Raw genomic sequence first — 115,343 nt, forward strand, 5'->3', positions numbered from 1 at the left:
CTCGGCGGGGCTCACGTGGCCACCGGCCTTCTTCAGGAAGCGGCACTGCACGATGGCGGTGGCGGCGACCTCGCCCGCCACGGTGAAGACCTGCTCGACATACATCGCGCGCTCGTCGAAACCGATCATCCGGCTGCGCAACTCGAAGCGCTCCCACGGCTTGAGGGAGCGGCGGTACCGGATCGTCTGGGCCGCGACGACCGCGTACCACCCGTGCCCGGAGACGCGCGACCAGAAGCCCGAACGCACCATCATGTCGACGCGACCCAGGTCGGTGAGCGCGAGGTACTTGGCGTTGTTCATGTGCCCGAGCGCGTCCAGGTCACTGGGCCAAACCCGGAAGGGGGTGACCGTCTCCTCCCAGAGCTGGGTACGTCGACGGCTGCGGAGCCCGACGAGCAGGCGGATCAGGCGCAGGTAGAGGTTCACCGGCGAAGTCTCCCCCAGCTTCGGTCCGCGACGAGCGCGAGGGGCCAGCCTGTGGCGCATGTGACGCCAGTGGAGAACTCATACGGGTGTGAAAAGGGGGAGGTAGCGCTTACGATCGACGTTCGCCATCACCATTTCTCGGGAGCGCCGATGCGTCCACGCTTGACTCGATCGGCCACTGCAGCGGGGCTGGTCCTCGCGCTGGCGGCCTCGACCGCGTCGGCTGTGACCGGACCAGCGACCGCGAGCCCGCCCGGCGACGGCTTCGGCGCTGCCGAGGTGCAGGAGAGCGTCGAGACGGGTGCCGTCAGCTTCGTCGGCACGAAGCCCGGCCGACCGCTGGCCCCGGCCCGCGGCATCTCTGCCCGGTCGACGCCCCGCGCCGCAGCGACTGCCTTCCTGGGTGAGCACGCCGAGGAGTTCGGGCTCGGGGACGGCTCGACGCTGGCCGAGGCGCGCAGCCACCGTCAGGAGACCGGCAACACCACCGTGCGCGTGGCCCAGGAGATCGACGGGATCGAGGTGCTCGGGGGTGAGCTCGCGGTCCAGCTCGACGATCGCAACCGGATCGTCTCCGCGGCCGGCGAGGTGCTTCCGGAGGGGACGGCGCAGGCCGCACGCCCCCGGATCACCGGAGAGCGCGCCGCCCGCAACGCCCGCGCCAGCGTGGCTCGCAGCCTCGAGGTCAAGCCGGCGCAGGTCACGGTCAAGGACGAGGGACTGCGCATCTTCGACTCCCGCATCCTCGGTGGCGACGTGATCCCGGGGGCCCACACCGTCTACGCGATCCAGGCCTCCTTCGGTGAGGAGGTGCGTCGCCAGGTCTTCGTCGAGGCGACCACCGGCGCGATCCTCACGTCGATCGACGAGATCCACAGCGCCCGGGTGCGTCGCGTCTGCGACGGCGCCAACACCGCTGACCGCCACACCGAGTGCACAGCCCCCAACGCGGTGCTGAGCGAAGGCGGCAACGTGGCCGCTCAGAACGCCGAGGTCCGTCAGGCCTACCGGTACTCCGGGGCCACGTACGACTGGTACAAGGCCAACTTCAACCGCGACAGCATCGACGGCAGGGGCATGCCCCTGGTCTCGACCGTGCGGTACTGCAGGTCCGGTGAGCGCTGCCCCTTCCGGAACGCGTTCTGGGACGGCAGGCAGATGACGTACGGCCAGGGGTTTGCCGTGGCCGACGACGTGGTGGCCCACGAGCTCACCCACGGCATCATCGAACGCACCGCCAAGCTCTTCTACCACTACCAGTCCGGCGCCATCAACGAGTCGATCGCTGACGTCTTCGGTGAGCTGATCGACCAGGCCACGACCGAGAGCCACGAGAGCCCGGCCGATCGCTGGCGGATCGGTGAGGACCTGCCGACGAAGCTCTTCCCCCGCGGTGGGCTGCGCGACATGCGCACCCCGAGCATCTTCGGCGACCCCGCCCGGATGAAGGACGGTCGCTACTACAAGGGCGCCTCCGACAACGGCGGCGTGCACTACAACTCGGGCGTCAACAACAAGGCCGCCTTCCTGATGACCGACGGCGGTTCCTTCAACGGCCAGACGGTGACCGGACTCGGCGCCACCAAGGTCGCGGCGATCTACTACGAGACCCTCACAGGTCTGCTGACCTCGGCCAGCGACTACCAGGACCTGGCCCGGGCGCTGCGCCAGGCGTGCAAGAACGTGACCGGCACCAAGGGCATCACCACGACCGACTGCGTCTCCGTGGATCGTGCTGTCCGGGCCACCGAGATGGGACAGGCCCGCAAGAACGCCGTCGACAAGAAGTCGTGTGTCAGCGGCAAGAAGGCCCGATGGGCCTTCCACGACAACGTCGAGGGCAAGAAGAAGTGGCGTGCCCAGCGTCCCTGGTACGTCCCCGGCAACCCGAACCGCCTGAAGTTCGACGCCACCTACGCCACCAGCGGCACGAAGAACCTGTGGGGCTTCAACCGCCCCGGCAACCTCTTCCCCGACCGCGCCTACGGTGGCCGGGCGAAGAGCTACTCGATCACCACGAAGAAGCCGATTACGGTCCCCCGGTCGAAGACAGCCTTCCTGCGTTTCCGCCACGCCTACATGTTCGACACCCACGGCAGCGCCAAGTACGACGGCGGTCGGGTGGAGTACAAGGTCAAGCCCAAGGGCAAGAAGGGCACGTGGAAGGACCTGATGGCGGGCAAGTACCCCACCAAGGTCAACCGCAAGGGCTCGGCCTTCGCCGGCAAGAAGGCCTTCGCCGGCAACAGCGGTGGCTACGGCACGACCGTGAAGAAGTTCCCGAAGAAGCTGCGCGGCAAGAAGGTCTTCATCCGCTTCCGGATCGCCACCGACGCCAGGCCCGACGTCTACAGCCTCGGCTGGTTCATCGACGACATCGGTGTCGGTCGCTGCAAGTGAGGCCCGGTCCTCAGTCGCTGAGTCGCTCGGTGGCTGAGTCGCTCAGCCCCGTGGCCGCTCAGTCCCGCAGGCGCTCCGGCGCTGCCGGGTAGACGCCCAGCACCTTGACCTCGGTGGTGAAGAAGGTGAGCTCCTCCAGCGCCCGGGAGAGCGCCGGGTCGTCGGGGTGGCCGTCCACCTCTGCCAGGAACTGGGTCGCGGCGAACTCCCCGCCGACCATGTAGCTCTCCAGCTTGGTCATGTTGACGCCGTTGGTCGCGAAGCCGCCGAGCGCCTTGTAGAGCGCGGCCGGCAGGTTGCGTACGTTGAAGATGAAACTCGTGACGACCGGACCCTTGCCCTGCGGGGCCTTCACGTAGTCGCGCGAGAGCACCACGAAACGGGTGGTGTTGTGGTCCTCGTCCTCGACCTCCGTACGCAGCACCTCGAGGCCGTAGATCTCCGCCGCCATCGGCGGGGCCAGGGCGGCCTGGGTGATGTCACCGGACTCGGAGACCTCGCGGGCGGCACCGGCGGTGTCCCCGGAGATCACCGCGGTGGCGCCGAGCTCACGGATCACATTGCGGCACTGGCCCAGCGCATGCACGTGGCTGTGCACCGTGCGCACCGTCGACTCGTCGGCGCCGGGCAGCGCCATCAGGTTGAAGGTGATGCGCAGGAAGTGCTCGCCCACGATGTGCAGGCTGGAGGCCGGCAGGAAGTGGTGGATGTCGGCGACCCGGCCGGCGAGCGAGTTGTCGATCGGGATCATCGCCAGGTCGGCGTCCCCGCCCTCGACCATGGCGAAGACGTCCTCGAAGGAGGCGCAGGGAACCGCCTCGTACTCCGGGTGGTGCTGGGCACAGACGATGTGGGAGTTGGCGCCGGGCTCGCCCTGGTAGGCGATGCGGCGGTTCTTCACGGTTTCACTCACGCGCCCACTGTCCCACGAGAGGGTGGACGGACGTGCGCGAGGCCGCGCGAAGCCACGCCAAGTGCTTGTGCGGTGTCCAGGTGTCACCAGGTGACACCCAGACACCGCACAAGGGGTGCGAGAGACGGCGCCGCGGCTAGGCTGCGGCCGTGTCGTATCTCGCGGTCCCCGCCCTGCTCCTGTCCGTCGTCGCCGTGGTGTTCTCGGTCCTCGCGATGCGGCGTACCGCCGCTACCCGCCCGGGCGCCAGCAGAGTGTCGCTGCCTGAGGACGTGGTCGGACTGCGCCGCGAGGTCGCGGCGCTGAAGGCGGCAGCCGACGGCGCGCTGCGCCACCTCTCCGTGGTGCGCTACGACGCCTTCGGTGACGTGGGTGGCCACCTGTCGTGGTCGGTCGCCGTGCTCGATGACGCCGGCGACGGGGTCGTGCTCAGCTCGATCCACGGACGCAGCGAGGCGCGGACCTACGCGAAGACGATCGCCGGTTGGTCCAGCGACCAGCAGCTCTCGCCGGAGGAACTCGAGGCGGTCGCGCACGCCAAGGGCTGAGCCACCGCGTCGGCGTCCCGGGGCGTGCCCGCCGGACGTCATCATCTGCGTGCGTCGGGACGACCCCTCGGGATGACGTCCCGGGGCGTGCCCGCCGGACGTCATCATCAGCGTGCGTCGGGGCGACCTCTCGGTATGACGTCCGGGGAGGACGGGTCAGCGCGGGACGCGTACGAGCAGTCGCCCGGGCACGCACTCCATCGTCAGCTCGCGACCCTCGCCGACCGAGTCGCCGTCGAGTTGGCGAGGGGTGGCGGTGGCGGCCCGGATGTGGACCTTCGTCCCGGTCAGTCGGTCGATCGTGGAGTCGGTGCGCTGACTCTTCGCCAGCACCCGCATGGCCAATGGCACCCAGGAGAGGAACTGCTTTGGGTGCAGGATCACCACGTCGAGCAGTCCGTCGTCGATCACGGCGTCGGGGAGCAGCGGCATGCCGGCCTGGAGAAAACCGACGTTGCCGACCACGACCGTACGGGCCCGGTGGGTCGCGAATGGTCCGTCGTCGACCGAGATCTCGATCTTGACGGCTGGGAACATCAGTGACTTGAGGCCGGCGAGGATGTAGGCGATCCAACCGATCCGCTTCTTCATCTCGTCGTTGACGCCCTCCATGATGGCGGCGTCGAAGCCCATGCCCGCCATCACCATGAAGTGGGTCGGCTCGATGCCGTCGCCGGTCACGTCGACCATGTCGATGGCACGGTCCTGACCGTTGAGCCCGACGTCGATCGCGGAGCGGATGTAGAGCGGGACGTCGAGGTTGCGGGCCAACAGGTTGCCGGTGCCGGCAGGGATGATGCCGACCGGGATCCCGGTGCCGGCCAGCTCGGCGCACACCTCCCGTACGGTGCCGTCGCCGCCGCAGACCAGCACCAGGTCGACACCGTCGGCGGCCGCAGCGGCCGCCATCCCGGTGCCGGGGTCCTCGATGGTGGTGTAGCGGAAGGTCGGCTCCTGCCAGCCGTTGTCGCGGGCCAGGTTGGTGACCAGGGCACGGAAGGCGCCGACGTCCTCGACCTTGATCGGGTTGAGCACGACCGCGAGCCGCTTCTCGGAGACGAACACCTCCTGCAGCGGATCGCTGCGCTGGGCGATGCTGCTCGGCCGTGGGTCGAACCAGACCAGCGCGACCAGCAGGATGACGAGCCCGAGCAGGATGCCTGCGAGGACGTCGGTCGGGTAGTGGCGTCCGAGGAGGATCCGGTCGAGGCAGACCAGGATCCACACCAGCACCAGCCCGGTCCAGGCTGCACGACGCATCGTCTGCTTGCGGACGAAGATCACCACCAGCACCGCCAACAGGCCGGTGTAGGCGGTGATCGAGGAGGCGTGGCCTGAGGGAAAACTCATCGAGTCGTGGATCCCGACGACCTCCTGCCAGTCGGGGCGACCTCGGCTCAACCACACCTTGAGCCCGCTGGTCAGCAGTGCGGTCACGGTCATCACGACGGCGGCGATGATCGCGGCGCGCGGGTGCTTCTTCCAGAGCAGGGTGGCGGCCAGGATGATCGTCAGCACCGTCATCCCGACGGTGTTGAACGCCGCTTCCACCACCAGCAACGTCTGGCGCAACCAGCCGATGTCGGAGACCCACCCGGCGGCGTCCATGCCGAGGTTGTCGAGCGCGGACAACGCCGTACGTTCCCCGGTCACCGCGAAGGCCAGCACGGCGAATAGCAACGCGCACAGCGCGGCGGCGGTCAGGAGCTTTGGTCGGGTTCGGTCCAGCACACGGATGAGTATGCCCAAAGGCTAGCCTTGCAGCATGATCGATCCCCGTCTGCTGCGAGAGACCCCTGACCGTGTGCGCGCCTCCCTGGCCAAGCGTGGGCTCTCCGACGAGGTGGTCGACCGGGCGCTGGCCGCCGACACCGAGCGACGCGACGCGATCGCCACCTTCGAGGCGAAGCGCGGGGAGCAGAAGCAGCTCGGCAAGCTCATCCCGAAGGCCACGGGTGAGGAGAAGGCCGAGCTCCTGGCCCGTACGAAGACGCTCGCCGCCGACGTGAAGGCAGCAGAAGCCGCCCAGAACGCGGCCGAGGAGACTTGGCAGAGCGCGATCCGCGAGCTCCCCAACATGACTCACCCCGACGTCCCCGACGGCGGCGAGGACGACTCGGTGGTCATCGAGACCGTCGGCACCCCCCGCGACTTCGCGGCGGAGGGCTTCGAGCCCCGCGACCACATCGAGCTCGGCAGGATCCTGGGAGCGATCGACCTGGAGCGCGGCGCCAAGGTGTCGGGGTCGCGCTTCTACTTCCTCACCGGTGTCGGGGCCGAGCTCGAGTTCGCGCTGATCAACCTCGCGATGGAGCAGGCCCGCGAGGCCGGCTTCACCCAGGTGATCGCCCCCGCGCTGGTCAAGCCCCGGGCGATGGAGGGCACCGGCTTCCTGGGCCAGGCCGCTGACGACGTCTACCGGATCGAGGGCGAGGACCTCTACCTGGTCGGCACCTCGGAGGTCGCGATGGCTGCCTACCACTCCGACGAGATCCTGGACGCGGCGTCGTTGCCGCGCCGCTACGCCGCCTTCAGCCCCTGCTTCCGCAAGGAGGCCGGCTCGCACGGCAAGGACACCAAGGGCATCATCCGGGTGCACTGGTTCGACAAGGTCGAGATGTTCGTCTACACCACGCTCGACCAGGCGGAGGCCGAGCACGCCCGCCTGCTGGCCTGGGAGCGGGAGTTCATGGACAAGCTCGAGCTGGCCTACCAGGTCGTCGACATCGCGGCCGGTGACCTGGGTCTGAGCGCGTCGCGCAAGTTCGACCTCGAGGCGTGGATCCCCACCCAGGGCAAGTACCGCGAGCTCACCTCGACCTCCAACTGCACCGACTTCCAGTCGCGCCGCCTCGACATCCGTACGCGTGACGACGAGGGGGCGACCACCCCGGTCGCAACCCTGAACGGCACGCTCACCGCGGTCACCCGGGCGATCGTGGCGATCCTCGAGACGCACCAGCTCCCCGACGGCTCGGTGCGCGTGCCCCGGGCCCTGCAGAAGTGGATGGGCGGGCGTGAGGTGCTCGAGCCGGTGATCCCCGTTGCCTGACCCGATGGGCGCCGGTCCCGCCAGCACGGCGGAGCTGCACGAGGGGCGCCTCCCGCCTCCCGGCTGGCAGCCCGCCATGGTCGCCCTCGACATCGACGGCACCCTGCTGGCCTGGGTGGACGGTCAGGACGAGGAGTACGAGACGGTCACCCGACCCGTGTACGACGCGATCCACCGGGCCCGGGACGCCGGGGCCCACATCGTGCTGGCCAGCGGCCGTTCGCCGCACGGCATGACGACCATCGCGGACCTGCTCGACCTTCCCCTGGAGGGTTCGGCCGAGGACCCCACCCCCGACGTCGACGACCGGCTCTGGGTCGTCTCGGCCAACGGCTCGGTGATCTTCCGCTATCCGCCGATGGAGGTCACCCACGAGGAGACCTTCGACGCCGCCCCCGCCGTACGTGCCGTCCTGCAGGTCCACCCCGACGCCCTGGTCGCGGCCGAGGAGCGGGCCATCGGCGGTTACCTGGTCAACCGGCCGTTCCCCGAGGGTGAGCTCTCCGGGCCCCAGCATGTGACGCCCGTCGAGGAGATCGTCGGCAAGCCCGTCAACCGGGTCGTGGTCCGAGATCCGGGCGCGACCGCCGAGGACTTCGTCAAGATGGCCTCCGAGCTCGGCCTGCACGGCACGGACTACGTGGTCGGGTGGACCGCCTGGATGGACTTCGCCCCCACCGGCATCTCCAAGGCCTCCGGTCTGCAGCACGTCTGCGACGCCCTGGGGGTCGACCGCGCCGACGTGCTCGCAATCGGCGACGGCCGCAACGACATCGAGATGTTGGAGTGGGCTGGCCGTGGGGTCGCGATGGGCCAGGCCATCGACGTGGTCCGCCAGGCCGCAGACGCGGTCACCGCCTCGGTGCACGAGGACGGCGCCGCGGTCGAGATCAATCGCTGGTTCCCGGAAGCCTGACGCCGTGACCGGGCCCGACAACCGCGCCGAACCTCCCGCGACGGTGTCGCGGCCGCGGCTGGTCGCGACCGACCTCGACGGCACGCTGTTGGGTTCGGACGGTCGGGTGAGCGACTACACCCGCGACGTGCTCCTCGCGATCGACGAGCTCGACGTGCCGGTGGTCTTCGTGACGGGTCGCCCGATCCGGTGGATGGAGACGCTGTGGAGCTCGGTCGGCGGTCACGGGCTGGCGATCCTGAGCAACGGCGGGATCGTCTACGACGTGGAGACCCACTCCGTACGTCGTGCTCGCACGATCGACCCCGACGTGCTCGTCGACGTGGGGCGCATGCTGCGAGAGGCCGTACCGGGCACGAAGTTCGCCCTGGAGAAGACCACCGGATTCGCCCGCGAGCCTGAATTCATGCCTCGGCTCAAGGCCAACACCGACCCGGGGGCGCAGCTGGCCCGGCTCGAGGACCTGGTCGACGACGACGTGGTCAAGCTGCTCGCACGCCACGAGGAGATCGGGGCCGAGGAGTTCTGGACGATGGTCGAGAAGGTGGTGGGCGACCGGATCACGACGACCTGGTCCTCGATCGGCACCCTGGTGGAGATGAGCGGCCAGGGGGTCACGAAGGCCTCCACGCTCGCCGACCTGTGCGTCGACCTGGGCGTGGCCCGCAGTGAGGTCGTGGCCTTCGGCGACATGCCCAACGACCTGCCGCTCCTGGAGTGGGCCGGGACGTCGTACGCGATGGCGAACGCCCACCCGACGGTGATCGACCAGGCCCAGCAGACCGCCCCGCCCCACGACGAGGACGGTGTCGCCCGGACGCTGGTCCGGCTCTTCGACCTGTGACCCACCGCGGCGGTAGGCTCCACGCCATGCCTGCCGCGAGCCACGTCCCGAGCCGCATCGGTCGACTGCACGCCCGGCTGCGCGGACAGCTGGCCGGCGTACGCGTGTGGCGTCCGGTGGCGACACTGCTCGCGCTGGCCGTGGCCACGTTGAGCAGCCTCGTCCTGATGGCGGCTCCGGCCCAGGCCTGTTCGTGCGCCGACTCCGGCCTGCGCGCGCTCACCTCCGACGCCGACCTCGTCTTCACGGGTGTCCTCGAACGGGCCACCACGGGTGAGGGTGACGAGGGCCGCGACCAGTTCCTCGTACGCGCCCAGCGGGTCTTCAAGGGCACCATCACCAATGCCCGCTTCGTCGTCACCAACGCGTTGGGCGGCAGCTGTGGGTTCGGTCCGGTCGAGGAGGGCAGCCGTTGGCTCTTCCTCACCGACTCCGAGAACCGCACCACCATCTGCTCCGGCACGCGCCCGGTGGCCCAGCGGGACCTGGCGGTGGTCCAGCGCCAGCTCGGTGTCGGTGTGCGGGTCAAGGCTCCCGACCCGCAGGCCGCCGTACGCACGAAGGTCGAGGAGAGCGAGCCGGAGACCTTCGCGCGACTCGCGGCCCCCGGGGCGGCCGCCGTACTGCTGGGACTGCTCGGGCTGGCCGTCGTGGGGCGGCTCAACCGCCGCTGAGGCGCGCGCCGGGTGGGGTTGGGGACGGCCCGAGGGTGCCAGTCTCCCCTCGCGCTCGGCCTCCCACGTGTAACGCTGCGCCCATGTCCGGGAGCAAGGGGTCATGAACCGACAAGAAGGTGACACCCCTCGCGACGAGGCGTGGCTGGAAGATCTCTTCCGTCGCCACCACGCGGCGGTGCGGACGTACTGCGCGCGTCGCCTCGGTGCATCCGGTGATGACGTGGTCTCCGAGGTCTTCGCCGTGGCGTGGCGCAAGCGTGAGGTGGTGCCGGACCGTCCACTTCCGTGGTTGTACGCCGTCGCAGCACGCGAGCTGCTCCACCTCCAGCGCAGCGAGGGACGTCGCGCGGGCCACGAAGGGCGGGCGGCTGCCCGCAGGGACGAGCGGGCGGATCCGTTCACCGCGGTCGATGACCGCCTCAGTGCGCAGGCTCCGATCAGCGCTGCGATGGGTCGGCTCCGTCCGACCGACGCCGAGATCCTGCGACTGTGGGCCTGGGAGGAGCTGTCCGCGACGGAGATCGCTGTGGTCCTCGACATCTCGGCCACCACTGCTCGCGTACGTCTGCATCGTGCGCGGCTGCGTCTGAAGGTCCAGCTCCATGCGATGGACCTTCACCTGTCGCAGGAGCCGCGCCAGCCCTTCGCCCATTCCACTTCCTCCTCACTTGCCCCTTTCGAGCCGCCGGAGCCCTGCCATGACTGATCTGCGTACCCGCATCAAGGACATCGACCCTGCCCCGCACATGTCCGCATTCCCGGACGAACGGATCAGCAGCATGACGCGCCAGATCCTCGAGGCCGAGAAGTCTCCCGTTGCAGCGCACGAGGGCAGGCGCCGGCGGGGCTCCCGCGCGGCACTCGCTGGCGCCTTCGGGCTCGCGCTCGTCGGGGGCGGTGTCGCTGTTGCCACGCTCGGTCCGGCTGAGGAGGTCGCCACCCGGCACCTGCTGGCTCCGCCCACGATCATCAGCGGCGTCGGTCCTCAGGAGGTGTCCCTTCCGGGAGCACCCGCTGGGACTCGCTACCTGAGCTACGAACTGGCCTGCTTCGACGGGTCGGTGTGTGGGACACAGGCAGGTTCGGTCGAGGGCCCGGAGGACGGGCGAGTCCGGGTTGATCGCGGCTCCCTGCCGACGACCGGGATCGTGGACGCCACCAACCCCCAGGAACTGCCAGCGCTCGACGAGCCGACGATCCAGGTCCAGGTGGACGAGGGGACGCACTGGCGGCTGTACACGGTCTTCACCGACAGGTACGACTTCGCGAACGGCGTCCTCGAGAACGGCAAGACGCTCGGTGTCCCGGGCATCGAGCCGGCGGACTACCTTCCCGCTGTCACGAACGATGGAAAATCGGGCTGGGTCAGTTACGACGACCTGACCGAGGACGCCGAGGTCGAGCTCACGCCGCGCGGTGTCCGCCAGGACCCGCTCACCGTCTTCGGCGCTGACGGCACGACCGAGATTGGCGTCACGGACGTCAACGCGACCGTGCGCCAACTCCCCTGAGTCCAGTTCGCGGCGGCGGTCGCCGGCACCGAACGCGCCCCGTCAGAGGTACATGCCTCCGGCGGGGTGCGTGCCGTCGGGCATGCCTGCCTCGCCGTTGGCTCCGGGCTGACCCTCCTGCGGGTGCTGACCGCTGCTCATGCCGGGCAGGGCCCGTCGCATCTGCTCCAGCTGCGCACGACTGGCGACCTGCTGGGCATAGATGGCGGTCTGGATGCCGTGGAAGAGTCCTTCCAGCCACCCGACCAGCTGGGCCTGCGCAATACGCAGCTCACCCTCTGACGGGGTGACGTCGTCGGTGAACGGCAGCGCGATGCGCTCCAGCTCCTCGATCAGCTCCGGCGCCAGGCCGGTCTCGAGCTCCTTGATGGAGGCCTGGTGGATGTCGCGCAGACGGGCACGGCTGGCCTCGTCCAGCGGCGCAGCCTTCACCTCGTCGAGCAGTTGGCGGATCATGGAGCCGATCCGCATCACCTTGGCGGGCTGCTCGACCAGGTCGCTGACGCTCTGCCCCTGCTCGGCCTGCTCCTGGTGCTGCTCGACCACCGCGGCAGGGACCGTGCCCACCGGCTCACCGTCGGGGCCGATCACGAGCACGTGACCCTCGGGCACCTCGACCTCGATGGTGTCGTCGGCCGCGGCTTCGTCCTGACCCGCCGCCGGGGCGGGCGCGGTGCCTTCCGCGTCGGAGTCGGGGACGGTCGAATCGGGGGTGTCGCTGTGCTTCTGCGTCATGGTGAAACCCTAACCGGCGGGCGGAGGCGTTCATTCCGGACGTTTGCAGTCACCGGATGACTGCAGAGGTCCGCGCTCGTGTCGGGTTGATGGCGACCGCCCCGCGCCTCAGGCGACGGTGAGGACGACCTTGCCGATGTGGGCGCTGGAGTCGACGAGCTCGTGGGCGCGGGCGACCTCCTCGAGGGACATCACCTCGTGGATGACCGGCTGGACCTGCCCGTCGGCCACCAAGGGCCACACGTGCTCGACGAGCTCGGCGCAGATCTCGGCCTTCTGCTCGAGCGGTCGAGCTCGCAGGGAGGTCGCGATCACCGAGCCACGATTGGCGAGCAGTTTGGAGATGTTGAGCTCAGCCTTGACCCCGCCCTGCATCCCGATGATCACCAGACGGCCGTCGTTCGCGAGGGCGGAGACGTTGGTGTCGAGGTATTTGGCGCCCATGTTGTCGAGGATGACGTCGACGCCGCGGCCGTCGGTGGCAGCACGGACCACCTCGAGGTAGTCCTCCTCGCGGTAGTTGATCGTCACGTCGGCGCCCAGGTCGGCGCAGGCCGCCAGCTTGGCCTCGGTGCCGGCGGTGGTGAAGACCTTGGCGCCCCACGCGGTCGCCAGCTGGATGGCGAAGGTGCCGATGCCGCCGGAGCCGCCGTGCACGAGGAAAGACTCGCCGGCCTCCAGGCCGGCGGTCATGAAGACGTTGGACCAGACCGTCGCGGCCACCTCGGGCAGCGCCGCGGCGTGGACGAGGTCCAGCCCTTCGGGCACCGGCATCAACTGCCCGGCGGGCACCACGACCTGCGAGGCGTAGCCACCCCCGGCGAGCAGGGCACAGACCTCGTCGCCGACGGCCCAGCCGGTGACGCCCTCGCCGAGCTCGGCGATGCGACCGCTGCACTCGAGCCCGATGACGTCGCTGGCGCCCGGCGGCGGCGGGTAGAAGCCCTTGCGCTGCAGGGTGTCGGCCTTGTTGACCGCGGTCGCGGCCACCTCGACCAGCACCTCGCCCGCTCCCGGGATCAGGTCAGGCAGCTCGACGACGGTGAGGACCTCAGGGCCTCCGGGCTCAGTGACGTGGACGGCGCGCATGCCTTCGAGGCTAGTGGGAAGGCGGTCGGTCCAGTCGGGTGAGGTCGTCCCAGGTGTCGATGTCGGATGCCTCGTCCGCCATCGGCGCCACGTCGACCAGGTCGAGCTCTGCGACGAGACGGAAGAGACTGAGGCCGGCGGCGTCACCCTCGGGGCGTACGCGGTCCAGCGCCGCGGTCTCCACCGTCAGGCACAACTGACGACGGCCGTCGGCGTCGGTGAGCACGGCGCCATCGTGCCCGGCTGCGGCCTCGAGGAGCCGGGTCACGGTTGCGGCGCTGAGCCGTGGCATGTCGACGGCCAGGACGAGGAGGTACGGCGCTCGGGCGGTGAGGGCGTCGCGCGCGGCCAGCAGCCCGGCTGCAGGCCCACCGCCCGCCGGATGTTCGCGTACGAAGCGGATCGATGCCGCGACGTCGCTCTCGGTGACCGCTGGCAGACCGGCGAGCAGCTCGGTGACCTCGGGGCCCGCGACCACGGTCTCCAGGGCACCCTCGACCGCGGTGAGCGCCCACACCAGCATCGGGCGACCGGCGACCTCGAGGCCGGCCTTGTCGACGCCGCCCATGCGTCGGCCCGTGCCGCCGGTCAGGATGACCGCCGAGAACCCGCTGCGCTGTGACATGCAGGTCAGTCTGGCAGGCTGGACGTCATGGCCACCACGACCAGCACAGCTGCCGGCCCCGGCCAGCCGGGGGAGCCGGGCGAGGGGAAGCAGACCTTGCGCGTACGTCTCGTGCAGGTCGCCGCCTCGCTCGACCCGTCCGCGAACCGCGCCCGCCTCGCCGACGTGCTCGGGGAGAGCGAGCGCGGGGAGCTGGTGGTCTTCCCCGAGGTCTTCGCCCGAGACTTCGGCAAGCCGGGCAGCGACGTGTCGCCCTTCGCCGAGCCACTGGACGGCCCTTTCGTCACCGCGGTGGAGGAGGGGGCCCGAGCCGCCGGGGTCAGTGTGGTCGCTGGCATGTTCCGTGTCGGCGAGGACCCCCAGCGGCCCTACAACACCTTGGTCGTGCGCGGCGAGAGCTCTGCGTCGTACGACAAGATCCACCTCTACGACTCGTTCGGCCACAAGGAGTCCGACCGGCTGCTCGCTGGTGGCTGGGAGCCGGTGGTGGTCGAGATCGGGGGCTTCCGGGTGGGGCTGATGACCTGTTACGACCTCCGCTTCCCCGAGCTGGGCCGCGCCCTGGTGGACGCCGGCGCCGAGGTGATCGTGCTCCCCGCGGCCTGGGTTGCCGGCGAGCGCAAGGTCGACCACTGGCTCACCCTGGCGCGCGCCCGGGCCATCGAGAACACGGTCTACGTGGTCGCCGTCGGCCAGCCCGCTCCCCGCTACACCGGCCACTCGACGGTGATCTCGCCCTGGGGGGACGTCGTCGCGCAGGCCGGGCCCGACGAGGAGGTCCTGACAGCAGTCCTCGAGCGGGAGACCATCGGGGCGGCGCGCCGCGCCAACCCCTCGCTGGACAACCGGCGAAGGTAACCTCGCCTCGTGTCTGCACCACGCCCCGGTCGTCGCGCCGCCCCCAAACAGTCGCGGTTCACCCGCAAGGCGACCCGTGGCACCCGTTCGGGCGGTGGCCGCCGGATCGCGGGCAAGGGAGAGCCGACCGAGGGTTCCCAGGCCCCACCCGCCCTGTCGGCCGAGCTCTCCGGGACCCCGCCGGAGCTGACGCCCGAGTCGGACCCGTTGTCGCGCCCGCTGCTGGACGATGACCCGTTCGGCATCCGGCTCGCCCTGTCCCGCGGGGCAGCCACCCCGTCCGGGGCGCCGGAGCCCGAGGACATCGCGGTGGTGTTCCACCCGGCCGAAACAGGCGAGTCGACAGTCGACCAGACGGTTGAGCCCAGACCCGAGCCGCCTCGGGGGACCGAGCCGGTCGGCGAGCCCATCGACGAGCCCATCGACGAGCCCATCGACGAGGCACCCATCTCCGACGAGGACTTCGTCGCTCCGGAGGGCTGGGTCGCCGCCCAGCTTCCCCAGGACCCGCCCGTCGACGAGGTCGTCTCGCGCGGTCAGACGCCGCGCGACCGGGGGATCCTCACGGCGTGGGGCCTCGTCCTGCTCGCCGGCATGGTCCTGCTCGGCGCCGCGGCCCTGCATGTCGGCCCGAACTGGCTGGACGGTGCCGGAGCGGTGGCGGTGCTCACGACGTACGCGTGGGCGGTGACGGCACGCACGGGCGGACGGCAGGTCCTGTTCTCGATCCTGGCGCTGGTCATCGGAGTCGTGGCCGTCCTGGTCGACGGAGCGGTGCTGCGCAGCGGGGCCGCGGTCCTGACCTGCGTGGTCAGCGGTGTGCTGGCCGTGGTGATCACCGTCCCGGCACGCAACTTCCTCAACGCCGTGAGAGAAGTGGTGATCGCCACGGCGGTCTCCTCCGTCGGCGCCTTCGCCACCGTCGGCTTCGCGCCGTCCGCGAGCACCACCCGCTTCGAGTACGTCACCCTCGCCGTCGGCTTCGCCGTGGTCTTCGCCCTGGTCTGGCGCTTCGCCGCCGGCCTGCACGGCCTCGGCACCCGTGGTCTGGCGATCGTCGTCGTCGGCACCGTGGTGCTGGTGGGCAGCCTCGTCTACACCGAGTTGCTGCGGAACTTCGGGGTCAGCACGATGGTGTCGTCGGGGTCGGACTTCTCCGAGTGGCTGCGCAGCACGATCGGTGCGGTGCCGCGACCGATCACCGTCCTGCTGGGCGTGCCGGCCCTGGTCTGGGGCGTGCACATGCGGGCCCGTCGGCGCCAGGGATGGTGGGTCTGCACCTTCGGGGCGGCCGCGACCCTGCCGGTGGCCCAACGCCTCGTCAACCTCGACACCTCCTACGTGGAGGCGGGGTTGCAGACCACGTACAGCGTCATCCTCGGCCTGCTCGTCGGCTACGTCGTGATCCGCCTCGACCTGCGCCTCACCGGCCAGCGAGGAGCACGGGCCCGCGCTGCCGAGGAGGCCCACGCCGTACGGCCCGAGCCGCGTCGCTTCGCACCTCTCTGAGCGCTCGGTCGCGCTCGTTTCGGGTACGTGTCGGTAACCCTTAACGTCGCCCGCATGGCACGAGTCAAGACGTACGAGATCACCGCAGAGATGGTCGCCAACGTGATCGAGATCCCGGTCGCGGTCGGTGACGAGGTCGCGGTCGGCGACACGGTGGTGCTGCTGGAGTCGATGAAGATGGAGATCCCGGTCCTGGCCGAGCTGCCCGGCGTGGTCGGCGAGGTCCGCGCCGAGGCCGGTGACGTCGTCCAGGAGGGCGACGTGCTGCTCACCCTGACCCTGACCGTCTGAGCCGCGACCGCCCGCTCCTGCAGGGGCGGGTCGTCCCGGCCCCGTGCCCATTGAGTAGCGATGCGCATGCCCCGGGCCTGCGCGTGGAGCAGGATGGCCCCATGAGCACCACTGACACGTCTCCCGCCCTGCCTCCGCAGACGTTCCAATGCCCGCAGTGTCGCGCAGCGTTGCCGTTCGGCCTGGCGGCCTGCTCGACCTGCGGGATCCGGCTCACCGGTCCGTTGGCGGCCCGGCTGTGGCAGGTCGACCAGCAGGTGGCGCGACTCTCGGCCGAGGCGGTGGCGCTGCGACAGCGGCTGCTCCTGCCACCCGACGAGGCCGAGCTGGCCGAGGTCGCCCAGGTCCAACACACGCAACAGGCCCAGCAGGGGGCACAGACGGCTTGGTCTGCGCAGGTCCCGACGCCACAGCCCGCCCCGCGCCCCGCGCTCTCGGGCCAACAGATCCTGCTCGGCCTCGGTGCCCTGCTCCTGCTCTCGGGCCTCGCCTTCTTCGTGGCCGTGGTCTGGTTCCTCGTCGGGATCGTCGGCCAGGCCGCCATCATGGTGGCGCTCACCGGGGTCGCCGCCACTGCAGCGGTCTTCGCCACCCGCAAGCGACTCCCTGCGGCGGCCGAGACGGCGGCGGTGATCGCCAGCGGCCTCGTCGTCATCGACCTGTGGGCTGCCCACGGCCTGGGTCTCGCGGGCCTCGACTCGCTGCCCGGTGACCTCTACTGGACCGGCGCCGGACTGGTGGGTGGCGCCCTGCTCCTCGGCTTCGACAGTTTCGTGCCGCGTCGTGACGACGCCGGGCCCCTCCCCAAGGTCAGCGTCTACCGACCGGCCGCCCTGTTGCTGGCGCTGTGGTCGACCTGGTCCGGTTTCGTGGCCGCCGACCTGACGATGGTCGCCGGCTCGGCGGGCCTGTTGGTGGTCGCTGCCGTGAGCCTGGCGTTCGGCTGGTTCGCGGTGCGTCTCGACGGGGGCACCCCTCGCACCCTGCGGTGGTTGGTGTGGCCCGCGGCGGCTTCTGCCCTGGTGGCCCTCGCGGGGCACCTCGTGATCGCCGTCGGCGTCGGCTACGACGACAACTCCGCGGCCCAGCGCTACACCGCGATGGGGCTCCTCCTCGTCCTGCCGGCGCTTCTGCTGGCCGCCCGCCGTCACCCGTGGGTCGTCGCCCGGCCCGGTCTGATGACCCGGCTCGGCCTGCTGGTGCTCATCGGGGCTGCGGCTGCCCTCGGCATCGCGGTGATGGAGTTGCCGCGCACCGTCGTGGCTGTGGTCGCCGTCGTGCTCGGCGCGGTCCTGACGGTGCTCGCCGTGCGGGGCGAGGACGGAGAGGACGACCTCGCCGAGCCCGCCCGGACGATGGGTTGGGGTGGGCTCTTCACCTGGGTCGGCCGCCTGTCCCTCCTGGCGCTGTTCTTCTTCTGCTACCTGCTGGCTGAGGAGGGGGCCGAGTCAGGTCTCGACCTCGTCGCCTGGACGCACGAGGCCGGCCTCGCGCCATGGTGGCTGCCGGCGCTGCCGGCGTTCGCGCTCCTGGTGCCCACGGTGGTCTCCGCCGTACGCCGCGACTCGGTCCTGCTGACCCTTGCCGCGCACGTCGTCGGCCTCCTCGGGCTGCTCGTCGCCCTGCGTGACGCCGAGTCGATCGTGTGGGTCGTGGTTGGCCTGGTCGTCAGCGTGCTGCTGGTCGCCCTGGGCGCCCTCTCCCGGATGGCCGCCCTCGACGGTCGCAGCGAAGCGACCGAGGTGATCGCGCTGGTCTCCGCCGTGCTGGCCGCCACGGTGGCGTTCGCGGCCTCCCTCGATCACACCGCCCTGACCCAGGCCTGCGTCCTCGTCGGCGTCGGTGCGGCACTGCTGGCCTACGCCGCCCTGCCGGGCCGTCTCGTCGTCGCCTACCCGGGTGCGCTCGCCGTGACGGTCGGCATCGCTCTCGTGCTGGCCGAGCGGGGTGTCGGAGCGATCGAGGCCTACACGGGCCCGGCGGTGGTCCTGCTCGCCTGCATCGGTGCGGTCCAGTGGTGGCGCGACCACGCGGCGCCGACCCTCTTGACGATGGCCCCGGCCTTGGCGGTCGCGTTGCTCCCGAGCCTCGGGGTCGCTCTGGTGGACGGACCTCTGGTTCGGCTGGTCGCGGTGACGGTCCTGTCGCTGGTCGTGCTGCTGGTCGGCCTCAAGTGGCGCTGGCAGGGACCAGTGGTCGTGGGCGCGGTCGCCCTGATCTGGCTCGCCCTCGACCAGGGCGGTCCGATCGTGGAGTACGTCGACGGGTGGATCCTGCTGATCGGCTCCGGTGCTGCGCTGCTTGCCGCGGGCGTGCTGTGGGAGCGTTCGATCGCCGCGGGCCGGCGTACGGTCGCCTGGTTCTCCGCCCTGCAGTGAGTTGCGTTCCGGCCCTGGGGAACATGCCCTAAACCGGGGACGCGGTCTGCTCGGTGCGCGATTAGCGTGCAGAGCGATGCAGTGTTGGCAAGGACCGGGGGAGCAAGTGAAGTCACGCGCGGCTACAGCGATCAGGGCAGGAGTCGGCGCGGTCGCGCTGGCGCTCGCCGTGTCGACCGCGGCCCCCGCGTCGGCCCAGGCTCCGGCGGTCGTGGAGCAGAGCGTCGGCGCTCACACGAAGTCGGCACCGAAGGTCTTCCGCTCGGTCAAGGTCTCGCCCGCGCAGCCGGTCGTCGGCAGCAAGGTCAAGCTCACCGGGCGGGTGAAGGGCGCGAAGCGTCGTGTGGTGCTCCAGCTCCGATCCGACCGGGGCGTCTGGCGCAAGGTGGCGGTGACCCGCACCCGCAAAGGCAAGTTCTCCTTCACGTACGCCGTCGAGTCGACGACGCCGCGCTCCTTGCGGGTCGTCGCCCGCACGGCGCCGAAGGTGAAGAGCAACGCCCGGCACCTGGGTCGCGACAAGGGTTCCAAGCGCACCCACCGCAAGTTGAAGAGTCGCCGCGTGGTGAGCAGGGTCGTCGCGGTCCGTCCGCGGCCCGCTCCGGTGGTCCCCCCGAGGGTGGAGACGCCCGGCCCGGTGGTCCCGCCCGTGGAAGTGCCTGCTCCGGCCACCCCCGGGCCCGTCGAGACGCCCGCCCCTGACCCGGACGAGGTCTTCGCCGCTGAGGTGCGCGCTGCTGTCGACGCGGGTGTGCGCGCCTACCGCGACGCCAGCAACGCCACCGACCCCGTCGGCACCAACGAGTGCCTGTCGCAGTGGGCCGACGGTTTCGCCGCCGAGATGGCCGAGAGCAACATCTTTGCCCACTCCGTCTCGTCCGAGTGGAACGACTTCGGCGTTGTCTCCAGCTCCGAGGCCTGCCCCGGCCAGGCTCCGGCCCACACCCAGGAAGCCATCGACTGGGAAGAGGGTGCGACTCCTCAGGAGGTCGCCGACAAGGTCCTGCAGGCCTGGAAGGACGCCTGGATGCACGACGAGGTCCTGCTCGATGACTTCGGCAGCGACCGCGTCCTCTCCGTCGGAGTGGCCAAGGGCGACGCCACCCACGGCTGGTACGTCGTCGCCGTCTTCGGCTTCAACTCCTGAACGACTGCCTCAGTCGGGCTCGCGACTGACCGGCCTGGCAGGCGAGTTGCCATCTCGCCCCGCGATGACCCTCACGGTGGGAGAATGCCCCCAGTTGTCCGCCGAGGGCGACCGCGAGCCGCGCCCCAGCGGTGGACACAGTGAAGGTCGGTAGCCGTGGTGAAGTGGCGTGTGAGCGTGGCCGGTGTTCTGGCGGGCGTGGTGGGTCTGAGTGGCGTCGCGCTGGTGGCGGGCGTCCCGGTGGGAGCAGCTGCCTCCGACGCTCCCGTGGTCTCGTCTCCCCCGACGTACGGGGAGCGTACGTTCGTCGACGCCGCTTCCAAGGCCCTGCGCAGAAACGTGCAGACCAAGAAGAAGGGGAAGCAGACCTTCACCGGCCCCCGGAGCGTGCAGCAGGCGCAGAGGTTCACCGTGACCGGTTCGGTGCCGTGGGCCAGGAAGGTCGGGGGCAAGCGCAAGGTGGTCCTGCAGCTGAAGACGGGGCGCACGTGGAAGAGCGCCGCTGCGAGGAAGGTGGGCGCGAAGAAGCGCGTCACGTTCATCGCCAAGCGCACCCGGACCGGCACCGTGGCCTATCGCCTCGTGGCTCCGGCGGTGAAGAACAAGCGCAGGGTGGTCGCGAAGAGGTACACGTCCCCCGCGCTGCGGGTGAAGGTGGTCGCCAAGCCGAAGGCCGCGCCGACGCCCACCCCGACCCCCACCCGCGCGCCGACACCCTTCCCCGCGCCGGTGGCGCCCGGGCCCTACGACGAGCACGACCACGTCGCCGACCCGTGGAACCCCTTCAGCCCGACCCCGGCCGGAGCGGCGTGGGACTGGACCACGATCTCTGCGGTGGGTGATCCTCGCTGGAACCCTTGCGACGTGATCACGTGGGACTACAACCCCACCGGTTCCTACGCCGGTTCGCTGCGCGACATGAAGAAGTCGTTCGACCGGGTCTCGAAGGTGTCGGGTCTTCGGTTCCGCTACGTCGGGGTCAACCCGGATGACGCCGTGATGGAGCCGGCCGCCGAGATCAAGGTGCAGTGGAAGAGTCTGGGGGGAGGCACCCTCGGTGTGGCCAACACCCGGTTCTACGTGCGTCCCACGGGTTACGAGATCTTCGAGTCAAGCATCGACCTCACCCTGGACTACGCGTTCGCGCCCGGTCTGGACGCCACGCGCAACCTCTACCCCTACCCGGCAGGTGTGGTCATGCAGCACGAGTTGATGCACGCCGTGGGCCTGGGGCACGCAAGCCAGGACACCCAGCTCATGCACCCCTACGTCACGCCCAAGGGCTATCGGATGGGCGCGGGCGACCTGGCCGGGATGCGCGCCGTGGGCTCGGAGCAGGGGTGCCTGTGACGGTGCGGGCGATCCTGATCGGCCGAGAGGCCGCAGGCCGGGACCGGTGACAAATGCGTGAAGCCCCGTCCAGTGGACGGGGCTTCACGGCTGGCGGTGACGGAGGGATTTGAACCCTCGGTGGACTTGCACCCACAAACGCTTTCGAGGCGTTCTCCTTAGGCCGCTCGGACACGTCACCGCGACGAACGTTACCGGACCTGCTCCGCGGGCTCACAATCGGATCACCAGAGCGCTGGGTCGAGCGCGTGGGTCGTTCTCGTTAGGCTGGCAGACATGACGATCTTCCTGCTGGTGGTGGTGATCGCCTCGCTGGTGACGATGGTCTTCGTGCTCTCCCGGGGTCAGGCCACCTCCACGCGCCGGATCGAAGCCGCGCGCGAGCGGGTCAGGATCGCGACCGACCTGGCGTACTCCCATGACGAGATCTCCCCGGCGCTCGCGGGCGCGATCATCGCCCGCACCCGTGGCCTGCGCGAGGACTCGTCGGTGCACTCCTTGGAAGACGCGATCGACGACGTCCTCACCCTGGCGCGACAGCACCGGGAGACCGAGCCGGACCTGGCCGTCATCGTCATCGACTCCGTACGCCGCGAAGGGCCTCCCGAGCGTCTGGGCTGAGCAGCAGACTCGGCTGAGCTGCGCTGGGCTGAGCCGCAGACCCGGCCGTACGCCTCAGACGCGGTGCGTGCGGAAGAAGTCGTCGAGCCGCTGGGTCGACTCCGCGGCCAGCACCCCGGAGAGCACCTCGGGCCGGTGGTTGAGCCGCCGGTCCCGTACGACGTCCCACAAGGAGCCGACCGCGCCGGCCTTCTCGTCGTACGCCCCGAAGACCAACCGGTCGAGGCGCGACAGCACGATGGCGCCGGCGCACATGGTGCACGGCTCCAGGGTGACGACGAGCGTGCAGCCGCTGAGCCGCCACTCGCCCCGCGCGGCAGCCGCCCGGCGCAGGGCCACCACCTCGGCATGCCCGGTGGGATCGTGCTCGGCCTCACGCACGTTGCGCCCGGCACCGATGACCACGCCGGCCTCGTCCAGGACCACGGCACCGATCGGTACGTCGTCGGTCGCGCGGGCCAGATCGGCCTCCGCGAGGGCGAGTCGCATTGCTGCGACCCAGTCGTGCGCCCCCACGATCAGACGGTGTCGAGGCCGACGACGTCGTCGAACTCGGGGCCGAACCCCAACTGGGCAGCGATCTCGGCGAGCATCTCGTCGGGGTAGAGGTCGTCGTCGAGCAGGACGGCCATGTCGACGGCCGACATGCCGAGATCGGCCACCACACCCAGGTCGCCGGCCGGTCCGTCGTCGTCGTCCTCGGGGTCGGGGAGACCGAGGAACTCGATGACCGACTCGGCCAACTCCCACTCCTCGGCGGCGGTGACGTCGGAGAGCAGCACGCGGGTGGCGTGCCCCTCGACGCGTACGAGCACGAAGAAGTCGTCGTCGATCGCGACCATGGCCAGGGCACCGCCCTCACCGGGGAAGCGGCGCAACCCGTGCGCGAGGGTCTCGACCGAAGCCAGGGTGGTGTCGGTGATCTCGGCGAGCGACCAACCACCGTCGGAGCGGTGGGCAGCCACGGCGAAGTCGATGCCGCCCTCGTCCGAGTCGTCGTCCAGTCCGGACATCGCCACGCCCTTCCGGGGAATTGCCTCGCTGCATGACACCGCCCGGCTGCTCCTGGCGGTGACGCGGCCAGCGTGCCACGGAAGGGTCCGGTAAACCAAGCCCTCCCGTGCTTCTCGGGAGGGGAAACCGGTGGGATCTCGACTAAGGTCCTTCCATGCGCATCCAGGTCGTCGATCACCCGCTCGTTGCCCACAAACTCACCACGCTGCGCAACGTGCACACCGACTCCCCGACCTTCCGGCGTCTCGCCGACGAGCTCGTGACCCTGCTGGCCTACGAGGCCACCCGTGGGGTCCGGGTCAGTGAGGTCGAGATCGACACTCCGGTGGCCCCCACCACGGGCGTGAGGCTGAGCACCCCCACGCCGCTGGTGGTGCCGATCCTGAGGGCCGGCCTGGGCATGCTCGACGGCATGGTCCGTCTGTTGCCCACCGCGGAGGTCGGCTTCCTCGGGATGGTGCGCAACGAGGAGACCCTGGCGGTCACGACGTACGCCGAGCGCCTCCCCGAGGACCTCTCCGGACGTCAGGTCTACGTGCTCGACCCGATGCTGGCCACCGGCGCGACCCTCGCGGAGGCGATCCGTTTCCTCGTTGAGCGCGGCGCCGACGACATCATCGCCATCTGTCTGCTGGTTGCACCCGAGGGCTGCGAGCGGCTCGTCGAGGAGCTCGATGGCCTGTCCGTGCCGGTGACCGTGGTCACCGCTGCGATGGACTCCCACCTCAACGAGAAGGGCTACATCGTGCCCGGTCTCGGCGACGCCGGAGACCGCCTCTACGGCCTGGCCCACTGACCGCGTCCCCGCCGCGGGGAGCGCTGGATCACCGCCCCGGGAGTCAGGGCGTGAGACCCTGTCCGGCCCCCGCGCCGAGGCGGGTAACTTTGCGACACCCACACCCTCTTACGGGGGTGGGGCGAGCCCTAATCAGGAGGTAGTTGTGCGCATCGGGATCCCCCGGGAAGCGTGGCCCGGCGAATCACTCGTCGCGGCAACAGCCAAGACGGCTGACCAGTTGGTCAAGCTCGGTTACGAGGTCGTCGTCGAGAGCGACGCCGGACAGGCTGCCGACCAGCCCGACCACGTGTACGAAGAGGCTGGCATCACGGTCGTCGATCGTGCCACGGCCTGGTCCAGCGACGTCGTCGTCAAGGTCAACGCTCCCACCGACGAGGAGATCGGCCAGATGCGTCGGGGGGCCACGGTCATCTCGATCATGGCGCCTGCCCGCAACCCCGAGCTGATCGACAAGTTCACCGACGCCGGCCTCACCGCGCTGGCCATGGACGCCGTGCCGCGCATCTCGCGCGCGCAGTCCATGGACGTGCTGTCGTCGATGGCCAACGTCGCCGGCTACCGCGCGGTCATCGAGGCCGCCAACGAGTTCGGCCGGATGTTCACCGGACAGGTCACGGCGGCGGGCAAGACCGCTCCGGCCCGGGTCTTCGTGGTCGGTGCCGGCGTCGCCGGTCTCGCCGCGATCGGTGCGGCCTCCGCGATGGGTGCCGTGGTGCGTGCGTTCGACGTACGTCCCGAGGTGGCCGAGCAGGTCGAGTCGATGGGCGCCGAGTTCGTCAAGGTCGACATGAAGAGCGAGGTCTCCTCCGACGGCTATGCCCGTGAGATGACGGCCGAGCAGGAGGCCGCGACCGCCCTGATGTACGACGAGGAGGCGCGCAACGCCGACATCGTCATCACCACCGCGCTGATCCCGGGCCGCCCCGCGCCCAAGCTGATCACCGCCGAGACCATTGCCGCGATGCGTGGCGGAAGTGTCATCGTCGACATGGCCGCCGCCAACGGTGGCAACGCAGCCCTGACCGTGACCGGTGAGCGGACGGTGACCGACAACGGCGTCGTGATCCTCGGCTACACCGACCTCGCGGGCCGCCTGGCTGCCCAGACCAGCCAGCTCTACGGCACCAACATCGTCAACCTGCTCAAGCTGCTGACGCCCGGCAAGGACGGTCAGCTCACCCTGGACTTCGACGACGTCGTCCAGCGTGGCATCACGGTCACCCTCGACGGCGAGTCGATGTGGCCGCCGCCGCCCGTACAGGTCTCTGCGGCGCCCGCCGCAGCCGCGCCTGCCGCGGTCGCCCCGGCGGAGCCCAAGAAGCCGGCCAACCCGATGACCAAGGTGTACGCCGCAGCTGGCGGTGCCGTGCTCTTCGGTGTGCTGGCGATGTTCATGGGTGACCAGCTGCTCCAGCAGCTGACCGTGCTGATGTTGTCGGTCTTCGTGGGTTACTACGTGATCTCCAACGTCGCCCACGCTCTGCACACGCCGCTGATGGCTGAGACGAACGCCATCTCCGGGATCATCCTGGTGGGCGGGATCCTGCAGGTCGGGAGCCCGAACCTCCTGGTGACGCTCCTGTCGGTGGTCGCGATCCTGGTCGCCAGCATCAACATCTTCGGTGGCTTCCTGGTGACCGTGCGCATGCTCGAGATGTTCAGGAAGGACTGAACCATGGACTTCCTGACCTCTGACAAGCTCTACGGCCTGATCCAGGGCGCGTACGTCATTGCCGGTATCTGCTTCATCGCAGCGCTCGCCGGTCTCTCCAAGCACGAGACGGCCCGACGCGGCAACCAGGCCGGCATAGTCGGCATGGCGATCGCCCTGGTCGCCACGATCCTGCTCGCCCTGCGTGAGCAGCAGCTCATCGCCGAGATCGAGGAGCTCACTGCCCTCGTCGGTGACGACGAGAATCTGGGTCGTGGCGTCTGGATCACGCTCCTGCTGATCCTCGTGCCGATCGCCATCGGCGCCGTGATCGGTGCCCAGAAGGCCAAGACGGTCGAGATGACCGGTATGCCCGAGCTGATCGCGCTGCTGCACTCCTTCGTGGGTCTGGCCGCCGTGCTCGTCGGTTTCAACACCTACCTCGCGGCCCCGCAGGAGCTCGACGCGGCACACGGTGTCGAGATCTTCCTGGGCGTCTTCATCGGTGCGGTCACCTTCACCGGGTCGATCGTGGCCAATCTCAAGCTGAGCGCCAAGATGAAGTCGGCCCCGGTGGTCCTGCCGGCCCGTCACTGGCTCAACCTGGCCGTCATCGTGATCTCGCTGGTCCTGATGATCTGGTTCATGAACTCCGCGGGCGGGTCCGAGTTCATCGGCGCCGTCCCGTTGATCGTCATGACCGCGCTGGCGCTCTTCCTGGGCTTCCACCTGGTGGCGGCCATCGGCGGCGGCGACATGCCGGTCGTGGTCTCGATGCTCAACTCGTACTCGGGTTGGGCCGCGGCCGCAGCGGGCTTCATGCTCGGCAACAACCTGCTGATCATCGTGGGTGCGCTCGTCGGTTCCTCCGGTGCGATCCTCAGCTACATCATGTGCAAGGCGATGAACCGTTCGTTCGTCTCCGTGATCGCCGGTGGCTTCGGCTCCGACGGTGGCTCGACCGGCGAGGCCCGCGACTACGGCGAGCACCGCGAGGTGATGGCCGACGAGGCCGCAGACATCCTCGCGGGCGCGTCGACCGTGGTGATCACGCCCGGCTACGGCATGGCGGTGGCGCAGGCGCAGTACCCGGTCGCCGAGCTGACCCGCAAGCTGCAGGAGAAGGGCGTCGAGGTGCGCTTCGGCATCCACCCCGTCGCCGGTCGTCTGCCGGGTCACATGAACGTGCTGCTGGCCGAGGCCAAGGTGCCGTACGACATCGTGCTCGAGATGGACGAGATCAACGACGACCTCCCGAACACCGACGTCGTCCTGGTCATCGGGGCCAACGACACCGTCAACCCGGCAGCGATCGAGGAGCCCGACTCCCCGATCGCCGGCATGCCGGTGCTCGAGGTCTGGAACGCCAAGGAGGTCATCATCTTCAAGCGGTCGATGGCCACCGGTTACGCCGGCGTCCAGAACCCGCTCTTCTTCAAGGAGAACAGCCGGATGCTCTTCGGCGACGCGAAGGATCGTGTCGAGGCCATCCTGAAGGCTCTCGACTGACCTGAGTCAGGCGTACGCCCCCATCGGCGGACGTCATCACCCGAGGTTGCCCCGGCGACCAGTGGTGATGACGTCCGCCGTTGTCGTTGTGGTGGTTGACGTCGATTCAGCCGACCGGGAACTCCGCAACCACTTCGTACCGGGGGCGGCGCCGGGGCCCCTCGCCCAGGTGTGACTCGACGAGTGCGTACGAGTCGATCGTCCACTCCGGCCCGCGGTAGGCGTCCAGCAGTCGTACCCAGTCGGTGACCTCGGTCGGGCGCCCGCAGCGCGCCACGGTCAGATGGGGTCGGAAGCGCTGTCCGTCGACCTTGCCCCCGACGCGGTTCGCCGCCGCCCGCGCGCCGTCGGCCATCCGGCGTACCTCCAGCGCGTCGTCCTCGTCGAGGGCGAGACCCGCCCAGACGACTCTCGCGCCGACCACGTGGGGGAACGCACCGCCCCCGGTGATGGCGGTCGTCACCGGGCGCCGGCACGACGCCGCATGCTCCAGGCGTTCGACGAGGTCGTCGAGGTGCCGCTCGGCCAGGTCTGCGATGAACGCCAGCGTCAGGTGCACCTGCTCGGGCGCGGACCAGCGGAACGGGGCCACGGCGCGGCGCGGCTCCAGGAACTCGTCCAGGTGCTCGGTCACCTCGGCGGGCGGCTGGACTGCGACGAAACAGCGCATGGGGTCATTCTGGCGCGCCACCCGATGGGACGTCATCGTGAACGGTCGTCGGGGCGACCTCTGCTGATGACGTCCCGGCTGGCGGGCCGCCTCAGCCCAACTGCGTGCCGAACGCCATGCCGACCAGGTAGGTGATCCCCATCGCCAACAACCCTCCGACGACGTTGCGCAGCACGGCGGGGACCTTCGGACTGTAGCCGAGATGAGCGCTGGTCGCGCCGGTCAGCGCCAGGGCGACGGCGACCACGGCGACGGTGAGCGGGAGACGTACGACCGAGGGCAGGAAGGCCAGGACGATCAGCGGCACCAGCGCGCCCAGGGTGAAGGCGATCATCGAGGCCCAGGCCGCGTGCCACGGGTTGGTCAACTCGTCGGGGTCGATGCCGAACTCCACCTCTGCGTGCGCCCGCAACGCGTCGTGCGCGGTCAGTTCGTCGGCGACGACCTGGGCGGTGGGTGCACTCATCCCCTTCTCCTGAAGCATCTTCACCAGTTCAGCCAGCTCGGTCTCCGGCATCTGCTCCAGCTCGGTGGCCTCCATCGCCAGGATCGACTTCTCGGAGTCGCGCTGGGTGCTCACCGAGACGTACTCACCCGCAGCCATGCTGATCGCGCCGGCGGTCAGTGCCGCCACTCCCGCCAGGAGGATGGTCGGCTGGTCCGTGGTCGCACCCGCCACACCCACCACCACCCCGGCGGTTGAGATGATCCCGTCGTTCGCTCCCAGCACCGCTGCCCGCAGCCAGTTGAGGCGTCCGGCGACCTGACCGTTCATCTGGTCATGGAAGTGCTTGGGGTCTTCGTCGGTACCGATCTCGAAGCTCATGGCGTGATCCTGCTCCTGGCGTCGGGCCCTCGCAACGAAGGAGAGGCTGGGCTGGCTCGGGTCGCTCGCGGCGATGGTGGTCCTGATTGAAGTGGCGATCGACCGGGTAGACGACGCGGATGGATGACACCTTTCAGTTCGTGGGCCCCTGGGACGGCCCGGTCGTGGCCACCTCGGTACACGCCGGCCACGAGGTCCGCCCCGAGCTCCAGAACGAGATGATCCTCGACGAGGCCACCCGCCTGCGGGAGGAGGACCCGCACACCGACCGGATCGCGGCCGTGGTGGCAAGCAGGATGCTCACCTTCCGCTCCCGTTTCGAGGTGGACCTCAACCGACCCCGCGAGGAGGCCGTCTACCGCGAGCCCGATGACTGCTGGGGCCTTGACGTGTGGCGCGACCCGCCGCTGGCCGACGACCTCACCGAGGGGAGCCTCGCGGTCTACGACGAGGTGTACGCCGCCCTCGCTCGCCGCCTCGACCCCATCGCCGAACGCGGTCCCTTCGTCGTGCTCGACGTGCATTCCTACAACCACCGTCGCGACGGCGGAGACGCCGAGCCTGCCTCGGCCGAGGAGCACCCCGAGGTCAACATCGGCACCGGCAGCGTGGACCAGGACCGGTTCGGTCCTCTTGTCGACGCCTTCCGCGAAGAGCTCTCCTCCCAGGTCGTGCAGGGTCGTCCCCTCGACGCCCGCGAGAACGTCGCCTTCAAGGGACGCGCGCTGGCGTGGTTCGTCCACGAGCGCTACCCGAAGGTGGGCTGCGTACTGGCTCTGGAGTTCAAGAAGACCTGGATGGACGAGTGGACCGGTGATGTCGACGAGGTGCACCTCGACGAGTTGCGTACGGCCCTGGCCGCGACCCTGCCGGTGCTCGAGAAGTCCCTCGCTGAGCTGAGCTGACGTGGGCGACACCGGTTCGACCTCGCCCGCCCCTGCGTTCTCGCCCGCCGACCTCGCGGTCGACCGAGCCCTCGCGCAGATCTCGGAGAGCTTCAGCTTCCTGCTCCACATCACTCCCGTCGACGGCGAGGAGGTGAAGGAGGAATTCCTCGAGGAGCACGTGCTCAACCCCGTCTTCACCTATCGCGAGCTGTCGGACGAGCCCGACGTGCTGGCCGAGCAGCTCGCCGGCATCGACGTCTCCGCCGTCGAGGACCGCACGCTCGGCCACCTGCTGCGCGCCAAGCACCGCGAGCTGGGACTGCAGCTGGAGATGCTGCGGGCCCGCGACACCGACGACTTCCTCGCGCTGAGCATCGAGCTGTACGGCGGTGTCTCGCCGTCGCTGCGTGACCACGCCGAGCGGGTGCTCGCCGGGATCGGCTGGGTCGAGGGCACCTCTGACCCGTTGGACGCCGAGGAGTTCCTGGCGCTGGCCCTCGACGAGATCGCCCACTACCGGGAACAGGCGGCTGGGATCGAGATGCACGCCGAGATCCGCCCCGACGTCAACGGCGTCATGGTCTCGGGTGACACGCTCCTGATCGGCCCGGAGAGCGTCGTGCAGCGCCAGCGCGCCGCCGCACTGCTGCACCACGAGGTCGGTACGCACCTGGTCACCCACGTCAACGGCAGCGCCCAGCCGATCAAGGTGCTCGGCACCGGACTGGCCGGCTACGACGAGACCCAGGAAGGACTCGCGGTGCTCGGGGAGGTGGCGTGCGGCGGGCTCACACCCTTCCGGTTGCGTCAGCTCGCCGACCGTGTGCTCACCGTGCACCGGATGGTCGACGGCGCGTCGTTCTCCGACGCGTTCCAGGCACTCGTCGACAGCGGCGTGCCGCAGGGAAGTGCCTTCACCACGGTGATGCGGATCTATCGCTCCGGTGGGACGACGAAGGACGCCATCTACCTGCGCGGCGTGGTCGACCTGCTCGCCCACCTCGCCGACGACGGCGACCTCGACCTGTTGTGGCGAGGCAAGTTCTCGCTGCAGGACCTGCCCCTGATCGCCGAGCTCGCCGAACGCGACGCCCTGGCCCCACCGCGGCTGCTGCCGCGCTACCTCGACGACCCCCGCTCGATGGACCGCCTCGGGCGGGCCTGCGGGATCGAGGACCTCAGCCAACTAGTAGGAGGACAGTGATTTGAAGATCGGATTCGTGGTCAACGCAATCGAGACCGAGCAGGAGTACTACACCACCAACCGGCTCGCGATGACTGCCCGGCAGATGGGTCACGAAGCCTGGGTGATGGGCATCGGCGACTTCTCCTACCAACCGGACGGGTCACTCACGGTGAAGGCCACTACCGGAGAGGCCAAGACGTACCGGTCACTGAAGAAGCACCTGGCCGACCTGCAGCGACCTGACGTCGAGCAGTCGATCGGCCTGGAGGAGTTTGACGTCGTCATGCTCCGCTACGACCCGGCCGACGACGCCGACTCGGCGCCCTGGGCCAACAACGCGGGCGTCGCGTTCGGGCAGCTCATCGCCAGCACTGGCGTGCTCGTCGTCAACGACCCGACCACCCTGGCGAACGCCCTGTCGAAGGCCTACTTCCAGCACTTCCCCGAGGTCGTACGTCCGCGGACCCTGATCTCCCGCGACGAAGCGTTGATCTCCGACTTCATCGACGAGTTGGGCGGCAAGGCCGTCCTCAAGCCGCTGCAGGGCTCGGGCGGCGCCGGGGTCTTCCTGATCGACCGCAAGGAGTCGCCCAACCTCAACCAGATCATCGAGGCGATCGGGCGCGACGGCTACGTGGTGGCGCAGGAGTACCTGCCCGACGCGGTCAACGGCGACGTACGTCTCTTCGTGATGAACGGACGTCCGCTCGAAGTCGACGGCACGTACGCCGCCTTCCGCCGCACCAACAAGAGCAATGACATCCGCTCCAACATGTCGGCTGGCGGCAAGGCGGTCAAGGTCACCGTCACCGACGAGATGCGCGAGCTGGTCGAGGTGGTACGGCCGAAGTTGGTCACCGACGGCATGTTCCTGGTCGGGCTCGACATCGTCGGGGACAAGCTGATGGAGATCAACGTCTTCAGCCCCGGCGGGCTAGGGAGCGCCAGTGAGCTCAACGGCGTCGACTACGCACCGCGGATCATCGAGGAGCTCGAGCGCAAGGTCTGGATGCGTCGGCACTACCCGGAGATCGACAACCGGAGCCTGGCGACCGGCTGAGCCTGGTCGGAGACGACTGCGGGGAGACTTTCAGGCACCACGTGCCTGAAAGTCTCCCCACAAAGGGGGGATCGGGTCAGAGACCACCCTGATGGGGTCTCTGACGCCTTCGCTCGTCAGTCGCTCCGGGTCACAGACCCAGGTCACGACCGATGAGCATCTTCATGATGCGCGTCAGCGCGTCGAGTGCGTGTGGCGCGGGATCGCCTCCTCTTGGTGGACCGTTCCGGCAGCCCTGGTCCAAGATGCGGTCGCCTGTGGCGATCCAGCCCCGTTCTGCGACTCTTCTCATCGCCCGGCGGCGACGCGCAGGAATGCTCGGGGCCAAGGAAAGTTGCCCACCTGGTCGTCGGCGAAGCGGGGAGCCAATGCGCGCAGCAGCAGAGACAACTGCCGCTGAATCGACGCGTGCATCTCAGGGGGATGACCCGTCTCGACTCGTTCGACGCGCGGTGTTGTTGCTGGTTCTGCCGGCCGTAGCTCTCGCGCTGGGAGTCTTCGCGGACCAGGGGTCATCGCTCGACGGGGTCCTGGGTGCTCTGCCCGAACTCGGCCTTCCGTGGATGGCGCTCGCATGGACGGGAGGGCGATGCGTCGAGCGTGCCAGCCCGGGTGTCGTGGTGGGCGCAGCCCTCACCTGTCTAGGGCTGGTGGCGTACTTCGCCTTCGTCCACTTCGTTCACGGAGTCGGTTGGTACAACGTCCTGGGCAACGGCCGTGGATTCTTCTGGTTCGCCGCCGCGGGGCTCTTCGGAGGGGCCGCCGGGTGGGTGGGGACATGGTCCTCATCCCGGGGTCAGGCTCAGCGTGCACTCTCGCGGACCTTCTTGCCGGCGGTCTGCGCGATCGAGGCATGGCGCACGATGGTCTGGGGATTCGGCGTCGACACGGATGTCCTGACAGGGGTGCTGGCCGCCGGTGCGGTGGCCGGTTTCCTCAGCACCGTCGTAGCCCACCGGCGCCCTGCGCTGCACGGGGCTGCGCTGACCGCCTGGGTGGTCGTGGGTGGGTTCGCGCTCGCCGGGTTCCGGGCTCTGTAGAACGGCTGGGACGTGCTTTGCCGGAGGCGTCATCCGGGGGGTGCTGACACCACCACCCTCTGATGACGTCTCACGGCAACTCGGGCCTGGCGACCGGCTGAGCCGAGAGTAGTACGACAACGGGGAGACTTTCAGGCACCAGGTGCCGGAAAGTCTCCCCGTTGTGTTGAGCGGTGGTGTGGATCAGTTGCTAAGGGTCAGAGACTGCTCTGATGGGGTCTCTGACGCCTTCACTCGTCGGTCGCTCCCGCTCGTACCTCGCGGGGCTCCCTCCTCGCTCCGGGTCACAGACCCAGGTCGCGAGCGATGAGCATCTTCATGATCTCGTTCGAGCCGGCCCAGATCTTCGTCACGCGGGCGTCGCGCCAGGCACGGGCCACTCGGTACTCGTTCATGTAGCCGTAGCCGCCGTGGACCTGGACGCAGTGGTCGAGCACCTCGCTCTGGACCTGCGAGCTCCACCACTTCGCCTTCGCGGCGTCGACGGGGGTCAACTCCTTGCGGGTGTGCTTCATGACGCACTGGTCGACGTAGGCCTGGGTGACCTCGACGCGGGTGACCAGGTCGGCGAGCAGGAACTGGGTGTTCTGGAAGGAGCCGATCGGCACGCCGAAGGCCTTGCGGTCCTTGGCGTACTGGATGGTCTCCTCGAGGATCTGCGCCGCGTGGGCCAGGTTGGTCACGGCCGAGCCCAGGCGCTCCTGCGGCAGGAACTGCATCATCGAGATGAAGCCGGTGTCGAGCGGGCCGACGAGGTCATCGTTGGAGACGCGTACGTCCTCGAAGGCGAGCTCGGCGGTGTCGGAGTCGTCCTGGCCGACCTTGTCGAGCACCCGGCCGACCGAGAAGCCGGGCAGGGTGGTGTCGACGGCGAAGAGCGAGATGCCCTTGGCCTTCTTCTCCGGGGCGGTGCGAGCCGCGACGAGGACCAGGTCGGCCGAGCCGCCGTTGGTGATGAAGGTCTTGGAGCCGTTCAGGATCCAGTCGTCACCGTCACGTACGGCGGTGGTCTTGAGGTTGGCGAGGTCGGAGCCGCCGCCGGGCTCGGTCATGCCGATGGCGGTCAGCAACTCACCGGTGGCCGCCTTCGGCAACCAGCGGGCCTTCTGCTCGTCGTTGGTCAGGTGCACCAGGTAGGGCACGGTGATGTCGGCGTGGATGCCCACGCAGCTGGGCAGGGTCATGTTGACCTTGGAGAGCTCCTCGGTCAGCACGGCGTTGAAGCGGTAGTCGCCCGCCTCGGAGCCACCGAACTCCTCCGGGATCTCCAGCCCGAGGAAGCCCTGGGCGCCGGCGGCCAGCCAGAACTCGCGGGTCAGTCCGTGGTTCTCGTCGTACTTCTCCAGGTTGGGAACGACCTCGCGGTCAAGGAACCCCTTGACCGAGGCTCGGAATGCTTCGTGGTCCTCGTCATAGATCTCGCGCGTCATGTACCGAAGAGTAACCGCAATCTGGTGAGGTTCGAAGGGGTCCAGCACGTGATGCCGTTCCCAATTGTGGGCCGGGCATGCCACATTGGGTACGTACGAACTCGGGGGAGGCACCATGGACGGCGGACATCTCAGGGCAGCGGAGCGGGTCGATCTTGAGCCGGCCCGGGAAGCGACGTGGGGCGAGCCGGCTGACCGTGAGTTCGTGGACGCGCTGGCCACTGACATTGCAGCCCGCGCCAACTGCACGGTCTGCGTGATCGAGGTGGTGCGCGCTGATTCCATGGTCGAGTGCATCGCCGTGCACGGGAGCCCGGTCGGCGAGGTGCGCCAGGTTGGGCACGTACGTGAGCTTTCCACCATCGGGACGGGGTCGGCCGGGCTGGTCGCCCACGGCGCGTTGATCTTCTTCCCGGCTCGCCGACGCAGCATGGGGACGACCTCGCTGAACGCGCGCGACGGATCCCACGTGCCCGACCCCCGGGTGGCCGACGAGTCCGCGGACTGGGTCCCCGGCGACCGGGTGATGGTCAGGCTGCGGGACAGGCAGCGAGCGGTGCGCGCCCTGGTCCAGCTGGGCAGTCCGCTGCACGGCAAGCGGCCGAGGATCGAGGACCTGAAGACGCTCGAGGAGGAGCTGGACCTCTCCTTCCGCGCTCTTCTCGTGTCCATCGAGCACGAACGCGTGACCCAGCAGGTGCGGATGGAGCGCGCCGTACGCCGGGTGCTGCGCGCCACGGGTGACCACACCGCACCGGGCGGCGTGGTCCATCTGGTGCGTCAGCAGATGCGTGAGGGGTTCCGCGCGTTGGAGCTCTACATCCACCTCTACGACGATGACGATCTCCCCACGCCGGAGAACTCCCAGGTCTCCCGAGGGCTCTTCGACGGCCTTCTGGAAGCCGCGCACCGGGCCTGGACCCGTGACGACATCGTCATCCTCGAGGACGGTCTGGTCTGGGGGGACGAGGTCCTGCAACGCGACCACGGTGAGGAGATCGCCCAGAGGTTCTCGCGTGAGCAGGTCGGCTCAGTGGTGCTCGTGCCGATCGGGGACGGCTCCACCCTGCTGGGGACGATGACGATCGTGCGGGCGCCGGACGGGCCTCGGTGGACCGAGAGTGAGGGGGCAGCGGCCATCGACGCGGGACGCGACCTCGGGCACGCGATCTGCAACGCCCGCGCCTTCGAACGCGAACAGCAGCTCAACCACGAGCTGCGTCGACTCGACAACTACCGCACCCAGCTGATCGCCACCCTGTCCCACGAGCTGCGCAACCCGACCGGGGTCATCCTCGGCCACCTGGAGATGTTGAAGGAGTCCGACGGCCTCGACCGGGAGGTCCAGCACTCGCTGAACGCGGTCGAGCGTGCGGCCTTGCGAATCGACACGCTGAGCCAGGACCTGCTGGTGCTCAGGGCGCTGGAGGACCCGGACCATCCGCTGAAGCGGCAGGAGGTCGACTTGGTCGGCCTCGTCCGCGAGGTCGTGGAGCTGGCCCAGATGGATGCCGCGCGGGCCAAGGTCACCGTGGGGGTCGAGTGCACCGACGAGCCCGTGCTCGTCTGCGGTGACGGCGCGGAGCTGACCAAGGTGCTCACCAACCTGGTCAGCAATGCCGTCAAGTACTCCGACGCGGGAGGCGTCGTGCGTGTGGCCGTGGAGCGCGACGGTGACACGGCCGTCCTGACGTGCACCGACGACGGCATCGGGATCTCCGAGGTGGACCAGGAGAAGCTCTTCCGTGAGTTCTTCCGCTCCACCAACTTCGATGCCCTGCGCCGTCCGGGCAACGGTCTGGGTCTGTCGATCGTGCACCGGATCGTGACCAGGCACGGGGGGACGATCCAGATCGAGTCGACGCTGGGCGAGGGCACGACCTTCCGGCTCACCCTCCCGGCAGTCGAGGGTACGGCCCAGGGTACGGCCGACGGAACGGCCGATTGAGCAGGCGGATCAGAGCCCGTCGAGCAGCTCGTCGACCCACGCCGGCACGAGGGTGCCGGCAGGCCCGGTCCTGACCTCGTCGAAGTCCTCGCTGGCGATGGTTCCGTTCATGTTGAGCTCGAGCGTCCGGGCGCCCTGCTCGGCGGCCCAGTGCACGAAGGCAGCCGCCGGGTAGACCTGTGACGAAGTGCCGACCGAGACGAAGAGGTCGGCCTCCTGGAGTGCCTGCAGCGCCTCCTCCATCCGGTAGGGGATCTCCCCGAACCAGACGATGTCGGGGCGCAGCGTGGCCGCTCCGCATCCCGGGCAGGCCGGTGCGTGCGAGAGGTCGCCGTCCCACTCGAAGCGATCGGCGCAGGCCAGACAGAGCGCCGACCTCAACTCACCGTGCATGTGCAACACGTTGGTGGAGCCGCCGCGTTCGTGCAGGTCGTCGACGTTCTGGGTGATCACCAACAGGTCCGGACCCAGCGTCTTCTCCAGGCGCCCCAGGGCCAGATGGGCAGCGTTGGGCTCAACGTCGGTCAGGTGCGCGCGGCGCAGGTCGTAGAAGCGCTGGACCAGTTCAGGGTCCGCCTCGAAGCCCTCGGGAGAGGCGACCTGCATGACGTCGTGGCCCTCCCACAGCCCGTCCGCGTCACGGAAGGTCGGGACCCCGCTCTCGGCGGAGATGCCGGCCCCGGTCAGTACGACGATCTTCATGCGCAGCGCGTCCTCCCCGGCCCCGGCGGTCGGGGCATCCGACCATTCTGCCCTCAGGCGCGGCGGCGGAACCACTCCATCAGGCTGCCGGCGGGCTTCGCGTTCTCCTGGTCGCGCAGGCGGGCAGCTGCGAGTTCGGACTCGCTGTGCTTGCCGTTGCACCAGTTGTCCTTGGCGACCGAGGCCTTGACCTGGCTGACGTGTTGACCGCAGCCGGACCAGGTGGTCTTCGAGCAGGTCTTGCAGACGACGGGACGGCACATGGGTGTGCTCCTTCCAATATGGGGGTGAAGTGGGATTGATCAGAGGGCGGTGAGGGCCTGGGCGCCGGTGAAGGCGCCGACGACGAGCACGACACCGGTGAAGGCGCGGGTCAGGATCGCCTGGTCGAGGCGGCCCGCGATCCTGGTCCCGAGGATCGAGGCCAGCGCCGCGGCGACGGTGAGCACGGCCACGACGTCCCAGGCGGGCTGGGCCCCGACACCGGCGCGTACGGAGAGCGCGACCGCGCTGGTGAGCGCGATGACGACCAGCGACGTGCCGGCGGCGAACCGCATCGGCAGGCCCAGGGCCAGCACCAGGGCCGGGACGACCAGGAAGCCGCCGCCGACCCCCAGGAAGCCGGTGAGGAGTCCGGTCACGGTGGCGGCGAGCAGGACCTTGAGCGCCCTCGGCCAGTCCCAGGTGAAGGTGGGGGAGAAGGTGACCACCGGGTCGGCGAAGGAGTGCGCGTCGCGCTGTCGGGCCGGTCGTCGGAGCCGGAGCACCATCAGCACGCCGACCAGCAGCATCAGCGCAGCGAAGGCCAGCATGAGCACCTGCTCGGGGACCCGGGTGGAGGCGAAGGCCCCCGCCACCGAGCCGCCGGTGGCGACCAGGGCGAACGAGATGCCGCGCGCCACCAGGACCCGACCCCCGCGTGCGGCAGCGGCCGCGCCGAAGAGGGCGGACACCCCGACCACGACCAGCGACCCGGTGGTGGCGGCCGCCGGTGACTGACCCAGCAGGTGCACCAGGACCGGCACGGCCAGGATCGACCCTCCGGCGCCCAGGGTGCCCAGGCTGAGTCCGATCAACAGACCGGCCCCCAGGGCGAGGAGCAGCGTGATCACGAGGACGTACGTTCCACCGTCAGCCCACCGGACTCGGCCGCGTCGAACGAGTCGTCGACCGCGACGACCTGATGGCCCGCCCGGCTGAGGATCGAGGCGGCCAGCGACGCCCGGTACCCGCCCGCGCAGTGCACCCAGAGCTCTCCTGCCGGGACCTCGTCCAGGCGGGTGAGCACCTCGTGCAGCGGGAGGTTGACGGCGTCGCGCAGGTGACCCTCGGCGTACTCGTCGGCGCGGCGCACGTCGATCACCCGGACCGGTCGGTGGTGGATGACCTGGGCGAGGTCGGCGAAGGTCCCCGTGGGGAAGCTCTTCAGCTCCTGGTCGGTCCACTGCTCGGGGCCCCCGGTGGCATGGGCGGCGGGGCGGTCGATGCCGATCCTGGACAACTCCCGCACGGCCTCGCTGACGTCGTGGGCGCTCTCGCCCAGCAACGTCACGGGCGTGCCCCAGGGGATCAGCCAGCCGAGGTAGGTCGAGAAGGCCCCGTCGAGGCCGAAGTTGAGGGTGCCCGGCGCGTGCCCGGCGGAGTACGCCGTGCGGTTGCGCAGGTCGACGACCCACTCGCCCGCCTCGATGCGGCGGCGCAGCTCGTCGACGTCGGCCAGGCTCGGCAGGGAGAGGTCGGCGGCGTCCGGTCCGGCGCTGTTGGCCGGGCCCATGTGGGCGTAGTACGCGGGCCAGGCGCCGAGGCCGTCGAGCATCTCGGTGACCCAGCTGTCGACGTCCTGGGTGAGCGCGGGGTTCGTACGTCGCTCGTCGCCGATCGTGGAACTGCTCGCCTCGCTCTGGCTGGAGGAGCAGAAGGAACCGAATCCGTGGGTCGGGAAGACGTCGGCGTTGTCCGGCAGCAGTGCGGCGAGGCGGTGGACCGAAGCGTGCTGGTGGTGCGCCAACGCGTCGGTGTGGTCGGGTCCGAGCAGGTCCGGGCGACCGGTGGAGCCGTAGAGCAGCGAACCGCCGGAGAAGACCCCGACGGCGCCGCCCTCGACGGTGCTGAGGGCGTACGACAGGTGGGTGAAGGTGTGGCCGGGAGTGGCCAGGGCCTGGACCCGCATCGTGTCGCCCACCTCGACGACGTCGCCGTCGGCGACGGGGGTGCGGTCGAACGAGACCCGGTCGGCGCCGTTGACCAAGTACGCGGCGCCGGTGGCCTCGGCCAGCGCGAGTCCGCCGGTGACGTAGTCGTTGTGGATGTGGGTCTCGAAGACGTGCGTGAGGCGCACGCCCTCGCCGTCGAGGAGCGCGAGCACGCGGTCGATGTCGCGCTGGGGGTCGACGACGAAGGCCACCTCGCCGTCGTGGGCCAGGTAACTGCGGTCGCCGAGGCTCGGGGTCTCCACGGTCAGGATCTGTACGTCGGTCCGGGTGGACATCCACTCTCCTCCTTTATCCCCCTGGGGGGTTCGCCAATGACGCTAGCATAACCCCCTAGGGGGATGCGTCAAAGTGCGCGCAGCTCGGCGCGGAGGGCCGGCTCCAGGTGTTCGGTGGCGTACGAGAGCGCGGTGCGCCCCATGCTGGCGGCGTGGGTGTCGAGGAAGTCGACGAGCAGGTCGCGGTCGATCCGCTTGCCCACTTCGCGCAGCATCCACCCCGACGCCTTCTGGATGAGGTCGCGGCGGTCGTCCAGGACCGAGGCCACCGCGATCAGCGTGGGGGACGGATCGCCCGCCTTGATGAAGGCGAAGGTTGCCATGATGCCGACGCGGCGGCGCCACAGGTCCTGCTGCGCGGTCAGCGCATGGATCAGGGCGGTGGTGGAGGCGCTGGTGCGCAGGTGTTCCCCGACGAGCCACTCCGCCGAGACGTCGACCAGGTCCCAGTTGTTGACCCGGCCGGAGTGCACGGCGTCGCAGTAGAGGGCGTGGAGGTCCGCGCGCAGCGTGGGGTCCTGCGTACGCGCTCTGAGGGCGCGGCGGAAGGCGTTGACGGCGATGACCAGCGCCGTGAACCGGTGTTCGTGCTCGGCGTCGTCGAGCAGCGAGCGGATTTGGTCGAGCGGGAGGTCGGCGTACGTCGTCGCCACAGCGCGCGCTGCCGGGACGCGTACGCCGATGAAGACGTCCCCCTCGCCGTACCCGTCCGGCTGGGTCTGGAAGAAGCGCGCCAGGTTGGCGGCGTCGATCGGATCGGCGACAGCGGCCAGAGCCGTACGGACCTCGGCAGCCGTGGACGGGGACAAGGTCACCTCCGGGGTCAGGCGGCCCAGAGCAGGGGCACCAGGGCCACGGTCAGGATCAGCACGGTGAGCGTGAGCGCCCAGCCGAGTCGAGCGTAGTCGGTGAACCGGTAGCCGCCCGGGCCGTAGACCATCATGTTGGTCTGGTAGCCGACCGGCGACAGGAACGAGGCCGAGGCGGCGATCGCGACGGCGATCGCGGCGCCTCGGGGATCGAGCCCCGTGGACGCGGCCGCGGAGACGGCGATCGGCAGCATGAGCAGCGCCGCCGCGTTGTTGGTCACCAACTCGGTGAGGATGATCGTGGCGAGCACCAGCCCGAGCAGCACCCCGCGATCACCGAAGTCGCCGAAGACATCGACGAGGCCGGTGGCGACCGAGGCGGCCAGTCCGGAGGCCTGCATCGCGGCGGCCAGGCCGAACGCGGAGGCGATGACGACGATGACCTCGATGTCGATCGCTCGGCGGGCCTCCAAGGGAGACAGCACCCGGGAAGCCACCAGGAGGATGGCCGCCACGAGTGAGCCCTCGAGGATCGGGACGAGGCCGGTGGCGGCGAGCCCGACCACGGCCAGGAGCAGCGTGACCGGTATCCACGCGCGGGGGGTGGCCACCGGGGGCGTGCCGTCCAGTGGGGCGACCAACAGGAAGTCAGCGCGGTCGCGCCACCGCTCCCGGAATCCCAGGTCGGAGACCAGGATCAAGGTGTCGCCCACGTGGATGGTCTCGGTGCCGATCCGGCCTTCGAGCAGTTGGCCCGAGCGGTGGATGCCGAGGACGGCGGCCTGGTAGGTGGATCGGAACCCGACATCCTTGAGGTTCGTGCCCACCAGCGGGGAGCGGGAGCCGACGACAGCCTCGTAGTAGCTCACGGAAGGGTCTTCTAGGTCCAGGACGTGCTCGAGCTCGGCGGACTGCAGGCCGCGCATCTCCTGGAGCTCGACGACCTTGTCGATCGGGCCGACGAAGTGCAGCCGGTTGCCACCGCGCAGGACGGTCTCCGGGCGGACCGGCGCGATCGTGGTGTCGCCACGGTCGACGGAGGCGAGGAAGAGCCCGGAGAGGTTGCGCAGGCTGGCCTCCGCCACGGTCTGCCCGTCGATGGCACCGCCCGGCTCGACGATCATCTCGACGCTGAAACGTCGACCCGCCTCCTCCATCTCGGTGCGGGCCGAGCGGCGCTCCGGCAGCACCCGGGGGGCCAGGATGATGACGACGACGAGACCGACCACCGCGATCGGCAACCCCAGCTTGCCGATCTCGAAGAAGCCGATCTCGGCGAGGCCCAGCGTCTCCATCTGGCCGGAGACCACGAGGTTCGTCGACGTGCCGATCACCGTGACGAGTCCGCCCAGGACGGCTGCGAACGAGACCGGCATCAAGAACTTGGAGACCGACAGGCCGCGACGGTTGGCCCAGGTGGAGACCTGGGGAATGAGCATGGCCACGATCGGGGTGTTGTTGAGGAACGCCGAGGCGCCAGCCGTGGGCACCAGCGTACGGATCAGGGGTCGCCGGTAGCCGTCGCCGTCACCGAGGGTGCTCTGCATGATCGGGGTGAGCGCCCCGGTCTTCTCGATGCCGGCGGCCAACACGTAGAGCGCGGCGACCGTGATCGGCGCGGAGTTGGAGAACCCGGAGAAGGCCTCCTCCGCCTCGATCACGCCCAGGACCAAAACGGCGACGGCGCCACCGAAGACCGTGACGGCCGGCGAGATCCGACCCCGCACCAGCAGGGCCAGCACGACGAGGATCACTCCCGTGGTGATCCAGGCATCGCTCGTCACAGTCCACTCCAGGAGGCTCGTCGCTCGGTGGACGACCACCACCGGAATCTGACCGGGTCACGGTAGCGCGAGGGGCGCGGGTTGTTGGACGCGAGCAGTATTCCCTCCATCTATACACTGTGTGTATAGTCGCTGGGCATGAGCACCTCGGACACCCTGTTGGCCCTGCTGGAACCAGCCCCGGCCCACGGATACACGCTGAAGCAGGACTACGACCGGTGGTTCGCCCACAAGCGGCCGCTGGCCTTCGGTCAGGTCTACGCGACCCTGACCCGGCTGGAGAAGAAGGGGCTCGTCGCGCTCGCCGACGTGGAGTCGGGCCACGGCCCCGACCGCCGCCTCTACGAGATCACCGCTGACGGTGTCACGGCCGTCGACGACTGGGTCTCCACACCGCAGGCGCCGGACCTCTTCGCCACCTCGACCCTGTACGCCCGGCTCACCGTCGCTCTGCTCTCGGGCCGCGACGCCACCGAGGTGCTCGCCGGACAGCGTGCCACCCACCTGGCCCGGATGCGCGAGTTGCAGCAGGTGCGGCGCGAGGCCGAGGGGGCTGACCTGCTGGCGGTCACCTACGAACTGGCCCACCTGGACGCCGACCTGCGGTGGATCGAGGAGTCAGGCGCCCGCCTTGACCAGACCCGTCACGCCCTCAACGCCCGCACCGGGGACGGGGCACTCTGATGCTCACCGCCCGCCACCTGACCCTCTCGTACGGCCCCACTCCCGCGCTGCGAGGCGCCTCCCTGCACCTCGAAGCCGGTGAGAGCACGGCTCTGATGGGTGCCTCCGGGTCCGGGAAGTCGAGCCTGCTGCACTGCCTTGCCGGGGTGCTGGTCCCCGACACCGGTGACGTCCACCTCGACGGAGTGGCGCTCAGCGGACTCAAGGACCGCGATCGCAGTCGCCTGCGGCTGGAACGGATCGGCGTCGTCTTCCAGCACGGCGACCTCGTCCCGGAGCTGACCGTGATCGAGAACGTCGCACTCCCGCTCCAGCTGCTCGGGGTCAAGCGGGCCGAGGCCCGTCGTCGTGCCCAGGACCTGCTCGCCGAGCTCGGGGTCGCCGACGTCGCGGACCGACGTACGAGCACCGTCTCCGGCGGTCAGGCCCAACGGGCAGCGGTGGCCCGCGCCGTGGTCCACGAGCCGGCCGTCGTGCTCGCCGACGAACCGACCGGGGCCTTGGACAGCCTCAACGCGGAGGCCGTGATGGACGCCCTCACCACGCTCGTACGTCGCACGGGTGCCGCGCTGCTGGTGGTCACCCACGACAACCTCGTCGCCTCGCACCTCGACCGGCTCGTCACGCTCAGCGACGGCGCCGTGGTTCCGACCGGACAGGAGGCGGCGCGATGACCAGCGTCCTCACGCTCGGGCTCAGGCTCGCCTGGGGTACGCGCGAACAGCGCCTGCGCAGTGTCGCGGTGGCGGTGGCGAGCGCGCTGGGGAGCGGCTCCCTGCTGCTGGTCTGGGCCATCGCCCGGGACCGGCTGCTCGGTGCCGGAGCCTTCCACAGCGAGGCCGGCTTCGTCGTCGTCGGCGCGGTGCTCATGGTGGCATTGCCGGTGGTCGCGATGGTGGCCACTGTGGCACGCCTGCAGACCCGGGGGCGCGAGGAGCGCCTCGCCAACCTGCGCCGTCTGGGCCTCAGCGCCGCACGGACCCGGCTCGTCGCCGCGGTGGAGGTCGGAGTCGCCAGCGCCACGGGGGTGCTGCTGGGGATTCCGCTCTACCTGGGACTCGGGTGGTTGACGCAGCGGATTGACGTGACCGGGCAGCCGTGGAACCCGTACCTCTTCACGGTCCCGACCTATGGCTGGGTGGGGGTGCTCCTCGGCGTGCTGGTGGTGGCGGTCCTGGTGGCTGCCTGGCCTCCCACCGACCAGAACGACCGGAGCGTCGAGTCCGACCGCGGTCGCACCGACGACGTGCGGCGCCCCGGACTGTGGCGCCTCGGGCCGCTGCTGCTCGGCCTGGCCGTCTGTGGCTGGTCGGTGCTCCACACCTTCGGCGACTACGTCAGCGACGCTCAGGCGTACGTGATCCTCGTCGGTGTCGCGCTCGCCGGGTTCGGGCTGCTCCTGGCAGCGCCCGTCCTTGTACGCCTCGTCGCGGACGTGGGCGTGAAGGTGGCTCGCGGGCCGGTGACGACGATCGCGACCAGGCGGCTGCAAGCTCGGCCCGGGTCGGTGCTGCGCGTGGTCGCCACCCTGATGGCGGTGCTGGTGGTGCTCGCTGGGGCGCGGGGGGTGATCGCCGCATTCCAGGACCTTCCGCAGTACGAGGAGGCGGAGCGCAGTTTCAGTCAGGAACAGGTCGCTGAGGTCTCTGCCAGCGCCGCAGAGGCGGCCGGGATCGTCGCCACCCTCAACGAGACTCCAGGCGTGGAGCGAGTGATCGCCCTGCCGATGACCCTCGTGACGATTGAGGATCAGGACCGGGACGACGAGTCGATTCTGGCGGCCGTCGCCACCTGCGCGGAGCTGAAGGATGCGGGGGCGCGAGTGCCGGACTGCGTCGAGGGACGGCTGCTGGTGGGGGACTCGCGACCCGATCTCCTGACGGCGAAGAGCGGCACCGTCACAGCCCTGACCGAGCCGCAGGGGCCGTACCTGGAGCCGCCGGACGAACTGCCGAACCGTGAGGGCCCTTCAGCCGGCCTCGACCTCTCTGACGCGGTGACGGTCCCCGCCGATGATCTCTACGATTGGGGGGTGGAGGGGGGCGTGCACCTCGTCATCCCACCGGACGCGGCGGAGATCGGTGAGGTCGTCGCCGCCACTGATCGCCAGTTGGTCGTGCACGGGCCGCCGGGTCGGGGCCTGACGACGACGCTGGACCAGGCCGGGATCTGGAGCTACTCGGCGTACGACACTGCGGACTACGACTTCGGCCAAAGCATGTTGTTCCTGATGTGGGCCCTGGCCGCGGTGCTCTTTGTTCTGGGACTGTTCACCGTGACGGTGGCGTTGGTCGACCGCGCGGCGGCTCGACGCCAGGAGAACGCCTCTCTCCGGGCTCTCGGGACCTCGCCGGGCGTCCTGCGTCGCGCGCAGTTCCTTGAGGCAGTGGTGCCGGTGCTGCTCGGGACCGTGAGCGCGGTGCTGGTGGGATGGTTCGGGGGCAATGCATACCTCTCGTTCGGCTTGGTGGATCCGCTGCCCGTGCCTTGGCTGCTGCTGGCAGGCTCGGTCCTCGGCTCCTTCGTGGTGGCCGGGCTGACCGTGTTCGGGATCGGGTCGGACTCGGGGCCGGAGGACGTCAGGCGGGGGTGAGTGGGATCAGAGCAAGGCGTACGGCGGGGTCTCCGCGCGGCCCTGGAAGGCCAGGATCGCGGGGTTGACCACGCGCCCCTCACGGATCTCGATCGCTCGGCTGAGCGTCTCGTTGCTGTTCCAGCCGCTCGGGCCCTCGAGCACCGGACGGAGGAAGGGAATGAGGGCGTTGCTGTTCTCCCAGGTGGCGGAGTTCCACAGGTAGGAAGGGCTGTGGTCCACCGCGTAGTAGAGGACGTTGTCGCCGACGGTGAACGCCGGCTCGTCGAAGGTCGTGGGGCGTGCCCAGCTGAATCCCATGCCCCGGTCGCAGGAGACGTCGACGATGAGGCTGCCCGGTCTGAACGCGGCCAGGTCATCGTCCTCCAGGTACGTGAGCGGGTGCGCGGTGTCCTGCAGGGTGCAGTTGACGACGATGTCGTTCTCGGCGAGGTAGGCCGCCAGCGGCTCGCGTCCGCGGTCGGTGATCACGTGGCTCAGGTTCTCGTCGCCGGGGTCATGGTCGAACTGCCGGATCAGCGCTGAGTGGATCGGCGCACCCACGGCCGTCACGCCCCGGTGGGTGAGCACCGCGACGTCGTGCACGCCGTGTGCCTTGAGCGCCGTCACGGCTCCTCGCGCGGTGGCGCCGAAGCCGATCACCACGGCGCTGAGGCGGCGACCATAGTCCCCGGTCAGGCCCGCCAGCTCGAGAGCGTGCAGCACCGAGCTGTAGCCGGCGAGCTCGTTGTTCTTGTGGAACACGTGCAGGCCGAAGCCGCCGTCGCTGCGCCAGTGGTTCATCGCCTCGAAGGCGATCAGGGTCAGCTGGCGGTCGATCGCGAGCTGGGTGAGCTCGGGGTCCTGGACGCAGTGCGGCCAGCCCCACAACACGTTGCCGGTGCCCATCGCCGCGACGTCCGCGTGTTGTGGCTTGGGGAGAAGGACGACGTCGGAGTCGGCCAGCAGTTCCTCGCGGGAGCCGAACCCGGCCACGTGCTCGGCCAGCTCAGCGTCGGCGACGCCGAAGCGGGCGGCGTAACCGTGCTCCAGGGTGATCTTGGCGCGCAGGTCTGCGTCCAGGAGGGGGATGTGGTCCGGATGGAGCGGAAGTCGACGCTCGTTCTCCATCGAGGACGAACCGATCACGCCGAGGCTCAGGAGAGTCATTGCGTCCAGCCCCGGTGAGGTGCGTGGGACTTCCGGGTCGTGCCCTGCTGCGCTGACTGGCCACTCATGGCGGATCTCTCTGAGAGGAAACCTGGACGGCTCCGTCTCGCGAGGCTACGTCCTGGGTGCCCGGTCCGTCGAACGCCCTGATCTGCCGCGACGCACAGCTCAAGCGATCCCTTGAACGAGGTACAGCACGCCGATGCTGATCGCCATGCACCCCAGCAGAAGGCGCAGAGTCCGCTCCGGCAGGCGGGGCTGAAGGCGGGCGCCCAGGTAGCCGCCGACCAGACCTCCGAGTCCGCAGGCGACCCCGATCTCCCAGTAGGGCGCGATGGTGCCGTCGGTGAGGAGTGCCAGCACGGCGAAGGTGCACGCTCCGATGACGGAGGTGAGAAAGGTCGAGGCCAGGGCCGCTGGTGCCACCACCGCAACGGTCATCCCGGAACCGACCAGGAGAGGGCTCAGGATGGAACCGCCGCCGATCCCGTAGACCCCACCGACCACGCCCACCGCGAGGGACAGTGCGAACACGGCGCGCCTCGTCAGTGGGTGGCGCGGCCGGCGGCGCGACCTGGTCCGCCAGACCAACCACAGGCCGAGCGACAGCAGGATCAGCCCAGCAATGACCCGAAAGGCTCTGGGTCCGGGCAACAGGAACACTCGGACGACTGCCCCCGCCACGACACCGGGCACCGTCCCCGCGAGCAACAGCCGGGTCAGGGGCCCAGACACGCGTCCACTGCGCCGGTACCGGAACAGGGCTCCGGGGCTCGCGATCACGTTGTAGAGCAGGTTCGTCGCCGTCACGGCCGGGTTCGGTACGGAGAGGACGGTCAGTTGGATGGGCAACATGAAGACGGCCCCCGAGACACCCACCGGGGCAGTGAGCGTCGCGATCACGAGCCCGGCAGCAAATGCCAGGACGAGATCTGTCACCACGGGTGGAACCTACCGTGCCCGCCAGGTCACCCCGGCACGCTGACCGGCCGCCTCATGGACGGGTCGAGCCGACTGTTCGAGGACGATGCGCCGTCGCGCATCCAATGGCGAGGGTCGCCGGTCGAGGCGGGCCTCGAGGAGCGCTGACGCCTGGGTGTTGCGTCCGCTGCGGGTGAGCGCGAGAACCAGGGTCTCCTCGATGATCTCCCGTTGGGCGGCTGATCCGCCGACAGTGACGAGCCGGTGCGTCGCTGACTCCAGTCCGCCGACCGCGTCCGACCAACGCTCCTCACCGGCGGCGATGAGCGCATCGCACACCGGGGCGACGACCTCGCGGGTCGGCGCATCGTCGGTGGCCCGGCAGCGCGCTGCGAGCCGGCCGAGGCGACCGAGGTCGCCGGAGGCGGCGTGGGCGATGGCGGCGTGGAGGGCTACGAAGGGGGTGGCAGGGTCGTCCAGCAAAGCCTCATCGACGGCGTTCAGTACGGGTGCGACCGGCGGGGGTGCCGACTCGGCGTCGAACCAGTCCGTCGTGGTCACCCGCCAGCGCCACAACAGCGAGGCCGAGTCGACGAGCGCCCTCACCCCGCACACGGCTGGCGGGGCGAGTTGGGAGTAGTAGCGCCTGCGTACTGCCTCGGTGTTGCCCAGGGCGAGTTCGTGCAGGGCCGCGTGCCACGAGAAGTGCGCGCGGTGGCTGGCCGACCGGCCGCTCTCGGCAACCCAGTGGTCAAGCCATTCACGCCCGGTCTCGTGCCTCCCGGTCTCGTAGAGCACGTGGGTCAGCGCGTGCACCGCATGGCCCGACGCCGGCTCGCACGACAGCGCACTCTCGGCCAGCAGACCGGCCTCGTCGAACCGACCCTGATCCTGCCGGGTGAAGGCGAGCAGCGAGATGAACCACCAGTGGTCGCCGTAGGAGGGCGCGAGCCGCTCGACCAGACTCCACGCGTCCTGCTGCACGTCGATGATCCCCGAGAACGCGATGGTGGGGACGGCTGCCGAGACGGCGAGCACGTCGCGTGGGTGGTCCTCAATGTGGCGCAGGAGCGCCTGTGCGCCGGAGTTGCGCGCGTCTGCGACCCGACGAGCGACGACGTCGACGAGGCTCCGCTCACGCTCGTCCCCGCGCCGGGTGATGGCATCCCGGGCGGACGCCAGCGACGCGCGTACGTCGCCCGCGGCTCCTGCCTCATGGCCGAGCATCGCCAGCGCCGCGTGGGCGAGCGCAAAGTCCGGGTCCAACTCGGTCGCTCGCCGCATCAGCGCCTCGCCTCCGCCCTGCAGAAGCATCACTCGCTCCAGTCCCTGGTTGTAGAGCGCCGCAGCCTCGGAGGTGGTCGAGAGCGGCAGGCCGAGCGGGTCACGGGGCCGGGCCACCGGATGGGTGCCGGGGACCAGACGGCCGTCCTCCAGACGTCGTGGCAGAGGGGCGACGGCATCGAGCACGTCGGTGGCCAACGCGAGGGCCTGCGTACGGATCTCGGGCACGGCGGTCGACTCCCACAGCTCGCCCCGCCGGAGACCGCCCAGCGTCCACAGCGGCGCGGCCGTCGAGCCGTGCTCATCGACGAGCCGACCGTTCACTGTCTTCACGCCCATGCCGGCGGTCGCGACGGTCGCGAGCGCGCCGGACTCACGTGGCCGGAGCAGGTCGTCGAGCAGCGGGTTGCCGAGGGTGCGGACGTCGTGACGCGGACCGGTGCAGTTGACCACCCATCCGACGTCGTGGGTCGTGCCGTCCGTGAGGGTGACCCGCAGGCCGCCACGGGGGAGCGGCAGGGCCTCGCGCACCTGACCCACACCCATGGCGAGCCGTCCGGCGCTCTGGAGCTCTCGGAGCACGACGCGGCTGGAGGGGGGCATCCGGTGGCGGACGACGTTCCAGCGCCCGGCGTCCTCGGCGAGGAAACGCTCGCGATCGCTCTCACTCAGCCGTGCCCACAGGTGGGCGACCTGGATGCGCAGCCCGTCGAGGGCCGGACGCCAGTCGCCGGTGACGCGTTGGACCAACTCGATGTGCTCGGCGGTGCGCTCGCGAAACTCCTCCAGGGTGCGTCCCCAGTCACCGATCTCAGGGATCGCAGCCGGCTTGAGGGTCGGCGCGTGGGTGGCCGGAACGCGACCGTTGCGCGAGATGGCGCGCACCACGCGGTCCCCGCGGCCGGTGCCGTCGGTGTGGCCGGGGCCAGCGAGGTCAGGGCCGGCGAGGGTGAGGGCGACGTCGACCATGGTCAGACCGGTGCCCACGAGGAGGACGTCGCCGGGACCGACACGATCGCGCCGCACGACGTCGAGAGCCCCGGACGCCCACGGGTCGGGCACGAAGAACGCGGAGCGGCGGAGGGCCTCGGGTGCCCAGTCGTGGCCGGCCGCGGGCAGGCCGGCGGCGATGACCACGGCGTCGGCGGTGAGGTCATCGCCCTCGACCGTCGTGACCACTGCCGGGCCGGAACGCTGCGCCACGCGGTGACAGGAGACCACGCGCGTACGACGGTGCTCCACCGACAGGTCGCGGCCCGCCTGCACCACGGCCTCGGACAACGTCTCGTCGAGGTACCGCGCGAACTCGCGGCGGGGCGCGAAGCTGTAGGCATCGCCACTCTGTCCGCGCCTGCGACGCCACGAGACGAAGTGGCTGGGGTCCTGGGGCAGTGCACTCATGCCTGCGGCCGGGACGTTGAGCAGGTGTTGTTCGTCGGTGGTCCCGAACGCGGTGCCGCGCGCCCAGCGGTCGGACGGGTCCACCAGGACGATCTCCAACGGCGTCGCACGGCGACTCGCCTCGCGGGTGAGGTGCAGGGCAGTCAGAGCGCCTGCTGCTCCCGCGCCAACTATCACGACGCGTGGCCTGTGACGTGTCCCGTCCATGGAAGACCTGCTTTCTGTTGTATCTCTACTAGATTAGGAGACTATCAGTCCTGAAGGCCCCTTCCCCGGCGCAGCCCGGCGGCCGTCTCGACAGAAAGGCAGGTGTCCGTGCAGACGTCACCGACGATCACCGTTTCCCGTGGCCGGCTGGGCTCGGCGGCCGCCCAGGTGCTCGAACAGGTCCGTGCCGGGGGAGTCATGCATCGCGACGAGATCGCCTCGCGCACCTCACTGAGCGTCGCAACGGTCGGCCGCACGGTCGGCCAACTGATCGAGGTCGGGATCCTGCGCCAGCGGCCCGACCGGACGCGGCTGGGCGGCGTGGGGCGCCCGGGCATGCCCGTGGAGATCAATCCCGACCGATTCGTCACGATCGGCGTGCACGTCGGGAGGCGGATCGCGACGGTCGCCCTCGCAGACCTGACCGGCAAGGTGGTGGCACACCAGACGCTGGAGCGGCGCTCCGGCGAGAGGCCCGACGTCGCCGAGCTCAGCCGTACAGCGGCTGGCCTTCTCGGTCGCAGCCCTGGCCGTGTGCCGCTCTCGGTCGGACTGGTGGCGCCGTTCCGTGAGCTGCAGCTGGGCCGGGAGCAACTCGGTGCCGAGCTGCAGGAGCTCACCGGCCTGGTGGTCGCGACGGCCGACCACATCGCAGCGGTCGTGGCCAGCGAGTTCCTGCACCGTCGGACCGGGACGCCGGGCGTGACGCTCTATGTCTACGCCCGCGACACGGTCGGATTCGCGGTCGCGGTGGACAAGGGCGTGCAGACCGAGATCTCGCGGGTCGGCAGCCTCACGCATTTCCCGACCCGGTCGACGGTCGAGTGCTTCTGCGGTCGTACCGGCTGCCTGGAGGCCACGGCCGGTGATGCGGCGACTGTTGCGGCGGCCGTCGCAACGGGTCTGCTCGACGAGCAGTCCATCGAGGAGGTCTACGCCCGCGTGGGTCAACCCGCCATCGGCGCGCTGGTGCGCTCGCGGGCAAGGACCCTGGGGGAGGTGGCCGCCGTGGTCCGCGACATGGTCGCCCCTGACCGGGTGGTCCTGGTCGGCCAGGCGTTCACGGGGTGCGAAGCGGTCCTCGACGACATCCGCCAGGCGTTCCACGGCGCGACCGCACTGGGGGACGTGCCGCTGTCGTTCACCCGCTTCGGTGCGGGGATCCAGGCCATCGCGGCCTGCACCATCGCCCTCGGCCCGGTGTACGACGACCCGTTGGGGATTGGCACGGTGACGCCGGAGCCCCTCGCTGCCAGGCGTTGACAGGAGAGGCCCCGGGGAGACGCAGTCCCGGTCACAGCGCCGGCGCGAGGCTCCCGAACTGACTGCGATGGAACACCAGCGGCGACAACGCAAGGCTGCCGTGCTCGACTGCGTGCAGCTCCAGCAGCACGAGAACGTGGTCGCCGGCGTCGACCTCCCGGTGGACCGTCGTGTCGAATGCCGCGAGCCCGTCGTCGATGATCACAGCGCCCTCCGTCGTGACCGTGTGCGCGACCCCGGCGAACCGCTCGTCGACAGGTCCCGCGAGCTGGCGGCACAGCGGGCCGTGGGTGTCGGCCAGGACGGTCAGTCCGAGGTGCGTGGCTCGCCGTAGGTCCGGCCAGGTCTTGGAGGTGGCGGCGAGGCTGATGGACACCAACGGCGGGTCCAGGCTGACGCTGGTGAAACTGCTCGCCGCCAGGCCCAGCAGTTGGCCGTCGACCTCGGCGGCCACCGCGACGACCCCGGTCGGGAAGGATCCGAACGCTTCGCGCAGTCGCACCGGGTCGAGGTCCTGGTTGGTCCGGAACGTGCTGGTCATGAGCTCTCCTGGGTGAGTAGCGATGTCACGATCGGCCGCGTGACGCTGAGCCACTCGGCGTAGGCGGTTGGGTCGTCGTACTGCTTGTCGATCACGAAGAGACCCCGGCCGGGCACGGTCGCGCCGAGCTCGGTGAGCACCGGTCGCAACGTGTGCTCGGGGGCCATCGAGTGCGCCGGAGACCCCCCGAGCAGGAGAGGGACGGCGACACCTGTCAGCCCTGTGTCGCTGTCGAATCGGTCGAGGAAGAGCTTCAGCAGTCCGGTGTAGGCGCCCTTGTAGGTCGGCGAGGCGACCACGACGAGACCGGCCTTGCCCACCTGCCCGACGAGCCGGGCGACGTCGGGATCGGACCAGTCGAGCACGGCCGCGCCGAGCGTGGCGAGGTCGACGACGAGGTCCGGCTCGCGCCCGGCAAGCTCGCGTGCCACGTAGGTGGCGGCCTCCAGCGTGCGCGACGCGGCCTTCGGGTTGCCGACCACGACGGCGACGGTTGTAGGGACGGCAGGGAGATCAGACACCGGCCACCTCGACGTCGAACTGGTTGGCCGGCCGAGGGAGTCCGTAGTGCTCGCGCAGGGTGCTGCCGGTGTACTCGCTTCGGAAGAGCCCACGAGCGCGCAGGATGGGCACGACCGTCTCGACGAACGTCTCCAGCCCCGAGGGCAGCGAGGCACCCATGACGTTGAAGCCGTCGGCCGCGCCCTGGACGAACCAGGTCTCCATCTGGTCCGCGATCTGCTCGGGCGTCCCGATGGTGACGTTGTGGCCGCGCCCGCCTCCGAGGCGGCTGAGCAGCTGGCGAACCGTCAGGTTCTCCCGCTGAGCCAGGTCGATGACCAGGCGGGCGCGGGAGTCGAAGCCTTCACGGACCTCCTGCTCGACGACCTCACGCGGGAGAGGTGCGTCGAGATCGATGGTTGCCTCGTCGATCTCGAGGTACGTCGCCAGTTGCCGTAGGCCGTACGCCGGGATCCGCAGATCCTCCAGCTGCTGGGCCTTCGCGGTCGCTTCGGCCTCCGTGGCGCCGATGATCGGCACCAGGCCGGGGAGCACGAGCACGTGGTCGGGGTTGCGTCCCTCGGCCGCGACTCGCCGCTTGATGTCGGCGTAGAAGCCCTGCGCCTGCTCCAAGGTCTGGTGCGCAACGAAGATCGCCTCGGCATGCCTGGCGGCAAACGCCTTGCCCTGCTCGGACGCTCCTGCCTGCACCAGGAGAGGGTGACCCTGGACGGGCCGCGGGACGTTGAGGGGGCCGGCCACCCGGAAGTGCGTACCGACGTGGTCGATCGCCCGCAGCTGGGCGGGGTCACCCCAGCGGCCACCTTCTTGGTCGCCCAGGAAGTGCCCGTCCCCCCACGAGTCCCAGAGCTTCTTTGCCACGTCCAGGAACTCGTCGGCCCGCTGATAGCGGGTGGCCTGGAGCGGTCGCTCGGCGAGGGAGAAGTTGGCCGCCTCCTCCTGGGTGGCGGAGGTGACGATGTTCCATCCGGCGCGTCCTCGGGAGACGTGATCCACCGACGCGAACCGTCGCGCCAGCGCATAGGGCTCGTTGTAGGTCGTCGACGCGGTCGCGATCAGGCCGATTCGCTCGGTCGCCCCCGCCACGGCGGTCAGGATGGTCAACGGCTCGAACTGTCCCGAGGCCCGGAATTCACCGGTGCCCGTCGCGACCGATCCGTCGGCCAGGAAGATGGAGTCGAACTTGGCGGCCTCGGCGATCTGCGCGAGCCGGACGAAGTGCTGGACGTCCAGCGCCGCACCGGGGTCGATGTCGGGCAACCGCCAGGACGCCTCGTGGTGGCCCGCTTCCATGAGGAAGGCGTTGAGGTGGAGCTGCTTCTGTGTCATGACCCGGGGCTCCTCAGGCGCTGGCGACGGTGGCCGCCGGGCCGCCCGCGTCGCTGTAGATGGAATCGGGACGGGGCAGGCCGTAGTGCTCGCGCAGGGTGCTCCCGGCGTACTCGGTCCGGAAGATGCCGCGGTCCTGGAGGATCGGCACGACCTGCTCGGTGAACGCGTCCAGCAGCTGCGGGTAGAGCGGCGGCATGACGTTGAAGCCGTCTGCGGCGCCACCGTGGAACCAGTCGCTGATGATGTCGGCGACCTGCAGGGGTGTGCCGGCCACCACGTTGTGCCCACGAGCGCCGGCGAGCCGGTGCAGCAGTTGGCGCAGGGTGGGCCGGTCTCGCTCGACGATGTTGGCGACGACCTGGAGGCGGCTGCGGTTGTTGTCGAGCACGTTGCCGCTGCCCGCGAAGAACTCGGTGGGGACCACCTCGTCGAGCTCGAGATGGCGCAGCGAGATGCCAGCCAGTCCTTCGAGCTGCCCCAGCCCGTACGCCGGCACGGTGAGGGAGTTGACGTACTGCTGGAGGTCCTTGGCCTCGGACTCGGTGTCACCCAGGAACGGGCTGATGCCGGGCAGGATCTTCACGTGGTCGGGGTTGCGCCCGAACTGGCGGGCGCGGGTCTTGATGTCGTCGTGGAACGCCTTCGCGTCACCCAGGGTCTGGTGGGCGGTGAAGATCGCCTCTGCGTTGCGAGCGGCGAAGACCCGGCCATCGTTGGACGAGCCGGCCTGCACGTAGACCGGACGCCCCTGTGGTGAGCGCGGTGCAGCGAGCGCGCCCTCGACCTGGAAGTGCTTGCCGACGTGCTTGATCGCATGCACCTTGTCCGGGTCGAAGTAGTGACCCGACTCCCGGTCGGCGAGGACCGCGTCGTCCTCCCAGCTGTCCCACAGTTTGGTGACCACGTCCAGGAACTCCTGTGCCCGCACGTAGCGTTCCTCGGAGCCGGGGAGCTCCTTGAGGCTGAAGTTGCGTGCCACCGCCTCGGACTGGGTGGTCACGATGTTCCAGCCGGCCCGTCCACGCGACAGGGTGTCGAGACCGGAGAAGAGCCGAGCCAGGTTGTAGGGCTCGTAGAACGTCGTGGACGCTGTCGCGATGAGACCGATGCGCTCCGTCCGCGCCGCGATCGCCGCGAGCCGGGTGATCGGCTCGAGGTGGGCAGTCGGGCGGAACGGCGTCGCGGCCCACAGCCCCGGGATGTCGGCGAAGAAGATGCCGTCGAACTTGGCCGCCTCCGCCTTCTGGGCGAGCTCGATGTAGAAGTCGATGTCGTGGGCGCGCTCGACCGAGGAGTCCGGGTGGCGCCACGAAGCCTCGTGGTGACCGGTGTCGTGGAGGAAGGCGTTGAGGCTGAGCTGTCGGTCGGACATGGATGTCTCCTGGCTGGATCAGAGGGAGGTGTGGCGGGCGAGGGCGCTCGGGCGCGTCGGGATCACTCCGGACGCCAGCGCGAGAACCGGCGTTCGAGGGCGACCAGTCCGTAGTTGACGGCGACGCCGAGCGCAGAGGTGGTGATGATCGCGGCGTACATCTTCGGGATCAGGAAGTTGTACTGGGCGTAGTTGATGAGGAAGCCCAGACCAGCGGTCGCACCGATCATCTCGGCAGCGATGAGTACGAGGATCGCGGCGGCACCGGAGATCCTCACCCCCGTGAAGATGGTCGGGATCGCCGCGGGGAAGACCACCTTGCGGAAGGTCGACACCGGGGAGAGCCCGAGCACCTGGGCTGATCGCAACAGCTGGGGATCGACGTTCGCCACTCCGGTGACCGTCGAGAGCAGGATCGGGAAGAAGCAGGCGTAGAGAACGATCGCGATCTTCGAGGTCTCCCCGATGCCGAGCACCAGCATGAAGACCGGCAGGAGCGCCAGGGCTGCGGTGTTGCGGAAGATCTCCAGCACCGGTGTGAAGAACTCGCGGACCGGGCGGTACCACGCGATCGCCGCACCCAGCGGGATCGCAATGGCGATCGCCAGCCCGAAGCCGACGACCGAGCGCACCAGACTGGCCCGGACGTGCTTCCACAGCTCACCGTCGACCAGCATCGACCACCACTCCTGCAGGACGATGTGCAGCGGTGGGATGAAGTAGGAGTCGACGAGCCCGAGCCGGGGGGCCAGCTCCCACGTCAGGGCCAGCGCCAGGAGCCCGGCAAAACCGCGGGAGAGCGTCACCGTTCGCCGTCTCTTCAGCGAGACCCCCTTGGCCTTGGCGGACTCCTCCTGGCGGGGGTTGGGGCGCGCCTCGGTCTTCTCGGCGATCAGGCTAGACATGGGCGAGCTCCTGAGGGGTCGTGGTGTCGTCCGGCGCGTGGTGCAGTTGGCGCAGCAGCGACCAGATGTGGTGCCGGTAGGCGGCGAACTCGCGTGAGGCGCGTACGTCGGTCTCGCCGCTGGGGTCGCGGTTGATGTTGATGTCGATGACTTCCTTGATCCGCCCCGGCCGGGCGCTCATCACGGCCACCCGCTGTCCGAGGAACACGGCCTCGTCGATGTCATGGGTGATGAAGATGACCGTCGTGTCCGTACGCCGCCAGATGCGGATCAGCTCCTCCTGGAGCCGCTCCCGGGTCTGGGCGTCGAGTGCGCCGAACGGCTCGTCCATGAGCAGCACCTCGGGCTCGTAGGAGAGGCTGCGGGCGATGGCGACTCGCTGCTTCATGCCACCCGAGAGCTCGTGGGGGTAGCGGTTTGCGAACTCGGTCAGCCCCACCAGCTCGAGGTAGTCGCGAGCCCGCTCGGCGCGCTGCTTTCGCGTCATGCCGCCCTTGGCCTCGAGGGCGAACTCGATGTTGGCTGCGGCTGTGCGCCAGGGCAGCAGCGTGTACTGCTGGAAGACCACGCTGCGGTCCAGACCGGGTCCGGTGATCGGCTTGCCGTCGGCGGTGAGCCGGCCGACGCTCGGCTTGGCGAGCCCGGCAACGAGGTCCAGGACGGTGGACTTGCCGCACCCGGAGGGGCCGACGACGGTGAGGAACTCGCCGGCAGCGACATCCAGGTTGAGGTCGTCGAGGGCGACGAACTCGCGCAGGCGCTTGTCGTCGTCGCCGCGGACCCAGAAGGTCTGCCCGACGTGGCTCAGTTCGATGCGTGAACTCATGCTGCTCTCCGATGTGTCAGTGGTGCATGGCTGGAGGCCCCGGGGTCGGCCGGCCGAGCTGCTTGCGGAGCAGCCGTCACCCGGGTCGTTCGAGAGGTCGAGGTCAGGCGTTCGGGTTGAACTCGTTGGTGTAGACGTCGCTGACATCGAGTTCGGAGCCGTCTATGTCGCCTCGGTCGTCGAGCCAGTCGACCCAGCGCTGGATGTCCTCGTCGGCGATGACGGGCTCGGCGTCGATGCCCAGGGTGCCCGGAAAGTTCGCCTCGATCGCGGGGATGTAGTCGGCGAAACCCTCCTCCTCGAGGTAGGGGAAGTAGATGTCGAAGAGCTCCTGGGTCGTGTGCGTCTCGATGAACTCGATGGCCGTCACGACCCCCTCGACCAACTGCTTGGTGGTGTTGGGGTTGCGCTCGATGAACTCGTTGCGCAGGGTCAGTCCACCCCCCGCGTAGGGCTCCCCGACGACGTCGACGTCATTGGTCAACTCCACAACGTCGTACTTCGCGGCCGTCGTCTTGAAGCCGATGAACGACACGACCGCGGCGTCGACCTGTCCCTTGCCGAGCGCCTCGGGGGTGTTGAGCGGCGGCAGCGGCACCAGAGTGATCCGGTCCTTCTCCTCGTCGCTCAGGCCCTCCTGGTCGAACCACGTGTCGAGTACGGCCTCGCTGTTGGCGCCGAGGGTGTTGACCGCGACCTTCTTGCCGACCAGGTCCTCGGCCGACTCGATACCCGAGTCCTTGAGCGCGACGACCTTTGAGTTGCTCTTCTCGTTGGAGCCGTAGAACGGCACGACCGCCTTGATCGGTGCGCCGGTGCCGACGAGTTGGGCGATGGCGCCGTAGAACGCTGAGCCGCCGATGTCGGTCTGCTTGGAGGCCAGCGCCTGGAGCGCCTGTGGGCCGCCCGTGACGTCACCGACCCGCTCCAGGGTGAGGCCTTCGAATTCGCCGAGTGCGTCGGCGAGCAGGAACGCGTCCACCGCGCCGGCGTAGCTCTGGTAGCGGATGGTGGTCTGCTCGTCGCCTCCGGCGCCGCCCCCGGCTGCCGATCCGCAGGCGCTCATCCCGGCCACGGCGACGAGGACGGTGGTGACAAGGGCGATCGGCCGGCGGAAGCCGGTGCTGGCAATCTTCATGAACTCGTCTCTCCTGTGGTGCGGTGGTGCTGACGGGCCGGGCAAGGGACGGCAGGAGCCGTTCTCGATTAATACAATAAAGTTACTAGACTTTAACGGTGGGGTTCTGCTCACGATGATCAGATTCCCCGGTCGAACGCGTCCTCACTGGCAGGATCTCGCGCGACCATGCGCCGCCCGACCACGAACGACGCGCTCGCGCACACCGCCATCACCGTCATCACGACCCCCATCGGGACCGCGGAGGCGACGCCACCGACCAGGCCGGCGACGGGGGTGACGACTGCGCTGATCCCGAACATGAACAACCCGAGCATCGCCGAGCCGACGCCAGGCATCTCGCGGGCCTGCTGCATGGCCAGGCCCATGCAGTTGCCGATCACGAGATTGCAGAAGAACGTGGTGGCGAACATCGGCACGACGAGCAGCACAGGCCAGGGCGAGAGCGCCGCGGCAACCACGAACAGGCAGCAGGTCGCGGCGCCGGGGAGTGCTAGACCGACGGTCCGCGCGGGGTGCACGTGCCGGCGTGCCAGTCGCGCGGAGAGCAGGCCGCCGGCGACCATGCCGAGAGCGTTGACGGTGAAGGTGATGCCGAAGGTCATCGGCCCGAAACCGAGGACGTCCTGGTAGACGAACGAGGAGCTCGCGATGTAGGCCATCATCGTGGCGACACCGAAGCCGAGCGTGAGGGCGTAGGCGACGTACGCCGGCCGGGTGAGCACACGCCCCAGGTCGCCGAAGTGGACGCGTCTGGTTCTCCGCTGCTGCGGCAGCGTCTCGGGAATCAGCGCGATCGTCACGAGCAGTTGCACAGCCACCACCGCGGTGAGCACGGCGAGCACCCCCCGCCACGGCACGAATGTCGCCAGGGCACCGCCGATGGCCGGCGCGACGACGGGCGTCAGACCGTGGATCGTCATCATCAACGCGAGCGCACGCACACCGGCGTACCCCTGCGCCAGGTCGGCGACCATCGCGCGGGCGATGACCATTCCGGAAGCGGCCGAGAGCGCCTGGACGAACCTCGCGGCGATCAGCACCTCGATCGTGGGCGCCAGCACCACGAGAAACGACGATGCGACCGTGATCGCGTTGCTGACCAACAGTGTCGGGCGGCGCCCGAACCGGTCCGAGAGCGGACCCCACATCGGTTGACCGATCGAGATCCCGATCAGGTATGACGTCAGCGTCAGCTGAACCATGCCCGGCGTGGTCGCCAGGTCGCGCTGGATCGCGGGAAAACTCGCTAGATAGAGGTCGATCGCGAGTGGGGAAGCCCCGGCGATGAACGCCAGCAACAGGAGCAGTCGGAGCTCGATCGGAGACGCATCAGCGTCAGGACTGGGTCGGGTTGCCGCAGGCGGAGTCCGGGTGGAGGTCGTTGTCGTCACGAATCATGACAAGCACCGCACCCCTGCCGGTGTTTCACTTCGGCGCAGCGTGAGTCAAACCGACCTGTCGTGAGCGCCGCGTACGAGGAGCCCTCGCTGAGGTGGCGAACACGCGATGAAGGCTCAGTAGTACCAGGGGTACGGGCTCCAGTCGGGCTCACGCTTCTCCAGGAACTGGTCGCGACCCTCCTGTGCCTCGTCCGTCATGTACGCCAGACGCGTGGTCTCACCGGCGAAGAGTTGCTGACCCACGAGGCCGTCGTCGAGGAGGTTGAAGGAGTACTTCAGCATCCGTTGCGCGGTCGGGGACTTGCCGTTGATCTTGCGGCCCCAGTCCAGCGCCACCTTCTCGAGCTGGGCGTGCTCCACGACCCGGTTGACGGCGCCCATCGCAAACATCTCGTCGGCTGAGTACTCCTCGCCGAGGAAGAAGATCTCGCGGGCGAACTTCTGACCGACCTGGCGGGCGAGGTAGGCCGAGCCGTAGCCACCGTCGAAGGAACCGACGTCGGCGTCGGTCTGCTTGAACTTGGCGTGCTCGCGGCTGGCCAGGGTCAGGTCGGCGACCGCGTGCAGCGAATGGCCACCGCCGGCGGCCCACCCGGGCACGACGCAGATGACGACCTTGGGCATGAAGCGGATCAGGCGCTGGCACTCGAGGATGTGCAGCCGGGCCAGCCTGGCCTTGTCGATGACGCTGGGCTCCTCGGCGCCGGTGTCGTCGGCGCCGATCGACTTGTCCTCGTACTGGTAGCCGGCCTTGCCGCGGATCCGCTGGTCGCCGCCGGAGCAGAAGGACCACTTGCCGCTCTTTGCGCTCGGGCCGTTGCCGGTGAGGATCACGCAGCCGACGTCGGCGGCCTGGCGCGCGTGCTCGAGCGTACGCAGCAACTCGTCGACCGTGTGGGGGCGGAAGGCGTTGAGCACGTCGGGGCGGTCGAAGGCGATCCGCACCGTGCCGTGGGCCTTCGCGCGGTGGTAGGTGAGGTCGGTCAGGTTGTCGAAACCGGGGACCTCGTCCCAGTCGCTCGGGTCGAAGATCTCGCTGACGCCATCGATCGCACTCATGGACCGCAGGCTATCGGTCCACCCCCTCGGGACGTCATCAGGACTGGTCGCCGGGACGACCGTTGATGATGACGTCCCGCGGCGCGCCACTCGGGACGTCATCAGGACTGGTCGCCGGAGCGACCGTTGGTGATGACGTCCGGCGAGGGGCAGGAATGCGGAGTCGGACCACGACGTTGTGCCCCCATGGCTCTTCAAGGTGAATACGTCCCGTCCAACGCCGAGTGGGTCCGCGACCAGGTCGCGGAGTACGAAGCCTCCGGCGGGGAGCGCGCCAACACGCTCCCCGGCAGCGACGACAAGATCGTGGTCATCACCTCGGTCGGGTCGACTTCGGGCAAGCTCCGCAAGAACCCGGTGATGCGAGTCGAGCGCGACGGCAAGTACCTCGCCGTGGCCTCCTACGGCGGTGGCCCCAAGAACCCCGCCTGGCACGACAACTTCGTGGCCCACCCCGAGGTGGACCTGCAGGACGGTCCGGAGCCGCACAGCTACCGCGCCCGCCTCCTCAGTGGCGACGAGCGTGCCGACTGGTGGGAGCACGCGGTCAAGACGTGGGCCACCTACGGCGAGTACCAGAAGAAGACGGACCGAGAGATCCCGATCTTCCTGCTCGAGCGCATCTGACTCGGTCGTACTTGACTGAGTCGTAACTGAACGTAGGAAAGGGCCCGATCAGCGCTTGATCGGGCCCTTTGCGCTGCTTTCCTACGTTCAGTTACGAGACTTCGATCGGGGCCAGCAACCCCAGCAACGCATCCGCCGCCGCGGTCGCACCGCCGCACGACGCGAGGTCCGTCGCCATCGCCTTCGCACCGGCACGCAGGTCCTCGTCGTGCAACGCCAACTCGATGGCTGCCTGCAGCCCTTCCGGCTTCACGCGGGCGAACTTCACCCGCACGCCGGCCCCGGTGCGTACGACCTGGTCGGCGATCACCGGCTGGTCGTCGCGGATCGGGGCCAACACCATCGGGAGACCGTTGGAGAGTGATTCGCAGACCGTGTTGTGACCCGCGTGGGAGACCACGGCCGAAGCCCGCTTCAGCACGGACAACTGGGGCACTCGGTCGCGCACGATCACGTTGGCCGGCGGGTCCGGCACCAACTCGGCGGGCGCCACGAAGATGCCCTGCCACGGCTGGCCCCGGAATGCCTCGGCCGCCACCGGCCAGAACCGCGCCGAGGCTCCGGCGCTGAGCGTCCCGAGGGAGACGAGCACCAGCGGCAGCTCGGGGTCGACGAGCTCCCAGTCGAAGTCATCGACCTCGTCGCGGTCCAGGCCGGACGGGCCGACGTAGGCGACCGGTGAGGCGTCGCTGACGCTCTCCAGGCCGTCGCCGACCAGCGCGCTCGACGTGTAGGCGAGCACCAGGTGGTCGGACAGGCGTACGTCGCCCACCTCGGCGATCTCGCGCGGCACCCCGAACTCGACCTGCAGCTCGACCCGGGTGCGATGGAAGGCCTCCGCGACCTTCGGCAAGCCCGCGAGCGGGTCGACCATCTCGGCGGACGTGGTTGCCGACGTCACCCACGGGATCCCACGACGACGGGCCACCACCGCGCCGGCCCAGGTCTGCTGGTCGACGACCAGGACGTCGGGCTCGAACTCGGTGACGGCCTCGTCGACACCGTCGACCATCACGTGGCACATCGGGATCAGTGCCTCCTCCATGAGGAACTTGTACGCCGCCGCGCCGCGCAGGTCAGAGCGCAGCACGTTGCGCTCGGCCACCACCGCGGCCCACTCCTCGGAGCCAGCCGGGATGAACCGGCCCCACTCGGGGAGCATCGCCTGGAGCTGCCCCGGCAGCCCCGCCCACGCGACCTCGTGACCCCGTCGCTCCAGCTCGGCAGCGACCGGGATCGTCGGGTTGACGTGGCCCGCGAAGGGCGGCACGACGAAGAGGAAGCGGGCCATCGCTCAGACCACGCGGCGCGTGGGGATGGCGTTCTCGTCGAGCAGGTGCCTGTTCTCCGCGGCCATCTGGTTGAGCACCTCCAGGGCGTCGGGTGCCCCCATCGTGCCGAGAGCACCCTCACGGCTGGAGACGGGGATGTCCTCGACGACGTAGTCGGTGCCGGCGTGGGTGTTGAGCCAGGCAAACGCACGCGCCTTGATCAGCGCGGCGTTCTCGATGAGCAGCGAGTGCGAGGCGTTGGCGACGATCTCCAGGGTGCACTCCGGCACCTTCTCCTCGAGCTCGTGGGCCCGGTCCAGGATGTCGGACTGCGAGCCGTAGATCGCGAAGACCGGGCACTTGATCTCGTCGAGCCAGTCGATCGGCGTCTCGGTCTTGAGGTCCTCGATCAGCGACGTGCCGAAGAAGAGCTTCTCGGTCCGCTTGGCCAGACGCGAGGTCTTGCGGTCGGCCTCGGTGGCGAGGTACTCGCGTACGGCGACCTCGTCGAGCCCGAAGGCGGCCAGGGCCAGGGTGCCCGCCATCTTCTCGCCCCAGCCGGGGGTCGAGAAGTGCGCCTCGATCAGGAAGAGGCTGGCGACCTTCTCCGGATACTCCCGGGCCAGCGCGAGGCCGACGACGCAGCCGAACGAGTTGCCGAAGAAGTGCACCGGTTCGTCGATCTCCCACGCCTCGAGCAGCCCCAGCAGGTCCTGGACGTGGTCGACGACGTGATAGCCGTCCTCGGCGATCTCCGTACGTCCGTGGCCGCGCAGGTCGACCAGGTGCGCGTCCACCTGCTGCGCCATGGGGTGGCCCAGCGTGTAGAACCAGCTCGACAGGTTGTCGATGACCAGGCCGTGGAGCATCACAACCTTGGGCCGCTTGGCGCCGGAGTCGTCGGTGCCGCCGCCCAGGACCTGCACGTGGAACTTCAGTCCGTTGGACTGGATGTAGGGCATCTCAGGACTCTTCCTCGAGCGACGAGACGACGAAACCGACGACCTCGCCGGCGGTCAGGTTGACCACCTGGTCGAGCTCCATGCCCGACATCCAGCTGACGAAGTCGACCTTCTCGCCGTAGGTGTTGAGGAGCTCCTCGGCCAGCGCCACGAACTCGATGCTCTCGAGCTGCAGGTCGTCGCTGAAGGAGGTCTCCATGACCAGGGGTCCGTCCATCAGGAGGTCGTCACCGACGACCTCGAGCAGGATCTGCTCGAGCTGGGCGAGGACCGCTTCGGGCGTGATCACGGGTGCGTCCCCGGCCGGGGTGGCTGACTCAGCCATGGCGGGGGTCGAGATCTGTCCAGGCAACGACGTACTCCTCTAGTGCGGCGACGTCAGGTGACGCCGTGTGGGTGGTGCTGGTGACGGATGCTGCGGGGGGTTGGGCGGTGGAGGACTGGGTGGTGGATGACGGTGTGGTCGGCGGGTGGATGCTCGCGGTGGCGACCCACCGCTCACGGATCTGCAGGTCAGGACCGTCGTGACCGCTGTGCAGGGGGCTGCCGGGGTGGCGTACGTCGATCACCTCGAAGTCGCGGGGGCGACCCTGGAGGCCGGTACCCGCCGCCTTGGCGACCGCTTCCTTCGCTGTCCACCAGCGGGTCAGCTCGCGGTCCCGGTCGCGACCGGAGAGATGGCCGAAGACCTGGGCGAAGAGCCTCTGCTCGGCCTCGGTCATGGCGACCGAGGCGAAGGTGTCGGCCCGTTCGGTGACGCGTTCAAGATCGATGCCGACGTCGACGCCGTCCGCAGCGATCGCCACGCCGATCCCGACGGGCGGAGCGCCGCGACCGCCGAGGGTGTGGGCCAGGGAGACCCGCAGGTCACCCGGGGTGCTGCCCACGTGGTCGCCGGCGAGACCGGCGAGGCGTACGGAAGGTCGACCGGCCTCGTCGTTGTGGACGTCGACCTGGACCGGCCAGACAGCGGGGTGACCGGCGTCGAAGAGCCGCGCACGTACGGCGTCCTTGACCGCGATGCGTCCCAGCAGACGGGTCCGCTGGGCCCGCGGGTTGAGGGCCAGATGAAGGTCGCGCTCGCGCTGGCCGAGGAAGCGTCGCATGACGACCTCGCGGGAGGCGGAGTCGGGCCACCCCTCGATGACCAGCTGCCAGCCCCCGGCTTGGGGGACCGCGAGCAGGTGGTCACCGGGCTCACGCAGCATCGTGAAGAGTCGGTCGTCGCTCTGGAAGCGACGGTCCTCCCAACCCTCGATCCGGCACCACACCCGCCCGTCGACGGTCAGCTCGAGGTCGGCGCGCACGTGTGTGTCCTCCAGCGCCGTGCAGTTGACGACGCACCGGACCTGCGTGCCGGGCTCGGGGTGCGGGCCGAAGAAGGTGAACGCGTCCACCGAGGTCGGCAGCACCAGGCGGTCCTTCTCGGCGCGGGCCGCGACCCAGATGCCGAAGATCTGACCGGCGTTGTCGAGCAGCGACCCCGGGAAGGGCTTGGTCTCCAGGTGTCCCGCTGCCCCGTCGGTGCCGAATGCCTCGATCGAGCTGATGCCCTGGTAGGCGGGGCCGTGGAAGAGGTGACCGCCCGGGTAGATCTCCTCGACGGTCCAGATCCGGGGGATCTCTCCGTGGACCGGGGTGGCGCGCGGCGCGGGCGCCTCGGGGTGACTGGCAGCCAGGCGAATCACGGCCCGGGCGTGGCCCTCGATGGAGCTCTTGACCAGGTACGTCCCCTCGCCGGCTGCGGCGCTGGCCTCGACGTCGAGGGTGGCTCGGACCGTGACCGCTGCGGCCGGTTCGACGGCCAACCACTTGAAGGCCCGCACCTGCTCCACGCTGACCACGACGCCGCCGGGCAGTAGCTTGTGCGCCTCGTCGGCCAGCATCTCGATCAGCGCGGTCAGCGGGACCAGCGGGAAACGGTCCTCCAGGCACTCCCATCCCGGGGGCTGGGGATAGAACGCGTGGTCGCCCCACCACGGTTGCGCCGCGACGGAGAGCTCGAGCAGGGTCTCGGACTCGTTCGCGACCGGGGTGAGTGGGCTGCTCTGGCTGACCTGCGCTGCTGTGGGCGCGGGCGGCGCGGGCTGCGACGTCACGGCCGCGGGCTGCTGGGGCGTACCCGCCTGGGCCGCACCCGCCTGGGACGTCCTCGGCGCCGGCTGCTGGGGCGACCGCTCGCGATGACGTGCGACGGAGCGGGTCGCTGCCTCGGTGACCTCCTGGGCTGCCAGGGTCGCGTCCCTGACCAACGCCTGGAACTCGCTGGCGAATCCGGACGACGCCACGGCCGCGCTGGGCGGCGTCACTGCCGGGGACGTCATGCTGGCTGGCTGCTGGGACGACCTCTCCCCATGACGTCCTGAGGTCGCGACCGCTGCCCTGGCCCCGGTGAGCGGCGTCAGGTCCCTGATCAACGGCGACCCCATGCGTACGCTCATCCCGCCGCGAGGAGCCGGACGTACGCCCTCGCGAGGGCTCTCGGCGTCAGGGCGCTGGCCGTGGCCCAACGGGGCGAGGTCGACGTCACGGCCGGCGCTCCACAGGGCGACGGCCACCCGCCGCAGCTGACCCACGCTGGAGTGCGCCACCCGGGCGCCCGGAGCCGAGAGGGCCGAGACGGTGAGCACGTCGTGCTCGCGCAGGGTGTCGTCGAGGAAGCCGTTGAGGCTGCCGGACCCGACCTGGACGAAGGCGCGGACGCCGCGCTCGTACAACTTGAGGGTGAGTTCGCGGAAGCGGACCGGCTCGAGCAGGTGCCGGGTCGCGAGCGCGTTGATCGACTCCTGGTCGTCGGGGTAGGGCTCCAACGTCGTGGCCGACCACAACGGCACGGTGGCGGGGCTCATGGGCAGCGTCCGGAAGAGCTCGAGGAGGCCGTCGACGTAGGGGGCGAAGAGGGGGGAGTGGAAGCCGGAGCGGAACGGCATCTCCTGCGCCATCACCTTGCGTTCCTTGGCGCGCGCGAGCACGGCGGGCACCGATGACTGGGGGGCGCACACGATGGACTGGTGCGGGCAGTTGTCGTGGCTGATGTGGGCGTCGCTCACGCCGTCGATGATCTCGGTCGCGGCCTCGACCCCGCAGCCCAGCGCCACGAAGACCACGTCGGGGAACTCCATCGCTCCGGGCTTCAACCCGGCCAGCATGGTGTGGACGTGCTCGAAGGGGATCATGCCGCTGACCACGTGGCCGGTCCACTCGCCCAGACTGTGGCCGGCGATCTGGTCGGGGCGCACCCCGACAGCGGAGAGGGCGTCGGCCAGGAAGTGGCCGACCTCGGTGATGCCGATGCCTTGGCCCTGGACGCCGTCCGTCGGCGACGCCGTACTGGTCCAGGGGATGCCCAGCAGCGCAGCCACCTCGTCGACCTGGGGGTTGAACTCTGGCTCGACGCCGGGGAAGAGGAAGCAGATCTCGCCGTCGCGGAGCAGCCCTGAGGGGTCGAACCACACGTCGTTGCGACCGCGGAAGGCGGTCCCGCGGGCGAGCACCTTGCGCGCCAGCGTGAGGCGGCGCTCGTTGGGGGAGACGATGGCCAGACGGGCCGGCCCGGCGTTGGCCGGCGGCACTGCGGTCGTCGCGGTGCGGCCGCTGGCGGTGAGCGCGTCGAGCTGGGCGAGGAGATCGTCGGCGTCACGACCGGCCAGCAGCACGACCTCTTCGTCGGGCTCGTACGCCTGGCCGACTGCGGACGTCATCGCGGACGTACGCTCCGACGACCGCTCGTGATGACCTCCCGCGGGGGTGGTGTCGGCCGTCATCCCCGCCGTACGCTCCGACGACCGCTCGTGATGACCTCCCGCGGGGGTGGTGGCATCCGTGGCATCCGGGGCCTCCGAGAGCACGACGTGGGCGTTGATGCCGCCGAAGCCGAAGGCGTTGACCCCGGCCAGACGTTCTCCGTCGCTCTCCCAGGGCTCGGCCTTCGAGATCAGTCGGAAACGGGTGGCGTCGAGGTCGGCGTGCGGCTCCTCCGCGTGCAGGGTCGGGGGCAGGACGCGGTGGTGCAGCGCCAGGGCTGCCTTGATCATCCCGGCGGCGCCGGCTGCGGGCATCGCGTGGCCGATGTTGGACTTCACCGACCCGAGGACCGCGCGGGAGCGGGACCCGCTCGTCGGGTCGTGGTCCCCGAAGACGGTGGCCAGGGTGGCCAACTCGGTCCGGTCGCCCAACGGGGTCGCGGTGCCGTGCGCCTCGATCAGGCCGACGTCGGCAGGGTTCAGCCCGGCAGCGCGCCAAGCGGCCTCGACGGCCTGGACCTGACCCGAGGAGAGGGGGCTCATCGGCGAGGAGGCCTTGCCGTCGCTGGAGACGCCCGTGCCGCGGACCACTGCGTACACCCGGTCGCCGTCGCGCTGGGCGTCGGCGAGGCGACGCAGCGCCATGATGCCGGTGCCCTCGCCGATCAGGACGCCGTCGGCGGCCTCGGAGAAGGGGCGGATCCCGCCGCTGGGCGAGAGGGCGCGCAGCTGGGAGAAGACGCTCCACAGGGTCAGGTCGTGGCAGTGGTGCACGCCGCCGGCCAGGACCAGGTCGCTGCGCCCGGAACGCAGCAGGTCGCAGGCCTGCTCGACCGCGATCAGCGAGCTCGCGCAGGCAGCGTCCACCGTGTACGCGGGCCCCTGGAAGTCGAACCGGTTGGCGACGCGGGACGCCGCCAGGTTGGGCACCAGACCGATCGCGCCCTCGGGCCGTTCGGGGCCCAGCGAGTCCTGGAACTGCTCCTTCACCCGCTCCAACTCGGCCTCGGTGATGCCGGGGACGACACTGCGGAGCACCTCGACGACCTGCTGCGCGGTGCGTACGCGCTGGTCGAGGCGAGCGATGCCGTCACCCAGGTAGCCGCCGCGGCCGAGCACGACCGCGACCCGCTCCGGGTCGATGTCCTCGTGCACGTCACCCGCGTCGGCCAAGCAGGCGGCCGCCGTGGCCAGGGCCAGCATCTGGTCGGGCTCGATCGACTCCATGGCGACCGGCATGATCCCGAAGGTCAGCGGGTCGAAGGTGGCGACGTCGTCGACGAACCCACCGCGGCGCGTGTAGAACCGGTCGGCCGACTTGGCGTCCGGGTCGAAGAAGACCGGGTCCCACCGCTCCGCGGGGGAGTCGGTGATCGAGTCCACCCCGTCGACGATGTTGTTCCAGAAGGTGGCCGCGTCCCGGGCACCCGGGAAGACGCCGGCGACCCCGACGATCGCGATGTCGTCGGGGCGCGGGCCGCTGTGATCGTTGAGCTGGTCGGTCACGGTGCAGAGGTCCCCTGACCGGCGTGCTCGTGGGGCCGGCTGGCGGGCTGGTCGGTGCGTGCCGTGCCGTTGGCCGTCGGGCCGAACGCCGCGGGGCTCCCGGACATCACCACGACCTGGGAGGATCCGCCCACATGGGCGACCTCCTGCAGCAGGGCGTGGACGCCGTCGGCCGGGTCGAGCAGGCCAATGCCGCGACGGGCGTACTCCCGCTCGAGCTCGGGGGAGACCATGCCCCCACCGGCCCACGGGCCCCAGTCGAGGGAGAGCACGCGACATCCGTGCCGGCCGTCGGTGGCCCGGGCGAGGGTGTCGAGGGCGTCGTTGGCCGCGGCGTAGTCGATCTGGCCCTTGTTGCCGAAGACCCCGCTGATCGACCCGAAGAGCACCACGAACTTCAGCCCCAGGTGCTGGCGGTCGAGGATCATCCGGGCGCTGTCGACCTTGGTGCCGTAGACCCGGTCGAAGCCGTCGGCCTGCTTGTCGCGGACCAGCTTGTCGTCGAGGACGCCGGCGCCGTGGATCACGCCGTCGAGGCGACCGAAGGTGGAGTGCAGGGCGTCGAGCAGGGCTCCGAAGCCCGGCGAGCGGACGTCCATCGCGACGTACTCCGCATCCGCACCCAGCGCGCGCAGGGTCTCCAGGGTCGCGATCACCTCACGCGAGGCGAGCACCTGCGAGCAGAGCGCCTCGACCTCGGCGGGCCTACGGACCTCGCCGATCTCCAGGACGCGGCGGCGCAGCTCGGGCAGGGTGACGGCATCCGCGAGGCGCGGGTCCTCGACGTCGGTCGGGTAGGGCGAACGGCCGACCAGGACGAGGCGGCAGGGAGCCGTACGGGCCAGGCCTTCCGCGATCTTGGCGGTGATGCCGCGGGCCCCGCCGGTGAGGACCACGACCGACTCCTCGGTCAGGTCCAGGGCGTCGAACTCGTCGCGCAGCGCTTGCACGTCTCCGGCGACCCGGGTCGTACGTCGCCCGCCCGCCCACGACACGGAGGCGGGGGCGTCGAGGTCGAGCAGCTCGTCGACCAGGGAGACGGCCAGGTGGGTGGGCTCGGCGGCGAGGTCGGAGGCGTCGACCTCGACCGAACGCACCAGGAGGTCCTCGCGCTCGCGGGCCAGGGAGCGGAACATCCCCGGTACGCCGGTCGGGACGCCGGTGAGCAGGTGCTGGTCGGTGGGGTGCAACCCGACGGTGACGGCCAGGACCTTCTGGACCTTGCCGAGCACGGCGGGGCGGACTGCGGCGAAGACCGTGCGGGCGTCGACCCGCGAGTCGCCTGAGGTGGCGGTCAACTCGACCACGATGTCGGCCTCGGCGAGGAGCACCTGCTGGTCGGCGACCTGTCCACGGGCGATGCGGGCCACCTGGGCGCCACGGTCGGCCAACGCGGTCTCGACGGCGTCGGTCAGCGCCGGGTGGCCCTCGACCAGGGCGGTGGTGGCACCGTGCAGGTCACCGAGGGCGACGGCCGGCCCGAGGGGCACGACGACGACCTCGAAGAGACCGGCGGGGAGGTCGAGGACGGACTCCTGGGCCGGGGAGGCTGCGGGCGCGGGGACCACGGGGGCCTGGTCCGTCTGGCTGGTCGAGGTCGTCATCGCAGCGGGCTGCTCCGACGGCCGCTCGCCCTGACCTCCCGCACCGGAGAGGGACTCGATCCACTGCACGATGGCGCGCAGGGTCTTGTGGCGGGAGAGTTCCTCGACCATGTCGTCGGCGAGTTCGCCGCCGGTGGCGTCGGCGAGACCGATGCGTTCGGCGAGTTCGCCGACGATCTCGATGCGCTTGATGGAGTCGATGGAGAGGTCGGCCTCGAGGTCGAGGTCGGGCTCGAGCATGTCGACGGGGTAGCCGGTGCGCTCGGAGACGACCTCCTGCACGGCCAGCATCAGGTCGATCGCGGGGGCCGCGGCTGCTGGAGCAACTGCGGGAGGAGCTGCCTCCACGGCGGGCAGGACGGAAGCGGCCTCGGGAACCGCAGTCGTCTGCACCGCCGTGGGGGCAGCGGTCTGGAGTGTCGAGGAGACCCACTCGACGATGGCGCGCAGCGTCTTGTGGCGGGAGAGTTCCTCGACCATGTCGTCGGCGAGTTCGCCGCCGGTGGCGTCGGCGAGACCGATGCGTTCGGCGAGTTCGCCGACGATCTCGATGCGCTTGATGGAGTCGATGGAGAGGTCGGCCTCGAGGTCGAGGTCGGGCTCGAGCATGTCGACGGGGTAGCCGGTGCGCTCGGAGACGACCTCCTGCACGGCCAGCATCAGGTCGATCGCGGGGACAGCCGCGACCGCGACCGCGGCCACCGGAGCTGCGACGGGGACGACCACCGGCGCCGCGACGGCGGCGGGCAGCTGACCTGCGGACGTCATGGCGGCGGGCTGCTCCAGCGACCCCTCGTGATGACGTACGGTCCCGGTGGCGACCGGGCTCGCGGACGTCATCGCCAGCGGCTGCTGGGACGACCCCTCGTGATGACGGACGGGGGAGGCTGCCGCGGGTGCGGCACCGAGGTAGCGCAGCAGCACGTCGCGCTCGGCGGCGACGACCTGACGCATTGAGCGCAGGTACTCGTGCACCACCACGTCGGCGCCGGTCCCGGCGAACGACGGGCCGACCTCGACCTCGACACCGTTCACAGCGCCCTGGTCGAAGGGAGCGGGCTCGAAGGCGGCGCCGGAAGATTCGGAAGTGGTCATCGCGGGTCCTTCCACAGGCACCCCGGCATCGGCCGGGGCAGCATGCTGGGTGAGCTGGAGCGGCGGCATTGAGCCGACCGGCTGGAAGCTGTTGGGCAGGACGGTGCCGTCGGCGCGACGCACGAAGGCGCCGTCGATGGACCATCCCGGGGTCTTGAGCGGCCACGACTTGAGGTCGACCGCAGCGGCGCGTCCTTCGAAGAGGCTGGTGGCGTCGACGTCGACCCCGAGCTGGGCCAACCGTGCGAGGGCCTCGAGGAAGCGGCGCAGACCGGGCTCGCCGGGGACCTCGCAGGCGATGACGGTGTGCGGACGGTCACCGAGGATCTTCGCGACCTGTCCGGACAGCACGCGGCCCGGGCCGGCCTCGACGAAGACCCGCACTCCGGCGGCGTACATCGACTCGATCTGGTCGACCCAACGCACACCCTCCGCGACCTGGGCGGAGAGCAGGGAGCGTACGGCTCCCGCGTCGTCGCTCGGGTAGGGCTCGGCGGTGGTGTTCGACCAGACCGGGAAGGCCGGCGGGGTGACCTCGACCTCGTCGAGAGCCGCGGCGAGGAGGTCACCGGCACGCGAGATCAGCGGGGAGTGGAAGGCGCAGGCGACCGGCAGCAGAGTGCCTCGTACGCCGTCGGCCTCCAGCGCCTCGACCGCGTCACGCACCGCGGTGGTGGGGCCGGAGATGACGACCTGGCGCGGGGCGTTGTGGTTGGCGACCACGATGTCGGGCCAGGCAGCGAGACGCTCCTCGACCTCGGGCAGGGTGAGCGAGATCGCCGCCATGGTGCCCGGGTCTCCGCCCGAGTGCTCGACGGCCTCGAGGACCGCGCCGCCCCGGGCCGCGCTCAGCTCGAGGAGGGTGGCCTCGTCGAATGATCCGGCAGCGGCCAACGCGGCCAGCTCGCCATAGCTGTGGCCGGCGGCCACGTCGGGCGTGACACCGACGCGACGCAGCAGACGGGTCATCGCCAGCGCGGCGATCCCCAGGGTCGGCTGGGCGACGTCGGTCGAGGTGATGGCGGCCTGCTGGGCGGCGCGCTGCTCCTTGGTGAAGGCCGTGCGCGGGAACATCGCGTCGGCCCACGGGGCACCGAGGCGCAGCAGGTCGTCGAGTCCGCCGAAGGTGACGAAGAGGTCGTTGAGCATGCCGGGACGCTGGCTGCCCTGACCCGGGTAGAGGAAGGCGACCTTGCCCGGACCTGCGTCGGCGCCGTCCTTCTCGGAGGCGGTCGCAAAACCGGCTTCGACCGCCTCGGCGAGCCGTTGCCCGGCCTCGGCGAACGAGGAGGCGACGAAGGCTGCGCGGACCGGTCCGCGGCCCTGGCGCGATGCTGCCCACGCGAGGTCGCGCAGGTGGTGACGTTGGGCGGATGGGTCGGTCTCGAGGACCGCAGCCACCTTGGCGGAGAGGTCTGTGACGACCCGGGCCGCGTCGGCCTCGCTCACGCCCCGGACCAGGAAGAGCTCGGCCGGCCACTCGGTGAGGCCGTGCGGCGGCCGGTCGCCACCGTCGTACGAGGAGATCACCGCGTGGAAGTTGGTGCCGCCGAAGCCGAAGGCGCTCAGCCCTGCGCGGCGCGTCTCGGCGGCCCACGGACGGGCCTTGTCGTGGAACTTGAAGGGGCTGACGTCGTCGTCGTAGTACGGGTTCGGGTTCGTCAGGTTGATCGTGGGCGGCAGCACCGCGTGGTGCACGGCCTTGGTGACCTTGATCAGGCCGGCCAGCCCAGCCGCACACTTGGTGTGGCCGATCTGCGACTTCACCGATCCGAGGACGACGCTGCCGGTCTCCACACCCGCCTCGTCGAAGAGCTCGGTGAGGGTGGCCATCTCGGTGCGGTCACCGACGACGGTGCCGGTGCCGTGGGCCTCGACCAGACCGATCTCGGCGAGCTCCACGCCGGAGGCGTCGAGCGCGCGCACGACGGCGCGCTGCTGGCCCTCCTTGCGTGGGGCGGTCAGACCCAGGTGGCGGCCGTCGGAAGAACCCGCGACCGCGTCGATGATCGCGTAGATCCGGTCGCCGTCACGCTCGGCGTCGACGCGGCGCTTGAGCACGACGCAGGCGATTCCCTCGCCGAGCGCGATGCCGTCTGCGTCAGCGTCGAAGGTGTGGCACTTGCCGGTCGGGCTGAGCGCGTGCACCGAGGAGAACATCAGGTAGTCGTTGAGGCCGTTGTGCAGGTCGGCGCCACCGGCCAGGACCAGGTCCGAGGTGCCGGAGCGCAGCTCCTTGCAGGCTGCGTCGAGAGCGGCGAGCGAGGAACCGCAGGCTGCGTCGACCGTGTAGTTGACGCCCCCGAGGTCGAGGCGGTTGGCGATCCGTCCGGCGATCACGTTGGCGAGCACTCCGGGGAACGAGTCCTCGGTCAGCGTCGGGAGCCAGTCCTGCAGCTCGTCGGGGACCTGGCCGAAGAGCTGCGGCAGGAACGCGCGTACGCCGTAGGCACCGCCGAGCTCGTTGCCCGACTCGGCTCCGAAGATCACCGAGGCGCGCTCGCGGTCGAAGTCGCGGGTGGCGTAGCCGGCGTCGGCCAGGGCGCGGGAAGCGACCTCCAGGCTGAGCAGTTGCACCGGCTCGATCGCGGCCAAGGAGGCCGGCGGGATGCCGTAGGCGAGCGGGTCGAAGCCGACGGCCTCGAGGAAGCCGCCCCACTTCGAAGGGGTCTTGTGACCGGCGGAGCGGCCCGTGGCCTCGGGCGAGTAGTAGAGGTCGCTCTCCCAACGATCCGCGGGGACCTCGGCGACGTGGTCGCTGCCGGCGACGATGTTGGCCCAGAACTGTTCGGCGCCGATCGCGCCGGGCAGGAACGAGTCCATGCCGACGATGGCGATGTCGAACGGGTCTGCCTCAGGTCGGGCTTCTGCGGCGCCCACGCTCTGGTCGCTGTCACGGCGGGCCCACTCGGCGCTGCCGCGGCTCACCTCGTCGTGCAACGCGGCGATGGTGGTGATCTCGTCGCGCAGGGTCGCGACCTCGCCGATCATGTACATGCCCTCGGCCCGCTGCTGCGTCTCATCGACGTCGACGAGTCCGGTGACGTCGCGGGTCAGTCCCTTGCTGGCGATCCGCAGGCGACCCAGGTTGAGCTGCTCGAGCTCGGCCCAGCGCTCCTTGGCGTTGACCCCCTCGGCCACGAGCTCGTCGCGGCGCGCTGCGAAGGCGCGTACGAAGTCGGTCTCCACGCAACGGGTCGCGTGGCCCGGGGCGGTCTCCAGCAGGACCGTGGTCTCGCACTCCACCGCGACCTCCTGGAAGGCGGGCTTGATGGCCCCGGCCTCCACGGCCTCGGCGGTGAAGAGGTAGGCGGTGCCCATGATGACGCCGACCTGGGCGCCCTTCTCGGCGAGCGGGGCGAGCGCGGCGGCGGCCATTGCGGCCGAGCGCGCGTCGTGGATGCCGCCGGCGAGCAGGATGCGGAGGTTCTCGGGGTCCTTGACCTGCATGAGGCGCTCGATCTGGGCCTCCCACAGGGCAAAGCTGGAGCGCGGGCCGACGTGGCCGCCGCACTCGCGACCCTCGAAGACGAACGAACGGGCACCGTCGCTGAGGAATCGGCTCAGCAGCCCCGGTGAAGGGACGTGCAGGTAGGACTTGATCCCGGCGTCCTCCAAGGAGGCCGACTGGGACGGGCGCCCACCGGCGACCAGGGCGAGCGGCGGTGCGATCTCGTGCACGACGGCCAACTGCTCCGCCAGCAGCTCGGGCGGTGCGAAGCCGAGCAGACCGACACCCCAGGAACGGTCGCCGAGCAGCGCGGCGGTCTCCTCGAGCAGCGCGCGGACCTCGTGGCCGGGCATCAACGCCAGGGCCAGGAACGGCAACCCGCCACCGGCGGCGACGGCCTCAGCGAACGCAGCGCGGTCGCTGACGCGGGTCATCGGGCCCTGGGCGATCGGGTAGGTGGTGCCGTGGGTGGCGCTCACACCGGCGCCGGGCGCCAGGGGCGGGTGCGCGGCGGCCGCCGCGAGGTGGGTGACCACGGACGTACGCAGGCCCTGGACGACGCCACCGACGGTGACGAAGCGTTGTGCCAGACCGGACGCGATGGCGCTGTCCTGACCGAAGGGGACCAGCGCGTCGGTGATCGACGCGCCCAGGCGGGCCGCGATCTCGGCGCCGGGGGTCTCCTCGTCGATCTGGGCGGCGGGGAGGTCGGGACGGGTGAAGAAGCGGTGTGAGCCGACGACCCGGGTCTCGCTGCCGTCCATGGCGGCGAGCGCGGCGCGGGTGGGCTGGTCGAGGAGGGATTCGCGGAGCAGGCCGAGCTGGGTGTCGAGCACGACGCCGGCCCCGCCGCCGGCGACGACCGCGGCGGCGGTGTGCAGGCCGATGCCGCCGCGCAGCCAGACGGGGACGCCGAGGTCGAGGGTGCGCTGCAGGAGGATGAAGGCCTCGGTGTCACCGATGCGTCCGCCGGCCTCGCTGCCCGAGGCGAGCAGCGCGTCGAATCCGGCAGCGACCGCGGCGGCGGCCTGTGACTGGCTGGTGACCTGGGCGATGAGGCGTCGGCCGGGTGCGGACCAACGGGTGTGCAGGTCGCCGAGCTCTCCGCGGTCGGTCACGTCGAGGACGACGGTGCTGACGGCGCCGTCGACCTCGTCGGCGTGTGCGTCCAGGCCGGGGGCGGGGCGCAGCCAGGCGGTGTCGACGCGACGACGTCCCAGCTCCGCGTGGGCACGCTGCCAGTTGCCCAGGTCGGCGACGTCGAGCAGACCGACTCCGCCGGCGCGCACGGCGGCGGCGACGAGTGCAGGGTTGGTCGCACCGGAAGGATCAGCCGCTACGACGAGCTCCGTGTCGAGCTCGCTCGAAAAAGCGTTGTGCTGCATGTGTGACTCCCTCGCCTCAGCGACCGCTAGGTCCCGGACCCCTCCCAAGGTCCGAGCCGGTCCCCCTCCCTGGTTACCGACCGGTCACTTCATGGTGCCCAAAGACTGTAAGCCAGCCCACAGACGACCACCGCACGAGTGTGACCCAGATCTCATTTCCAGTCCAACTGGTGCAGACAAGGTGGTCCAGTCAGGCAGGCGGGCGATGTGACTCACGGCACAGATCCGTGTCATGCTCGCGTGAGGAACGTCCGCGCGTGAGGGTGCGCGGAGAGTTCCGGGAGCGAGCCTGGAGGGGGCCATTCCTATGCAACGCGCTGCGCACACGCGGATCGCCGGGAGCGACTCCGGCTTCCTCTACATCGAGGGCGAGACGCAGACGTCGACCTGCACCCACACGGTCGTGCTGGCGGCTCCCGCCGCCGACCAGGTGCCTCTCGACCGGGCTCGGCTCATCGCTCACCTGGGGCAGCGCCTGGACCGGACGCCCATGATGCGGCGCCGCCTGCAGCACGTGCCGTTGCGCGTCGGGCACCCGATCTTCGTCGACGACCCCCACTTCGACCTCGAGGCCCACGTACGTCACGCAGAGCTGCCGGCTCCCGGCGGCGACGCCGAATTCCACGACTGGGTCGCAGGCCAGACCGCGGTACGCGTCGACGTCACACGCGCTCTGTGGCACGTGACCCTGCTGGACGGCCTGGCGGGCGGGCGCCAGGCCTTGGTGTTCGCCTTCCACCACGCACTCGCCGACGGGTCCGCGTTGCTCAACGTGATCTCGGAGCTCCTCGACGACCACGCGCCCACGCAGCCGCCGATCGCGACGCCTGCGCAGAGGGCGCCCGCGCCGGCGCGTACGCGGGTCGGTCTCTTCGCCACCACGCTCGCTCGTCAGGTCTTCGTCTGGCTCTCCCTCCCGCTCCTGCTGGTGCAGACGAAACGCCGCTTCAAGGCGGTCGCGGCCCAGCGTGAGGGTGCCGCCACCAGAGTGCCGAGCATGTCGGGTGACGCGCCGCGTACGGTCCTCAACCTCTCGGCCGACAACGAGCGCGGGTACGCCCGGACGCACCTGGCCCTGGACGACCTGAGGCGCGTGCGTCGCGCCGCCGGGACCACCCTCAGTGACGTCGTCCTGACGGTCATCGCCGGAGCCCTGCGCGAACACCTCATCGCTGCAGGTGAGTTGCCCGAGGAGCCGTTGGTGGTGAGCGTGCCGGTCAGCAACGAGGACTCGGCCGCCCCGCCGAGGGTGAGTGGCAACCGCTTCTGCAACTACTACGCGTTCCTGCCGACCCCTGAGGCCGACCCACGGGTCCGGCTCGTGGCGACCGCCGCGAACACTGCCGAAGCCAAGAGTCAGCTCGAGGTCCAGGGCCGCAACACCCTGATCAGTTGGCTGGACAAGATCCCTCCGGCGTTGGGGTACTGGGGGGCCGCGCGGATGACCGATGCGCACCTCGACACCGAGCGGAGTCCTGACTTCAACGTGCTGGTCTCCAACCTCCGGGCCCCCCGTGACGCCATGCGCCTGCACGGGCGGGCGGTCGAGGAGATGATCTTCTCCGGCCCGGTCGCCAACGGTGCCGGCCTCAACATCACCGTCGTCGGCTACGACGACCGGCTCACGTTCGCACTCCAGACCAACCCGAGCGCCGTGCCCGACGCCGCCGCGTTGGCCGATCGCCTGCACGACGCACTGGCCGACCTGGTCAGCGTGTACGCGCCGCGCCCCACTCCCCGTCACAGCCCCGAAGGACAGGTCGTCTGATGCACAGACTCAACGGTGAGGACGCAGGCTTCCTGCACATGGAGATGCCCGGGCAGCCGATGAACTCGATGGCCATCGGGGTGCTCACCGGGGAGCACGCCGACCTCACGCTGGACGACGTACGTGCTCACGTCGCCGGGCGACTCGACGAGTTGCCGTCGTGGCGCTGGCGCATCGTCAAGGTGCCCTTCGACCTCCACCACCCGGTGGCCGTGCGCGACCCCGACTTCGACCTCTCCCGCCACGTCCAGGAGGCCACGATCAAGGGCGGCGAGGAGGAGTTGGAGGCGTGGTTCGCCCACCTCGCCGAGGAGCATCTCGATCCGGACCTGCCGCTGTGGCAGGTGTGGCTGGTCCACTGCGTCGACGGACCCGACGGCCCGCGTCAGGCGCTGGTCGCCAAGTACCACCACGCCTTGGCCGACGGAGTCGCGGCCATGACGACGTTTGCCCGGGTCTACTCCGACACCGACTTCGATCCGCTCCCGCCGATCCCCGGTCACTCGGGGGAGCCCTTCACGCCGGAACGCATCCCCGGGCCCATCAGCCTGTTCGCCTCTGCTCTGTGGGACCTTCTCGTCGCCGTGGTGCTGGTGCTGCCCGGGCTGCTGCTGCGGGCTCGGCGCGGGATCAAGCAGTTCCGGGCCGCACGGGCGCTCAGGGAGGTCGAGGTCCCGAACGGCACCGGTGAAGCGCCGCGCACGCTCCTCAACGACGCCTTCACCGCGCAGCGCCGCTACGTGCGTGGCGATCTTCCGCTCGACGGGATGAAGGAGATCAAGAGCGTCTCGGGCACGACGCTCAACGACGTCGTGCTGGCCGTGGTCGCGGGCGCGTGCGTGCGCTACCTCGAGCCACGAGGAGGTCTGCCCGAGCGGCCACTGCTCACCAACGTGCCGATGTCGGCCGAGCCCGTCGGTGCACCGGCTCGCCAGTTCGGCAACTTCTTCTGGGTCTTCGTCACCTCGCTCGCCACCGATGTCAAGGACCCCTGGGAGCGCCTCCTGCAGATCAGCGCGGTCTCGCGGGCCAGCAAGCGTGAGTTGGAGGCGATCGGTGTCGACCTGGTGCCGCGCTGGCTCGACCTGGTCCCCCCGTGGCTGGCGCGGCGCGGGGTCCGGGACACCGTGGAGCGGCTGCGGAAGGCCGAGACTGATGTCGATGCCTCCATCCTGGTCTCCAACGTGCGCGGCCCTGCGGCACCGTGGAGCATCGGCGGGCGCGTCTTCACCGACCTGCACGTCGACGGTCCCCCGAGCAACGGGGTCGGGTGCAACGTCATGGTCTGGAGTTACGGGGACCGGATGCTCTTCGGCATCCTCGCCTACGCCGACGCGCTCGAGGCGCCGGCCGAGTTCCGCGCTGCGCTGGAGGAGAGCTACGCGGAGTTGCTCGACGAGGCAGCACGGCGCAGCACCCTGCCTGCTGCCTGAGCGCAGGTGGGCGGCCGACGGTCAACCTCAGTGCTTCTGCGCGGCCTGACGGATCGAGGTCGACAACGAGATCAGGTGGCCGATCCTGGCGATCTCGGACTCGAGGAACTGCGGCCCGCCGCGGCGCCCGAGGAGGAAAACCTCGTCGCCCTGCGGCACGGCGCAGAGCACCTGGTTCTCGTCCCAGCTCTCGACGGGGCTGGCGCGGTCGACGTGGACCCACTGCACCGCGTCGGGTGCGGACCCGGTCAGGTCCAGGATCTCCGCCCCGCCATCTGCGGTCTGTTGCATCCGGACGGCCCAGTCGACCCGGAAGGTCATCGGGAGCAACTGGAGCATCCGCTCGTACGCCTCGGCGGGGTGGGCAGTCAGCTCCTCGACGAGCTCGAGGTCCATGAAGAGGGTGGCGCCGGCGTTGTAGCGACTGATCCACAGGACGTTGACGCCATCGAGGGCTGCGCACGCGGAGAGGATCGAGTCGGGCATCTTGCCCGGCGGCAGCTCGAGCAGCACGTCATCCACGGCCGTCCCGTGGGCGGTCTTCTCGACGATGAGGATGGCCTCGATGTCGGCGCCTGCCTCACCGATCGCGCTGGCGACGCGACCCAGCGATCCGGGTACGTCGGGCAACTCCAGGCGGAGCAGGAAGGGCATGGGAGATTCTCCGAGTCAGACAGCAAGTGGTGGGTGAGGCTCGTTTCGATGCCGACGGCCGAGGAGGCCGCTCAGGCGCAACGACCCTCCGACCTTAACGAATCGGCGTGTCAATGACGTTTCGGCACGGGCGCCGAGCGCGCCCTTCTCATCCCTGACGCAGCCGCTCGGCCAACCCACTGGCCCGCTGGGCCGTACGGCCCACGGCGGCGCGTACCTCCGCCTCCGAGCCGATGATGCGCACCTTCTCGCTCGCCCGGGTCACCGCGGTGTAGAAGAGCTCTCGGGTCAGGAGGCGTGACTCCTCCGGGGGCAGGAGCACCGTGACCTCGCGAGCCTGTGATCCCTGGGCCTTGTGGATCGTCATGGCGTGCATGGTCTCGACGTCGCTCATCCGCGACGGCGCGAAGTCGCGGGGTCCCTCGGTGGTGTCGATGACCACCCGGGGGCCCTGGGGGGTCTGGACCACGACGCCCGAGTCGCCGTTGTAGATCCCGTGCGAGTAGTCGTTGCTGGTCACCAGCAGGGGTCGCCCGACGTAGTAGGTCTCGTGCAGCGGGTCGCCGGTGAGGGCACTCAGCCACTGCTCGATCCGCCGGTTCCAGTGGCGGACGCCGTACGGTCCGTCGCGGTGGGCGCAGAGCAGGCGATGGGTGGCGAGCTCGGCCAGGGCGCCGGGGCCGTCTCCCGCGGCGGCGAGGTCACGGGCGCGCTGGGCAACGTCGACGGTGACACGTCGGAGTGACGCGGCGGGGTCCTCGTCGTCGATCCACTCCACGTCGGGGTGGCCGGCGGACAACACCTGGACCACCTCGTCCGGGTCGTCGCCACGCAGGGCACCGGCCAGGAGTCCGATGCCGCCGTCGAAGCGGTGACTCGTCACCAACGCCGCGACGGGGGAGTCGGCCCGGTCGCGGTACCCGTCGACGAGGTCGCCCAGCACTGCGCCGGCGTCGACCGACGAGAGCTGGTCGGGGTCGCCCACCAGGATCAGGCGCGCGTCAGGGCGCACCGCCTCGAGAAGGCGGGCCATCATGGTGAGCGAGACCATCGACGTCTCGTCGACCACGACGACGTCGTGCGGCAGGCGGTTGGTGCGGTGGTGGCGGAAGCGGGTGTGGTTGCCGGGGTCGACACGCAGCAGCCGGTGCAGGGTGCTGGCCCTGAGGCCGTCGAGCCGGGCGAGGTCGGTGGGGTCAAAGCGTCGGGCCGAGTCGCGTACGGCCTCCTGGAGGCGGGCTGCTGCCTTGCCGGTGGGAGCAGCCATGGCGATTCGGACCGTCTGGCCACGCGCTGCGTACTGTTCGTGCAGCGCGACGAGGAGCCCCGCGACCGCAGTCGTCTTGCCGGTGCCGGGCCCGCCGGTGATCACGGTCGTCCACTGGCTCGCGGCCCGCAGACAGGCCTCCCGCTGCTCGTCGTACCCGGCGTCGGGGAAGACCCGGGCCAACGAGGCACGCATCAGGGCGAGGTCGTGCTCGGGGCCTCGCGCGGCGCGCTCGGTCAGGTCGTCGAGGACCTGGGTCTCCTGCTCGTGGTAGCGGTCCAGGTAGAGCAGGGTGCCGGACCAGCGCAGCACCCCGAGCTCGACGAGCGGGCTGGAGGACACCGCGGCCATCCACTGGGCGGGATCGGGCCAGGGGAGCTCCGACAGGTCGCTGGGCTCGGTCTCCTGCCCCGCGCCGGCCAGCGAGCCTGACGCGGCCGGAGGGTCGCTGGCAGCGAGCGGTTGTGGCACCTCGAGCAGGTCGTCGGCCACGGTCGCCAGCGCCAGGCAGACCGAGCCACTGCGGACGGCGCGGCAGGTCAGCGCCACGGCCAGCAGCACCATCGGGTCCGTCTCGCCGGCGATCTCGCCCACGGCGTGCGCCACGTGCACGTCGCCGGCGGTGATCACGCCGGCCCGGTTGAAGTCGGCCAGCAGCCCGGTCTCGGAGAGCACCAGCCTGGGGTCGTGGTCGTCGGTGCGGACGAACAGGTCACTCATGCCGGACTCCTCTGGCTCAGGTCCGGGGCGCCGTCGAGCAGGGCGGAGAGCTCGTCGACCAGGGGGACCGGCGCCCGCCAGGAGAAGATCCCGCAGGGCATGCCGTGCACGATCGGGGTCTCGGGCCCGCACATGCCGCGCAGGTAGAGGTAGAGCACGCCACCGAGGTGGGTCTCGGGGTCGTAGTCGGGAAGGCGCCAGCGCAGATAACGGTGCAGCACCACGGTGTAGAGCAGGGCCTGCAACGGGTAGTCGGAGTGCGCCATGGCCTCGTCGAGCATCTCGGGGCGGTAGCTGTGCGCGGTCAGGGGCGCCTCGGCGTCGCCGAGCCAGTTGGTCTTGTAGTCGACCGTGACGTAGCGCTGCTGACCTTCGACGTCCACGCGCATCACGACGTCGATGGACCCGGTCAGGTAGCCACGCAGGGACTGTTGCGCCAACTCCGGGTCGGACTCCAACTGGTCGGCGTAGCCCAGCAGGGGGTCGTCGGTTGCCAGGTGCCGGCGCATCATTGGGGCCAGGTCGCCGAGAGTGACGTCGGTGACCGGGTAGCCGAGCACGTCCCCACCGGCCAGCGGCAACTCAAAGTCGAGCTCGCGCAGACGGTCCGTCATCGCCACCTCACTGAGGGTGCGGTGGCCGGTGAGCGGGCCCATCGGACTCGTGCTGACGGCCTCCAGAGCTCGTACGAGCTCGTCGACGAACTCCGCGCGCGCCGCTGCATCGGCCGTCGGCACGGGCCACCAGACCAGCTGCTCCACGACGTGGTGGCGCAGCTCTTCGGCGTAGTCGGCGGCCGCGGGGTCGGCGTGCTCGAGCACGGCGTGCACCAACGATCCGAAGGTCGCACCCTTCGGCAGGTTGGCCATCGGGGAGGGGACCGTCAACAACTCGGGCAGGTCGGGGTCGGCGGAGAGCACCGCCACGGTCTCCTCGTCGGCCATCTCGGGGAGCTCTTCGGGCTCGGAGAGACCACGGTCGTACGCCGCCTTCGCGGCCGAGACGGCCGAGAGGGAGGAGTACGACGTACGACGCCAGGTCGCGTCGACGGTGCGGGTGAACGTACGGGCCGACAGGTCGCCGCGGCCCAGGACGAGAGGATCCGTGTCCGGGGCAGGGTGGGAGGCCACCTCAGGGACGAACGCACCGGCGTCACGCCAGGCTCCGAAGATCTCGACCAGACGCTGGTCGTCGACCAGGGGCTGTTCGACGGGCACACCAGGCTGGTCGGGGCGCCTTCCCAGGAGCATCCGGTGCAGGGGGGAGCCCGGGGTGTTGTTGCTGGGTGCATACCAGGCCACCACCTGGGACTTCGCTCGAGTGAGGGCGACGTAGAGCAGGCGCAGGGACTCGGCCGCGTCCTCGAGGCGGTAGCGCTCCAGGTGCTCGTTCAGCCACGGGCTGGAGCCGCCGACATCGCGACAACGCTGACCCGTGGAGTCGTGGAAGAGGGGGACGTCGGGGTCGCGGCCGGTGTAGCGGTCCCACAGGGTCGGCAGGTAGACGACCGGGTACTCCAGACCCTTGCTGCCGTGGATGGTGACCAGCTGGACCGCTTCGGCGTCGGAGTCGAGGCGCCGGGTGCGGTCCGAGGTCACGTCGAGCTTGTCGTCGCTGACCTGTTGACGCAGCCAACCCAGGAGTCCGACGACGCCGAGCCGCTCCTCCACGGACACCTTGTGCAGCAACTCGCCGATGTGGTGCAGGTCGGTGAGGGTGCGCTCGCCCCCGATCACCCCGAGCACCCGCTCGGTGAGACCGCCCAGCACGGCGCACTCCGTCACGGCGGCGACACCGCGCGCGTTGAGCACGCCGGCCAACGTACGCATCTCCTCCGCGAGCTCGTCGGTGAGACTGCCACCACCGACGGTGGTGTCGGCGTCCAGGACGGCGGCGCTGCAGGAGAAGAAGGAGGTCAGGCCGGCGGCCCGGACCCGGTCGCTGCGGTGTGGCTGCTCGAGCGCTTCCAGCAGCGTCAACCACTCGGTGGCCGCCGGGGTGTGGAAGACCGAGCCGCCGGCGTTGACCACGGCAGGGACCCCGAGGGACTGCAGGGCCACCTGCACGGCCTGCAGGGTGTTGCGACGAGCCGCCAGCACGGCCACCTGTCCGGGCTGCAAGGGCTCGCCCTCGAAGGTGGCGCCACTGGTGAGGAGCTTCTTGACGTCACGGGCGAGGTCGGTGACGACGTGCTCGCGCCACTGGTCGACCCCCACCTTGGAGCGGGGGCCGGCGCCGAGCTCGGCACGCCTGACCACCCGCATCCGGAACGGCGCCCCTGCCCCGGCGAGCCGCGACCCCGCGTGACGGGCCTCGACCGGGTGGACCACGATCTCGGGAGAGCCGAGCTCCGAGCCGTGCAGCATCGTCTGCACGGCATCGACGAGCGCCTGGTCGGAGCGGTGGTTGATGCCCAGGGTCTGGCGCTGGGTGCTGAGTCCGGCTGCCTCCAGGTAGGAGACGATGTCGCCGCCGCGGAAGGCATAGATCGCCTGCTTCGGGTCGCCGATGAGGACCAGGGTGGCGACCCCGGCGAAGGCGCGTTGGAAGACCTGCCACTGGACCGGGTCGGTGTCCTGGAACTCGTCGATCAGTGCGATCCGCCAGCGTCCCTGCATCCGGAGGCGTGCCGGTGAGTCCGCTTCCTCCAGCGCATCGGCGAGCTGGCTGAGCAGGTCGTTGTAGCTCAGGATCCCGAGTCGCCTCTTGCGGGCCTCCACCTCGTCGAGGACGCTCTGGGCGAAGCGGACCCGATGGGCCGCTGACGAGTCGGGTGCGTCCTCCAGCGCTGCGGCGGGTTCGAGCCGCGAGCTGGGGTCATCGACGACGGCGCGGGCGATCTGGAGCGCGGTCTCCCGGCTCCAGGGGGGAGAGGCCAGACCGGAGAACCGTGCCAGGTAGAGGTCGTCGACCACTTCGGTGGTGAGTTGTTCGAGGTCTTCGACCAGGGTCGCGTCGGAGTCGGTGTCACCGGCGACGCCGAGGCTGCGCAGCACCAGCTGGCAGAACTGGTGGATAGTGGCGATCGTGGCCGCGTCGAAGCTGGTCAGGGCGTCGGTGAGGCGTACCGCCCGGGAGACCAACTCCTCCGGCGACGCGTCGAGGAGCCACCCGTGCAGTGCGTTGCCAGGATCCGCGCTGCTGGCGTCGGCCACGACTTCGGCGGCCTCGTAGAGCTGACTGCGGACCCGGTCGCGCAACTCCTGACTGGCGGCACGGGTGAAGGTGACGACCAACAACTCGTCGATCCTGGCCTCGCCGGAGGCGACGTAGCGGGTGACGAGGGCGGCGATGGTCCAGGTCTTGCCGGTGCCGGCGCTGGCCTCGAGCAGCGTCGTGCCGGTGGGCATCGGTCCGGTGATGTCGAAGGGTTCCATGGGTCAGATCCCCTTGATCTGTTCGCGCTCGCCGGTCAGCAACGGGCCCCAGACGCGCCAGGCGTAGTGGCCGAGGCGGTGGGGGGCGACATGCCCACCCTGCGCGAAGTCGTCCGGATCAGGCTCTTCGGCGTTGTGGGCCCGCAGACTCAGTGCGGCCAAAGTGTCTTCACCCGTGCGTGGGGCAGCGGTGAGCACGCGGTAGGGCGCAGCCTCTCCGAAGGCGCGCACGTGCCAGGCGTCGGCGTCCTCCTTCGGGAAGCCGGAGTCGCTGAAGGCCGGCGTGAGCCACTCACGCTTTGCGGGTCGGTCAGGGTCGGCGTCTCGTCCTTGCACCACGTGACAGAACTCCTCGGCCCATGCCAGTGAGGTCCTGAGCGGCAGCGGGAGGGGCTCGCGCAACCCCTGCTGTTGCACGGCGACCAGATCCCGCAGCCAGGCGCGGGCCTCGTGCTGCGGCAGGGGTTTGATCATCGAGGCCTTGCCCCCCGAACGGAACTTGCCGATCGTGTGGACGGTCCAGTTCTCGTCAGGGGCACCCGCTGCGAGCGCGAGGGCGTTGATCCAGGCAGCCAGCCGGTGCTTGGCGCCCAGGCTGGAGAAGGAGACGGTGACCAGGTTGTTGCCGAAGATGTTCGTGACCGTGCCGGTGAGCCGGTGCGAGCCGAGGTCGACGTCGACGTCGAGCGTGCGCGGGGTGCCCTTCCTCAGGCTGAGGGCGTGCAGCACCAGGGGACGTACGGTGGTCTCGATCTCGTCGAGGACGGCGCCCCCCAGCTCTCGCGGCGGGAGCAGTCCGCGCAGGCGCTCGGCGTGCTTGGCGTCGCGAGGGTCGGCGCCGGCCAGGATGTCGTGGACCAGTCGATCACCCACGTCCCAGCGTTCGAGGCCGTCCAGGGTGATCGGCACGGAATCCTTGTCCTCGTCACCGTCGAGCGGCATGCTCACCCGCAGACGCGAGCGCAGGAAGCCCTTCACCGGGTGCTTGTAGAAGTCCTGCAGGTCCTCCAGCGAGACCCCCGGTTGGGTGCCGGGTATCTGGCTCGACTCGCTGGTCGCGGGCAGGGGCGTCGGCACGAGTTCGCGGATCGCCAGCCGGGGGGAGCGTGCCGCGGTGGCACCCGCCAACGCCTTCTGGTCGAAGGTGAAGGGAGTGTCGCCGAGGAGTCGGCCGGGGACCAGGTTGGCCTCGTCGAAGGGTTGGAGCGGGTGCTGCACCAGGGCCTGGGTCCGTACGCTCGCCCCGTCGGGCCGGGTGGCGGTGCGGTCCAGTGCGTCGATCAGCTCTCCCAGGGGGACAGCCGGTGGGTGCGCGGCCCCGGTGTGCTCGCCCCGCCCGCTGTAGGTGACGACGAGGGTCTCGGTCGCGGCGCCGATCGCGTCCAGCAGGAGTTGGCGGTCCTCCGAGCGCAGATCGCGTTCGCCGGTGCGCGGTGCGCGGGCCAGGACGTCGTCGCCGTCGACGTGGGCGTTGCGTGGGAACGTCCCGTCGTCGAGTCCGACCAGCGCGACGACCCGGTGGGGCACCGAACGCATCGGCACCATCGTGCAGACGGTGAGGGTGCCCGTACGGAAGTTGGAGCGGGTGGGGCGCCCGCGCAGTCGCTGTGCCAGCAGGGCACGGACGTCGGCGTGACGCAGGCGGGTCTGGCTGTCGCCCGAACCCGCAGCGATGCGTGCCATCTCGCGTTCGAACTGGGCGCTCTGCCAGGTCTCCTCACGCGGCACGGCGGTGAGGCCGCGTACGCCGGCGAGGAGCGCTGCACTCCAGTCGCCTGCGGTGATCGAGCCCTGGGCTCGGGTGGTGAAGTCGCCGAGTCGTTCGAGGAACTCCGCGAAGCGACCGAGCAGCTCGAGGTCGCCGTCACCCACGTCGTCCAGCGGCAGCGTCTCGCCGATCACGCGGTGTCCGAGGCCGGAGACGGCGGCACCGAGCAGGATGCGGCGCATCCCGGTCAGCCAGGTGTTGTTGTCCAGGTCGAGCCCGAACTGCTGACGGTGCGTCGGGTCGTGGCCCCAGCGGATGCCGGCCTCGCGGACCCAGTCCGTGATCCGCTCGAGGTGGTCATCGGTGAAGCCGAAGCGTTCACGCACCGGGTCGGTGGAGGCCAGGTCGAGCACCTGCGTGGCGGTGAGCCGGCTGCCGGAGAGCTCGACCAGCGTGGCCGCCGTGCCGAGCAGCGCGTTGGTGGCGCCCAGGGCGCGGTCGGCGAGCCGGACCCGCAACTGGTGGGCCGGGTGGGCGCTCTGCTCCTCGGTGACGTCCGCGAGCCCGAAGCCTGCCGAGATCAGGGGCGCGAAGCTCTCGATGTCGGGACACATCACCAAGATGTCGCGCGGCTCGAGGGTGGGGTCGTCCTCCAGGAGGCCCACCAACACTTCACGCAGCACGTCGACCTGGCGAGCCGAACCGTGTGCGGAGTGGATCTGCACGGAGTGGTCGTCGGCAGTGAGGGTGCGGGCCGCGACTTCGGCGGTCGACGGCGCGGCGTTGGCCCGCAGGTCGTGCTGCAACCACCCCAGGAGGGTCTGGGGGAGCGCAGGGTCCGCACTGCGCTCGGCGGGCACCGGCCCCAGGGACCGGCGCAACTCGCGGGAGTCACGCCCCAGAGAGGCGAGAAGAGGATGACCGACGGCGCGCGCAGAGGTGTCGTCGGCCCGGCGTACGGCGCCTTCTGCTGCCGCGTGGCCCAGGGCATCCCACAGGACGGGGGAGGGCTGGGGCAGCCACAGGTGCACGTCGCGCAGGTCGCCGAGACCCTTCAACAGCTCGATCTCGGTCGAGGGCAGGCGCGTGTGGCCGAAGAGGGAGAGTCGGGGAGGGAGGTCCAGCCCGTCGCCACCGGCACGCAGCCGCTCCAGGGTGGAGGCGTGCCTCAGGTCGGGGGCGGGCTCCTCGACGCGCTGCTCGAGCCGTCGCCACAGCTCCGCCTGCCACACCAGGTCGGGGTCGAGGGCCCCCCCCGCGCCGTCGAGGTCGCGCCCGTCGCGCCAGTCGGCCAGGAGTTGGGGGCGCTGCACGGCGTACGAGGCGAACAGCCCTGCGAGCCGACGCGAGACCGCGAATCGGCGTGACTGACGCGGGTCGTCCTCGGCACCGTGACCCAGATGGGCCGCCAACGTCTTGAAGGGCGCCTCCCCGAGTGAGGCGTCGATGACCTCCAGCAGGGGCCAGGCGAGGTGGTCGGGCGCCCACGGGTCGTCGTGCTCCCGACCCAGGAGCAGGGCGACGAGGGAGTGCGGGGTGAGGAAACGTACGCCGGCGCAGACCCCGTCGCCACCACGTGCCCCCGTGCCGAGGCGGTGGGAGAGCCGTTGGGTCAGCCATCGCTCCACGCCCCGGGCCGGGACCACCACCACCTCTTGGGTGAAGGGGTCGGCCAAGGGGGTCGACAGCAGCCTCGCCAGGTCGTCGGCGAGGCGGTCGGTCCGGGTGGCGTGGTGAAGGGTCAGCGACACGGTGGTGAGCATGCCACGCGGCGCCGACAGGAACTGTGCGTCTCCGGGTCAGTCACTCGGGGCGGGACGGAACAGCTGCACTGCGGCAGTGGCGGCGAGCACCCCGCCACCGAAGACCAGCACCAGACCCGGTCCGGGCATCCAACCGCCGGTGCCGACGAGGTTGAGCAGGTGCACCACCTGCCAGGCGGGCACCAGCGTGGCCACGGCAGCGAAGATCGCCGCCTGCACCGCACCGATCCGCCGCAATCGGGCCGGGATCAGTGCTCCGGCGAGGCCGAGCATCGCGGCGTAGAACGTCCAGAGTCCGGCGCCGCTGGCTCCGGAGATCGAGCCCACGGCAGTGTCGATCCAGGGCAGGAAGGAACCGAACAACACCATCGCGACGGCGCCGGCCAGTCGGCGCTTCGCCGGGTCGGCCCGTCGGCGCGTGCGGATCATCGTCGTCGTGGTTGCCCCATCGCTCATGCAGCCGACAGTACGGACTTCGGTCAGGTATGCGGGAGGTCAGCGGGCGAGAAAGTGCCTCCGGGACACGATGAACGGTGGGTTCGGCGCGACGAGTGGTCGAAATCGGGCTGTTCGAGGGTGGATGGCGACGCGCGCCGCCACTGAACGACGTATCCCTACCGTTGAACGGAAAAGTGATCTGTATCACATTCAACTCTTGACCAGTTTCCGTCGCCACTGCTTCGCTGCAAGTCAGGACAACCGATCCACCTGACTGGGGAGGGGCCACCACCGTGGACGCAACGCAGCGCCGGACGTACTGGCGCAGAAACCTGAGACTGCTGGCAATACTGCTCACGATCTGGGCGCTCGTGTCGTTCGGCGCGGGCATCCTGTTCGTCGAACCGCTCAACGAGATCGTGGTCGCCGGCTTCCCGGTCGGCTTCTGGTTCGCCCAGCAGGGTTCGATCATCGTCTTCGTCATCCTGATCGCGGTCTACGTGACCCGGATGGACAAGCTCGACGCCGAGTTCGGCATCGACGAGTACGAGGAGGAGGTGCACCACTCATGAGCGACATCCAGCTCTGGACCCTGGTGTTCGTGATCCTCACCTTCGGCACGTACATCGTCGTCGCCTACCGCAGCCGGGTCAGCACCACGTCAGGCTTCTACGTCGCGGGCGGAGGCATCCCGGCGCCGGCCAACGGCGCTGCCATCGCGGCGGACTGGATGAGCGCCGCCTCCTTCATCTCCATGGCCGGGATCATCGCCTTCGCGGGCAACGGCTACGGCGGCTCGGTCTACCTCATGGGCTGGACCGGCGGCTACGTGCTCCTCGCGCTGCTGCTGGCGCCGTACCTGCGCAAGTTCGGCAAGTACACGATCCCTGACTTCGTCGGTGACCGCTACAACGAGACCGCCCGCATGGTGGCGGTCGTCGCGGCCATCGTCGTCTCCTTCGTGTACGTCGCCGGGCAGATGGCCGGTGTCGGTCTGGTCTTCACCCGTTTCCTCCAGGTGGACTCCACCACGGGGGTCATCCTCGGTATGGCCATCGTCTTCTTCTACGCCGTGCTCGGCGGGATGAAGGGGATCACCTGGACCCAGGTCACCCAGTACAGCGTGCTGATCGTGGCCTACCTGATCCCGGCGGTCGCCGTCTCCGCGAAGGTGACCGGCATGCCGGTCCCGATGGTCGGTTTCGGACAGATCCTCCAGGAGCTGGACGCGCTTCAGACCGAGCTCGGCATCCCCGAGTACACCGCGGCCTTCGGCAGCACCAACATGTTGAACATGGTCCTGATCACGGCCGCACTGATGTTCGGTACGGCCGGTCTGCCGCACGTGATCGTCCGCTTCTACACCGCCAAGAGCGTACGGGCGGCGCGCTACTCGGCACTGTGGGCGCTCTTCTTCATCGCCCTGCTCTACACGACGGCCCCGTCGGTGGCAGCGTTCAGCAAGCTGCAGATCATCAAGGACGTCAACGGCACCGCGCTGAGCGACATGCCTTCGTGGTTCAACACATGGTCTGAGGTCGGTCTGATCACCCAGGCCAACGGCTCGCCGATCTCCGACCTGGGCGCCAACGCCACGGTCGCCTACAACGACATCCTGATCAACAACGACATCATCGTGCTGGCCTCCCCCGAGATCGGTGGCCTGCCGGCGCCGATCGTGGGTCTGGTGGCGGCAGGCGCACTCGCCGCAGCGCTGTCGACGGCGTCCGGACTGCTCCTGGTCATCTCCAGTGCAGTCGCCAACGACGTCTACTTCAAGAAGATCAACCCCCAGGCCACCGAGGCGCGGCAGCTGATGGTCGGTCGCATCGCCATGGGTGGCGCGATCCTGGTCGCCGGATACCTCGGCATCAACCCTCCCGGATTCGTCGCCCAAGTCGTGGCGCTGGCGTTCGGACTCGCGGCCGCCAGCTTCTTCCCGATACTCGTGCTCGGCATCTTCTGGAAGAACTGCACGGCCATGGGTGCCACCGCCGGAATGATCGCCGGACTCGGCACGACGATGGCCTACATGTTGTGGACCATCGACATCTACGGCAACGGCGAAGGCTTCTTCGGGATTCTGGAGACCGGCTTCGGCACGATCGGCATGCTGATCAACTTCGCGGTGACGATCATCGTCTCCCAGTTCACCCCGAAGCCGAGTCCGGTCATGCAGGAGTTGGTCGAGGAGATCCGCTACCCCGGCCGCAGCAGGCTCGTCGCGCTGCATGCCGAGGGTGCGCTGGATGTCGAGGGTGACCTCGACGCCGGGGGCACCGGCGGCAAGCACTGAGCGAAGTCGCACACGGTCGACGCCGGGGAGGCTGCGTCCCCGGCGTCGACTGACGTACGCACCTAGTCGCGACGTGCGAACCGGGCGCGCAGCCAGGCCCGCAGGCGCTGCGTCCAGCTCTCCCGAAGTCGTACGTCGCCCAGGCGTGACACGCCTCCGGTGCTGATCTCCGCGGCCTGCGCCAGGTAGAGCTCTGCACACGCGATTGCGTCGTTGAGGGCGTCATGGGCCTTGGCCGGCGCCAAGCCGTAGTGCGCGCGGGCCCGCCACAGGCGTAGCGCCCCGCGCGGGATCTCTCCGTGGCGCGACAGCAGACGTCGTTGCAGCACCAACGTGCACACGACGGGAGGTGCGGGTGCGCGTTCGCCCACCGCGCGAAAGGCGGCATCGAGGAAGGCCACGTCGAACGGCGCATGGTGCGCCAGGAAGGCACGCCCGGCCAGCGCCTCTCGCAGCTCGGCCAGGACCGCGACGAGCGGCCGGCCTTCCTCGAGGTCGTCGTGGGTCAGGCCGTGGATCGTGACCGCCCCGCCGGGGTCGTCGTGGCGCACGACGAGGCGCCGTGCCCCCGACAGATCGATCCGGGAGCCGTTCACCGGCACCCATCCCACGGCCAACAACGTGTCATGGCCGGCCTTGAGCCCGGTCGTCTCCACGTCGACCGCGAGCAGGGGCAGTGTGGCCAGCGGGGTCCGGTCGTCGGGGGTCACGTCATCTCGCGCACGGGATAGTGCTGCGCGATCGCGCCCTGCGCGAACCGGATCACGCCGAACGCCGCCTTCAGGTGCCGTTTCTCGAACTGGCTCAGCGACGAGGGGTCGACCCTGTTGTCGGGCGCCTTCCCCGCCCGCACCTGCTCGACCTGGTGGAGCAGGCGTACGTGGGCCAGGAACTCCCAGGCGTCTCGCAGGTCGGCTCCCAGCACCGGGCTGAGGAGGCGCGCGGCGACGGCGTCCTCGAGCCGGGCGAGCGTGGCGGTCGACTCCGAGCCGCACGCCAGCGCGTGCAGCCGGGCGATCTCGACGATGGTGTTGATCCCGCCACGCTTCACGTCGAGGGTGTCGCGGTGCTCCCCGGAGCGGTCCACGACGAGTCCGCGGAAGAACCCCAGCGGGGTGTGGTGCGACGCCGCCGCGGCCGCCATGTGGGCCAGGAAGATCGGTGCCCCCTGTGCGGCGCGACGCTGCGTGAGTTCCAACTGCGCGGTTAGCGCGGGATCTCCGTACTGGTGGCGCAGGTCGAAGAAGACGCTGGCCTCCAGGACGGCGTCGGGGGTGGGGGTGCGCACCCACCGCAGCACCTGGGCCTGCCAGGTGACGAGCGGTTGGCGCCACTTGGGGTTCGTGGCCATCTTGTCGCCGCGGCAGCGCGGGTAGCCGACCGTCTCGAGGCCGCTCGTGACGAACTCGGCGAGGTCGCGGAACCAGGCCGCATGCTCCTCGGGGCGGTAGTCGTCGTGCAGCAGGAGTGCATGGTCCTGGTCGGGCGCCAGAGCCTGCTCGAAGCGAGCTCTCGAGCCGAGCGTGAGCCAGGCGTACGGCACCGGGGGCGGCCCGAGCTGCTCCTCGGCCAACGTGATCAGTCGCTGCTCGATCGCGTCCGCAACGGTGGTGACGACGCGTCCGGCGTCCGGCGCGGAGGTGCCCTGGCGGACCAGGCTCATCACCACGCCCTGCAACCGGGCAGCCAGGTCAGCGACGCCGGCGACGTCGGGCGCCTTGGCGATGTCGCCGACCAGGAAGACGGGGCTGGTCTGCTGGAGCCGCAGCAGGTCGGTGGCCGTGATCATGCCGCTGGGTCGGCCGTCCTCGACCACGGGCAGATGGTGGATGTTGCGACGCCCCAACTCGAGCAGGGCTTCCAGCGCGAGGGCGTCAGGGCCGATGGCCCTCGGGTCGGGCGTCATGACCGCGGAGACGGGCGTGGCCGGGTCGACGCCGGCGGCGAGGACCCGCGTACGCAGGTCGCGGTCGGTCAGGATCCCGACCAGGTGCTCCTGGTCGATGACCAACACCGAGGAGATGCGCTCCTGCGTCATTGCTTGGGCAGCCTCCAGGATGGTGGCGTCGGCGCGGATCGTGACGGGCGCACGGCGTACGAGGTGGCCGACCTTGCTCGTCAGCACGGCTCGGTCGGTGTCGCTCATGTGTTGCTGGCGCTGGCGGGTGACCGCTTCGTGCAGCTCGCCGGCGCGGTCCTCGAAGAAGTCGGCGAACTCGACGTACCGGCGACCGAGGTCGTGGAAGAGCTCCGCCGGGCACGCCAGGACCAGGGTGTCCTCGATCGTGGTCACGCCGAGTGGTTGCGGACTGCTCGTCGCCAGGGCGCCGCCCCCGATGCAGGTGCCGGCGCTGCCCCGCTCGAAGAGGTTGCCGTCCGTGTCACGGAACTCAACAGCCCCGGACCGTACGACGAGCAACTCGGTGGGCGTACTGCCCTCGGCGAGCACGACGCTGCCGCGACGGTGATAGCCGATGCTCAACCGGGACGGGAGCGACTCCAGGACGTTGGGCGGCAGGCGGTCGAACGGTGCGTGGGAGGCGAGGAAGTCCCGGATCTCAGCGAGCTCGACGTCGAGGGCCATCAGGCCATCATGCCTGTTCCCCCTCCTGTCGGCTGGCTCTCACGCCCAGGATGACGCCGAGGCCTGTCAGTCCGATCCAGGCAGCTGTCCCACCTACGCCAGCCAGCCCGAGCCCGATCACCGGGTTCAACCATGGGGCAGACGGTCCCGAGGCCGCCTCCATGGCCTCGTTCGTCTCAGGCCAGGTCAGTGTCGCCAGAGCCAGACCGGCGGCCAGAGCGACGAGCCCTGCCACGGCGAGCTGCCAGATGAGGGACCGGGCGTGTTGTGGGCTCACGGGGTGAGTGTGGCAGGAGCCGGCTGGTCACCGGGCACGATCGTCCAGTTCGGAACGATCCCCTCTCGCGTGGCCAGCACCGCCCCCAACTTCTCCATGCCCCGCGACGAGTGGCTCTTGACCGTGCCGGACCCGATGCCGAGCTCGCGCGCGGTCTCCTCGACCGAGAGGCCGAGCCAGTGCCGCAGAACGATCACCTTGCGCTGCATGGTGGGAAGGCCCTGCAGTGCGTCGAAGAGGGCGGACCGCTCTTCGGGTGGCAACCCCGATCTCGCGGCCGGGTCGTGCCCGTCGAGCCCGGACCGTTCGCGCCGCCAGGGACGTCGACTCTCGTCGATGTTGGCCCGCACGATGATCTGCCGGGTGTACGCCTCTTCGCGACCGTCCTTGTGCACCCGGGGCCAGGCGACGAACAGCTTGGTGAGCGCGGTCTGCAACAGGTCATCGGCGCGGTGCCAGTCGCCGCACACCGCATAGGCCACGCGCCGGAGATGGGCCTGGCGGGCCGCAACGAACTCGCTGAACTCGTCGTCTCTCGAGGCTCTGCTCATCGCAGGCCGTCACCCGAGATGTATTCGACGCTGGCGTAGGCCACGAGCTCATCCAGCGTTTGGTCGGCGACTTCGTCGGGACCGAGGGTTAGCACGTCGAAGGCACCGTCGAGCACCCTCCACACCACGAAGTAGCGCCCATCCTCGCCAGCGGGCGAGACGATCGCAGCGCCCGACGTGGCGCCCTGCGGGGCGAACGAGGGGCCGAAGTCCAAGCCGTCGGTGCGGTCGAAGACCTGGGTGCCTGCGGTCGGGACGACCTCGCCCTGGTCGGTGATCCGCATGGTGTCGGGCCAGCCGCTCCCGGTGCCGCTCACCTGGTCAGAGACGTAGGCGGCGAAGCTCGCCCAGCCGTTGTCGGGGGTCGTGGCGGACGAAGCGCCGCCCGACACCGGGTCCCTGTTGATCAGCAGCCACTGTCGCTTGCCCTTCCAGGTCACGTCGAGCGCGTCGGAGAGCCCTGGCGACGCGTAGCTGTAGGGGTTCTTGATGTGCTCGTGGACGACCACCTTCGGACGGACCTGGAGCTCTCCGTCGACGTAGCGGATCAGCTCTCGCTCCGCCCACGGGGCCTGGGCCGGGGCTGTTGCCGATTGCGAGGCGCTCGGGGTGTTCGAGGAGAGCGGATCCACCGCCAGCCGGTCAGAGTCGCTCGGAGTGCTGGGTGAGATGGCGTACCAACCCGTGGCCAGCACGGCGGTCGCTGCGAGGCCGGCGACCCCGGTCGCCGCCCGACGTCGCCGCAGGGCGCGTCGACCGGCCCTGACGTGGTTGTCGATGGGAGTGAGCGGGGGACCGTCGCCGATCGCCCGGTCCAGTTGTTCGTGCAACGTGTCCATGGTGTGCCTCCCGTAGTTCCAGCCTTTCATTGGAATACGGAGTGTGTCGGGGAATGGTTGTCAGGGCTGGCCGGAAAAGAGAAGGCGAGTCCTGCCGTCACCTGGCGCTGCGTATTGCGATCCTGTGCTGCCGAGGAGAGGTGGCGTACGTCATGACTGAACGCGCCGACGGCGTGCCCGGCTCCGTCCGTGGTGCCAACTCAACATCCCTGTCCGGTGTGGCCGCGTGCCTGCTGGCAGGCCTTCTCGTCCTGGCAACTGCGGTCCTGGTGCTGGTGCCCAACTACGTGTACGCCGACACGGCGTCTGGGGACGAGATCTTCTTCTCCTGCGGATCCGCGATCAGTCCCGACGTCGTGCCACCCGAAGAGCCCGGGCTGTCCAGGTGCTCGGCGATCTCCGAGAAGCAGGCTCGAGCGGGGATCGTGACGCTGGTCGGCGCTGCGATCCTCTTCGGCATCGGGATCCCGCTGATCGTCCGGCGCTACCGGCGGGCGCGGACGCCGCGGTAGTCACCTTGCCGTGGTCTCCACAGCAGAGCTCGGGAACGACAAAACCGCAGGTCATCCGGTGGATGTCCTGCGGTCCTGGTGTGGTGCGCCTGTAGGGATTCGAACCCCAAACCTTCTCATCCGTAGTGAGATGCTCTATCCGTTGAGCTACAGGCGCGTTGCCGCTGCGGGCAGCGACTCGTAGAGATTAGCGGACGCCGCGACGCGACGCGAAATCAGGGGGTCTCGCCGAGCTCCTCGAGAAGCTCCTTGGTGCCGGTCCACTCCTGGGCGAGCAACTTGCGGCCGGCGAGCAGGAGGTCGGAAATGAACGGGTTGTCGACCGAGTAGAGAACCGTCGTACCCTGACGACTGGAGGAGACCAGTCCTGATCGACGCAGCACACCCAGCTGTTGACTCAGGTTGGACGGCTCCACCTGGATGTCGGCGAGAAGGTCACGCACAGGCATCGGCTGCTCGACCAGCAGCTCCAGGACCCGCACGCGCACCGGGTGGCCCAGGATGCGGAAAAGGTCCGCTTTGGCTTCGTAGAGCGGGGCTGTCATGATGCGGGGAACCTCCCCCCAGTTGGCGTCGTTGAGTTCCGCAGATTACATTAGTTGCAAAACTCTTCAACTCTTCAGGGTTGAGGGGCGCACACCGAAGCAAGCGCACGTCCACAGGAACAAACGCGGCATGTCCTCCGGACTCACCGGCACATTCCATGAATTGGAGCAAGGCACGATGGCAGACGTTGAAGCAGTCCTCGACGCAGCGGGAGTTACCAACCCGAGCGTTCGTGAGTACGTCCGTTACTACGCGGACCTCACCGGAGCAGAGCGCGTCGAGGTGGTCACGGCCGCCGACGACGCACGCCTGATCCAGGAGGCACTCGAGGCGGGCGAGCTCCTGCCCGCCGGCGAGGGGCGCTACTACTCGCGCAGCTACCACAAGGACACCGCGCGCTCCGAGGAGCGCACCGTGGTCGCGACCAACGACCCCAAGGACCAGGGCGTCTACAACAACTGGAAGCCCGCCTCCGAGATGAAGCCGCTGCTTCACTCGAAGATGAAGGGTGCTTCGGCTGGCAAGACCATGTACGTCATCCCCTACCTGATGGCTCCCAAGGGCAACGCCCTCGCCGACTGGGGTGTGGGTGTCGAACTGACGGACAACCGTCCCGTCGTGCTCCACATGATCCGCATGGCCCGCGTCGGCGTCGAGTACGTGAACGACCTCGCCGACCAGGACTTCTTCGTGCGCGCCGTCCACGTCACCGGCGACCTGCCCAACCTGGGCCAGGGCACCGAGAACGACCAGCGTTGGTTCGTCACCGTCGCAGACGAGCGCACCATCCTGCACTTCGGTTCCTCGTACGGCGGCAACGCGCTGCTCGGCAAGATCGCCCACGGCCTGCGCCAGGGTGCGTACGACGGCTGGACCTCGAAGAAGTTCCTCGGTGAGCAGTACATGCTCATCGGCATCAAGGACAACGAGACCGGCAAGACGTACCACGTCACCGGCGGCTTCCCGTCCGCCTCCGGCAAGACCAACCTCGCGATGATGCTCCCGCCGGACGCCCTGGGCGACCGCTACGAGGTCTACTTCTACGGCGACGACATCGCGTGGCTCTGGGTCGACGAGTCCACCGGCAAGCTGATGGCGATGAACCCGGAGAACGGTGTCTTCGGTGTCGCCAAGGACACCAACGAGGTCACCAACCCGACCGCGCTCGGCTCGATCGACGCCGACTCCGAGGCGATCTTCACCAACGTCGCCTACAACCCCTCCACCCAGGAGGTCTGGTGGGAGGGCAAGACCAAGAACCCGCCCGCCGACGTCACCGGCTGGGAGGACTGGAAGGGCGCACTCATCTCCGAGCGCACCCCGGAGCAGGCCGACGAGCCGTGGGCCCACCCGAACAGCCGCTTCACCACCACGCTGTCGAAGGTCCCCAACATCGCCCCCGACTGGGACGCTGCTGCCGGCGTCCCCGTCGACGCGATCATCTTCGGTGGACGTACGCGTGACCGCGAGCCGCTGATCCGTGCGATCACCGACGTCGCCGAAGGTGTCTACGACGGCCTGACCCTGGGCGCGGAGGCCACCTTCGCCGCCGAGGGCAAGGAGGGCGTGCTCCGCTACGACCCGATGTCCAACCGCCCGTTCATGGCGTACGGCGAGGGCGACTACGCCGAGCACTACCTCAACATCATCAACGCGGCGACCGACAAGCCGATCTTCGCGCACGTCAACTGGTTCCAGCGCGGCGACGACGGCCGCTTCCTGTGGCCCGGTTACCGCGACAACCTGCGTCCGCTCCTGTGGCTCATGCAGCTCAAGAACGGCGAGGTCAAGGGCAACGAGACCCCGGTCGGCATCATCCCGACCAAGGAGGAGCTCAACCTCGACGGTCTCGAGATCGACGAGAAGGACCTCGACACGGTCCTGAGCATCGACAACGCTCGTTGGATCCAGGAGATCGGCTACCGCAAGGAGCACCTCGAGCAGTTCCCGAACATGCCCGACGCCATCTGGGAGGCCCACAACCGCGTGGCCGCCGCCCTCGAGGCCGACAGCAAGTGAACTCATGACCTGATCGTCTGATCAGGTCCCGGCCCGGCCCCGTACTCAGCGATGAGTGCGGGGCCGGCGTCATTTCACGCCGTTCCGCTCGGGGGCAGATCGACGGCTGTGCGAGGATCAGCGGCGTCGCGCGCGTGGCCCTGCGCGGCTCGGGCGGAAGGCATGACAGTGGCGCTGTACGGTCCCCAGGACAGGGAGCTCTTCGAGCGGGTGGGTGCGTCCCTGTACGAAGCAGTCATCGCTGCCAACGGCATCTCCCTGGACGATCCGCTGCTGACCGGCGACGAGGGCCGCCGCGCCTTCGACCTGCTCCTGCACATGGGTCTCCTCGTGGTCGAGGATCAGCGCGTCGTGGCAGCGGACCCGAGCGCGGTCGCCTCGCTCGTGGTCGCCCCCATGGGTCAGCAGGGCGCCCAACTGCTCGCGGAGTCGGCCCAGTGGGCCCAGGCCTTCACCGGGATCGGGCAGGCCTGGCGCAACGCACCGGGGGCGATCAGTGGCCTGTGGACCGAGCTGCACGGGGAGGCGATCAACCCCTTCATCGCCTCCGTCGTCGCTGACGCTGAGTTCGAACTTCTCACCGCACAACCCCAGGCCGGCCGCAGCGCCGCCGCGTTGGGGATCGCGGCCCAACGAGACATCGCAGCCCTGGACCGGGGCGTGAAGATGCGCACCCTCTACCAGCACTCAGCGCGGCGCAGCCGGATCACGCACCGCTACGTCGCCGCCGTCAGCGCACGGGGCGCGGAGGTGCGTACGCTCGACGAGTTCTTCAACCGGCTCATCGTGGTCGACCGTCGGGTTGCGGTGATCCCGGGTCACGAGGGTCTGCACGTCGCCCTGGCTGTGCGAGAGCCCTCCATGGTGGCCTACCTGGTCGACATGTTCGAGCGGACGTGGGAGCACGGACGTCCGTTCGCCAACCAGGGATCGACGGTGACCCGCGACATCGCTGCCGAGCAACGGGCGATGACGATCCGGATGCTGGTCGCCGGCCATGCGGACCCGGTCAGCGCCAAGCGGCTCGGGGTGAGCCCTCGGACGTACGCCGCGTACGTCGCCGATCTCAAGGCCGAGTTCGATGCCCAGACCCGCTTCCAGTTGGGGTACGAGATGGGTCGTCGCGGCGTCTCCGGCGAAGAGCAGCCCGGTCATCGCGGCGGCGGTGCGGGAGTGGAGTGACGACGCTGAAATGAACGAAGGCAGCGACCCGGGAGGGTGCTGCCTCCGTCCCGTGCGAGACCGGCCTTGGCGGGGGCTCTGGGACGGCCGAACGTGGGGTGCCGTCAGCGCCCTGGTCTCGCGGTCCGGTGTGCCGGGGTCTAGCCCCAGCTCGTGTCACCTCGCGCAGGTCCGGGGGCGGAGGCCTTGACGGTGGGGAGGGGGAGGACGGGGGTCATGATTGCCAACTCTCGATGGGAAATGGCAGACGCCGCGCTCCTACCCCTCGTCGGGACGTTCTAATCATCGCGAGGGACAAAATTCTTGGACCTTGCGTCGCGCGCCGAGTCCGGACCGGGAAATGCAGGAGACTCCGCCCGGGCACGGCTCGGGCGGAGTCTCACACTGGCGGAGGCGGCGAGATTTGAACTCGCGAGAGGTTTTATCCTCAACCCGCTTAGCAGGCGGGCGCCATAAACCGGACTAGGCGACGCCTCCATGCAGCGGGATCAGGGTACAAGAGAGTCGCCCGTGGTGCCGAATCAGGTCCGGCGATCAACCCTTCAGCTGGGTGATGCCGTGGCCGCGCTCGAGGTGCTCGGCCACGGTGTGTGCGAAGAGATCGCGATTCACGTGCAACACGTCGACCGGAATCGTCGACGTACGCCCGTCGCGCAGGCGCAACACGACGCACGGGGAGCCCAGGCGTTCAGTGGTCACGGCGTCCTCGACCTCCTTCCAGCGGGCGGCGTTGACGCCGGCTCCGCGGATGCGGCGGATCTGGTAGCCCTCGTCGCTGAGGCGGACCACCCAGCTGTTGCTCCACACCATGAGGGCGATGACGCTGGCCAGGACCAGCACCGTCAGCACCAGGACCACCACGCTGTGGAGGTCGAGCCAGACGACCAGCACGGTGGCCACGGTGGCGATCGCGCCCAGCGCCAGCAGGGTGATGCCCAGGAGTCGAGCAGTGATCGCGGGAGAGAATCGATAGTCGGACGCCACAGGTTGATTCAACGACACCCGCCGTACGTGGAGCCAATCGGCCTGCCTCACCCTTGCCAACCAACGTGACACCCGTCACACTCGGAATCCGACGCGTTGAACCTCTCGGAGGTGGACATGAGCATCCCGTCCCACCGTGCGCCACCCTGCGTCGACGCCGCCGAGTCCGGCGATTCGGGCCCCCAGATCCGCCTCGACCGCTTCGTCGACGACGTGGAGCGCCTCGGCACCAGTTCCCTGCGTACCTGGCGGGGAGCCGCCCTGCGTGGCCTCACCGACGTACGCCAGGTGTTGGTCGACGAGTCGGCCGCGTCGGACTGGCACGACGAGCGAGGCACCCTGCTCCTGCGTGAGCGCACCGTGCTCCTCGACCGGATCAGCCTGTTGCGTCTGCACGTGCTCGGTGTGGAGGAGGTGGACCGGATCTCCTACGACGTACGGCGCCTCGTTGCCGACGTGCGCACCCACCTGGACCACCTCCCTGAGGCTCCGGCCTGCAGGGCGGCTGCGGGGGTCGAGGGCGACCGCACCGGGTCCGAGTGGCGCCACACCGACCAGTGAGGAATTAGACTCCCTCGTGCGCCCGTCCGCGGGCGCGTGGAGAGGTGCCGGAGCGGCCGATCGGAACCGCCTTGAAAGCGGTCGTAGGGAGACCTACCGCGGGTTCGAATCCCGCCCTCTCTGCTGAGAAGCACCGAGATCGACTGAGCCCCTCACCCGCTGCAGGCGGTGAGGGGCTCAGTCGTACGGGTGGGGAGGGTCAGTCCTCGTCGTCGCCCTCTTCGACCGCTTCTTCGAGGAAGTCGGCAGCAACGCGGAGCAGTTGGACCGCGACCTCGGGGTCGACGCCACCGAGGAGGATCTTGAGACCCATGTCGGCCGGGAGGTCGAAGTCCCACTCGTCCTCGGCGTCAGCGGTCGAGATTCCGCTGCTGAGGTCGATCAGCTCGAGGTGCAGGCCGGGACGCTCGAAACTCACCGTCGCGACGTGCTCGGCGCCCTCGTCGGCGATGAGCTGGGCGGCGACGCTGAGAGTTGCTTCTTCTTCGGTGTGGTCGTGGCTCATGACACTCCTTCGTGGCTGGTGCGACGAGCCTAGCCCTGTGGTGTGAGAGAGGTCTCCGGGCCCTCACACCCCCCGAAGTGACGGGACCCCTAGAGTCAAAACATGACGCAGGCATGGTTCTCGTCCCCACAGGACGCCGACGCCCGGTTGCGCGAGGTCGGTTACCTGGCCGACTCGGCCATCTCCACGACCGGTTTCCTGGCCGGGGCCCTGGGCAAACCGCTGCTGGTCGAAGGGCCGGCGGGGGTGGGCAAGACCGAGCTGGCCAAGGCGGTGGCCAGGGCCTGCGGGGCGGAGCTGATCCGGCTCCAGTGCTACGAAGGCCTCGACGAGGCCAGGGCGCTCTACGAGTGGAACTACAAGAAGCAACTGCTGCGCATCCAGTCCGCGCGTGAGTCGAGCGACTGGGAGAGCACCCACGACGACATCTTCACCGAGGAGTTCCTCCTCACCCGACCGTTGTTGGCCGCCATCCGACGCGAGCAGCCGACCGTCCTGCTGATCGACGAGGTGGACAAGACCGACGTCGAGGTCGAGGGCCTGCTTCTCGAAGTGCTGAGCGACTTCCAGGTGACCATCCCTGAGCTCGGCACGATCACCGCGACGCGGCGCCCCTTCGTGGTCCTCACCTCGAACGCCAGCCGCGAGCTCTCCGAGGCGCTCAAGCGACGCTGCCTCTATCTGCACCTCGACTACCCCGACCTCGAGCGCGAACGCGAGATCGTGATAGGGCAGGTGCCCCAGATCGACGAAGCGGTCGCCCGTCAGGTGGTCGACGTCGTGGCCCGGCTCCGGGACCTCGACCTCAAGAAGTCCCCATCGATCGCCGAGACGATCGACTGGGCCCGCACGTTGGTGGCACTCGAGATCGGCGACCTGGACGAAGCGATCGTCCAGGCCACGCTCGGGGTGGTGCTCAAGCACGTCTCGGACCACGACAAGGCCGTACGCGAACTCAAGTCCAGCAGGAGGAAGCCATGAGCACGAGCACCAACAGCAAGACCGTCGCCGTCGCCGTCGACGGGTCAGCAGCCAACCGTGCAGCACTGGAGTGGGCGGTGTCCCACGCCGAACGGTCCGGGGCCGACCTGGTCGTCGTCGCCATCGCGGAGCCGTACGAGGTGATCGGCGGCTACATCCCCGAGACCCCGCCGACCGAGTACCTGCGCCCGGTCGTCCACGACGCGCTGGCGAAGGTGCGTCAGACCCTGCCCGACGAGCGCACCGGTTATCTCCTCGAGACCGGCCACCCGGTCTCGGTGCTGCAGCAGGTGGCGGCCGACAAGGACATGCTCGTCGTCGGCAAGCGCGGAATGGGCGCCATCGGCCGCCTGGTCATCGGCTCCACCTCGATCGCCGTCGCCGGGCGGGCGCACGCCCCGGTCGTGGTCGTCCCGGTGGGTTGGGAGCCCGAAGGCAGCGCCAACGGACCGGTGGTGGTCGGCGTCGACATCGACAAGGACCACGACGCAGGACTCCGTTTCGCCTTCCGGACCGCGCAGGAGCGGGGGGTGGAGGTCCGCGCCGTACAGGTCTGGGAGCCGCACCCGGTGCTCGCCGGTGATGCCTCGATCTTCGTCAACGCCTTCGACGACTGGGTCAAGCAGAGCCGCTCCGAGTTCCAGCTGCGGATGGAGAAGCTGGCCGACGAGTTCCCCGGCGTGAAGGTCGAGGTCGTGCAGGTCGTCGGCCAGCCGGTCCACCACCTGCTCGAGGAGGCGGCCGACGCACAGCTGCTCGTGCTCGGGCGCGACGCGAAGGATCGTCTCAGCGGCTTCGCCCTCGGTTCGGTGGCGCGAGGGGTGCTGCACCACTCCGACATCCCTGTCGCGGTCATCCCCGCCCACTGACGGAGCCCCCCCCATGTCGCTGCTCGACCGCCACCTCGGCTTCGTCGAGGCGCTGCGCGAAGCCGGGCTTCAGGTCTCGCTCGCCGAAGGCCTCGACGCCGTGTCGGCCCTGGGTGCGCTGGGGTGGGACGACCGCGAGACGGTGCGTACCGCGTACGCGGCGACGCTGGTCAAGCGCGGCACCCATCGACCGACCTTCGACGCCCTGTTCGACCTGTGGTTTCCACGGCTGGTCGGGGAGGGCGTCGGGGCGCCCGTGCTGGAGGACGAACGAGGGCTGCGTGACTCGGCCGCCCAGCTGACGCAGTTTCGCCAGCGGCTCGAGGAGTCGCTGGCGGCTGGCTCCGAGGGGCAGGCCGAGCAGAGCCTCGAGCTCGCGACGGAGGCGTTGGGGCGCTTCGGTCGGGTGCCGGGTCGGGCGTCAGGACAGGCGGGCTGGTCGCCGTACAACACCCTGCGGCGGGTGGCACCTGAGGAGATCGTCGGTCGACTCGTCGATGCGCTGCAGGGTCAGGGACTGAGCGGACCGGAGGCGGACCGTGAGGCGCGGGCGCGCGTCCAACGCTTCCGTGACCAGGTCGAGGCGGACGCCCTGCGCCGCCTCGCCGCCGATCGCGACCTGACCGAGCTGGCCCGCACGACCCTGCGCCCGACGATCGACACCCTCGACTTCAGCGCCGCCCGTCGCAGTGACCTTGACGAGTTGCGCCGGGCCCTGGCGCCCCTGGCGCGCCAACTGGCGGTACGGCTCACCAAGGAGCAGCACGCGCGACGTCGCGGCCCGCTCGACTTCCGGCGTACGGTGCGTGCCTCGCTGTCGACCGGCGGAGTCCCGATCGCCACCCATCACCGGCCGAAACGTCCGCACCGCAGCGAGCTGGTGGTGCTGTGCGACGTCAGCGGATCGGTGGCCCACTTCGCCCAGTTCACCTTGATGTTGGTCTTCGCGCTGCGTGAGCAGTTCACCAAGGTGCGCGCCTTCACCTTCGTCGACGACGTGCACGAGGTCACCGACGTCTTCGTGCCCGGCGCGGACCCCGGGGACGTGCTGGCCGAGCTGGCGTCACGCAGCGCCCACGCGGCTCGCTTCGGGCGTACGAACTACGGCAGGGCCTTCGAGCGGTTCGTCGAGGAACACCCTGACGCGCTGGGCCCGAAGTCAACGCTGCTGATCCTCGGCGACGCCCGTTCCAACTACCGCAACCTCTCCGAGGACGTGCTCCAGGAGATGGTTGCCTCGTCTCGACGGGCGTACTGGCTCAACCCGGAGCACCGGCGCCACTGGGGGGCGGGGGACTCGGCGGCCCCGGTCTACAGCGAGTTCGTTGCGATGTCGGAGTGTCGCAATCTCACGCAGCTGGGTGAGTTCGTGCACGACCTCGTCTGAGGGCGCACGGTCGTGCTCGGAGCCGGGTCAGTCGGGGAGGGTACTGCTGGAGCCCGGCGGGCTGCAGATCACCGAGGGGCTCTTGGCCGTCGCCGAGATCGGGGCCTTGCCGGAGGGCCGGAGGGAGACCTTGCCGGTGCCGACCACGACGACGACGCCGGGGCCCAGCGCGCTGCCGGGAACGACCTTGGCCTTGCGGAACTGACCCTTGACGAGTGCGACCGCTGGGTTCTTGGCGTTGTCGGCCCAGATCTGCACACCCTTGACGGGCTTGTCGCCGGGAGCGTTGCCCGACCCTGCGCCGATGAAGCCGCGGTCGACGAGATCGTTGAGGGTGCTCGACGCCAGACCGTTGCGGTTGCTGGCGTTGTAGACGCTGATCGTCACCTGCTCCGGGAAGACCTCCTGGTCGGCCGCGACCTGGGTCGTGACACAGACCGGCTGGTCCTCGGCCGTGGGGAAGGGAGCGGTCAGGGCTGCGAAGCCGACCACCGCGGCGAGCAGGGTGAGGACCGTGAGGGTGCTGAGGGTGACCAGCGACTTCATCCGCTTGTTCATCGGTCGTCGCCCTCGATGACGTGGATGCGTGCGTGCAGGACGCTGCGCTGGTGAAGGGCTGCGCGCAGAGCCCGGTGCAGACCGTCCTCCAGGTAGAGGTCACCCCTCCACCGCACCACGTGCGCGAAGAGGTCCCCGTAGAAGGTCGAGTCCTCGTCGAGCAGTGCGACGAGTTGAAGGGTGTCCTTGGTGGTCACCAACTGGTCGAGGCGGACCTGGCTGGGGGGGATGGCTGACCAGGCGCGCGACGACAGCTGGTGGTCCGGGTAGGGCCGGCCGTCGCCCACGCGCTTGAAGATCACCCGGGTGACTATATCGACGTACAGGTCACCAGGGCCCCGAAGCCGGCGGACTGAGCATTCGTGGTGATCGTGGCTGCCGAGGAGCGGTTCACACGAGTGCTTCCTGTCTGCTCGGCAGAGCCACCTGCAGGGTGCAGGGTTGTCGGCCACGAACGACCAGGCGGCCGCGGCCGGGGGCCGTCATGGCCATCGAAGACGGCGGTGCGGAGCGACCGCCGAAGGGGCCAGGCGGAGGCTCGGCCAGGGTCAACGTCGGCACACTGAGGTCCTCGAGAGCCCCGACGAGCGGGTCGCTGGTCCGGAATCCGTTGCCCCCGCGCTGGGCCACCAGGACGTGGAGCCCGATCTCGGCGGCGACCGGCATGAGGGGTGCGAGGAGGTGCAGTCCCGACTCCTGCCAGCCGCCAGCCGTGACCACGTCGTGGTCGTCCACGACCACGAAGACCTCTGCTCCGCTCCACCAGCTGCGCGTGCGCAGGGCTGCCCCGGTGATGTCGGGCCCGGGCACGCGGCCACGGAGGTAGTCGACCAGGGCCGAGAGGGCCGGCTGCATCGAGGACCGGGACGTCAGATGGTGCAGGACGTACTCGGGATCTACGGCCTCTTCCAGGCTGGCGCGCGGGTCGAGCAGGACCACCGCGGCCTCGGCTGGGGTACGCGTCCGCGTCACCTCGCACAGGTACGTGCGCAGCGCGGTGCTGCGACCGGACCGATCACCCCCACGCACCAAGAGGTGTGGGTCGGTCGAAGGGTCGAGCGTCGCTGGGCCGTGTGCGCGGTCGCTGACACCGAGCAGCAGATCCGTCCGGGAGGGTTGCCCGCTGCGCAGCGCGGACAGGTCGACGCGGCCTGGCAGCGACTTGATGCGGGGCACCCGCGGCCCGGTCCACAGTGAGTCGACCTGGCGGGCCAGTGATGCCGCGGCCTCGGTGGCACTCCCGGCGGCGCGGTGCAGGGTGGGGCTCGCGGTCAGCAGGTGGAGAGGGCCGGGCAGCAGCCCACGTCCGGGACGGCTCGTCGGCACCGTGGCCGCGGCCCGCCGATCGACCTCGGAGTCGAGTGGGTCCCCGAGTCGCAGCTCGATGCGGGACCCGATGAGGTCGCGCAGGGTGGGGCGCAGGTCGTTCCATCGGTGGGTGGCGAGGACCAGGTGCACGCCGAGCGACAGGGCACGCTCGGCCCACTGGCGCAGGGCCTCTTCCTGGTGCTCGAACTCGGCGCGCAGCGCTCCCCAGCCGTCCACGACGACGAAGAGCTCTCCGTAGCCGTCGTCTGCGGTGCCCACGGCTCTGCGTTCGAGATAGGTGTCGAAGGTGGCGATGCCCTGCTCGCGGAAGTAGGTCTCTCGCCGCGCCATCACCTCACCGACCTCCTCGACGAGCCTGCGCACGAGGTCGGGTTCACCGCGCCCGGCGACCCCGACGACGTGGGGGAGCCCGCTGAGCGAGTCGAGCCCGCCGCCCGTCTGGTCGAGCAGGAAGAACTGGCACTCGTGCGGTGTCCTGGTGAGGGCGAGCGTGGCGACCACGGTGCGCAGCAACGTGCTCTTGCCGCTGTGGGATCCCCCCACGACGGCCAGGTGGGCGCCGCTCCCCGCCAGATCCAGGACCAGTGGCTCTCGTCGCTGGTCGCGGGGTCTGTCGACGATGCCCACAGGGATCTGTCGCCCTGGCTGGTTGCGCCAGTGCTGGGAGATCGCCCCCAGCCGCGGGTCGTACGCCAGATCCGGGAGCAGGTCTCCGAGCCCCGGTGCCTCCTGGAGGGGTGGCAGCCAGATCGCGTGAGTGTGGCCCAGGCCAACCATGGTGGAGACGGCGAATTCGAGTTGTGATCGCTGCTGGCCCACCCCCTGTGCCGTGCCCTGGCGGACCACCGATCGTGATCGCGCCGGGCGCGGGTTTGGCTCTGCCACCGGCGACAGGGTCCAGGGGAGGATGACTGGAACTTCGGCGCACTGCTCGGCGGGGCCGGAGGCGAGGGGCCCGGAGACGTACCCGGCAGTGAAGCGGACGAGCTCATCGGCCCCGGTGCGCAGATACCCCGCGCCCGGTGTGGAGGGGAGGGCGTGGGCATCTGGCACGCCGATGGCGGTGCGCGACTCCGCAGCCGAGAACGTGCGCAGTCCGATGCGGTACGAGAGGTGGGATTCGAGGCCTCGGAGACGCCCTTCCTCCAGGCGCTGGGAGGCCAGCAGCAGGTGGATCCCGAGGGAACGGCCCAGCCGGCCGATCGCCACGAACACGTCGATGAACTCGCTGCGCGCTGCGAGGAGCTCGGAGAATTCGTCGACGCAGACGAAGAGGCTCGGCAGCGGAGGTAGATCCGTTCGCGTGCGGCGGGCGGTCTCGTACTCCTGTCGGGAGGGGTAGCCGCTGGCGTGAAGGATCTCCTGCCGACGTGTCAGTTCACCCACGAGCGCGTCCTGCATCCGATCCACCAGGGCGAGGTCATCGGCCAGGTTGGTGACCAGGGCGGAGACGTGAGGCAGCGCCGCGAGTTGCGAGAAGGTCGCGCCCCCCTTGAAGTCGATGAGCACCATGGCCAGCTCGTCGGGCGAATGCTGCATCGCCAGTCCCAGGGCCAGGGTGCGCAGCAGTTCCGACTTGCCCGACCCGGTCGCACCGATGACCAGACCGTGCGGCCCTGAGCCTCCGTACGCGGACTCCTTCAGGTCCAGATGGACCAGCCGACCCTCACCGGTGCAGCCGATCGCCACCCGCATCGTGGAGTCCTCAGTGCGTTGGGACCACTGCTGGTGCGGATCGAACTGGGCCAGGTTGCCTGTGTCGAGCAGGGCGGGCAGATCAATGGTGTGGTCGGAGGAGTCGCTGGATCCCTCAGTAGAGGCGCCACGGTGACTGACCCGACGGGCCACGGCTTCCGCCTCGGCAAGTCCGCAGCCACTTACGGTGACAGGGCTCTGGTCGTCGGACGAGATCATCCGGTCGTGGGGCGATCCGCCCGTGCTGGCGGCCAACTCCACCGTCAGTCGGCGCGATGACTGCGCGGGAGGCGTGTCACTGGCAGCACTCACCACCAGCGCGGTGACCCGGGCCGGGTACGAGATGTCCGGGGTCTCGGCCACGTCCACCACGAGCAGGACCAGAGGGGCGTCCAGGTCGGAGACGAGGCGGTGGGTCTCCGCAGCGTCGCTGAGCACCATCCGTAGGGGACCCGCTGCGTCGTGATGCACGGGGCTGAGTGCGTGGGGAGCCCACTTGAGCCAGTCCCAGGAGGCGCGGCGATCACCGTCGCAGAGGACGATGACGCGCAGGGACTCGGGCGGGTGCGCCGCGATCGCCTCCACCAGGAGGGAGCGAACCAGACCGAGTGCCCTTCCCCTGGGGCCGCGGAGCACGACGTTGTCCCAGACGGTGAGGTCGATCGTCGACGGCATCTGCGGCACCCGTGCGTACGCTTCGGCGACGTCGTGGGCGGCACGCACGCAGTACGGATCCAGTCCGTCGTGCGAGCTCATCTCTCCGAGATCGACGACGGCGTCGAGGGCGCCCGAGGCGGTCCCGAGGCGGACGACGCCGAAGTAGGGATCGCCGGCCGGTCGGGTCCAGAGGTCGTGCATCGGGGTGGCAGTCCAGGCACTCGGCCGGGGATGTCGGGCGGTCGCCGTGGCCAGCTGGGTTTCGGCGACGGCGCGCAGGGAGCTTCGTGCGGCGTCCAGCTCTCTCAGGTAGCTGACGCGTTGGGAGATGATCCGGCTGCTCCGCTGCTGGCGCTGTCGCAGGAGCTGCGCCACGACGACGCCGATCCCTGAGATCGCGAAGAGCCCTCCAGCAATCAGGCCGCGACCTTGTCCGACGCCGCCAGCCATGCCGGCCAGCATCATCATGGAACCCACTCCCGCCAACATCGGCAGTGTGCTCGTGAAGGCTGCGGAGCCGGGTTCGCGCTCGGGCAGAGCCGGCGGCGCAGGGAGTGCGATCTGCGGTCCTTGGCCTGATGGGCGGGCCGGAGTGCTGGTCATGTCACCCCTCGGAGTCGTTTCGGGGAGAACCCCCTGCCAAGCAACCTAGAGGTCTTGGAGCGGCCCTGCAGAGACCCCTGTGGAGAAGTGCTCGAGGTGCCCGAGCCGGTGGTCCTGTGGACACCAGGTGGCTGTGCACGAAGGACTTTTCCACAGATTTCGGTGCTTGAACGTCTTGCTCTGTCCGCAGGCTCTTGACCCGGTCAGGGTGGTGTCCACGGCCTCGAGGGCAACGTCCAGAGGCGGTGGAACCACTCATCCATCGAGAGGAAAGCACATGACCGACCACAACGCCGCCCGCGGGCTCAGCGCAGCCACCGGGGTCCTTGACCAAGCGGCCACGACGGTGGAGGAGGCCCGTGTCGACGTGACGCGTCTTTCCGCGGAGCTGGGTGCCCAGATCCAGGGGCTCGGGGGGCGCTGGAGCGGAGAGGGCGCACGTGCCTTCACCCAGTTGCACGTCGCGTGGCAGGACAAGCAGCGTCGGATCGTGGCAGCGCTCGACGACTTCGCGGCCTCGCTGACCCACACCGAGCGCGACAACCGCAGCACCGATCTCTCGCGGTCCGACTCGGCGATCGCGCTCGCCCACCGGCTCGGTTGAGCCCACACCACAGAGGAGAGTTTCATGACATTCGACGGAATCCGGGTGGATCACGCTGCCCTCGACCAAGCCAGCAACGACCTGGGGGTCGCTGCGCAGCGGATCTCAGGACGCCTTGAGCAGTTGGAGGCAGAGCTGCGCCCGCTGCGTACGCAGTGGAGCGGTGCGGCTCAGGAGAGTTACCGCGTGGCCCAGGCTGCCTGGGACCAGGCCATGATCGAGATGGTCCTGCTGTTGCGCCAGATCTCCTCCGACGTCGCGTCCTCCAACGTGGCCTACCGAGAAGCGGACCGACGTGGTGCTTCCCGCTTCGGCTGACCTATCTTCGCCACGCCTGACGCTCGTGCGGGTCACCGTCGTCGGTGGCACGCGCCGAATCGATGTCGCGCTGCCGGGAGCTGTGCCCGTGGTCTCGATGGTCGCCGACCTGGCCCACCTCCTCGGGATGGAGACGGGCGAAGCGCACCTGGTGGTGACCACCACCGGGTCGGTGCTCGAGCCGAATCTGGGATTGCGTGGTCAAGGCATCGAGGACGGAGCAATCCTCAGCTTGGCGCCGGTGCGTGAGCACGTTCCCGCCCAGGTCCACGACGACGTCGTGGAGGCTGCGCACTCCCTGTCGAGAATCGAGTTCAGCTCCTGGGGTCGCGGGAGCGTCGCGGTCTCGTCGCGCATCGGGAGTGCGTGGTTGTTGGGGCTGGGCGTTCTCGTGCTGGCGGCCGTGGGTGCGCTGCATCCCCAGGAGGCAGGGGTCGCGGCCGTCGTGGCAGGAGCCGGCGCGGCGGGCCTGCTCATCGCCGCGTCGCGCAGGGCAAAGGTCGCCACGACGCCTGGTCGTGACTGGCGATCCGTGGGCGCGGTCTGGTTCGCATGCGCGTACGCGGCACTCGCCGGCGCTCTGGCCGCGACCGCATCGTGGCCGCGACCCATCTCCCCTGTGGGTGCGTGGGGGCCGATGCTGCCGGCGGCTACGGCGGCACTCGGCGCTGCGGGCATCGCCTGCATCCTCCTGCGACGAGACCGGTTGCTGGTGTCCCCAGTGATGGCGTTGGGAGCGACAGTGGTCGCGGGCACGTTCCTGGAGGCCGCCGGCTTGATGGCCGACCAGCACTGGGTGATCGTGGTCGCCACGGTCTGGGTCGTCGCTGCTCGCGTGGCGCCGGGGTTGGCCATGGACGCCACAGTCCTTCGCGGGGAGAGCGAACGGCGGGACCAGGTGGGCGCCGGGGTCGACACGGGACGCTTGCGCACGGACCTCCTCGTGTCCCACGACGTGGTGCTCGCTGTCGACCTGACGGCGGTGGGGCTCCTCCTCCTCGCCGTGCCCTCGACCATGGCGAAGGGTCTGGTCGGATGCTTGTGGCTGTTGGCGCTCACCGGTCTCCTCGCCTTGCGACTGCGTCGTGCGAGGCTCCACGCCCAGGTCGCAACAGGGCTGGGGGGCGTGGGCCTGGTGATGACGGCGCTCGTCGCATGGTCCCCGCAACTCCCAGTGGCTCTGGTCATCGTCCTGGCGGGCGCCCTCGTCGGCGCAGGAGTCCTCGTGGGGCTGACGGAGGGCAGCGTCAGTTCCCTGCGTGCGGGGTGGCTGGGTGACCGAGCCGAGGTCCTGCTGACCGCCGCCGCTGTGCCGCTCGCCCTGCTGGTCATCTGGCCCAGCTTGATACCGGGTGGCTGAGGTGCAGCGCAGGGAGGACCTTCTCGAGGCGCAGCGCTACCGCCGCACGCAGGCTGCACATGCCGTGTTCGCAGTCGGACGCGCCCATGCGACGTACACGGGACCGGGTCCATGGGCGGGACCCGTGTTGGGGCTGCTCGTCGCCGGTGTGCTGTGTGCCGCTGGTCCGGTCATCGACGTCGTGACCCAGACGCCACCGACCTCCGCGCCCGTGGCACCGGTCACCCCTCCCATCCCGCCGGAGGCGCGGGAGCAGGACGCCCATGGGCAGGACGGAGAGGATGCGCCGCACTAGAGTCGCGGTCATGCGAAGAGCCGGTGCTGTGATGCTCGTCGTGGGCCTGATGGCGACCGGATGCAGCTCGACCGCTCAGGACCCTGATCGCACCTTGCACGTGTATGCCGCCGCATCGCTCCAGGAACCGCTCGAGGAGCTCGCCGCCACCTTCGAGGGCGAGCACCCAGGGGTGGCCGTGCAACTGGTCCTGACCGGGTCTGCCGACGCAGTGGCCCAGATCAGGGCCGGCGCACCCGCTGACGTGGTGGCCACCGCGGACACGACGACCATGGGGACGTTGGTCGACGCCGATCTGGTCACGACGACACCGCGTACGTTCGCGACCAACACGTTGCAGCTGATCGCCGACGCCGCCGCCGGGGCGCAGACGGATGACGGATGGGGCGCGATCTCCGAGGGGGGCGACCTGGTCGTCTGTGCGCCCGTGGTCCCTTGCGGAGCGTCGACCGTGGCCCTGGCCGAGCAGGAGGATGTCGAGTTGCGTCCGGTGAGCGAGGAGCAGTCGGTCACTGACGTGCTCGCGAAGGTGACCAGTGGAGCAGCAGACTTCGGCATCGTCTACCGCACCGACGTGCTGCGCGCGGGGGGAGGCGTACGAGGGATCGATCTTCCCGGCGCCGAGAAGGTCGTCAACGAGTACCCCATCGCGCAGGTGGCGGAGGGTGACGAGCCGAGCTTGGCGGCCGAGTTCGTGGAGTTGGTCCTCTCTGACGGAGGCCAGGTCCTGCTGGACTCCGCCGGGTTCGGGACGCCATGACCCGACGTACCGTTCCCGCCGCAGGTCTCCCGGGCTGGGTGGTCGTGCCCGCCGCCGTCGCGGTCCTCTTCGTCGCTCTTCCGCTGGTTGCCATGGCCGTCCAGGTCCCGTGGCCCGACTTCTGGTCGCTCATCACTTCCGAGTCGGCACTCACTGCGCTCGGACTCAGCCTGCGCACCGCGGGAGCGAGCACGGTCGTGTGCGTCGTGCTGGGTGTACCCCTCGCGCTCGTCCTGGCGAGGAGCGAGAGGCGCGGACTGGGCCTGTTGCGCTCACTGGTGATCCTGCCGATGGTGTTGCCACCGGTCGTCGCGGGCATCGCGCTGCTCCAGACGTTCGGTCGGGGCGGGCTGCTCGGTGAGCGACTCGAGCTCCTGGGCCTGCAGGTCGCCTTCAGCACCGTGGCCGTGGTGATTGCGCAGACCTTCGTGGCTCTCCCGTTCCTGGTGATCAGCCTCGAAGGAACTCTGCGCACGGCTGGCACCCGGTACGAGCGGGTCGCCGCGACGCTGGGGGCGTCACCGTCGACGGCGCTACGCCGGATCACAGTGCCGCTCGTCCTGCCGGGGCTGGTCTCGGCGACGGTTCTGGCGTTCGCCCGGGCCCTGGGAGAATTCGGCGCGACCATCACCTTCGCCGGCAGCCTGCAGGGCGTCACCCGCACCCTGCCGCTCGAGGTCTACCTGCAACGTGAGGTGGATCCCGACGCCGCAGTGGCACTGTCCGCGCTGCTGGTCATGGTCGCCCTCGTCGTCATCGTGGTGGCCCGTCCGCGGAGGGTGGCCAGATGAGTCTTCGCGTCGCTGCCGCGCTGGAGTCCCGGGGGTTCGACGTCGACCTCACCGTCGCCGCCGGCGAGACGGTCGCCGTGATGGGACCGAACGGGGCTGGCAAGTCGACCCTGCTCGACGTGGTCGCGGGAGTGCTGCGCGCGGACGAAGGCACCGTCACGCTGGCGGGGCAGGAGTTGGCCGGGCCGCACACCTGGGTGCCGGCACACCGTCGTCGGGTGGCACTGCTGTCACAGGATCCACTGCTCTTCCCGCACCTCAGCGTGCGCGACAACGTCGCGTTCGCACCCCGGGCCGCCGGGTCGGGGCGCCGCTCGGCCAGGGAGGCGGCGTACTCATGGCTCGAACGGTTGGGCGTACGCGAACTGGCTGGGCGCCGCCCCCACCAGATTTCGGGTGGCCAGGCGCAGCGCGTGGCCCTGGCGCGCGCGCTCGCCGCAGAACCGACGCTCCTGCTCCTCGACGAACCCATGGCAGCCCTCGACGTCGACGTGGTGCGTGAGCTACGTCCGCTGCTGCGCGAGGTGACTGCCGCTCGCAGCACCGTCCTGGTGACCCACGATCCGCTCGACGCGCTGTTGATGGCCGACCAGGTGGTGATCCTCGAAGGCGGTCGTGTCGTCGAGCAGGGCCAGGTGCACGACGTCCTCACCCGCCCGCGCAGCACGTTCGCGGCCCGGGTCGCCGGTCTCAACCTGTTGCGGGGGACCTGGCGCGGTGATCGGCTGGTCCTCGCTGACGGCGCCGAGGTCTTCGGTGGGTCCCAAGGGTGTGTCGAGGGCGCGGCTGCGGTCGCGGTCTTTGCCCCCCGCGCGGTCTCGGTCTTCGCGAGCGCGCCCGGCGGCAGCCCGCGCAACGAGTTCGCAGTCGTGCTCAGTGAGGTGGAGAGCCGCGGTGACGTCGTACGCCTGCATGCCGGTGACCTCGCCGCGGACGTGACGCCTCGAGCCGTGACCCAGCTCGGTCTGGAGCCCGGGGCCGCCGTGGTCTTCAGCGTGAAGGCGGCCGAGATCGCGATCCACCCCGCCTGACGCCATGAGCGCATTGCCGAGTGAAACGAAAGAACCGCCACCCGACGAGGTCGGGCGGCGGTCATTCGCACAGATGGCGGAGGTAGAGGGATTCGAACCCTCGAGGGCTTGCACCCAACCCGCTTTCCAAGCGAGCGCCATAGGCCACTAGGCGATACCTCCGTCGGAGAGATTACCCGTA

At 69.8% G+C, this 115,343-nt stretch carries 96 protein-coding genes and 5 tRNA genes (1 of these 101 running past the window's edge); 47 read left to right on the plus strand and 54 right to left on the minus strand.

All coding sequences use genetic code 11. The annotated features are described in order from the left end of the window. Window positions 1-429: the 5' portion of a thioesterase family protein gene (locus DNK52_RS08335; RefSeq protein ID WP_110240487.1), read on the minus strand. 87 nt of this gene lie to the left of the window's left edge; 429 of the gene's 516 nt are visible here — the first part of the coding sequence; its start codon is at window positions 427-429; its stop codon lies off the left edge, out of view. A 150-nt stretch (window positions 430-579) separates the two neighbouring features. Between DNK52_RS08335 and DNK52_RS08340 the strand changes: the two genes are divergently transcribed. Then, window positions 580-2,829: a M4 family metallopeptidase gene (locus tag DNK52_RS08340; protein WP_110240488.1), complete on the plus strand. Its 2,250-nt coding sequence runs from the start codon at window positions 580-582 to the stop codon at window positions 2,827-2,829. Between the two features lie 58 nt (window positions 2,830-2,887). Here DNK52_RS08340 and DNK52_RS08345 read toward each other — a convergent pair whose 3' ends face one another. Continuing rightward, a complete protein-coding gene (locus DNK52_RS08345) occupies window positions 2,888-3,742 on the minus strand; it encodes a prephenate dehydratase (protein ID WP_239455458.1) in 855 nt (284 codons plus the stop codon). A gap of 149 nt (window positions 3,743-3,891) precedes the next feature. On the opposite strand from DNK52_RS08345, the gene DNK52_RS08350 reads away from it, so the two are divergent. Continuing rightward, window positions 3,892-4,290: a DUF4446 family protein gene (locus tag DNK52_RS08350; RefSeq protein ID WP_239455459.1), complete on the plus strand. Its 399-nt coding sequence runs from the start codon at window positions 3,892-3,894 to the stop codon at window positions 4,288-4,290. Between the two features lie 156 nt (window positions 4,291-4,446). On the opposite strand, the gene DNK52_RS08355 is transcribed toward DNK52_RS08350, so the two are convergent. Continuing rightward, on the minus strand, window positions 4,447-6,021 hold the full coding sequence (locus DNK52_RS08355; RefSeq protein WP_204163445.1) for a bifunctional phosphatase PAP2/diacylglycerol kinase family protein: 1,575 nt from the start codon (window positions 6,019-6,021) through the stop codon (window positions 4,447-4,449). Between the two features lie 34 nt (window positions 6,022-6,055). Here DNK52_RS08355 and serS point away from each other — a divergent pair, with 34 nt between their 5' ends. From serS to DNK52_RS08385, 6 genes are all read left to right on the plus strand, one after another. Next, window positions 6,056-7,342, plus strand: a complete 1,287-nt coding sequence (serS, locus tag DNK52_RS08360; RefSeq protein WP_110240490.1) for a serine--tRNA ligase — start codon at window positions 6,056-6,058, stop codon at window positions 7,340-7,342. 4 nt (window positions 7,343-7,346) lie between these two features. Next, entirely contained in the window at window positions 7,347-8,258 is a 912-nt protein-coding gene (locus DNK52_RS08365) for an HAD family hydrolase (protein ID WP_110240491.1), read from the plus strand. Window positions 8,259-8,262: 4 nt separating this feature from the next. Continuing rightward, the gene (locus DNK52_RS08370; protein ID WP_239455460.1) at window positions 8,263-9,102 is read left to right on the plus strand and encodes an HAD-IIB family hydrolase; all 840 of its coding nucleotides are present in this window, start codon (window positions 8,263-8,265) and stop codon (window positions 9,100-9,102) included. Between the two features lie 26 nt (window positions 9,103-9,128). Next, window positions 9,129-9,776: a hypothetical protein gene (locus tag DNK52_RS08375; RefSeq protein WP_110240492.1), complete on the plus strand. Its 648-nt coding sequence runs from the start codon at window positions 9,129-9,131 to the stop codon at window positions 9,774-9,776. Window positions 9,777-9,879: 103 nt separating this feature from the next. After that, window positions 9,880-10,485, plus strand: a complete 606-nt coding sequence (locus tag DNK52_RS08380; protein WP_110240493.1) for an RNA polymerase sigma factor — start codon at window positions 9,880-9,882, stop codon at window positions 10,483-10,485. Next, window positions 10,478-11,290 (plus strand): hypothetical protein, encoded by an 813-nt coding sequence (locus DNK52_RS08385; RefSeq protein ID WP_110240494.1) that lies wholly within the window; start codon window positions 10,478-10,480, stop codon window positions 11,288-11,290. Before DNK52_RS08380 ends, DNK52_RS08385 begins: the two co-directional genes overlap by 8 nt. A 42-nt stretch (window positions 11,291-11,332) precedes the next feature. Here the strand turns inward: DNK52_RS08385 and DNK52_RS08390 are convergent, their stop codons facing one another. The 3 genes from DNK52_RS08390 to mobA form a co-directional block, all read right to left on the minus strand. Then, a complete protein-coding gene (locus DNK52_RS08390; RefSeq protein ID WP_110240495.1) occupies window positions 11,333-12,025 on the minus strand; it encodes a bacterial proteasome activator family protein in 693 nt (230 codons plus the stop codon). Between the two features lie 108 nt (window positions 12,026-12,133). Continuing rightward, complete coding sequence (locus DNK52_RS08395) at window positions 12,134-13,114, minus strand: NAD(P)H-quinone oxidoreductase (RefSeq protein WP_110240496.1); 981 nt, start codon at window positions 13,112-13,114, stop codon at window positions 12,134-12,136. A gap of 10 nt (window positions 13,115-13,124) precedes the next feature. Next, window positions 13,125-13,739 carry a molybdenum cofactor guanylyltransferase gene (gene mobA, locus DNK52_RS08400; protein WP_110240497.1) on the minus strand — a complete coding sequence of 205 codons (615 nt, stop codon included), beginning with the start codon at window positions 13,737-13,739 and terminating at the stop codon, window positions 13,125-13,127. Window positions 13,740-13,766: 27 nt separating this feature from the next. On the opposite strand from mobA, the gene DNK52_RS08405 reads away from it, so the two are divergent. The 6 genes from DNK52_RS08405 to DNK52_RS08430 all read left to right on the plus strand — a co-directional run bounded on the left by DNK52_RS08405 (window position 13,767) and on the right by DNK52_RS08430 (window position 21,272). Then, complete coding sequence (locus DNK52_RS08405) at window positions 13,767-14,597, plus strand: carbon-nitrogen hydrolase family protein (RefSeq protein ID WP_110240498.1); 831 nt, start codon at window positions 13,767-13,769, stop codon at window positions 14,595-14,597. 9 nt (window positions 14,598-14,606) lie between these two features. Beyond that, entirely contained in the window at window positions 14,607-16,106 is a 1,500-nt protein-coding gene (locus tag DNK52_RS08410) for a hypothetical protein (RefSeq protein WP_110240499.1), read from the plus strand. A 54-nt stretch (window positions 16,107-16,160) separates the two neighbouring features. Next, window positions 16,161-16,397: a biotin/lipoyl-binding carrier protein gene (locus DNK52_RS08415; protein WP_110240500.1), complete on the plus strand. Its 237-nt coding sequence runs from the start codon at window positions 16,161-16,163 to the stop codon at window positions 16,395-16,397. A gap of 101 nt (window positions 16,398-16,498) precedes the next feature. After that, window positions 16,499-18,775, plus strand: coding sequence for an SCO7613 C-terminal domain-containing membrane protein (locus DNK52_RS08420; protein ID WP_110240501.1), 2,277 nt, complete (start codon window positions 16,499-16,501; stop codon window positions 18,773-18,775). Between the two features lie 106 nt (window positions 18,776-18,881). Then, window positions 18,882-19,922 (plus strand): CAP domain-containing protein, encoded by a 1,041-nt coding sequence (locus DNK52_RS08425; RefSeq protein WP_162598693.1) that lies wholly within the window; start codon window positions 18,882-18,884, stop codon window positions 19,920-19,922. Between the two features lie 156 nt (window positions 19,923-20,078). Continuing rightward, the gene (locus DNK52_RS08430) at window positions 20,079-21,272 is read left to right on the plus strand and encodes a matrixin family metalloprotease (protein ID WP_110240503.1); all 1,194 of its coding nucleotides are present in this window, start codon (window positions 20,079-20,081) and stop codon (window positions 21,270-21,272) included. A 91-nt stretch (window positions 21,273-21,363) separates the two neighbouring features. Here DNK52_RS08430 and DNK52_RS08435 read toward each other — a convergent pair. Beyond that, window positions 21,364-21,453: transfer RNA gene (locus tag DNK52_RS08435), tRNA-Ser, on the minus strand. A 95-nt stretch (window positions 21,454-21,548) separates the two neighbouring features. On the opposite strand from DNK52_RS08435, the gene DNK52_RS08440 reads away from it, so the two are divergent. Further along, window positions 21,549-21,893 (plus strand): hypothetical protein, encoded by a 345-nt coding sequence (locus DNK52_RS08440; protein ID WP_110240504.1) that lies wholly within the window; start codon window positions 21,549-21,551, stop codon window positions 21,891-21,893. A 54-nt stretch (window positions 21,894-21,947) separates the two neighbouring features. On the opposite strand, the gene tadA is transcribed toward DNK52_RS08440, so the two are convergent. Together tadA and DNK52_RS08450 are read right to left on the minus strand one after the other, a co-directional pair. Next, entirely contained in the window at window positions 21,948-22,409 is a 462-nt protein-coding gene (tadA, locus tag DNK52_RS08445; RefSeq protein ID WP_420812347.1) for a tRNA adenosine(34) deaminase TadA, read from the minus strand. A gap of 2 nt (window positions 22,410-22,411) precedes the next feature. Beyond that, the gene (locus DNK52_RS08450; RefSeq protein WP_110240506.1) at window positions 22,412-22,906 is read right to left on the minus strand and encodes a tRNA adenosine deaminase-associated protein; all 495 of its coding nucleotides are present in this window, start codon (window positions 22,904-22,906) and stop codon (window positions 22,412-22,414) included. A 155-nt stretch (window positions 22,907-23,061) separates the two neighbouring features. Between DNK52_RS08450 and upp the strand changes: the two genes are divergently transcribed. The 3 genes from upp to pntB all read left to right on the plus strand — a co-directional run bounded on the left by upp (window position 23,062) and on the right by pntB (window position 26,866). After that, on the plus strand, window positions 23,062-23,703 hold the full coding sequence (gene upp, locus DNK52_RS08455; RefSeq protein ID WP_110240507.1) for a uracil phosphoribosyltransferase: 642 nt from the start codon (window positions 23,062-23,064) through the stop codon (window positions 23,701-23,703). A 145-nt stretch (window positions 23,704-23,848) separates the two neighbouring features. Beyond that, a complete protein-coding gene (locus DNK52_RS08460) occupies window positions 23,849-25,378 on the plus strand; it encodes a Re/Si-specific NAD(P)(+) transhydrogenase subunit alpha (RefSeq protein WP_110240508.1) in 1,530 nt (509 codons plus the stop codon). A gap of 3 nt (window positions 25,379-25,381) precedes the next feature. Further along, window positions 25,382-26,866, plus strand: a complete 1,485-nt coding sequence (pntB, locus tag DNK52_RS08465) for a Re/Si-specific NAD(P)(+) transhydrogenase subunit beta (RefSeq protein WP_110240509.1) — start codon at window positions 25,382-25,384, stop codon at window positions 26,864-26,866. 106 nt (window positions 26,867-26,972) lie between these two features. Here the strand turns inward: pntB and thpR are convergent, their stop codons facing one another. Next, the gene (thpR, locus tag DNK52_RS08470) at window positions 26,973-27,536 is read right to left on the minus strand and encodes an RNA 2',3'-cyclic phosphodiesterase (RefSeq protein ID WP_110240510.1); all 564 of its coding nucleotides are present in this window, start codon (window positions 27,534-27,536) and stop codon (window positions 26,973-26,975) included. Between the two features lie 91 nt (window positions 27,537-27,627). After that, window positions 27,628-28,362 carry a VIT1/CCC1 transporter family protein gene (locus tag DNK52_RS08475; protein WP_204163446.1) on the minus strand — a complete coding sequence of 245 codons (735 nt, stop codon included), beginning with the start codon at window positions 28,360-28,362 and terminating at the stop codon, window positions 27,628-27,630. Between the two features lie 119 nt (window positions 28,363-28,481). Here DNK52_RS08475 and DNK52_RS08480 point away from each other — a divergent pair, with 119 nt between their 5' ends. From DNK52_RS08480 to DNK52_RS08495, 4 genes are all read left to right on the plus strand, one after another. Beyond that, entirely contained in the window at window positions 28,482-29,267 is a 786-nt protein-coding gene (locus tag DNK52_RS08480) for an N-formylglutamate amidohydrolase (RefSeq protein ID WP_110240511.1), read from the plus strand. 1 nt (window position 29,268) lies between these two features. Then, entirely contained in the window at window positions 29,269-30,453 is a 1,185-nt protein-coding gene (locus DNK52_RS08485) for a peptidase MATCAP family protein (protein ID WP_110240512.1), read from the plus strand. A gap of 1 nt (window position 30,454) precedes the next feature. Further along, window positions 30,455-31,495, plus strand: a complete 1,041-nt coding sequence (locus DNK52_RS08490) for a glutathione synthetase (RefSeq protein WP_110240513.1) — start codon at window positions 30,455-30,457, stop codon at window positions 31,493-31,495. Window positions 31,496-31,947: 452 nt separating this feature from the next. Continuing rightward, the gene (locus tag DNK52_RS08495) at window positions 31,948-32,535 is read left to right on the plus strand and encodes a hypothetical protein (protein WP_110240514.1); all 588 of its coding nucleotides are present in this window, start codon (window positions 31,948-31,950) and stop codon (window positions 32,533-32,535) included. Between the two features lie 284 nt (window positions 32,536-32,819). Here the strand turns inward: DNK52_RS08495 and DNK52_RS08500 are convergent, their stop codons facing one another. Next, complete coding sequence (locus DNK52_RS08500) at window positions 32,820-33,965, minus strand: acyl-CoA dehydrogenase family protein (RefSeq protein ID WP_110240515.1); 1,146 nt, start codon at window positions 33,963-33,965, stop codon at window positions 32,820-32,822. Window positions 33,966-34,080: 115 nt separating this feature from the next. Between DNK52_RS08500 and DNK52_RS08505 the strand changes: the two genes are divergently transcribed. Continuing rightward, on the plus strand, window positions 34,081-35,913 hold the full coding sequence (locus DNK52_RS08505) for a sensor histidine kinase (protein ID WP_110240516.1): 1,833 nt from the start codon (window positions 34,081-34,083) through the stop codon (window positions 35,911-35,913). 9 nt (window positions 35,914-35,922) lie between these two features. On the opposite strand, the gene DNK52_RS08510 is transcribed toward DNK52_RS08505, so the two are convergent. The 6 genes from DNK52_RS08510 to DNK52_RS08535 all read right to left on the minus strand — a co-directional run bounded on the left by DNK52_RS08510 (window position 35,923) and on the right by DNK52_RS08535 (window position 41,696). Beyond that, the gene (locus DNK52_RS08510) at window positions 35,923-36,615 is read right to left on the minus strand and encodes an NAD-dependent deacylase (protein WP_110240517.1); all 693 of its coding nucleotides are present in this window, start codon (window positions 36,613-36,615) and stop codon (window positions 35,923-35,925) included. Between the two features lie 53 nt (window positions 36,616-36,668). After that, window positions 36,669-36,878: a hypothetical protein gene (locus DNK52_RS08515; protein ID WP_110240518.1), complete on the minus strand. Its 210-nt coding sequence runs from the start codon at window positions 36,876-36,878 to the stop codon at window positions 36,669-36,671. A gap of 39 nt (window positions 36,879-36,917) precedes the next feature. Further along, window positions 36,918-37,727 (minus strand): sulfite exporter TauE/SafE family protein, encoded by an 810-nt coding sequence (locus tag DNK52_RS08520; RefSeq protein WP_239455461.1) that lies wholly within the window; start codon window positions 37,725-37,727, stop codon window positions 36,918-36,920. Next, a complete protein-coding gene (locus tag DNK52_RS08525) occupies window positions 37,724-39,103 on the minus strand; it encodes an MBL fold metallo-hydrolase (protein ID WP_110240519.1) in 1,380 nt (459 codons plus the stop codon). Before DNK52_RS08525 ends, DNK52_RS08520 begins: the two co-directional genes overlap by 4 nt. Before the next feature lie 68 nt (window positions 39,104-39,171). Further along, complete coding sequence (locus tag DNK52_RS08530; protein ID WP_204163447.1) at window positions 39,172-39,912, minus strand: DNA alkylation repair protein; 741 nt, start codon at window positions 39,910-39,912, stop codon at window positions 39,172-39,174. 14 nt (window positions 39,913-39,926) lie between these two features. Beyond that, window positions 39,927-41,696 (minus strand): SLC13 family permease, encoded by a 1,770-nt coding sequence (locus DNK52_RS08535; RefSeq protein ID WP_162598694.1) that lies wholly within the window; start codon window positions 41,694-41,696, stop codon window positions 39,927-39,929. 138 nt (window positions 41,697-41,834) lie between these two features. On the opposite strand from DNK52_RS08535, the gene DNK52_RS08540 reads away from it, so the two are divergent. The 3 genes from DNK52_RS08540 to DNK52_RS08550 are packed head-to-tail and all read left to right on the plus strand — an operon-like array spanning window position 41,835 to window position 44,973. After that, window positions 41,835-42,380: a PadR family transcriptional regulator gene (locus DNK52_RS08540; RefSeq protein WP_110240522.1), complete on the plus strand. Its 546-nt coding sequence runs from the start codon at window positions 41,835-41,837 to the stop codon at window positions 42,378-42,380. Next, window positions 42,380-43,054 carry an ABC transporter ATP-binding protein gene (locus DNK52_RS08545; protein ID WP_110240523.1) on the plus strand — a complete coding sequence of 225 codons (675 nt, stop codon included), beginning with the start codon at window positions 42,380-42,382 and terminating at the stop codon, window positions 43,052-43,054. The genes DNK52_RS08540 and DNK52_RS08545 overlap by 1 nt, the downstream gene beginning before the upstream one ends. After that, the gene (locus DNK52_RS08550) at window positions 43,051-44,973 is read left to right on the plus strand and encodes an FtsX-like permease family protein (protein WP_110240524.1); all 1,923 of its coding nucleotides are present in this window, start codon (window positions 43,051-43,053) and stop codon (window positions 44,971-44,973) included. Before DNK52_RS08545 ends, DNK52_RS08550 begins: the two co-directional genes overlap by 4 nt. Before the next feature lie 6 nt (window positions 44,974-44,979). On the opposite strand, the gene DNK52_RS08555 is transcribed toward DNK52_RS08550, so the two are convergent. The 3 genes from DNK52_RS08555 to DNK52_RS08565 form a co-directional block, all read right to left on the minus strand. Further along, a complete protein-coding gene (locus DNK52_RS08555; RefSeq protein WP_110240525.1) occupies window positions 44,980-46,122 on the minus strand; it encodes a N(5)-(carboxyethyl)ornithine synthase in 1,143 nt (380 codons plus the stop codon). Window positions 46,123-46,290: 168 nt separating this feature from the next. Then, entirely contained in the window at window positions 46,291-47,064 is a 774-nt protein-coding gene (locus DNK52_RS08560; RefSeq protein ID WP_204163448.1) for a TSUP family transporter, read from the minus strand. Window positions 47,065-47,073: 9 nt separating this feature from the next. Continuing rightward, window positions 47,074-49,905, minus strand: a complete 2,832-nt coding sequence (locus DNK52_RS08565; protein WP_204163449.1) for an FAD/NAD(P)-binding protein — start codon at window positions 49,903-49,905, stop codon at window positions 47,074-47,076. A 138-nt stretch (window positions 49,906-50,043) separates the two neighbouring features. On the opposite strand from DNK52_RS08565, the gene DNK52_RS08570 reads away from it, so the two are divergent. Further along, a complete protein-coding gene (locus DNK52_RS08570; protein WP_162598695.1) occupies window positions 50,044-51,198 on the plus strand; it encodes an ROK family protein in 1,155 nt (384 codons plus the stop codon). Between the two features lie 31 nt (window positions 51,199-51,229). On the opposite strand, the gene DNK52_RS08575 is transcribed toward DNK52_RS08570, so the two are convergent. The 9 genes from DNK52_RS08575 to DNK52_RS08615 form a co-directional block, all read right to left on the minus strand. After that, entirely contained in the window at window positions 51,230-51,739 is a 510-nt protein-coding gene (locus tag DNK52_RS08575; RefSeq protein ID WP_110240528.1) for a flavin reductase family protein, read from the minus strand. After that, complete coding sequence (locus DNK52_RS08580) at window positions 51,736-52,260, minus strand: NADPH-dependent FMN reductase (protein ID WP_110240529.1); 525 nt, start codon at window positions 52,258-52,260, stop codon at window positions 51,736-51,738. The genes DNK52_RS08575 and DNK52_RS08580 overlap by 4 nt, the downstream gene beginning before the upstream one ends. Then, window positions 52,253-53,590 carry an LLM class flavin-dependent oxidoreductase gene (locus DNK52_RS08585; protein WP_110240530.1) on the minus strand — a complete coding sequence of 446 codons (1,338 nt, stop codon included), beginning with the start codon at window positions 53,588-53,590 and terminating at the stop codon, window positions 52,253-52,255. The genes DNK52_RS08580 and DNK52_RS08585 overlap by 8 nt, the downstream gene beginning before the upstream one ends. Before the next feature lie 13 nt (window positions 53,591-53,603). Beyond that, window positions 53,604-54,965, minus strand: coding sequence for an LLM class flavin-dependent oxidoreductase (locus DNK52_RS08590; RefSeq protein ID WP_110240531.1), 1,362 nt, complete (start codon window positions 54,963-54,965; stop codon window positions 53,604-53,606). A gap of 62 nt (window positions 54,966-55,027) precedes the next feature. Continuing rightward, entirely contained in the window at window positions 55,028-55,870 is an 843-nt protein-coding gene (locus DNK52_RS08595; protein WP_110240532.1) for an ABC transporter permease, read from the minus strand. Continuing rightward, window positions 55,863-56,696, minus strand: a complete 834-nt coding sequence (locus tag DNK52_RS08600) for an ABC transporter ATP-binding protein (RefSeq protein ID WP_110240533.1) — start codon at window positions 56,694-56,696, stop codon at window positions 55,863-55,865. Before DNK52_RS08600 ends, DNK52_RS08595 begins: the two co-directional genes overlap by 8 nt. 103 nt (window positions 56,697-56,799) lie before the next feature. Beyond that, a complete protein-coding gene (locus DNK52_RS08605) occupies window positions 56,800-57,834 on the minus strand; it encodes an ABC transporter substrate-binding protein (protein ID WP_110240534.1) in 1,035 nt (344 codons plus the stop codon). 119 nt (window positions 57,835-57,953) lie between these two features. Next, a complete protein-coding gene (locus tag DNK52_RS08610) occupies window positions 57,954-59,228 on the minus strand; it encodes a multidrug effflux MFS transporter (protein WP_204163450.1) in 1,275 nt (424 codons plus the stop codon). 123 nt (window positions 59,229-59,351) lie between these two features. Then, the gene (locus DNK52_RS08615; protein ID WP_110240535.1) at window positions 59,352-60,296 is read right to left on the minus strand and encodes a 1,4-dihydroxy-2-naphthoyl-CoA synthase; all 945 of its coding nucleotides are present in this window, start codon (window positions 60,294-60,296) and stop codon (window positions 59,352-59,354) included. A gap of 186 nt (window positions 60,297-60,482) precedes the next feature. Here DNK52_RS08615 and DNK52_RS08620 point away from each other — a divergent pair, with 186 nt between their 5' ends. After that, window positions 60,483-60,923, plus strand: coding sequence for a nitroreductase family deazaflavin-dependent oxidoreductase (locus DNK52_RS08620; RefSeq protein WP_110240536.1), 441 nt, complete (start codon window positions 60,483-60,485; stop codon window positions 60,921-60,923). A gap of 91 nt (window positions 60,924-61,014) precedes the next feature. Here the strand turns inward: DNK52_RS08620 and DNK52_RS08625 are convergent, their stop codons facing one another. From DNK52_RS08625 to DNK52_RS08645, 5 genes are read right to left on the minus strand one after another with little or no spacing between them, the layout of a single operon-like run. Beyond that, complete coding sequence (locus tag DNK52_RS08625) at window positions 61,015-62,214, minus strand: glycosyltransferase (RefSeq protein ID WP_110240537.1); 1,200 nt, start codon at window positions 62,212-62,214, stop codon at window positions 61,015-61,017. Between the two features lie 3 nt (window positions 62,215-62,217). Next, window positions 62,218-63,156 carry an alpha/beta fold hydrolase gene (locus tag DNK52_RS08630; protein ID WP_110240538.1) on the minus strand — a complete coding sequence of 313 codons (939 nt, stop codon included), beginning with the start codon at window positions 63,154-63,156 and terminating at the stop codon, window positions 62,218-62,220. Between the two features lies 1 nt (window position 63,157). Next, window positions 63,158-63,481 (minus strand): acyl carrier protein, encoded by a 324-nt coding sequence (locus DNK52_RS08635; RefSeq protein ID WP_110240539.1) that lies wholly within the window; start codon window positions 63,479-63,481, stop codon window positions 63,158-63,160. Then, window positions 63,474-68,405: a type I polyketide synthase gene (locus tag DNK52_RS08640; protein WP_110240540.1), complete on the minus strand. Its 4,932-nt coding sequence runs from the start codon at window positions 68,403-68,405 to the stop codon at window positions 63,474-63,476. Before DNK52_RS08640 ends, DNK52_RS08635 begins: the two co-directional genes overlap by 8 nt. Next, the gene (locus DNK52_RS08645; RefSeq protein WP_110240541.1) at window positions 68,402-75,940 is read right to left on the minus strand and encodes a type I polyketide synthase; all 7,539 of its coding nucleotides are present in this window, start codon (window positions 75,938-75,940) and stop codon (window positions 68,402-68,404) included. The genes DNK52_RS08640 and DNK52_RS08645 overlap by 4 nt, the downstream gene beginning before the upstream one ends. 307 nt (window positions 75,941-76,247) lie before the next feature. Between DNK52_RS08645 and DNK52_RS08650 the strand changes: the two genes are divergently transcribed. Both DNK52_RS08650 and DNK52_RS08655 read left to right on the plus strand, forming a co-directional pair. Continuing rightward, the gene (locus DNK52_RS08650) at window positions 76,248-77,708 is read left to right on the plus strand and encodes a wax ester/triacylglycerol synthase family O-acyltransferase (protein WP_110240542.1); all 1,461 of its coding nucleotides are present in this window, start codon (window positions 76,248-76,250) and stop codon (window positions 77,706-77,708) included. Further along, window positions 77,708-79,141, plus strand: a complete 1,434-nt coding sequence (locus DNK52_RS08655) for a wax ester/triacylglycerol synthase family O-acyltransferase (protein ID WP_110240543.1) — start codon at window positions 77,708-77,710, stop codon at window positions 79,139-79,141. Before DNK52_RS08650 ends, DNK52_RS08655 begins: the two co-directional genes overlap by 1 nt. A 27-nt stretch (window positions 79,142-79,168) precedes the next feature. Here the strand turns inward: DNK52_RS08655 and DNK52_RS08660 are convergent, their stop codons facing one another. From DNK52_RS08660 to DNK52_RS08680, 5 genes are all read right to left on the minus strand, one after another. Beyond that, entirely contained in the window at window positions 79,169-79,795 is a 627-nt protein-coding gene (locus tag DNK52_RS08660; RefSeq protein WP_110240544.1) for an ACT domain-containing protein, read from the minus strand. Window positions 79,796-79,943: 148 nt separating this feature from the next. After that, window positions 79,944-81,782, minus strand: a complete 1,839-nt coding sequence (gene recD, locus DNK52_RS08665) for an exodeoxyribonuclease V subunit alpha (RefSeq protein ID WP_110240545.1) — start codon at window positions 81,780-81,782, stop codon at window positions 79,944-79,946. Then, the gene (locus DNK52_RS08670; RefSeq protein WP_110240546.1) at window positions 81,779-85,159 is read right to left on the minus strand and encodes a UvrD-helicase domain-containing protein; all 3,381 of its coding nucleotides are present in this window, start codon (window positions 85,157-85,159) and stop codon (window positions 81,779-81,781) included. Before DNK52_RS08670 ends, recD begins: the two co-directional genes overlap by 4 nt. Before the next feature lie 3 nt (window positions 85,160-85,162). After that, window positions 85,163-88,618 (minus strand): exodeoxyribonuclease V subunit gamma, encoded by a 3,456-nt coding sequence (gene recC, locus DNK52_RS08675; RefSeq protein ID WP_110240667.1) that lies wholly within the window; start codon window positions 88,616-88,618, stop codon window positions 85,163-85,165. Window positions 88,619-88,666: 48 nt separating this feature from the next. Continuing rightward, window positions 88,667-89,086: a hypothetical protein gene (locus DNK52_RS08680; RefSeq protein ID WP_204163451.1), complete on the minus strand. Its 420-nt coding sequence runs from the start codon at window positions 89,084-89,086 to the stop codon at window positions 88,667-88,669. A gap of 275 nt (window positions 89,087-89,361) precedes the next feature. Here DNK52_RS08680 and DNK52_RS08685 point away from each other — a divergent pair, with 275 nt between their 5' ends. Then, window positions 89,362-89,640, plus strand: coding sequence for a DUF4212 domain-containing protein (locus DNK52_RS08685; RefSeq protein ID WP_110240547.1), 279 nt, complete (start codon window positions 89,362-89,364; stop codon window positions 89,638-89,640). Further along, window positions 89,637-91,364 carry a sodium:solute symporter family protein gene (locus DNK52_RS08690; RefSeq protein ID WP_110240548.1) on the plus strand — a complete coding sequence of 576 codons (1,728 nt, stop codon included), beginning with the start codon at window positions 89,637-89,639 and terminating at the stop codon, window positions 91,362-91,364. Before DNK52_RS08685 ends, DNK52_RS08690 begins: the two co-directional genes overlap by 4 nt. Before the next feature lie 62 nt (window positions 91,365-91,426). Here DNK52_RS08690 and DNK52_RS08695 read toward each other — a convergent pair whose 3' ends face one another. Genes DNK52_RS08695 through DNK52_RS08715 form a run of 5 tightly spaced genes read right to left on the minus strand, consistent with a single transcriptional unit; the run spans window position 91,427 to window position 95,615 of the window. After that, window positions 91,427-92,074: a 3'-5' exonuclease gene (locus DNK52_RS08695; RefSeq protein ID WP_110240549.1), complete on the minus strand. Its 648-nt coding sequence runs from the start codon at window positions 92,072-92,074 to the stop codon at window positions 91,427-91,429. Next, entirely contained in the window at window positions 92,071-93,948 is a 1,878-nt protein-coding gene (locus DNK52_RS08700; RefSeq protein WP_110240550.1) for a putative nucleotidyltransferase substrate binding domain-containing protein, read from the minus strand. The genes DNK52_RS08695 and DNK52_RS08700 overlap by 4 nt, the downstream gene beginning before the upstream one ends. Before the next feature lie 7 nt (window positions 93,949-93,955). After that, the gene (locus DNK52_RS08705) at window positions 93,956-94,225 is read right to left on the minus strand and encodes a hypothetical protein (protein ID WP_110240551.1); all 270 of its coding nucleotides are present in this window, start codon (window positions 94,223-94,225) and stop codon (window positions 93,956-93,958) included. Beyond that, window positions 94,222-94,776, minus strand: coding sequence for a SigE family RNA polymerase sigma factor (locus DNK52_RS08710; protein WP_110240552.1), 555 nt, complete (start codon window positions 94,774-94,776; stop codon window positions 94,222-94,224). Before DNK52_RS08710 ends, DNK52_RS08705 begins: the two co-directional genes overlap by 4 nt. Further along, window positions 94,773-95,615, minus strand: coding sequence for a hypothetical protein (locus DNK52_RS08715; protein WP_110240553.1), 843 nt, complete (start codon window positions 95,613-95,615; stop codon window positions 94,773-94,775). Before DNK52_RS08715 ends, DNK52_RS08710 begins: the two co-directional genes overlap by 4 nt. 152 nt (window positions 95,616-95,767) lie before the next feature. Between DNK52_RS08715 and DNK52_RS08720 the strand changes: the two genes are divergently transcribed. Further along, on the plus strand, window positions 95,768-96,127 hold the full coding sequence (locus DNK52_RS08720) for a hypothetical protein (RefSeq protein ID WP_162598696.1): 360 nt from the start codon (window positions 95,768-95,770) through the stop codon (window positions 96,125-96,127). Window positions 96,128-96,208: 81 nt separating this feature from the next. Here the strand turns inward: DNK52_RS08720 and DNK52_RS08725 are convergent. Beyond that, window positions 96,209-96,284: transfer RNA gene (locus DNK52_RS08725), tRNA-Arg, on the minus strand. A gap of 58 nt (window positions 96,285-96,342) precedes the next feature. Further along, entirely contained in the window at window positions 96,343-96,672 is a 330-nt protein-coding gene (locus DNK52_RS08730; protein ID WP_110240555.1) for an ArsR/SmtB family transcription factor, read from the minus strand. Window positions 96,673-96,850: 178 nt separating this feature from the next. Between DNK52_RS08730 and DNK52_RS08735 the strand changes: the two genes are divergently transcribed. Both DNK52_RS08735 and DNK52_RS08740 read left to right on the plus strand, forming a co-directional pair. Continuing rightward, window positions 96,851-98,692, plus strand: a complete 1,842-nt coding sequence (locus tag DNK52_RS08735; RefSeq protein WP_110240669.1) for a phosphoenolpyruvate carboxykinase (GTP) — start codon at window positions 96,851-96,853, stop codon at window positions 98,690-98,692. A 162-nt stretch (window positions 98,693-98,854) separates the two neighbouring features. Continuing rightward, entirely contained in the window at window positions 98,855-99,874 is a 1,020-nt protein-coding gene (locus DNK52_RS08740; RefSeq protein WP_239455462.1) for a LuxR family transcriptional regulator, read from the plus strand. Between the two features lie 385 nt (window positions 99,875-100,259). Here the strand turns inward: DNK52_RS08740 and DNK52_RS08745 are convergent. Both DNK52_RS08745 and DNK52_RS08750 read right to left on the minus strand, forming a co-directional pair. Then, window positions 100,260-100,351 (minus strand) — tRNA-Ser (locus tag DNK52_RS08745). Between the two features lie 57 nt (window positions 100,352-100,408). After that, entirely contained in the window at window positions 100,409-100,858 is a 450-nt protein-coding gene (locus DNK52_RS08750; protein WP_110240557.1) for a hypothetical protein, read from the minus strand. Between the two features lie 117 nt (window positions 100,859-100,975). Here DNK52_RS08750 and DNK52_RS08755 point away from each other — a divergent pair, with 117 nt between their 5' ends. Both DNK52_RS08755 and DNK52_RS08760 read left to right on the plus strand, forming a co-directional pair. Further along, entirely contained in the window at window positions 100,976-101,419 is a 444-nt protein-coding gene (locus tag DNK52_RS08755) for a hypothetical protein (protein WP_162598697.1), read from the plus strand. 38 nt (window positions 101,420-101,457) lie between these two features. After that, window positions 101,458-101,542, plus strand: a tRNA-Ser gene (locus DNK52_RS08760). A gap of 76 nt (window positions 101,543-101,618) precedes the next feature. On the opposite strand, the gene DNK52_RS08765 is transcribed toward DNK52_RS08760, so the two are convergent. Next, the gene (locus tag DNK52_RS08765; protein ID WP_110240559.1) at window positions 101,619-101,924 is read right to left on the minus strand and encodes a hypothetical protein; all 306 of its coding nucleotides are present in this window, start codon (window positions 101,922-101,924) and stop codon (window positions 101,619-101,621) included. Window positions 101,925-102,026: 102 nt separating this feature from the next. Here DNK52_RS08765 and DNK52_RS08770 point away from each other — a divergent pair, with 102 nt between their 5' ends. From DNK52_RS08770 to DNK52_RS08780, 3 genes are read left to right on the plus strand one after another with little or no spacing between them, the layout of a single operon-like run. Further along, window positions 102,027-102,905 (plus strand): AAA family ATPase, encoded by an 879-nt coding sequence (locus DNK52_RS08770; protein ID WP_110240560.1) that lies wholly within the window; start codon window positions 102,027-102,029, stop codon window positions 102,903-102,905. Continuing rightward, window positions 102,902-103,774: a universal stress protein gene (locus tag DNK52_RS08775; RefSeq protein WP_110240561.1), complete on the plus strand. Its 873-nt coding sequence runs from the start codon at window positions 102,902-102,904 to the stop codon at window positions 103,772-103,774. The genes DNK52_RS08770 and DNK52_RS08775 overlap by 4 nt, the downstream gene beginning before the upstream one ends. 13 nt (window positions 103,775-103,787) lie before the next feature. Continuing rightward, window positions 103,788-105,161 carry a vWA domain-containing protein gene (locus tag DNK52_RS08780; RefSeq protein ID WP_110240562.1) on the plus strand — a complete coding sequence of 458 codons (1,374 nt, stop codon included), beginning with the start codon at window positions 103,788-103,790 and terminating at the stop codon, window positions 105,159-105,161. Window positions 105,162-105,188: 27 nt separating this feature from the next. Here DNK52_RS08780 and DNK52_RS08785 read toward each other — a convergent pair whose 3' ends face one another. The 3 genes from DNK52_RS08785 to eccCa all read right to left on the minus strand — a co-directional run bounded on the left by DNK52_RS08785 (window position 105,189) and on the right by eccCa (window position 110,003). Then, on the minus strand, window positions 105,189-105,719 hold the full coding sequence (locus DNK52_RS08785) for a LytR C-terminal domain-containing protein (protein WP_110240563.1): 531 nt from the start codon (window positions 105,717-105,719) through the stop codon (window positions 105,189-105,191). Further along, the gene (locus tag DNK52_RS08790; protein WP_110240564.1) at window positions 105,716-106,021 is read right to left on the minus strand and encodes a type II toxin-antitoxin system VapB family antitoxin; all 306 of its coding nucleotides are present in this window, start codon (window positions 106,019-106,021) and stop codon (window positions 105,716-105,718) included. The genes DNK52_RS08785 and DNK52_RS08790 overlap by 4 nt, the downstream gene beginning before the upstream one ends. A gap of 88 nt (window positions 106,022-106,109) precedes the next feature. Then, a complete protein-coding gene (eccCa, locus tag DNK52_RS08795) occupies window positions 106,110-110,003 on the minus strand; it encodes a type VII secretion protein EccCa (RefSeq protein ID WP_110240565.1) in 3,894 nt (1,297 codons plus the stop codon). 277 nt (window positions 110,004-110,280) lie between these two features. Here eccCa and DNK52_RS08800 point away from each other — a divergent pair, with 277 nt between their 5' ends. Genes DNK52_RS08800 through DNK52_RS08830 form a run of 7 tightly spaced genes read left to right on the plus strand, consistent with a single transcriptional unit; the run spans window position 110,281 to window position 115,162 of the window. Beyond that, window positions 110,281-110,607, plus strand: coding sequence for a WXG100 family type VII secretion target (locus DNK52_RS08800; protein WP_110240566.1), 327 nt, complete (start codon window positions 110,281-110,283; stop codon window positions 110,605-110,607). Between the two features lie 24 nt (window positions 110,608-110,631). Further along, a complete protein-coding gene (locus DNK52_RS08805; protein WP_110240567.1) occupies window positions 110,632-110,925 on the plus strand; it encodes a WXG100 family type VII secretion target in 294 nt (97 codons plus the stop codon). Then, window positions 110,903-112,285 (plus strand): EsaB/YukD family protein, encoded by a 1,383-nt coding sequence (locus DNK52_RS08810; RefSeq protein WP_110240568.1) that lies wholly within the window; start codon window positions 110,903-110,905, stop codon window positions 112,283-112,285. Before DNK52_RS08805 ends, DNK52_RS08810 begins: the two co-directional genes overlap by 23 nt. Beyond that, window positions 112,278-112,580, plus strand: coding sequence for a hypothetical protein (locus DNK52_RS08815; RefSeq protein ID WP_110240569.1), 303 nt, complete (start codon window positions 112,278-112,280; stop codon window positions 112,578-112,580). Before DNK52_RS08810 ends, DNK52_RS08815 begins: the two co-directional genes overlap by 8 nt. 10 nt (window positions 112,581-112,590) lie before the next feature. Then, on the plus strand, window positions 112,591-113,340 hold the full coding sequence (gene modA, locus DNK52_RS08820) for a molybdate ABC transporter substrate-binding protein (RefSeq protein ID WP_110240570.1): 750 nt from the start codon (window positions 112,591-112,593) through the stop codon (window positions 113,338-113,340). Then, window positions 113,337-114,131 carry an ABC transporter permease gene (locus DNK52_RS08825; protein WP_110240571.1) on the plus strand — a complete coding sequence of 265 codons (795 nt, stop codon included), beginning with the start codon at window positions 113,337-113,339 and terminating at the stop codon, window positions 114,129-114,131. The genes modA and DNK52_RS08825 overlap by 4 nt, the downstream gene beginning before the upstream one ends. Continuing rightward, entirely contained in the window at window positions 114,128-115,162 is a 1,035-nt protein-coding gene (locus DNK52_RS08830) for a sulfate/molybdate ABC transporter ATP-binding protein (protein ID WP_110240572.1), read from the plus strand. The genes DNK52_RS08825 and DNK52_RS08830 overlap by 4 nt, the downstream gene beginning before the upstream one ends. Window positions 115,163-115,236: 74 nt before the next feature. On the opposite strand, the gene DNK52_RS08835 is transcribed toward DNK52_RS08830, so the two are convergent. Then, window positions 115,237-115,324 (minus strand) — tRNA-Ser (locus DNK52_RS08835). Window positions 115,325-115,343: the final 19 nt, after the last annotated feature.

This window comes from Nocardioides gilvus (genome assembly GCF_003194605.1).
Taxonomy (GTDB): Bacteria; Actinomycetota; Actinomycetes; order Propionibacteriales; family Nocardioidaceae; genus Nocardioides; species Nocardioides gilvus.

Bases quoted from the DNA above. Each gene is read 5' to 3' on its own strand.
- DNK52_RS08340 (WP_110240488.1), top strand. From the start codon at position 580: ATGCGTCCACGCTTGACTCGATCGGCCACTGCAGCGGGGCTGGTCCTC.
- serS (WP_110240490.1), top strand. From the start codon at position 6,056: ATGATCGATCCCCGTCTGCTGCGAGAGACCCCTGACCGTGTGCGCGCC.
- DNK52_RS08365 (WP_110240491.1), top strand. From the start codon at position 7,347: ATGGGCGCCGGTCCCGCCAGCACGGCGGAGCTGCACGAGGGGCGCCTC.
- DNK52_RS08375 (WP_110240492.1), top strand. From the start codon at position 9,129: ATGCCTGCCGCGAGCCACGTCCCGAGCCGCATCGGTCGACTGCACGCC.
- DNK52_RS08380 (WP_110240493.1), top strand. From the start codon at position 9,880: ATGAACCGACAAGAAGGTGACACCCCTCGCGACGAGGCGTGGCTGGAA.
- DNK52_RS08385 (WP_110240494.1), top strand. From the start codon at position 10,478: ATGACTGATCTGCGTACCCGCATCAAGGACATCGACCCTGCCCCGCAC.
- DNK52_RS08390 (WP_110240495.1), bottom strand. From the start codon at position 12,025: ATGACGCAGAAGCACAGCGACACCCCCGATTCGACCGTCCCCGACTCC.
- DNK52_RS08395 (WP_110240496.1), bottom strand. From the start codon at position 13,114: ATGCGCGCCGTCCACGTCACTGAGCCCGGAGGCCCTGAGGTCCTCACC.
- mobA (WP_110240497.1), bottom strand. From the start codon at position 13,739: ATGTCACAGCGCAGCGGGTTCTCGGCGGTCATCCTGACCGGCGGCACG.
- DNK52_RS08405 (WP_110240498.1), top strand. From the start codon at position 13,767: ATGGCCACCACGACCAGCACAGCTGCCGGCCCCGGCCAGCCGGGGGAG.
- DNK52_RS08415 (WP_110240500.1), top strand. From the start codon at position 16,161: ATGGCACGAGTCAAGACGTACGAGATCACCGCAGAGATGGTCGCCAAC.
- DNK52_RS08420 (WP_110240501.1), top strand. From the start codon at position 16,499: ATGAGCACCACTGACACGTCTCCCGCCCTGCCTCCGCAGACGTTCCAA.
- DNK52_RS08440 (WP_110240504.1), top strand. From the start codon at position 21,549: ATGACGATCTTCCTGCTGGTGGTGGTGATCGCCTCGCTGGTGACGATG.
- DNK52_RS08450 (WP_110240506.1), bottom strand. From the start codon at position 22,906: ATGTCCGGACTGGACGACGACTCGGACGAGGGCGGCATCGACTTCGCC.
- upp (WP_110240507.1), top strand. From the start codon at position 23,062: ATGCGCATCCAGGTCGTCGATCACCCGCTCGTTGCCCACAAACTCACC.
- pntB (WP_110240509.1), top strand. From the start codon at position 25,382: ATGGACTTCCTGACCTCTGACAAGCTCTACGGCCTGATCCAGGGCGCG.
- thpR (WP_110240510.1), bottom strand. From the start codon at position 27,536: ATGCGCTGTTTCGTCGCAGTCCAGCCGCCCGCCGAGGTGACCGAGCAC.
- DNK52_RS08475 (WP_204163446.1), bottom strand. From the start codon at position 28,362: ATGAGCTTCGAGATCGGTACCGACGAAGACCCCAAGCACTTCCATGAC.
- DNK52_RS08480 (WP_110240511.1), top strand. From the start codon at position 28,482: ATGGATGACACCTTTCAGTTCGTGGGCCCCTGGGACGGCCCGGTCGTG.
- DNK52_RS08500 (WP_110240515.1), bottom strand. From the start codon at position 33,965: ATGACGCGCGAGATCTATGACGAGGACCACGAAGCATTCCGAGCCTCG.
- DNK52_RS08505 (WP_110240516.1), top strand. From the start codon at position 34,081: ATGGACGGCGGACATCTCAGGGCAGCGGAGCGGGTCGATCTTGAGCCG.
- DNK52_RS08510 (WP_110240517.1), bottom strand. From the start codon at position 36,615: ATGAAGATCGTCGTACTGACCGGGGCCGGCATCTCCGCCGAGAGCGGG.
- DNK52_RS08515 (WP_110240518.1), bottom strand. From the start codon at position 36,878: ATGTGCCGTCCCGTCGTCTGCAAGACCTGCTCGAAGACCACCTGGTCC.
- DNK52_RS08525 (WP_110240519.1), bottom strand. From the start codon at position 39,103: ATGTCCACCCGGACCGACGTACAGATCCTGACCGTGGAGACCCCGAGC.
- DNK52_RS08540 (WP_110240522.1), top strand. From the start codon at position 41,835: ATGAGCACCTCGGACACCCTGTTGGCCCTGCTGGAACCAGCCCCGGCC.
- DNK52_RS08545 (WP_110240523.1), top strand. From the start codon at position 42,380: ATGCTCACCGCCCGCCACCTGACCCTCTCGTACGGCCCCACTCCCGCG.
- DNK52_RS08550 (WP_110240524.1), top strand. From the start codon at position 43,051: ATGACCAGCGTCCTCACGCTCGGGCTCAGGCTCGCCTGGGGTACGCGC.
- DNK52_RS08555 (WP_110240525.1), bottom strand. From the start codon at position 46,122: ATGACTCTCCTGAGCCTCGGCGTGATCGGTTCGTCCTCGATGGAGAAC.
- DNK52_RS08575 (WP_110240528.1), bottom strand. From the start codon at position 51,739: ATGACCAGCACGTTCCGGACCAACCAGGACCTCGACCCGGTGCGACTG.
- DNK52_RS08585 (WP_110240530.1), bottom strand. From the start codon at position 53,590: ATGACACAGAAGCAGCTCCACCTCAACGCCTTCCTCATGGAAGCGGGC.
- DNK52_RS08590 (WP_110240531.1), bottom strand. From the start codon at position 54,965: ATGTCCGACCGACAGCTCAGCCTCAACGCCTTCCTCCACGACACCGGT.
- DNK52_RS08595 (WP_110240532.1), bottom strand. From the start codon at position 55,870: ATGTCTAGCCTGATCGCCGAGAAGACCGAGGCGCGCCCCAACCCCCGC.
- DNK52_RS08600 (WP_110240533.1), bottom strand. From the start codon at position 56,696: ATGAGTTCACGCATCGAACTGAGCCACGTCGGGCAGACCTTCTGGGTC.
- DNK52_RS08605 (WP_110240534.1), bottom strand. From the start codon at position 57,834: ATGAAGATTGCCAGCACCGGCTTCCGCCGGCCGATCGCCCTTGTCACC.
- DNK52_RS08615 (WP_110240535.1), bottom strand. From the start codon at position 60,296: ATGAGTGCGATCGATGGCGTCAGCGAGATCTTCGACCCGAGCGACTGG.
- DNK52_RS08620 (WP_110240536.1), top strand. From the start codon at position 60,483: ATGGCTCTTCAAGGTGAATACGTCCCGTCCAACGCCGAGTGGGTCCGC.
- DNK52_RS08625 (WP_110240537.1), bottom strand. From the start codon at position 62,214: ATGGCCCGCTTCCTCTTCGTCGTGCCGCCCTTCGCGGGCCACGTCAAC.
- DNK52_RS08630 (WP_110240538.1), bottom strand. From the start codon at position 63,156: ATGCCCTACATCCAGTCCAACGGACTGAAGTTCCACGTGCAGGTCCTG.
- DNK52_RS08635 (WP_110240539.1), bottom strand. From the start codon at position 63,481: ATGGCTGAGTCAGCCACCCCGGCCGGGGACGCACCCGTGATCACGCCC.
- DNK52_RS08645 (WP_110240541.1), bottom strand. From the start codon at position 75,940: ATGCAGCACAACGCTTTTTCGAGCGAGCTCGACACGGAGCTCGTCGTA.
- DNK52_RS08650 (WP_110240542.1), top strand. From the start codon at position 76,248: ATGCAACGCGCTGCGCACACGCGGATCGCCGGGAGCGACTCCGGCTTC.
- DNK52_RS08655 (WP_110240543.1), top strand. From the start codon at position 77,708: ATGCACAGACTCAACGGTGAGGACGCAGGCTTCCTGCACATGGAGATG.
- DNK52_RS08660 (WP_110240544.1), bottom strand. From the start codon at position 79,795: ATGCCCTTCCTGCTCCGCCTGGAGTTGCCCGACGTACCCGGATCGCTG.
- recD (WP_110240545.1), bottom strand. From the start codon at position 81,782: ATGAGTGACCTGTTCGTCCGCACCGACGACCACGACCCCAGGCTGGTG.
- DNK52_RS08670 (WP_110240546.1), bottom strand. From the start codon at position 85,159: ATGGAACCCTTCGACATCACCGGACCGATGCCCACCGGCACGACGCTG.
- DNK52_RS08680 (WP_204163451.1), bottom strand. From the start codon at position 89,086: ATGAGCGATGGGGCAACCACGACGACGATGATCCGCACGCGCCGACGG.
- DNK52_RS08690 (WP_110240548.1), top strand. From the start codon at position 89,637: ATGAGCGACATCCAGCTCTGGACCCTGGTGTTCGTGATCCTCACCTTC.
- DNK52_RS08700 (WP_110240550.1), bottom strand. From the start codon at position 93,948: ATGGCCCTCGACGTCGAGCTCGCTGAGATCCGGGACTTCCTCGCCTCC.
- DNK52_RS08710 (WP_110240552.1), bottom strand. From the start codon at position 94,776: ATGAGCAGAGCCTCGAGAGACGACGAGTTCAGCGAGTTCGTTGCGGCC.
- DNK52_RS08715 (WP_110240553.1), bottom strand. From the start codon at position 95,615: ATGGACACGTTGCACGAACAACTGGACCGGGCGATCGGCGACGGTCCC.
- DNK52_RS08720 (WP_162598696.1), top strand. From the start codon at position 95,768: ATGACTGAACGCGCCGACGGCGTGCCCGGCTCCGTCCGTGGTGCCAAC.
- DNK52_RS08730 (WP_110240555.1), bottom strand. From the start codon at position 96,672: ATGACAGCCCCGCTCTACGAAGCCAAAGCGGACCTTTTCCGCATCCTG.
- DNK52_RS08735 (WP_110240669.1), top strand. From the start codon at position 96,851: ATGGCAGACGTTGAAGCAGTCCTCGACGCAGCGGGAGTTACCAACCCG.
- DNK52_RS08740 (WP_239455462.1), top strand. From the start codon at position 98,855: ATGACAGTGGCGCTGTACGGTCCCCAGGACAGGGAGCTCTTCGAGCGG.
- DNK52_RS08755 (WP_162598697.1), top strand. From the start codon at position 100,976: ATGAGCATCCCGTCCCACCGTGCGCCACCCTGCGTCGACGCCGCCGAG.
- DNK52_RS08765 (WP_110240559.1), bottom strand. From the start codon at position 101,924: ATGAGCCACGACCACACCGAAGAAGAAGCAACTCTCAGCGTCGCCGCC.
- DNK52_RS08770 (WP_110240560.1), top strand. From the start codon at position 102,027: ATGACGCAGGCATGGTTCTCGTCCCCACAGGACGCCGACGCCCGGTTG.
- DNK52_RS08775 (WP_110240561.1), top strand. From the start codon at position 102,902: ATGAGCACGAGCACCAACAGCAAGACCGTCGCCGTCGCCGTCGACGGG.
- DNK52_RS08780 (WP_110240562.1), top strand. From the start codon at position 103,788: ATGTCGCTGCTCGACCGCCACCTCGGCTTCGTCGAGGCGCTGCGCGAA.
- DNK52_RS08785 (WP_110240563.1), bottom strand. From the start codon at position 105,719: ATGAACAAGCGGATGAAGTCGCTGGTCACCCTCAGCACCCTCACGGTC.
- eccCa (WP_110240565.1), bottom strand. From the start codon at position 110,003: ATGACCAGCACTCCGGCCCGCCCATCAGGCCAAGGACCGCAGATCGCA.
- DNK52_RS08800 (WP_110240566.1), top strand. From the start codon at position 110,281: ATGACCGACCACAACGCCGCCCGCGGGCTCAGCGCAGCCACCGGGGTC.
- DNK52_RS08805 (WP_110240567.1), top strand. From the start codon at position 110,632: ATGACATTCGACGGAATCCGGGTGGATCACGCTGCCCTCGACCAAGCC.
- modA (WP_110240570.1), top strand. From the start codon at position 112,591: ATGCGAAGAGCCGGTGCTGTGATGCTCGTCGTGGGCCTGATGGCGACC.
- DNK52_RS08825 (WP_110240571.1), top strand. From the start codon at position 113,337: ATGACCCGACGTACCGTTCCCGCCGCAGGTCTCCCGGGCTGGGTGGTC.
- DNK52_RS08830 (WP_110240572.1), top strand. From the start codon at position 114,128: ATGAGTCTTCGCGTCGCTGCCGCGCTGGAGTCCCGGGGGTTCGACGTC.